Origin of the sequence: Corynebacterium pyruviciproducens ATCC BAA-1742 (assembly GCF_000411375.1) — a bacterium.
Lineage (GTDB): Bacteria > Actinomycetota > Actinomycetes > Mycobacteriales > Mycobacteriaceae > Corynebacterium > Corynebacterium pyruviciproducens.
Genome location: NZ_KE150448.1, coordinates 1 through 115,343 on the forward strand (window position 1 = coordinate 1; position 115,343 = coordinate 115,343).

General features: G+C 61.5%; 97 protein-coding genes, 1 tRNA gene, 1 other RNA gene and 4 pseudogenes (1 of these 103 running past the window's edge). 43 read left to right on the top strand and 60 right to left on the bottom strand.

What is annotated here, in order from left to right:
* Nucleotides 1-252 precede the first annotated feature (252 nt).
* Nucleotides 253-669 (bottom strand): YbaN family protein, encoded by a 417-nt coding sequence (locus tag HMPREF1219_RS09525; RefSeq protein WP_016458714.1) that lies wholly within the window; start codon nt 667-669, stop codon nt 253-255.
* A 279-nt stretch (nt 670-948) separates the two neighbouring features.
* On the opposite strand from HMPREF1219_RS09525, the gene HMPREF1219_RS09530 reads away from it, so the two are divergent.
* Nucleotides 949-2,871 (top strand): solute carrier family 23 protein, encoded by a 1,923-nt coding sequence (locus tag HMPREF1219_RS09530; RefSeq protein ID WP_016458715.1) that lies wholly within the window; start codon nt 949-951, stop codon nt 2,869-2,871.
* A 610-nt stretch (nt 2,872-3,481) separates the two neighbouring features.
* On the opposite strand, the gene ssrA is transcribed toward HMPREF1219_RS09530, so the two are convergent.
* The 9 genes from ssrA to HMPREF1219_RS09575 all read right to left on the bottom strand — a co-directional run bounded on the left by ssrA (nt 3,482) and on the right by HMPREF1219_RS09575 (nt 10,551).
* Nucleotides 3,482-3,858: a transfer-messenger RNA gene (gene ssrA, locus HMPREF1219_RS12640) on the bottom strand.
* A gap of 46 nt (nt 3,859-3,904) precedes the next feature.
* Nucleotides 3,905-4,273: a DUF488 domain-containing protein gene (locus HMPREF1219_RS09540; RefSeq protein WP_016458718.1), complete on the bottom strand. Its 369-nt coding sequence runs from the start codon at nt 4,271-4,273 to the stop codon at nt 3,905-3,907.
* Nucleotides 4,274-4,765: an SsrA-binding protein SmpB gene (smpB, locus tag HMPREF1219_RS09545; RefSeq protein ID WP_016458719.1), complete on the bottom strand. Its 492-nt coding sequence runs from the start codon at nt 4,763-4,765 to the stop codon at nt 4,274-4,276.
* A 29-nt stretch (nt 4,766-4,794) separates the two neighbouring features.
* Complete coding sequence (ftsX, locus tag HMPREF1219_RS09550; protein WP_016458720.1) at nt 4,795-5,691, bottom strand: permease-like cell division protein FtsX; 897 nt, start codon at nt 5,689-5,691, stop codon at nt 4,795-4,797.
* A 5-nt stretch (nt 5,692-5,696) separates the two neighbouring features.
* Complete coding sequence (gene ftsE, locus HMPREF1219_RS09555) at nt 5,697-6,386, bottom strand: cell division ATP-binding protein FtsE (protein WP_016458721.1); 690 nt, start codon at nt 6,384-6,386, stop codon at nt 5,697-5,699.
* Nucleotides 6,387-6,462: 76 nt separating this feature from the next.
* Entirely contained in the window at nt 6,463-7,215 is a 753-nt protein-coding gene (locus tag HMPREF1219_RS09560) for an iron ABC transporter ATP-binding protein (protein ID WP_016458722.1), read from the bottom strand.
* A complete protein-coding gene (locus tag HMPREF1219_RS09565) occupies nt 7,212-8,351 on the bottom strand; it encodes an iron chelate uptake ABC transporter family permease subunit (RefSeq protein ID WP_016458723.1) in 1,140 nt (379 codons plus the stop codon). The genes HMPREF1219_RS09560 and HMPREF1219_RS09565 overlap by 4 nt, the downstream gene beginning before the upstream one ends.
* A 3-nt stretch (nt 8,352-8,354) precedes the next feature.
* Nucleotides 8,355-9,356 carry an ABC transporter permease gene (locus tag HMPREF1219_RS09570; protein ID WP_016458724.1) on the bottom strand — a complete coding sequence of 334 codons (1,002 nt, stop codon included), beginning with the start codon at nt 9,354-9,356 and terminating at the stop codon, nt 8,355-8,357.
* Nucleotides 9,357-9,549: 193 nt separating this feature from the next.
* Nucleotides 9,550-10,551, bottom strand: coding sequence for a siderophore ABC transporter substrate-binding protein (locus HMPREF1219_RS09575; RefSeq protein WP_040427727.1), 1,002 nt, complete (start codon nt 10,549-10,551; stop codon nt 9,550-9,552).
* 455 nt (nt 10,552-11,006) lie between these two features.
* On the opposite strand from HMPREF1219_RS09575, the gene HMPREF1219_RS09580 reads away from it, so the two are divergent.
* Nucleotides 11,007-12,116: a CAP domain-containing protein gene (locus HMPREF1219_RS09580; protein ID WP_016458726.1), complete on the top strand. Its 1,110-nt coding sequence runs from the start codon at nt 11,007-11,009 to the stop codon at nt 12,114-12,116.
* A 98-nt stretch (nt 12,117-12,214) separates the two neighbouring features.
* Here HMPREF1219_RS09580 and HMPREF1219_RS09585 read toward each other — a convergent pair whose 3' ends face one another.
* Together HMPREF1219_RS09585 and prfB are read right to left on the bottom strand one after the other, a co-directional pair.
* Entirely contained in the window at nt 12,215-12,883 is a 669-nt protein-coding gene (locus tag HMPREF1219_RS09585; RefSeq protein ID WP_016458727.1) for a class I SAM-dependent methyltransferase, read from the bottom strand.
* Nucleotides 12,876-13,985: a peptide chain release factor 2 gene (gene prfB, locus HMPREF1219_RS09590; RefSeq protein WP_016458728.1), complete on the bottom strand. Its 1,110-nt coding sequence runs from the start codon at nt 13,983-13,985 to the stop codon at nt 12,876-12,878. The genes HMPREF1219_RS09585 and prfB overlap by 8 nt, the downstream gene beginning before the upstream one ends.
* 39 nt (nt 13,986-14,024) lie before the next feature.
* On the opposite strand from prfB, the gene HMPREF1219_RS09595 reads away from it, so the two are divergent.
* Together HMPREF1219_RS09595 and hisN are read left to right on the top strand one after the other, a co-directional pair.
* A complete protein-coding gene (locus HMPREF1219_RS09595; protein WP_016458729.1) occupies nt 14,025-14,873 on the top strand; it encodes an inositol monophosphatase family protein in 849 nt (282 codons plus the stop codon).
* Nucleotides 14,870-15,628 (top strand): histidinol-phosphatase, encoded by a 759-nt coding sequence (hisN, locus tag HMPREF1219_RS09600; protein WP_016458730.1) that lies wholly within the window; start codon nt 14,870-14,872, stop codon nt 15,626-15,628. Before HMPREF1219_RS09595 ends, hisN begins: the two co-directional genes overlap by 4 nt.
* Nucleotides 15,629-15,715: 87 nt before the next feature.
* Here hisN and HMPREF1219_RS09605 read toward each other — a convergent pair whose 3' ends face one another.
* The 5 genes from HMPREF1219_RS09605 to HMPREF1219_RS09625 form a co-directional block, all read right to left on the bottom strand.
* Nucleotides 15,716-16,591, bottom strand: a complete 876-nt coding sequence (locus tag HMPREF1219_RS09605; protein ID WP_016458731.1) for a S1 family peptidase — start codon at nt 16,589-16,591, stop codon at nt 15,716-15,718.
* Between the two features lie 321 nt (nt 16,592-16,912).
* Nucleotides 16,913-17,275 (bottom strand): biotin/lipoyl-containing protein, encoded by a 363-nt coding sequence (locus HMPREF1219_RS09610; RefSeq protein WP_016458732.1) that lies wholly within the window; start codon nt 17,273-17,275, stop codon nt 16,913-16,915.
* 27 nt (nt 17,276-17,302) lie between these two features.
* The gene (locus HMPREF1219_RS09615) at nt 17,303-17,563 is read right to left on the bottom strand and encodes a hypothetical protein (RefSeq protein WP_016458733.1); all 261 of its coding nucleotides are present in this window, start codon (nt 17,561-17,563) and stop codon (nt 17,303-17,305) included.
* A gap of 17 nt (nt 17,564-17,580) precedes the next feature.
* Nucleotides 17,581-19,137: an acyl-CoA carboxylase subunit beta gene (locus HMPREF1219_RS09620; protein WP_016458734.1), complete on the bottom strand. Its 1,557-nt coding sequence runs from the start codon at nt 19,135-19,137 to the stop codon at nt 17,581-17,583.
* An 18-nt stretch (nt 19,138-19,155) separates the two neighbouring features.
* The gene (locus tag HMPREF1219_RS09625; RefSeq protein WP_016458735.1) at nt 19,156-20,661 is read right to left on the bottom strand and encodes a methylmalonyl-CoA carboxytransferase subunit 5S; all 1,506 of its coding nucleotides are present in this window, start codon (nt 20,659-20,661) and stop codon (nt 19,156-19,158) included.
* Nucleotides 20,662-21,287: 626 nt separating this feature from the next.
* On the opposite strand from HMPREF1219_RS09625, the gene HMPREF1219_RS09630 reads away from it, so the two are divergent.
* A complete protein-coding gene (locus HMPREF1219_RS09630; protein ID WP_016458736.1) occupies nt 21,288-21,908 on the top strand; it encodes a lipoprotein LpqH in 621 nt (206 codons plus the stop codon).
* 215 nt (nt 21,909-22,123) lie between these two features.
* Here the strand turns inward: HMPREF1219_RS09630 and HMPREF1219_RS09635 are convergent, their stop codons facing one another.
* Nucleotides 22,124-22,720 carry an isochorismatase family protein gene (locus HMPREF1219_RS09635; protein WP_016458737.1) on the bottom strand — a complete coding sequence of 199 codons (597 nt, stop codon included), beginning with the start codon at nt 22,718-22,720 and terminating at the stop codon, nt 22,124-22,126.
* Between the two features lie 235 nt (nt 22,721-22,955).
* Between HMPREF1219_RS09635 and HMPREF1219_RS09640 the strand changes: the two genes are divergently transcribed.
* The 4 genes from HMPREF1219_RS09640 (at nt 22,956) to HMPREF1219_RS09650 (ending at nt 27,564) form a co-directional block, all read left to right on the top strand.
* Nucleotides 22,956-23,903: a hypothetical protein gene (locus tag HMPREF1219_RS09640; protein ID WP_016458738.1), complete on the top strand. Its 948-nt coding sequence runs from the start codon at nt 22,956-22,958 to the stop codon at nt 23,901-23,903.
* Complete coding sequence (locus HMPREF1219_RS09645) at nt 23,904-25,508, top strand: ABC-ATPase domain-containing protein (protein ID WP_016458739.1); 1,605 nt, start codon at nt 23,904-23,906, stop codon at nt 25,506-25,508.
* Between the two features lie 130 nt (nt 25,509-25,638).
* A complete protein-coding gene (locus HMPREF1219_RS12645; RefSeq protein WP_016458740.1) occupies nt 25,639-26,637 on the top strand; it encodes a DNA cytosine methyltransferase in 999 nt (332 codons plus the stop codon).
* Nucleotides 26,638-26,664: 27 nt separating this feature from the next.
* A complete protein-coding gene (locus tag HMPREF1219_RS09650; RefSeq protein WP_016458741.1) occupies nt 26,665-27,564 on the top strand; it encodes an NgoMIV family type II restriction endonuclease in 900 nt (299 codons plus the stop codon).
* Nucleotides 27,565-27,594: 30 nt separating this feature from the next.
* Here the strand turns inward: HMPREF1219_RS09650 and HMPREF1219_RS09655 are convergent, their stop codons facing one another.
* Nucleotides 27,595-28,251: an alkaline phosphatase family protein gene (locus HMPREF1219_RS09655; protein ID WP_016458742.1), complete on the bottom strand. Its 657-nt coding sequence runs from the start codon at nt 28,249-28,251 to the stop codon at nt 27,595-27,597.
* Nucleotides 28,252-28,559: 308 nt separating this feature from the next.
* Here HMPREF1219_RS09655 and HMPREF1219_RS09660 point away from each other — a divergent pair, with 308 nt between their 5' ends.
* The 4 genes from HMPREF1219_RS09660 to HMPREF1219_RS12330 all read left to right on the top strand — a co-directional run bounded on the left by HMPREF1219_RS09660 (nt 28,560) and on the right by HMPREF1219_RS12330 (nt 33,294).
* Complete coding sequence (locus tag HMPREF1219_RS09660; RefSeq protein WP_016458743.1) at nt 28,560-29,555, top strand: NAD(P)-binding domain-containing protein; 996 nt, start codon at nt 28,560-28,562, stop codon at nt 29,553-29,555.
* Nucleotides 29,556-29,774: 219 nt separating this feature from the next.
* Nucleotides 29,775-31,100 (top strand): chymotrypsin family serine protease, encoded by a 1,326-nt coding sequence (locus tag HMPREF1219_RS09665; RefSeq protein ID WP_016458744.1) that lies wholly within the window; start codon nt 29,775-29,777, stop codon nt 31,098-31,100.
* Between the two features lie 518 nt (nt 31,101-31,618).
* Nucleotides 31,619-32,143 (top strand): trypsin-like serine protease, encoded by a 525-nt coding sequence (locus HMPREF1219_RS12890; RefSeq protein WP_342662176.1) that lies wholly within the window; start codon nt 31,619-31,621, stop codon nt 32,141-32,143.
* A gap of 170 nt (nt 32,144-32,313) precedes the next feature.
* Nucleotides 32,314-33,294 (top strand): chymotrypsin family serine protease, encoded by a 981-nt coding sequence (locus tag HMPREF1219_RS12330; protein ID WP_016458747.1) that lies wholly within the window; start codon nt 32,314-32,316, stop codon nt 33,292-33,294.
* Here the strand turns inward: HMPREF1219_RS12330 and HMPREF1219_RS09675 are convergent.
* A complete protein-coding gene (locus HMPREF1219_RS09675) occupies nt 33,291-35,651 on the bottom strand; it encodes an ATP-binding cassette domain-containing protein (protein ID WP_245554456.1) in 2,361 nt (786 codons plus the stop codon). The two genes, HMPREF1219_RS12330 and HMPREF1219_RS09675, sit on opposite strands and share 4 nt — an antisense overlap.
* 572 nt (nt 35,652-36,223) lie before the next feature.
* Between HMPREF1219_RS09675 and HMPREF1219_RS09680 the strand changes: the two genes are divergently transcribed.
* The 3 genes and pseudogenes from HMPREF1219_RS09680 to HMPREF1219_RS09695 all read left to right on the top strand — a co-directional run bounded on the left by HMPREF1219_RS09680 (nt 36,224) and on the right by HMPREF1219_RS09695 (nt 40,130).
* On the top strand, nt 36,224-37,180 hold the full coding sequence (locus tag HMPREF1219_RS09680; protein WP_016458749.1) for a DUF418 domain-containing protein: 957 nt from the start codon (nt 36,224-36,226) through the stop codon (nt 37,178-37,180).
* A gap of 2 nt (nt 37,181-37,182) precedes the next feature.
* Nucleotides 37,183-38,172 (top strand): trypsin-like serine protease, encoded by a 990-nt coding sequence (locus HMPREF1219_RS09685; protein ID WP_016458750.1) that lies wholly within the window; start codon nt 37,183-37,185, stop codon nt 38,170-38,172.
* Between the two features lie 727 nt (nt 38,173-38,899).
* Nucleotides 38,900-40,130 (top strand): annotated as a pseudogene (locus HMPREF1219_RS09695) (IS3 family transposase).
* A 296-nt stretch (nt 40,131-40,426) separates the two neighbouring features.
* Here the strand turns inward: HMPREF1219_RS09695 and HMPREF1219_RS12650 are convergent.
* The 5 genes and pseudogenes from HMPREF1219_RS12650 to HMPREF1219_RS09725 all read right to left on the bottom strand — a co-directional run bounded on the left by HMPREF1219_RS12650 (nt 40,427) and on the right by HMPREF1219_RS09725 (nt 45,760).
* A pseudogene (locus HMPREF1219_RS12650) lies at nt 40,427-41,104 on the bottom strand (DUF305 domain-containing protein).
* Between the two features lie 48 nt (nt 41,105-41,152).
* A pseudogene (locus tag HMPREF1219_RS09705) lies at nt 41,153-43,386 on the bottom strand (copper-translocating P-type ATPase).
* 52 nt (nt 43,387-43,438) lie between these two features.
* Nucleotides 43,439-43,735, bottom strand: coding sequence for a heavy-metal-associated domain-containing protein (locus HMPREF1219_RS09715; protein WP_016458757.1), 297 nt, complete (start codon nt 43,733-43,735; stop codon nt 43,439-43,441).
* 178 nt (nt 43,736-43,913) lie between these two features.
* Nucleotides 43,914-45,041 (bottom strand): sensor histidine kinase, encoded by a 1,128-nt coding sequence (locus HMPREF1219_RS09720; protein ID WP_016458758.1) that lies wholly within the window; start codon nt 45,039-45,041, stop codon nt 43,914-43,916.
* Nucleotides 45,038-45,760: a response regulator transcription factor gene (locus HMPREF1219_RS09725; RefSeq protein ID WP_040427729.1), complete on the bottom strand. Its 723-nt coding sequence runs from the start codon at nt 45,758-45,760 to the stop codon at nt 45,038-45,040. The genes HMPREF1219_RS09720 and HMPREF1219_RS09725 overlap by 4 nt, the downstream gene beginning before the upstream one ends.
* A gap of 403 nt (nt 45,761-46,163) precedes the next feature.
* Between HMPREF1219_RS09725 and HMPREF1219_RS09730 the strand changes: the two genes are divergently transcribed.
* The gene (locus tag HMPREF1219_RS09730; protein ID WP_016458760.1) at nt 46,164-46,739 is read left to right on the top strand and encodes a CueP family metal-binding protein; all 576 of its coding nucleotides are present in this window, start codon (nt 46,164-46,166) and stop codon (nt 46,737-46,739) included.
* A gap of 70 nt (nt 46,740-46,809) precedes the next feature.
* Nucleotides 46,810-48,291, top strand: a complete 1,482-nt coding sequence (locus HMPREF1219_RS09735) for a multicopper oxidase family protein (protein ID WP_016458761.1) — start codon at nt 46,810-46,812, stop codon at nt 48,289-48,291.
* Between the two features lie 436 nt (nt 48,292-48,727).
* On the opposite strand, the gene HMPREF1219_RS13270 is transcribed toward HMPREF1219_RS09735, so the two are convergent.
* Nucleotides 48,728-49,609 carry a hypothetical protein gene (locus tag HMPREF1219_RS13270; RefSeq protein WP_245554457.1) on the bottom strand — a complete coding sequence of 294 codons (882 nt, stop codon included), beginning with the start codon at nt 49,607-49,609 and terminating at the stop codon, nt 48,728-48,730.
* Nucleotides 49,610-49,720: 111 nt separating this feature from the next.
* Between HMPREF1219_RS13270 and HMPREF1219_RS09745 the strand changes: the two genes are divergently transcribed.
* Nucleotides 49,721-50,338, top strand: a complete 618-nt coding sequence (locus tag HMPREF1219_RS09745) for a recombinase family protein (protein WP_016458764.1) — start codon at nt 49,721-49,723, stop codon at nt 50,336-50,338.
* Nucleotides 50,339-50,814: 476 nt separating this feature from the next.
* Nucleotides 50,815-51,345 carry a DinB family protein gene (locus tag HMPREF1219_RS09750; protein WP_016458765.1) on the top strand — a complete coding sequence of 177 codons (531 nt, stop codon included), beginning with the start codon at nt 50,815-50,817 and terminating at the stop codon, nt 51,343-51,345.
* Nucleotides 51,346-51,411: 66 nt separating this feature from the next.
* Here HMPREF1219_RS09750 and merA read toward each other — a convergent pair whose 3' ends face one another.
* Nucleotides 51,412-52,794 (bottom strand): mercury(II) reductase, encoded by a 1,383-nt coding sequence (gene merA, locus HMPREF1219_RS09755; RefSeq protein ID WP_016458766.1) that lies wholly within the window; start codon nt 52,792-52,794, stop codon nt 51,412-51,414.
* A gap of 107 nt (nt 52,795-52,901) precedes the next feature.
* On the opposite strand from merA, the gene HMPREF1219_RS09760 reads away from it, so the two are divergent.
* The 3 genes from HMPREF1219_RS09760 to HMPREF1219_RS09770 all read left to right on the top strand — a co-directional run bounded on the left by HMPREF1219_RS09760 (nt 52,902) and on the right by HMPREF1219_RS09770 (nt 55,031).
* Nucleotides 52,902-53,297 (top strand): heavy metal-responsive transcriptional regulator, encoded by a 396-nt coding sequence (locus HMPREF1219_RS09760; protein WP_016458767.1) that lies wholly within the window; start codon nt 52,902-52,904, stop codon nt 53,295-53,297.
* 252 nt (nt 53,298-53,549) lie between these two features.
* The gene (locus HMPREF1219_RS13370; RefSeq protein WP_281166650.1) at nt 53,550-54,002 is read left to right on the top strand and encodes a metalloregulator ArsR/SmtB family transcription factor; all 453 of its coding nucleotides are present in this window, start codon (nt 53,550-53,552) and stop codon (nt 54,000-54,002) included.
* Nucleotides 54,003-54,023: 21 nt separating this feature from the next.
* Nucleotides 54,024-55,031, top strand: coding sequence for an ArsO family NAD(P)H-dependent flavin-containing monooxygenase (locus HMPREF1219_RS09770; protein ID WP_016458769.1), 1,008 nt, complete (start codon nt 54,024-54,026; stop codon nt 55,029-55,031).
* A 744-nt stretch (nt 55,032-55,775) separates the two neighbouring features.
* Here HMPREF1219_RS09770 and HMPREF1219_RS13000 read toward each other — a convergent pair.
* A complete protein-coding gene (locus HMPREF1219_RS13000) occupies nt 55,776-56,246 on the bottom strand; it encodes a hypothetical protein (RefSeq protein WP_169455941.1) in 471 nt (156 codons plus the stop codon).
* Between HMPREF1219_RS13000 and HMPREF1219_RS12345 the strand changes: the two are divergent.
* A pseudogene (locus HMPREF1219_RS12345) lies at nt 56,130-56,882 on the top strand (transposase); the annotation flags it as partial. The gene HMPREF1219_RS13000 and the pseudogene HMPREF1219_RS12345 sit on opposite strands and share 117 nt — an antisense overlap.
* Before the next feature lie 145 nt (nt 56,883-57,027).
* Here the strand turns inward: HMPREF1219_RS12345 and HMPREF1219_RS09785 are convergent.
* Nucleotides 57,028-57,104: transfer RNA gene (locus tag HMPREF1219_RS09785), tRNA-Met, on the bottom strand.
* A 108-nt stretch (nt 57,105-57,212) separates the two neighbouring features.
* Between HMPREF1219_RS09785 and HMPREF1219_RS09790 the strand changes: the two genes are divergently transcribed.
* Nucleotides 57,213-58,346 carry a pyridoxal phosphate-dependent aminotransferase gene (locus HMPREF1219_RS09790; RefSeq protein ID WP_016458772.1) on the top strand — a complete coding sequence of 378 codons (1,134 nt, stop codon included), beginning with the start codon at nt 57,213-57,215 and terminating at the stop codon, nt 58,344-58,346.
* An 87-nt stretch (nt 58,347-58,433) separates the two neighbouring features.
* Here the strand turns inward: HMPREF1219_RS09790 and HMPREF1219_RS09795 are convergent, their stop codons facing one another.
* The gene (locus HMPREF1219_RS09795; protein WP_040427734.1) at nt 58,434-59,810 is read right to left on the bottom strand and encodes an MFS transporter; all 1,377 of its coding nucleotides are present in this window, start codon (nt 59,808-59,810) and stop codon (nt 58,434-58,436) included.
* Nucleotides 59,811-60,356: 546 nt separating this feature from the next.
* Nucleotides 60,357-63,311 (bottom strand): UPF0182 family protein, encoded by a 2,955-nt coding sequence (locus HMPREF1219_RS09800; RefSeq protein WP_016458774.1) that lies wholly within the window; start codon nt 63,309-63,311, stop codon nt 60,357-60,359.
* Between the two features lie 85 nt (nt 63,312-63,396).
* On the opposite strand from HMPREF1219_RS09800, the gene HMPREF1219_RS09805 reads away from it, so the two are divergent.
* Both HMPREF1219_RS09805 and HMPREF1219_RS13285 read left to right on the top strand, forming a co-directional pair.
* A complete protein-coding gene (locus tag HMPREF1219_RS09805; protein ID WP_016458775.1) occupies nt 63,397-63,927 on the top strand; it encodes a PPA1309 family protein in 531 nt (176 codons plus the stop codon).
* Between the two features lie 23 nt (nt 63,928-63,950).
* Nucleotides 63,951-64,520: a hypothetical protein gene (locus HMPREF1219_RS13285; RefSeq protein ID WP_016458776.1), complete on the top strand. Its 570-nt coding sequence runs from the start codon at nt 63,951-63,953 to the stop codon at nt 64,518-64,520.
* A 326-nt stretch (nt 64,521-64,846) separates the two neighbouring features.
* Here HMPREF1219_RS13285 and HMPREF1219_RS09815 read toward each other — a convergent pair whose 3' ends face one another.
* Nucleotides 64,847-65,923, bottom strand: coding sequence for a YlbL family protein (locus HMPREF1219_RS09815; RefSeq protein WP_016458777.1), 1,077 nt, complete (start codon nt 65,921-65,923; stop codon nt 64,847-64,849).
* A 73-nt stretch (nt 65,924-65,996) separates the two neighbouring features.
* On the opposite strand from HMPREF1219_RS09815, the gene HMPREF1219_RS09820 reads away from it, so the two are divergent.
* Nucleotides 65,997-67,505, top strand: coding sequence for a zinc-dependent metalloprotease (locus tag HMPREF1219_RS09820; protein ID WP_016458778.1), 1,509 nt, complete (start codon nt 65,997-65,999; stop codon nt 67,503-67,505).
* A 126-nt stretch (nt 67,506-67,631) separates the two neighbouring features.
* Here the strand turns inward: HMPREF1219_RS09820 and HMPREF1219_RS09825 are convergent, their stop codons facing one another.
* Complete coding sequence (locus HMPREF1219_RS09825; RefSeq protein WP_016458779.1) at nt 67,632-68,138, bottom strand: M48 metallopeptidase family protein; 507 nt, start codon at nt 68,136-68,138, stop codon at nt 67,632-67,634.
* A 196-nt stretch (nt 68,139-68,334) separates the two neighbouring features.
* On the opposite strand from HMPREF1219_RS09825, the gene HMPREF1219_RS09830 reads away from it, so the two are divergent.
* Nucleotides 68,335-69,366, top strand: coding sequence for a hypothetical protein (locus HMPREF1219_RS09830; protein WP_016458780.1), 1,032 nt, complete (start codon nt 68,335-68,337; stop codon nt 69,364-69,366).
* Here HMPREF1219_RS09830 and HMPREF1219_RS09835 read toward each other — a convergent pair.
* From HMPREF1219_RS09835 to HMPREF1219_RS09875, 9 genes are all read right to left on the bottom strand, one after another.
* Complete coding sequence (locus HMPREF1219_RS09835) at nt 69,311-71,368, bottom strand: ATP-dependent DNA helicase UvrD2 (protein WP_016458781.1); 2,058 nt, start codon at nt 71,366-71,368, stop codon at nt 69,311-69,313. The genes HMPREF1219_RS09830 and HMPREF1219_RS09835 overlap by 56 nt on opposite strands.
* Complete coding sequence (locus HMPREF1219_RS13290; protein ID WP_016458782.1) at nt 71,361-72,155, bottom strand: NAD(+) diphosphatase; 795 nt, start codon at nt 72,153-72,155, stop codon at nt 71,361-71,363. The genes HMPREF1219_RS09835 and HMPREF1219_RS13290 overlap by 8 nt, the downstream gene beginning before the upstream one ends.
* Nucleotides 72,156-72,186: 31 nt before the next feature.
* Nucleotides 72,187-73,263 (bottom strand): potassium channel family protein, encoded by a 1,077-nt coding sequence (locus HMPREF1219_RS09845; RefSeq protein ID WP_016458783.1) that lies wholly within the window; start codon nt 73,261-73,263, stop codon nt 72,187-72,189.
* A gap of 132 nt (nt 73,264-73,395) precedes the next feature.
* Complete coding sequence (locus HMPREF1219_RS09850; RefSeq protein WP_016458784.1) at nt 73,396-76,956, bottom strand: ATP-dependent helicase; 3,561 nt, start codon at nt 76,954-76,956, stop codon at nt 73,396-73,398.
* Nucleotides 76,940-80,044, bottom strand: a complete 3,105-nt coding sequence (locus HMPREF1219_RS09855; protein ID WP_016458785.1) for an ATP-dependent DNA helicase — start codon at nt 80,042-80,044, stop codon at nt 76,940-76,942. The genes HMPREF1219_RS09850 and HMPREF1219_RS09855 overlap by 17 nt, the downstream gene beginning before the upstream one ends.
* A 13-nt stretch (nt 80,045-80,057) precedes the next feature.
* The gene (locus HMPREF1219_RS09860) at nt 80,058-80,939 is read right to left on the bottom strand and encodes a TIGR02569 family protein (RefSeq protein WP_016458786.1); all 882 of its coding nucleotides are present in this window, start codon (nt 80,937-80,939) and stop codon (nt 80,058-80,060) included.
* Nucleotides 80,929-82,137, bottom strand: a complete 1,209-nt coding sequence (locus tag HMPREF1219_RS09865; RefSeq protein ID WP_040427738.1) for a ThiF family adenylyltransferase — start codon at nt 82,135-82,137, stop codon at nt 80,929-80,931. The genes HMPREF1219_RS09860 and HMPREF1219_RS09865 overlap by 11 nt, the downstream gene beginning before the upstream one ends.
* Before the next feature lie 26 nt (nt 82,138-82,163).
* Entirely contained in the window at nt 82,164-83,039 is an 876-nt protein-coding gene (locus HMPREF1219_RS09870; protein ID WP_016458788.1) for a DUF3152 domain-containing protein, read from the bottom strand.
* Nucleotides 83,040-83,170: 131 nt separating this feature from the next.
* Nucleotides 83,171-83,395 (bottom strand): DUF3107 domain-containing protein, encoded by a 225-nt coding sequence (locus HMPREF1219_RS09875; protein WP_016458789.1) that lies wholly within the window; start codon nt 83,393-83,395, stop codon nt 83,171-83,173.
* Nucleotides 83,396-83,735: 340 nt separating this feature from the next.
* Here HMPREF1219_RS09875 and HMPREF1219_RS09880 point away from each other — a divergent pair, with 340 nt between their 5' ends.
* Together HMPREF1219_RS09880 and HMPREF1219_RS09885 are read left to right on the top strand one after the other, a co-directional pair.
* The gene (locus HMPREF1219_RS09880) at nt 83,736-85,094 is read left to right on the top strand and encodes a DEAD/DEAH box helicase (RefSeq protein WP_016458790.1); all 1,359 of its coding nucleotides are present in this window, start codon (nt 83,736-83,738) and stop codon (nt 85,092-85,094) included.
* 38 nt (nt 85,095-85,132) lie between these two features.
* The gene (locus HMPREF1219_RS09885; RefSeq protein ID WP_016458791.1) at nt 85,133-86,350 is read left to right on the top strand and encodes an Rv3212 family protein; all 1,218 of its coding nucleotides are present in this window, start codon (nt 85,133-85,135) and stop codon (nt 86,348-86,350) included.
* On the opposite strand, the gene HMPREF1219_RS09890 is transcribed toward HMPREF1219_RS09885, so the two are convergent.
* Nucleotides 86,344-86,814, bottom strand: a complete 471-nt coding sequence (locus HMPREF1219_RS09890; protein ID WP_016458792.1) for a hypothetical protein — start codon at nt 86,812-86,814, stop codon at nt 86,344-86,346. The genes HMPREF1219_RS09885 and HMPREF1219_RS09890 overlap by 7 nt on opposite strands.
* 186 nt (nt 86,815-87,000) lie before the next feature.
* Between HMPREF1219_RS09890 and HMPREF1219_RS09895 the strand changes: the two genes are divergently transcribed.
* The 3 genes from HMPREF1219_RS09895 to HMPREF1219_RS13445 all read left to right on the top strand — a co-directional run bounded on the left by HMPREF1219_RS09895 (nt 87,001) and on the right by HMPREF1219_RS13445 (nt 89,113).
* Complete coding sequence (locus tag HMPREF1219_RS09895; RefSeq protein ID WP_016458793.1) at nt 87,001-88,020, top strand: diacylglycerol/lipid kinase family protein; 1,020 nt, start codon at nt 87,001-87,003, stop codon at nt 88,018-88,020.
* A 631-nt stretch (nt 88,021-88,651) separates the two neighbouring features.
* The gene (locus HMPREF1219_RS09900; protein WP_016458794.1) at nt 88,652-88,909 is read left to right on the top strand and encodes a WhiB family transcriptional regulator; all 258 of its coding nucleotides are present in this window, start codon (nt 88,652-88,654) and stop codon (nt 88,907-88,909) included.
* A 129-nt stretch (nt 88,910-89,038) separates the two neighbouring features.
* The gene (locus HMPREF1219_RS13445) at nt 89,039-89,113 is read left to right on the top strand and encodes a 50S ribosomal protein bL37 (RefSeq protein ID WP_145493031.1); all 75 of its coding nucleotides are present in this window, start codon (nt 89,039-89,041) and stop codon (nt 89,111-89,113) included.
* 337 nt (nt 89,114-89,450) lie between these two features.
* Here HMPREF1219_RS13445 and rsrA read toward each other — a convergent pair whose 3' ends face one another.
* Nucleotides 89,451-89,765, bottom strand: coding sequence for a mycothiol system anti-sigma-R factor (gene rsrA, locus HMPREF1219_RS09905; RefSeq protein WP_016458795.1), 315 nt, complete (start codon nt 89,763-89,765; stop codon nt 89,451-89,453).
* Nucleotides 89,765-90,367, bottom strand: a complete 603-nt coding sequence (locus HMPREF1219_RS09910; protein ID WP_016458796.1) for a sigma-70 family RNA polymerase sigma factor — start codon at nt 90,365-90,367, stop codon at nt 89,765-89,767. The genes rsrA and HMPREF1219_RS09910 overlap by 1 nt, the downstream gene beginning before the upstream one ends.
* 83 nt (nt 90,368-90,450) lie before the next feature.
* Here HMPREF1219_RS09910 and HMPREF1219_RS09915 point away from each other — a divergent pair, with 83 nt between their 5' ends.
* Entirely contained in the window at nt 90,451-90,933 is a 483-nt protein-coding gene (locus HMPREF1219_RS09915; protein WP_016458797.1) for an aminoacyl-tRNA deacylase, read from the top strand.
* 30 nt (nt 90,934-90,963) lie between these two features.
* On the opposite strand, the gene HMPREF1219_RS09920 is transcribed toward HMPREF1219_RS09915, so the two are convergent.
* Nucleotides 90,964-91,743, bottom strand: a complete 780-nt coding sequence (locus tag HMPREF1219_RS09920; RefSeq protein WP_016458798.1) for an SOS response-associated peptidase — start codon at nt 91,741-91,743, stop codon at nt 90,964-90,966.
* 13 nt (nt 91,744-91,756) lie between these two features.
* Between HMPREF1219_RS09920 and aroA the strand changes: the two genes are divergently transcribed.
* From aroA to HMPREF1219_RS09950, 6 genes are all read left to right on the top strand, one after another.
* Entirely contained in the window at nt 91,757-93,034 is a 1,278-nt protein-coding gene (gene aroA, locus HMPREF1219_RS09925) for a 3-phosphoshikimate 1-carboxyvinyltransferase (protein WP_016458799.1), read from the top strand.
* Nucleotides 93,024-94,025, top strand: a complete 1,002-nt coding sequence (rsgA, locus tag HMPREF1219_RS09930; protein WP_040427740.1) for a ribosome small subunit-dependent GTPase A — start codon at nt 93,024-93,026, stop codon at nt 94,023-94,025. The genes aroA and rsgA overlap by 11 nt, the downstream gene beginning before the upstream one ends.
* A gap of 464 nt (nt 94,026-94,489) precedes the next feature.
* On the top strand, nt 94,490-95,428 hold the full coding sequence (locus tag HMPREF1219_RS09935) for a metal ABC transporter substrate-binding protein (protein WP_016458801.1): 939 nt from the start codon (nt 94,490-94,492) through the stop codon (nt 95,426-95,428).
* Nucleotides 95,429-95,507: 79 nt separating this feature from the next.
* On the top strand, nt 95,508-96,272 hold the full coding sequence (locus HMPREF1219_RS09940) for a metal ABC transporter ATP-binding protein (protein WP_016458802.1): 765 nt from the start codon (nt 95,508-95,510) through the stop codon (nt 96,270-96,272).
* Nucleotides 96,269-97,147 carry a metal ABC transporter permease gene (locus HMPREF1219_RS09945; protein ID WP_016458803.1) on the top strand — a complete coding sequence of 293 codons (879 nt, stop codon included), beginning with the start codon at nt 96,269-96,271 and terminating at the stop codon, nt 97,145-97,147. Before HMPREF1219_RS09940 ends, HMPREF1219_RS09945 begins: the two co-directional genes overlap by 4 nt.
* Nucleotides 97,144-97,992 carry a metal ABC transporter permease gene (locus tag HMPREF1219_RS09950; RefSeq protein WP_016458804.1) on the top strand — a complete coding sequence of 283 codons (849 nt, stop codon included), beginning with the start codon at nt 97,144-97,146 and terminating at the stop codon, nt 97,990-97,992. The genes HMPREF1219_RS09945 and HMPREF1219_RS09950 overlap by 4 nt, the downstream gene beginning before the upstream one ends.
* On the opposite strand, the gene HMPREF1219_RS09955 is transcribed toward HMPREF1219_RS09950, so the two are convergent.
* Both HMPREF1219_RS09955 and HMPREF1219_RS09960 read right to left on the bottom strand, forming a co-directional pair.
* Complete coding sequence (locus tag HMPREF1219_RS09955; protein ID WP_016458805.1) at nt 97,967-98,473, bottom strand: DUF6912 family protein; 507 nt, start codon at nt 98,471-98,473, stop codon at nt 97,967-97,969. The genes HMPREF1219_RS09950 and HMPREF1219_RS09955 overlap by 26 nt on opposite strands.
* Nucleotides 98,473-98,883, bottom strand: coding sequence for an HAD family hydrolase (locus tag HMPREF1219_RS09960; RefSeq protein ID WP_040427742.1), 411 nt, complete (start codon nt 98,881-98,883; stop codon nt 98,473-98,475). Before HMPREF1219_RS09960 ends, HMPREF1219_RS09955 begins: the two co-directional genes overlap by 1 nt.
* 142 nt (nt 98,884-99,025) lie before the next feature.
* Between HMPREF1219_RS09960 and HMPREF1219_RS09965 the strand changes: the two genes are divergently transcribed.
* Entirely contained in the window at nt 99,026-99,646 is a 621-nt protein-coding gene (locus HMPREF1219_RS09965; RefSeq protein ID WP_016458807.1) for a hypothetical protein, read from the top strand.
* Between the two features lie 82 nt (nt 99,647-99,728).
* Here the strand turns inward: HMPREF1219_RS09965 and secA are convergent, their stop codons facing one another.
* The 8 genes from secA to HMPREF1219_RS10005 all read right to left on the bottom strand — a co-directional run bounded on the left by secA (nt 99,729) and on the right by HMPREF1219_RS10005 (nt 110,280).
* Nucleotides 99,729-102,320 (bottom strand): preprotein translocase subunit SecA, encoded by a 2,592-nt coding sequence (gene secA, locus HMPREF1219_RS09970; RefSeq protein ID WP_016458808.1) that lies wholly within the window; start codon nt 102,318-102,320, stop codon nt 99,729-99,731.
* A gap of 229 nt (nt 102,321-102,549) precedes the next feature.
* A complete protein-coding gene (hpf, locus tag HMPREF1219_RS09975) occupies nt 102,550-103,224 on the bottom strand; it encodes a ribosome hibernation-promoting factor, HPF/YfiA family (protein WP_016458809.1) in 675 nt (224 codons plus the stop codon).
* Between the two features lie 188 nt (nt 103,225-103,412).
* Nucleotides 103,413-104,018: a ComF family protein gene (locus tag HMPREF1219_RS09980; protein ID WP_016458810.1), complete on the bottom strand. Its 606-nt coding sequence runs from the start codon at nt 104,016-104,018 to the stop codon at nt 103,413-103,415.
* Nucleotides 104,019-104,127: 109 nt separating this feature from the next.
* Nucleotides 104,128-105,831, bottom strand: coding sequence for an LpqB family beta-propeller domain-containing protein (locus tag HMPREF1219_RS09985; protein WP_016458811.1), 1,704 nt, complete (start codon nt 105,829-105,831; stop codon nt 104,128-104,130).
* A complete protein-coding gene (mtrB, locus tag HMPREF1219_RS09990; RefSeq protein ID WP_016458812.1) occupies nt 105,828-107,747 on the bottom strand; it encodes an MtrAB system histidine kinase MtrB in 1,920 nt (639 codons plus the stop codon). The genes HMPREF1219_RS09985 and mtrB overlap by 4 nt, the downstream gene beginning before the upstream one ends.
* A gap of 6 nt (nt 107,748-107,753) precedes the next feature.
* Nucleotides 107,754-108,434, bottom strand: coding sequence for an MtrAB system response regulator MtrA (gene mtrA, locus HMPREF1219_RS09995; RefSeq protein WP_016458813.1), 681 nt, complete (start codon nt 108,432-108,434; stop codon nt 107,754-107,756).
* Between the two features lie 576 nt (nt 108,435-109,010).
* Nucleotides 109,011-109,625, bottom strand: a complete 615-nt coding sequence (locus tag HMPREF1219_RS10000) for a dTMP kinase (protein WP_016458814.1) — start codon at nt 109,623-109,625, stop codon at nt 109,011-109,013.
* Between the two features lie 289 nt (nt 109,626-109,914).
* Complete coding sequence (locus HMPREF1219_RS10005) at nt 109,915-110,280, bottom strand: hypothetical protein (RefSeq protein WP_016458815.1); 366 nt, start codon at nt 110,278-110,280, stop codon at nt 109,915-109,917.
* Nucleotides 110,281-110,413: 133 nt separating this feature from the next.
* On the opposite strand from HMPREF1219_RS10005, the gene HMPREF1219_RS10010 reads away from it, so the two are divergent.
* Nucleotides 110,414-111,325, top strand: coding sequence for a hypothetical protein (locus HMPREF1219_RS10010; protein WP_016458816.1), 912 nt, complete (start codon nt 110,414-110,416; stop codon nt 111,323-111,325).
* Nucleotides 111,326-111,488: 163 nt separating this feature from the next.
* Here the strand turns inward: HMPREF1219_RS10010 and manA are convergent, their stop codons facing one another.
* The 4 genes from manA to HMPREF1219_RS10030 all read right to left on the bottom strand — a co-directional run.
* On the bottom strand, nt 111,489-112,634 hold the full coding sequence (gene manA, locus HMPREF1219_RS10015; protein ID WP_016458817.1) for a mannose-6-phosphate isomerase, class I: 1,146 nt from the start codon (nt 112,632-112,634) through the stop codon (nt 111,489-111,491).
* A gap of 3 nt (nt 112,635-112,637) precedes the next feature.
* Entirely contained in the window at nt 112,638-113,546 is a 909-nt protein-coding gene (locus HMPREF1219_RS10020) for a hypothetical protein (protein ID WP_016458818.1), read from the bottom strand.
* The gene (locus tag HMPREF1219_RS10025; RefSeq protein WP_016458819.1) at nt 113,527-114,915 is read right to left on the bottom strand and encodes a phosphomannomutase/phosphoglucomutase; all 1,389 of its coding nucleotides are present in this window, start codon (nt 114,913-114,915) and stop codon (nt 113,527-113,529) included. The genes HMPREF1219_RS10020 and HMPREF1219_RS10025 overlap by 20 nt, the downstream gene beginning before the upstream one ends.
* A gap of 100 nt (nt 114,916-115,015) precedes the next feature.
* Nucleotides 115,016-115,343, bottom strand: the 3' portion of a protein-coding gene (locus HMPREF1219_RS10030; RefSeq protein WP_084594779.1) for a DUF3499 domain-containing protein. The gene runs 182 nt beyond the window's last position; 328 of the gene's 510 nt are visible here — the last part of the coding sequence; its start codon lies beyond the right edge, outside the window; it ends in the stop codon at nt 115,016-115,018.

Genomic DNA, 115,343 nt, shown 5'->3' on the forward strand with positions numbered 1-115,343 from the left:
AAAAAGTAGTACATCAACACACTATCGAGTTCTCACACAACATGCACACCTCACGATTATCACGAAACAAACAATCGGATCTCCGTGAAGCGCTTTTCTTTACTTTACCCCGACCTCAACAAAAGTCAAACTCGAGGTAAACACCCACACACAAAGTTAGAAACTAACTAAAGAAAGCAACCAACCCCCTGTGCGGTGAACACAACATTAAACCAACCCCCAACAAAACCCCAAATTCGCAGGTCAGTGCCCTTAATTGGAGGCTTGCCGTTGAGGTAGTCGGTCCCCGACCACTGCTTCCTCCGGTTCGTCCATGCTCCAGATGTGCAGTGACACAAGACTGGCAACCAAAAACAGAACAACTGGCACCCACCAGATGCCAACGACGATGCCGGTGATCGCCATGGAGACAAGCATCGTCACCCACAGGGACATGAGCGTGTTCTTCTTTGCCTTGCGCGTCATCTCTCCTTTTTCATAGTTGCTGATGTACGGCCCCATGACGCGGTGGCTGCGCACGTAGTGCTCAAAACGCGGTGAGCTTCGCGCGAAGAAGAATACGGCGGCTAATGCAAAGGGCGTGGTGGGAAGGATCGGTAGAGCGATACCCACGAAGGCTAGCGCGAGGTTTACTATCCCGCCGATAAAGAAGATCGCTCGTCTGACCATGTCTTTTCTCCCTCGTCTTGTGCTTCGGTGGCCTCTCTGGCGCCCCACGCAAATTGGAGAGAACAAGTCCTCTCCCGCAGGGGCACGTGCGTTGGAAAGGCAGAGCCTATCCACTGTATCCACGCAATTTCTACGTGGTGCCACGTTACGTTGAGTTTACCTACCCGAGTCTGAAACCACACCCTATTAGCTGGCCCCAGTAGTTTTTTTGCATGCAAACTGATTACGCTAATACCTGATCAAATTCTTGCTTTCCCCGTAATCAGGAAGGACTTCCCCGTGGCGTCGCAGTCCACAGCTACTCTCAAACATCCTGTCGATGTTGTTCCCCCAGCCCCCAAGCTCGCTGCGCTTGGGCTTCAGCACGTGCTCGCGTTCTACGCGGGTGCCGTCATCGTTCCGCTGCTCATCGCGAGTTCCCTCAAGCTCGACGCGGCTACAACGATCCACCTCATCAACGCGGACCTGCTCACCTGTGGCATCGCCACGATTATCCAGTCGGTGGGTATCGGCAAGCACATCGGTGTGCGGCTACCGATTATTCAGGGCGTGACCACCACAGCTGTGTCCCCCATCATCGCCATCGGGCTGGGCGCGACCAATGGTGAGGGCGGTGTCGCTTCGCTTCCTACGATTTACGGCGCGATCATCGTCTCCGGCCTGTTCACGTTCTTTGCGGCACCGATTTTTGGCAAGGTGCTCAAATACTTCCCGCACATTGTGACAGGTACGGTCCTGCTGGTCATGGGTACCTCGCTGCTCGCAGTGTCCACCAATGACTTTGTCAATTACGCCGAGGGCATCCCCGCCACCCGCGATCTCCTCTACGGCTTTGGCACCCTCGCAGTCATCGTCCTGGTGCAGCGCTTCTTCCACGGTTTCCTCGGAACACTGTCCGTTCTCATCGGCTTGGTGTTAGGCACCGCGGTAGCACTCGTCCTTGGCGATACGTCCTTCGCGGATGTGGCAACAGCCAACGCTTTCGGTATTACTACACCGTTCTACTTTGGTATTCCGCGTTTCGATCTCGTGGCTATTTTCTCCATGATCATCGTCATGATCATCACCATGGTGGAGACCACCGGCGACGTGTTCGCCACGGGTGAGATTGTGAAGAAGCGCATCCGCCGTGACGATGTCGTCCGCGCGATTCGCGCCGACGGCGTGTCCACCCTTATCGGTGGCATCATGAATTCGTTCCCGTACACCTGCTTCGCGCAAAACGTCGGCCTTGTGCGCCTGACCGGTGTGAAGTCGCGTTGGGTGGCCACCACGGCCGCGGGTTTCATGATCATCCTGGGGCTTTTGCCCAAGGCGGGCGCGGTTGTCGCCGCCATCCCCTCCCCGGTTCTCGGGGGCGCATCTCTCGCTCTCTTCGCCAACGTCGCCTGGGTGGGTCTCCAGACCATCGCCAAGGCCGATCTTTCCGACGGCCGCAACGCCGCGATCGTCACCACCGCCCTCGGGCTCGCCATGCTTGTCACGTTCAAGCCCGAGATCGCGGAGGTCTTCCCCGCCTGGGCGCAGACGTTCGTGTCCTCCGGTATGTCTCTCGGCGCCATCACGGCGATCGCGCTCAATCTCCTGTTCTTCCACGTCGGCAAGCAATCCGGGGCACATGTCTCGCGGGCGACGGGCAAGGGCATCACCCTCGCGGACCTCAATGAGATGGACCGCGATGAGTTCGTCGCCACGCTTCGCCCGCTGTTTAACAACGAGCTGTTCCCGCTGCAGACCGCGTGGGAGGCCCGCCCGTTTGCCGATGTCAACGAGCTCCGCGCGGCGATCCAGGTCGCCGTTCTCACGGCCCCGAAGGACAAGCGTGAGGCGCTCATCAACGATTACCCATCGATGGCGGAGCTGCTCCAAGTCTCGGACGACGATGCCGCGACGATTTCCGCCGACCGTGGCTCCCTGGGGCTCACCGATCTCGATAGCGTGCAGGCGGCGAAGCTGGATGACATTTCCACCGCCTATTGGGAGAAGTTCGGGATGCCGTTCGTCTCCTACCTGGACACTAACGATACCGTCGAACGGGTCATCGACGCCGGTGTGCGCAGGCTGGCCAACTCACCGGAGCAGGAGCACCGAGCGGTCCTCTCGGAGATCGTCGAGATTGCGAACGATCGTTTCGATCTGCTGCTTGCCGACGCCAACCCCGTACGCTCCGCCTGGGACCGCAAGTTCACCGAGGTTGAGTGAGACCGAGCATGAGAGCTTCGCTCTCATCTCCCGCCTCCCCAGGCAGCGCCCCCGTCGAGGTAACCTCCCCTCGGCATGAAGAGCCACGTCCCGGGCTTTTCCGCCGGCCACGCAAAGGCCGGAACCAGACCAGCGATAGCCAGACCTCCCTCCAACGATGGGCACACGGTCAGCTGGTTAGGTCCGGCCTTTTGCCGTACCGGTACTCCTCAACGGAAGAGGCAGAGATAACCCCAAACCACCAGGGGCGGTCGGGATCCGGGGGCTCCTGAGCCTCGAACCGGGTGTGGTTGCACAGATGTGGCGTCTGCGTGTATTCAGCCATCATTCCTGCCATTCCCTCTCCGCCTCATGGATTGCTGTACGAAGCACCACTTACCATTTAGCCCAAAGGCAGGAAACGCGAATGAGGGCGCTGCCAACCCCAAGGCAGAACTACCGGGAAAGAAGTGAAATTACTGGTACTTTTGCAGACCAGGCGTGATCAATCCGTGGCTAATAAGGAAATCACCGGCGACCTCTGGCACACCTTGTAGCATGTCGAATCTGTTATAAAAACGCTGGTAGACAAACGAAACCCCCGGTAGAAAAACTACCGGGGGAATCCTATCGGTGGAGCAGCCGGGAATCGAACCCGGGTCCTTCGCCATTTAGCCAGGGCTTCTCCGTGCGCAGTTCGCACGCGCATCTCTACTCGGCTCTCCGGCTCGGGCAAACACGTCCGGATGATGAGCCCAGTCAGCGGTAAAATGTCGGACTCTCCCCCGCCGACGCGGGAGAACCCCAAGCCCCTTAGTCGATGCCGGCAACCGGGTCAGAGGCAAACCCGGGCCGACAGACTAGGCAGTCGCCTTAAGCAGCGAGTGCGTAGTCGCGCTGAGTATTCTCGGCGCTTAATAAAGTGCTACGACGCTCACGGTGGTCGTTGCCTGCACCGGCACGCTTCCCCTGGCTTAACAAACGAAGTCGAAACCAAAAGTCTGCCCCGTTATCCTTGCAGCGGGATTGTGCATCTTCTGCAAGAAGTACAACACTACCGCGTTTTCAAATATTCCTCAAGCCACTTCTTTAGCACCTGAGCGTGGTTTATATCGCGATCCTTCGCAGCAAATACGAGAGACACATCGTCCTTTTCAGCAAGGTCTTGCAGCGTGTCCACGTCCTCGTCCTGGCGTGCGTTGAGCTCCTCACAGTAGCGGGAGGAGAACTCGGCGAACTTGTCCGCGTCGTGGTTAAACCACTTCCGCAGCTCAGGGCTCGGCGCAACGTTCTTCAGCCAGTAGTCCAGGTGGACATCGGCCTTTGCCACGCCACGCGGCCACAGCCTATCCACGAGCACCGTGGTTCCCGTCGCAAGCGAGGGGTCCTTGCGCAAATCATGGATCTTCACGCACGTGATCATTTACGCCTTGATGCCTTTCACTCGGCGGCCGAGCTCACGGACGACCTCGCGCTCCTCAGTGCGACGCTTGATGTCCTCGCGCTTGTCATAATCCTGCTTGCCCTGTGCGAGCGCGAGCTCCACTTTGAGCAGCCCATCCATGAAATACAGCTTGAGCGGCACGAGGGTCTTGTTGCCGTCGCGCACCTTGCCCTCCAGCGAGTCGATCTCATTGCGATGTAGGAGTAGCTTGCGGTGGCGCAGCGGGCGGTGATTCGTCCACGTGCCCAGGCTGTACTCGGGGATGTTGAGGTTTCTAAGCCACACCTCGCCATGCTCAATGATGGCGAAGGCATCCGTGAGGCTCACGTGCCCCTCACGGATCGCCTTAATCTCCGTTCCCACGAGCTGAATCCCACATTCGAAAGATTCCAGGATGGTGTAGTCGTGGCGGGCGCGTCGGTTAGTGGCAACGACGTTACTGCCGGCGTTCTTTTTCTTCTTCTTGCCCATGATGGCATTACATCATACGCGTGGAGGGGCTAGCGGCGCACGTAGAGGCGAAGCGCCACATACGCGGTCACGCCACTGGCGATGAGCCCCAGGAGGGTCACAATCGGCCACACCGTCCACAGATCACCAGAGGTGATGGGGGCCACAAGGCGCGAATCGTACAGGGGCTGCAGCGCCGGATCTACCACGAGCTGCTTGCCCAGGAAGAGTCCAGCTGCGGCGACGAGCGCACCGATGAACGTGGAAAGGACCGCCTCCAGCACGAACGGGGCCTGGGTGTACCAGCGGGAGGCACCCACCATACGCATGATGGATACCTCTTCCCTCCGGTGGAAGGCAGCGATCTGCACCATGTTGCCAATGAGGAAGAGGGCGGCGAGTGCCTGTACCGCGGCAACCACGAAGGTGGCGTTGCGCACCGCGTCGAGGTTCTTTGTTGCCGCCTCAAGGTCCTGGGCCTGGTCCAATACGTCGGACACCTGCTTCATGTTCCGCACCGCATCAAGGGGCGTGGTGTTCAGTGGGTCGGTGAGGCGGACGTGCACGGCCGCGGGAAGGGCATCGGGAGATGTCTCCTGCACAAGGATTGGATCCGTATCCTGGAACAATTCCTTGAAGCGTTCATAGCTTTGGGCACGACTGCGGAACGTGACGGACTCCACCCCATCTTGCTTTTCCAGGGTGGTGAGCACCTCGCGGCACTCGGGGGTGGAGCAATCTTTATCGCCCGCGGAGATGTTCTCGTCCAGTTGCACCATCACCTCAACGCGGTCGAGGTAGATGTCCTTGGTGGCGCTCGTCATGTTGGTGACGAGGAAGCCGGTGGCAAGAAGCGCCAGCGAAATGGCGGTGGTGATGACGAGGGCAAGCGTCATAGTGACGTTTCGCCCCAATCCCTTGAAGCCTTCCTTAAATACGTAGCCCATCGTTACTACCTCCCCTGCCCGTACACGCCGTGGGCATCGTCGCGGACGAGTACGCCGTTGTTAAGCTCAATCACTCGGCGGCGCATGGAGTCCACTGCCTGCGCATTGTGGGTGCTCATGACAACCGTCGTACCCAGCTGGTTGATCCGGTTGAGTACCACCATGATGTCGTTGGCGGTGTCGGGATCGAGGTTGCCAGTCGGTTCGTCGGCAAGCAAAACGAGGGGACGGTTGACAAAGGCACGGGCGACCGCCACGCGCTGCTGCTCACCACCGGACAGCTCGTTGGGGTACCGGTTATCCTTGCCGGCGAGCCCGACGAGCTCGAGGGTGTCCGCCACGCGCTGGGGGATGGTGGACTTGCGCTTACCAATCACCTCAAGGGCGAAGGCAACATTTTCGTACACAGTCTTGCCGGGCAGCAGACGGAAATCCTGGAACACGTAGCCCAAGTGCTGGCGCAGCTGGTTGACGGCCTTCCCGCGGAGCGTGTTGACGTGGTAATCCCCCACGTACACGTCACCCGAGGTGGGGTCTACTTCTTTGAGCATGAGTTCCAAAAAGGTCGACTTACCCGAGCCGGATGGGCCGATGAGGAAGACGAATTCTCCCTTATCAATCTCCACGTTGATGTTATCCAGCGCAGGACGCGTCGACGTCTTGTACGTTTTTGTAACAGCGTCGAATGTGATCACACATGCAACTCTAGCCCATGTTCTTCACATCTTCCCCAATGGTTACTGGGGATTACGTAGGAATGTCACCCTTAATTTAGAAGCACGCGAGTTTGCACTTCGGCCGATCGATGACGGTGATGGGAGTATTAAACAACTCGGTAAGAATATCATTGCGCATGACATCCTCCACCTCCCCGTGGGCGAAAATCCGTCCGTCTTTAACCGCGCAGATCGCATCGGCGTACTGGGCGGCGAAGTTCAAGTCATGGAGCACAACTACGATGGTCCGCCCGAACTCGTCGGCAGCCCGGCGCAACAGGCTCATCATCTGCACCGAGTGGGCGATATCGAGGTTGTTGAGTGGCTCATCAAGGAGCACGTGATCGGTCTCCTGCGCGAGCACCATGGCCACGTAGGCACGCTGGCGCTGCCCGCCGGAAAGCTCGTCAAGGTAACGGTTCTGCAGGTCCTCGAGCTCAAAGAAGCTGATGTAATTGGAGATGATCTCATCATCCTTCTTGGTCAGCCGCCCCTTGTTGTAGGGGAACCGGCCAAACCCCACCAACTGGCGCACTGTGAGGCGCGTGATGAAGTGGTTCTCCTGCCGCAACACGCTGAACACCCTAGCCAGGTCCGCGGACTTCGCCGTGGACACGTCGAGGTTACCCACGGTGATCGTGCCCTCGTCCATCCCCAGAAGGCGGCCGATCATAGTGAGAAGGGTAGACTTCCCAGCGCCGTTGGGGCCCACGAGCGCGGTGATTCCCCCGGTGGGGATGTCCAGGGAGACGGGGCCAATCTCCGTTTCCGAGCCGTAAACCTTCTTGACTTTTTCCAGCGTGATCATAGTCGACCTTTCTTCATGATGACCCACAAGAACGCGGCACCACCCACGAGCTCAATAACGACGGAAACAACCCCCTGGGCGTGGAAGAAGTTGTTCATGATGAAGTACGCCCCGGTAAGCACGGCGTAGCACATGACAATGGACATGGGCAGCAGACGCCGGTGATCGTAGGTGTCGCACGCCTGGTAGGTAAGGGTTGCAACGAGGAAGCCAAGGAACGTCATCGGCCCCACCAGTGAGGTGGACACCGCCATGAGCACGGACACGAGCGCCAGCACCTGGATGACCACCCGCTTGTAGTTCACGCCGAGGTTGGTGGCGATACTCTCGCCGAGGCTGACAAGGTTAAGAGGCCCAGCCATCGCAAGCAGCCCGAGAGCGGCAGCAACCACGAGCGGGATGGCGATGGGAAACAGATCGGCGTCGGCATTATTCACCGAGCCGAACAGCCGGGCGGCCAGCACGTCGAATTCCGAGGGGTACAGCATGCGCTGCATGAAGGTGGACACAGAACCCAACCCGCCGCCGATGACGATTCCCACGAGCAGCATGAGGTGGAGGTTTTTCACCCCTCCCACGAACAACCACCCGTAGAGGGCAAGCGACAGCCCGATCATGAGGGCGATCTGGACAAGGAACAGAGCCACGCCCTCGAAGTTGGCCAAGGTGGCTGCGCCGAAGAAAAACAAGGTGGCGGTGGCGATGAGGCGGTAGAGGGATTCGAACCCCATGATGGAGGGCGTGAGAATCCGGTTTGCCGTGACGGTGTGAAAACACACCGTGGACAAGGCCTGACACACCGCAACGATAGCCATCGCAATGACCGCGTTGGCGCGCCGCTCGGCGATGAGCCAGAAGCCCCGTGTTCCAAACTCCATCGGGTTGTTGTAGGCGAGGAGCCCCACGGTGAAAAGGATGCTGGCAGCGGTGATTGCAATAAATGTCACCCGGTAGACGGCGCGTCCGCGCGCGGTGCCGAACGGCCCGAGTGGCGGACGCACACGCTGCGTAGAGGAGGCTGCCTCCCCCTCGCCCACGCGTCCCTGATGGATGGGCATGCCGGCGGGGTCTCCACCGGGGCGCTGCCGGGCGGGGATATTTACCGTGCGAACTGCCTTGTTTTCCTGTTGCAACATCTCCTACCCCACCTTCTTTGTCGTGCGAACGAGCAAAACGATGAACACCGTGGCGCCGACGACGCCGAGTACCACGGACACGGGAATCTCAAACGGCATGATGATGACGCGGCCTACGAGGTCGCAGGCGGTGACAATGCCGATGCCAAAGAGGACCACCCACGGCAGGTTCCGGCGCAGGTTATCCCCGCGCATGATGGACACGATGTTAGGGACGATGAGTCCGATGAACGGGAGGTTCCCCACAACAACGGTGACCACGCCCGTCGCCACCGCGATGAGCGCGGTACCCACGAGCATCACCTTGTGGTAATCCACGCCCAAATTGGTCGCCACTTCCTCGCCCAGCCCGGCGACGGTGAGCCTGTCGGCGATGAACCACACCACGCCAAGCACGATGACGACGATCCACAGCACCTCGTACTGCCCCTTGATCACCGCTGTGAACGAGCCGGCGAACCACACTCCCAGCGATTGCAGCATGTTGAACTGCAACGCCATGAACGTGGAAAACGCGCCGACCACCGCGCCGAGCATGATGCCCACGATGGGCACCACGAGGGAGCTGCGCAGTGACACGCGCCTGAGAAAGAGGAAGAAGATGCTGGTGCCGATGGTCGCCGCGATGACGGCCGCGACCATGCGGATGAGGATGGGGGCCTCGGGCCACACGGCCATGATGGCGATGAGCCCGAGCCCCGCCCACTCGGTGGTACCCGTGGTTGTCGGCTCAACAAACCTGTTTTGGGTGATGAGCTGCATGACGAGCCCACTCATCGCCATGACCGCGCCGGAGAGGACGAGGGCGATGGTGCGGGGTACGCGGGTGGTGAAGGACATATCCCGGCCACCCTCGCTGGTCATGTCGTAGGCACCGGTGAGAAGTGACGCGATGAGCAGCGCACCAACGACGAGAGCCGCTACCAGTAAAGGCCACGTACGTTCGTCACGAGCACCCGACTTCGGGGACACGGCCTCCGGTTCGGTCGCTGTAGCTGCCACCACAACCGATCGCGTTCCCCCCTGGGCAAGGACCGCCCGAGAGGAATGGGTAGGTGGTCGTTTCATCTTCACTTCATCTGACATTGGTGACACCGGTTAGCTTGTCGACGTAGCGTTTCCAGGCCTTACGGCCCGGAAACGCTGGCGGGTTTCATTGTCAGCGGCGCCCAGGACACTGTCCCGAGATGCCTACTGGTTAGAACTTTGCGGCGAGCTCGTTGAGGAACTCGATGTAGGTCTGGATGGACTCGTTGGTGTAGGTATCGGCGGGCATGTAGATGACCTTGCCGTTCTTCACCGCGTCGACATTCTTCAGCGCCTCGGAGTTCTCGATAACCTCCTTGGCCGGGGTCGAGGCAGCTGCGTCGTTGGTGGCGGCATCGCGGTCAAGGACGAGAATCCACTGGGGGTTGGACTGTGCGATGGCCTCTACTGACACCTCGTCGCCCTTGTGGTTAGTGGAGGAGTTTTCGATCTCCATGGCAGGGGTGAGGCCGAGGATCGGGTACAGCGGGCCAATGGCGCGTCCCTTCTCCGGGGCGATGAAGCCGATCTTGCCGCCGGAGACGTTGACGGCGAGGACCTTCTCCTCCGGGTTGTAGGCTTCCTTTGCCTTGGCCACGGCATCATCGAGCTTGTTGTTCAGCTCTTCGGCTTCCTTGTTCTTGTTAAAGATCTTGCCCAGCTGGGTTCTCTGTCGCTTGAGCTCCTGGTCGAGTGGCTGGCCGTCGCGGACGTTGAGGTCGATGAACGGGGTGTCACCGGCGAGGTCCTTGATGTCGTCGGCGTACTTGGCAAAGCGCTGCCCCTGGATGATGACATCGGGCTCGGCTGCGACGATCGCCTCGAGGTTCGGCTCGCGGTGGTTTCCGATGTCCACGATGGACTCGTCGTGCTTGTAACCAATGGTCTCCGGCATAAGCTCGCGCGGGGCGGCCTTGAGCTTGACACCCCAGTCGTACAGCGTCTCGAACGTGCGGTTGTCCAGGGCCACCACAGACTCCGGGTTGACCGGCGCTTCCACAGGGCCGTTGTCCGTGTCCACCGTCACCGTGGCAGCCTCCGCCGCCTGGGTGGAGGTGGCGCTAGACGAGGACGTTGTTTCGGTTTGCGAGCACCCGGTAATGGTGAGTCCGGCCGCTAGGAGGCCAGCAATTACTCCGGCGAGTTTGTTACGAGTCACCAAGACACCTTTCATAGCCGCTCGTCGCAGCATCTCGAAAAACCGCCGCGTGCCCGGTGAAGAGCCGATTGGCACGCGCCCGATTCCTGTCACTATTTTCACAACATTTTTGTTGCGAATTTAGGATTACCTCACACACCCTCGATAAAGTAAGTCAACCCTAACATAGGGCAACCTAAGGCCATAAAGGGTGCACATAGGTTCACGTCCCTAGCCCCAAAGGACACCAATAGGCACCATTTACCTGCAAAATTGCACTGCACGGGGGAAGATTTACCCTGCCCGACCACCCCAGAAACAAACAGAAGGCACACCTTGAAAGAGCACCACAATGCGCACACGGCCGCCAAAGACACTGCACACAGCCCACTCCCCCGCCCGTACCATATCAGTGGGTATCGAGCTAGCTACCAGGTTGCTTCCAGGTTGTGTACTATTCCTTTTAAGGAAACGACTCTTTTGGAGGCACTATGACTTCTCGTATCACCGCGGCACTTATCTCGACCGCGTCCATCGCAGCGTTGACCACCGGGCTGGTCACCGCCCCCGTGGCCCTCGCCGCCCCGGATCCCACCACCGGCGTGGAACTTAACCACCCGACCTCGCAGTTCGTCGCCACTCCCGTTCTGGTCGATTTCTCCGACTCACGAACCGAAGGACTCAAGGCACTCAAGGAGTACCGCGCCCGCGCCTGGGACAACAACTTCCTTTTCAATGGCCAGTCCATTCGGGTTGCCGCTGCCAAACAAGGCCTAAACTCCAGGAGCGCCTACATCAACGCAGTGCAGGCCGACGGTGGTCTTGCTCGTATCGCAATCCAACGTGCTGCTGAGAATTCCTACACGCGGGACATAGTTCACCGCCGTCCTGCGGGGCCGGGGTGCGAGCTGGGAGCAATCGATCGTTGCGCAAGTATTTGGAGCGCCACTTATAAAGGAAATCAGGCTTTTGCCGAAGTTCTAGCTTACAACCCTTATGACGCTGGGATTTCCAACGCCATCATCGACTTGTGGGGGAAGGGCGAAGAGTCGGCTAACCAGCGCCTAAGGGGATACGCTGGAGACGGAAACGGGCACCTGCGTACTCTCATGAATCCCGGGTATCGCTATTACGGCTTCGGTTATGTCAAAGGTACGGACAATAAATACACGAGCGCAGGAGCGGCGAGCGCCAGCTCCATCGAGGCGGACAACCTGCCGGCAGGACGGCAGACGGTCACCTTGTACCGTGCGGCTACGCCGGGCGAAAGGCCTACTGGAATTGTGACCAACACGAAGCCCTCCACGGACAAGCCGAAGCCCGCCGACCCCACCACCAACAAGCCGAAGCCCGCGGACCCGAGCACCAGCAAGCCGCAGCCTTCTGAGCCCACCAAGCCCGAACAGAAGACTCCTGGGCAGCAGGGTGCTGCGGCGAGCATCGACTTTAACAACATCAGCTCGAACTCGGACATCCTCTCCTCGGAGACGGCAACCGATGGCGAGAAGGCCGCAGCGGGTATCGCGCTCGCCGTGGGAATCCTCGGCCTCCTTGGCTTGCTGGCAAACCTCGCACAACAAGCGGGTGTCATCCGGTTTTAGGTAATCCGTGAAGAGCGGCCTACGAACTCCGTGGGCCGCTTTTTACGTGTCCCCCACCGTAAGGCGGGAAAAACGGCGGGACGGGGGCGTCGACAAGCCTAAGCGCGGTGGGTGGTGACCACAATCCGATCGGTGGAGTGGCCGCTGCCGGCGCCGGTGGTGACGTGGCGGGCGCGGGTTTCATCAAGGGCGACCGACCAGCCGGGGGTGGTGTCGATGAACGCGCGGAACTGTTCCGGGGTGACAACGAAGCGGAAGTGACCATCGTGAATGGTGTCCGGATCCACCACGTGGTGGACGAAGACGAGCCGGCCGTGCGGGGCAACGAAGCTCAGCAGCCGGGTGAGGTTCGCTTCGGTGTGGGTGATGACTGGGTACATCGCGATGACGAGGTTGAAGGTGGAGTCAATGGGCGCATCCTCAATCCCACCTTGAACCCACGTGACGCGCCCCTGCGTATCGCGTGCCCGCGCACGCCCGAGCGCCACGGCCGACGGATCGAACGCCGTCACCGAGAAGCCGTGTTCGGCGAGCCACAGGGCATCGGCGCCCTCCCCCGTCCCCACGTCCAGTGCCGTCGGGACCGTCGTGGGCGTCGGGCCCGTCGTAAACGTCGGGACCGTGCCGGGTTCGAGGGATGTCACCGCGTAGATGAGGGCTTCGTTGGGGTTGCCGCTCCACATGGAATCCGACTCGCTGTAACGGCGATCCCACTCGGCGGCGTTGGTCTCCGCGTCCCAGGGCTCGTGGGGAGCGTTGCTAGTCATCGCTCTCCTTCTGCTGTGCCATCCGCCAGCGGATGCCGGCCTCAAGGAAACCATCAATATCGCCGTCGAGAACCTTGGAGGGGTCCCCCACCTCGTAGTTCGTGCGCAGGTCCTTCACCATCTGGTACGGGTGCAGCACATACGAGCGCATCTGGTTACCCCAGCTCGCCTCGCCGCCGGCACCGAGGGCATCCATCGCCGCCTGCTCCTCCTGGCGCTTGCGCTCCAGAAGGCGGGACTGCAACACGGCCATCGCCGAGGCACGGTTTTGGATCTGTGACTTCTCGTTTTGGCACGTCACCACGATGCCCGTGGGGATGTGCGTGATGCGCACCGCGGAGTCGGTCGTGTTCACCGACTGCCCGCCAGGCCCGGAGGAGCGGTACACGTCCACACGCACATCGGAATCCGGAATGTCGATGTGGTCCGTCTTCTCCACCACCGGCAGGACCTCCACCTCGGCGAAGGAAGTCTGACGGCGGGCCTGGTTATCAAACGGGCTGATGCGCACCAGGCGGTGCGTGCCCTGCTCCACCGAGAGGGTGCCGTACATGTACGGGTCAGACACCTGGAAGGTGGCGGACTTGATGCCCGCCTCCTCCGCGTAGGACGTGTCAAACACCTGCACCTTGTGGCCGTCCTTTTCCGCCCACCTGATGTACATGCGCATGAGCATCTCCGCCCAATCCGCGGCATCCACGCCACCGGCACCGGAGCGGATGGTGACAACGGCATCGCGCTCGTCGTACTCACCGGAGAGCATCGTCTGCACCTCCATCGACTCGATGGCCTGGCGCAACTCATCACGCTCGGCGTCGGCAAGGTCAGTGCCCTCCCCCTCTTCCTCGGCGAGCTCGTACATCACAGGCAGGTCATCCACCCGCTGCCGCAGACCCCGCACCTTCTTCAGCGTCGACTGCGTGTGGCTCAAGTCGGATGTGACCTTCTGGGCGTTGGCCGGGTCGTCCCACAGCGTGGGGTCCGCGGCGGTGAGCTCCAGCTCGCGCTCCCGCTCGGCGAGCGCGTCGAGGTCGAGCACCTTTTCAATGGTGGTCAACGTATCGGACAGGGACTCAATATCAGAAGCTACATCGGGTTGCACAATGGATAAGCCTACATATCTAGGGCACAATAGGGTGTTATGAGCACCTCTAACCAAAAGATTACGAAGGAAATGCTGGAGAGCATCGCCAAAACGTTCTGCGTTGCCCACCAGGGCGATGATGACGCGCGACTGGCGCAGGCGCTGGTGTACAACGCCGGGCGGCTCGCGTGGCGGATGCGCGAGGCCGGCATTTCCACCAAACAGAAAACGTCCGTGTCCGACGTGGTGACGGAGGCCGACGAGGCCGCCGAGTTCCTCGTTTCCCACGTGTTAGAAACCCTGCGTCCCGATGACGGGATCCTCGGCGAGGAAGGTTCCTCGCACGCCTCGGCGTCCGGCAAGACGTGGGTGATCGACCCCGTCGACGGGACATACAACTTCGCCTCGGGCTCGGACTACTGGTGCTCCGCCCTGGCGCTGTGCACCGGCGACCCCTCCCAGCCTGACGAGGTCATCCTCGGCGCAGTCCACCGCCCCGCCATGGGATACACGTGGTTTGGGGGGCCGCAGTTCCCCACCACCCGCGATGGCAAGAAGGTCGCGGGGATTACGGACGCGGAGGCAGGCCAGATTTGCCTCGCCTCCTACATTCACCCCACGTGGGTGGCTAACGACGAGCTCATGGGGCACTGGCGCCGCGTCACCGAGCTCTTCGCCACGGTCCGCATGCTCGGCGCCGGTTCCGTCGACCTCGCCAGTGTTGCCGACGGCACGCTCGGCTGCTGGATGCAGCACTCGGTGAAGGATTGGGACTGGCTGCCTGGCAAGGCCCTGGTGGAGGCCGCCGGTGGCGTGACCGCCGAGGTTCCCGCGGGCGGAGTCGTGTGGAAGATCGCCGGCGCGCCCACCGCCGTGGAGCAGATGAAGGAGGCCCTCAACCGATGAATTCCGATCTTGACCTAGCTTTGTCGCTGGCCGACGCCGCCGACGCGATCACCATGGACCGCTTCCAGGCGGCCGACCTCCATGTTGACTCCAAACCGGACCTCACCCCTGTTTCGGACGCCGACCTGACCGTGGAGAAAACCCTCCGCGCGCTGTTGGCTAAGCACCGCCCCGACGATGACATCCTGGGCGAGGAATTCGGCGGCCTGCCCGCTGAGACCGGCCGCCAGTGGGTGATCGACCCCATCGACGGCACGAAGAGTTACGTGCGTGGCGTGCCGATCTGGGCCACGCTCATCGCCCTGTGCGACGGCCACACCCCTGTCCTCGGTGTGGTCTCGGCGCCGGCCCTTCAGCGTCGCTGGTGGGCGACGGCCGGTGGCGGGGCGTTCGCGGATTCTCTCCCGCTCCACGTGTCTGGGGTCTCCTCGCTTGCCGACGCCTCCCTCGGCTTTTCCTCCCTCTCCGGGTGGGCTGACCGTGGGCTGCGCGAGAAGTTCATCGCGCTGACGGATGCCACGTGGCGGCTTCGCGGCTACGGTGATTTCTGGTCTTACTGCCTCGTCGCCGAGGGGGCCATCGACATCGCCGCCGAGCCGGAGGTGAACCTGTGGGATCTCGCCGCCCTTGACATTCTTGTGCGCGAGGCCGGTGGCACGTTCACTTCTCTTGACGGCACGCCCGGCCCCTACGGCGGCAGCGCCGTGGCCACCAACGGACTACTCCATGAGGATGTCCTCGCCGCGCTGTCCTAGCAGCGCACATCGACCGAATCTGGTGTATTCATTCCACCCGGATACCACAGTGGCGCAGGATTTCTCCTGCGCCACTGTTTTACGCTGTTACGGTAGCCACAGCCCGTAACCCGGGTAGTCTGGGTGTTCGTTCAAATCTGCCATCACTTGCTCGCTGGTATTGACAACGGCGGGTGAGTGCAGGAAACCCTGGAGCGGGGTGCGGCAGGAAGTGTCCATACCCGGCACAATATCCATGCCTCCGGAGAGGAACCCAACGAGTTGGTCACCACGGAGGATGGGCGCGCCAGAGTCGCCCTGCGTGGCGCAGACCTGGGAGAAGCTCACCGATTCAGAGGTCACGAGGTTGAGCCCACAGGTCATCCCCGTTCCCACGCCCTTCTTGCAGATCTGCTCGCCGTCGTTGGCACTGCCGGACAGGCTGTTGACGGTCACTCCGTCGTAGGTGCGGGAGACCTCGGCCACCTTCTTATCAAACACGATGACCGAGTAGTCACGGGCCTTGTTCCCGCCAACGATGGTGCCCGACGGGGGGATGGACTGCTCGTCAGCCGAGGAGACCTTCTGCCCGAACCCGCCACAGTGCGCCGCGGTGATGCCGACGTAGCGCCCCGCCTTATCGATACCAACAATACCCAGCGTGCACAGCGACTTAGGTACACCGTTGAAATCGTGCACGAAGATGGGCGTGCCCGGCCCGTACAGGACCTTTCCACGCGCCTCTGCGTCGCGCGCCTCCTGCGGGATCTCGGGCGCGTTAAAGAAGGACACCGTAGAGCGGTGCAGCACCGGCCCCTGCTTCAACGCCATGATCTGGGAACCAATATCGTAATTCCACTTGTAGTTGAGGAGCTGATCATCGGGCAACGGCTCGGCTGCGGCCTGGGGCGCGAGGATCATGGAAGCTGCAAACAAAGAGACAAAGGCGAGGCTAGCTCGCTTCAAGGTGGATACGAGGCGCATTCTTCTAACATAACAGCTTTCACATCCACCTCATAAGATAACACCTGGGCTTTCTCCGGCAATGCCCAATTGTTATCAACCTGTTGTAGTTCCGTAACGCATGTGCCTTCCTTCCGTAGCCCCCGTCCGCGGAAAACCGCTACTCAGCCCGGAGGCAGATCCCACCACACGACAGGGGCATCGGTTACTCTCTCCCACCCACAACAACACACTCCCAAACAGTTACTATTGCAACGGCCCTCTGAGCCTAAGGGCCGCATCCAAGGCAAAAAATTCCCCCACAGCGTGTGCTGCGGGGGAATGGTCTGGTGGGCGGAAGGACTACTCTACGTCGAGCAGGACCTGGCCACCCTGAACCGCATCGCCCTGGGCAACGTGGATCTTGCCCACCTTGCCGTCGGCGGGAGCGGTGATCTCGGTTTCCATCTTCATCGCCTCAAGGACGATGACGACCTGGCCGGCCTTGATCTCGTCGCCCTCAGCGACCAAGATCTTGAACACGGAACCCGCCAGAGGCGCGGTAATCGCATTCCCGGAGCCACCCTGGGTGGCCGCGGAGCTGGCAGCGGCAGATGCGGCCGGAGCGGAACCACCAATGTTGATGGATCCCAGAGTGCGGCGCTCCTCCTCTACCTCGACGTCGACATCGTAGGCGATGCCGTTGACTGTCACTTTCAGTTTCATGGTTATCTTCTCTACCTTCTACGATGTTTAGACGTTGAGTGCGTGGCGCTGTTGGAAACGACGCCCCTGGGAAGCCCAGGTATCGTCGCGGGAAAAACGAACTGCCTTCACGGTGCCCTTGTTGCCCAGGTAGGCAGACACTGCGGCAGAAATCGCCATGAGCGTGTCCTCCGGGATATCGGCATTGAGGCGCTTTTCCGCCTGCTCGAGGCGCTTTTCTGCCTGGCCGAGACGGTGCTGGAGGTCACGCACCATGTCAAAGAGTTCAGCTTTTGTGGGCTCATTCATGTATCTTTACAGCCTTCTTACATCGGGGTGAGGCCGTGCTTCTTGAACGGCCTCGTTTCGCGCTTGTTGGCCAGGACCTCGAGGGCCATGGCGACATTTGCGCGGGTATCGGCAGGATCGATGATGTCGTCCACCAAGCCACGGGAAGCAGCCATGAACGGGGTGGAGAAGGTGTCCTTGTACATCTGCGTCAGCTCCTCGCGGCGAGCCGCGGGATCCTCAGCATTGGCAATTTCCTTCCTGAACACAACGTTGACAGCGCCCTCGGCGCCCATCACGGCGACCTCAGCTGTTGGCCACGCGAACACGCGGTCAGCTCCGAGATCCTTCGAGCACATTGCCAGGTGCGCACCGCCGTAGGACTTGCGGAGCTCGATGGTAATGAGCGGGACCGTGGCGTGGGAGTAGGCGTACAGCATCTTCGCGCCGTGGCGAATGATGCCGCCGTGCTCCTGGGCGACGCCGGGCAGGAACCCCGGAACGTCGACAAGCGTAACGATAGGAATGTTGAAGGCGTTGCAGAACCGGACGAACTCAGCGCCCTTATCGGAGGAATCGATGTCAAGCACGCCGGACATGACCGAGGGGTTGTTAGCCACAAAGCCCACGGTGCGACCGGTGACGCGACCGAAGCCGACCACGAGGTTGCGGGCGAACCCGGCCTTTACCTCGAGGAAGTCTCCCCAGTCCGCAATCTTGCGGATGATATCGCGGACATCGTAGCCCTTCTTGCCTTCCACCGGGACGATCTCTCGGAGCTCCTCGTCGGGTTCGACGTTGAAGTCCGGATCAACGATCGGTGGCTCCTCCGTGTTGTTCTGCGGGAGGAAGCTGAGGAGCTTCTGGGCGATGAGGATGGCCTGCTCGTCGTCGTCGGCAACGAAGTGAATGTTGCCCGACTTAGCCATGTGCGCATCGGCGCCACCGAGCTCATCCTGGGTCACCTCTTCGCCGGTGACCTGCTTGATCACGCCCGGACCTGTGATGAACATGTGGGCCTTGCGCGTCTGGATGATGAAGTCCGTCAGGGCCGGCGAGTACGCCGCGCCACCGGCGCAGGGGCCGGCGATGATAGAAATCTGCGGAACGAGACCGGAAAGCATGACATTCTGATAGAACACCTTGCCGTAGCCGGAGAGGGAATCGATACCCTCCTGCACGCGGGCTCCGCCCGAATCGTTGAAGAAGATGAACGGCGTACCCGTGGTAGCCGAGCTCTTCATGGTGTTTGCCACCTTGTTGGACTGCATCTCGCCGGCGGAACCACCCATGACGGTGAAGTCCTGTGAGGCGATGTGCACGGGACGACCAAGAACGGCCGCCGAGCCCGTGACCACGCCATCGGCGGGGGCATCAGCCTTGTCCATGCCGAAGTGCGTGGTGCGGTGCTTGGCAAACATGCCAACCTCGGCGAAGGTGCCCTCATCCACGAACTTTTCAATGCGCTCACGAGCGGTCATCTTGCCGCGGTCGTGCTGCTTCTGGATGCGCTTTTCTCCGCCACCCAGGCGGACGCGCTCCTTTTCCTTTTCTAGTTGTTCGATTCGCTCTTGCATCGAGCGTTCTTCAGCCATTGTGAATCTTCCCCTCCTTTACGCGGGCTCGACCTTGACGGTTTCTTCGCGGCCACCGACCGAGACGAGGTAGGTAATGGGCTCGCGGACCGCGTTGGCAGCACCGGAAGCGGCTTCGGCTTCCCTCTTCAGCTGCTCAGGGGTCTTGCCCACATTCTTCGGACCCTCCGGGCGCTCCTGGAAGAACTTGGGAGCAACACCCGGGAACATGGCGTTGGTGAGCACGTCCTCGTCGGTCCCATTGAAGCCCTCGAGCTTCTTGGTGTCCTCCACGAGCTGATCCCACTCGGGCTCGAGCAGATCCGCCGGGCGGCAGGTGATCGGCTCCTTCTTGGTCTGCTCCTGAGCCTGCTTGACAAGCTCGGGGTTGCGCTCGCCGGGGCACTCACCGTAGTAGCCGAGCATGAGGTCGGCGAACTCTGCGGTGAGCACCTTGTAGCGGCCCATGAGGACGTTGAACACAGCCTGCGTGCCCACGATCTGGGACGACGGAGTGACCAGTGGCGGGTAGCCGGCATCCTTACGGACGAGCGGAACTTCCTTCATCACTTCGTCGATCCGGTCGCCGGCACCCTGGGCCTTGAGCTGGCTTTCCATGTTGGAGAGCATGCCGCCGGGGATCTGCGACTGGAAAATATTGGTGTTGACGAGGGTCTTGGACTCGAACTCCGCGTACTTCGGGCGAACTTCCTTGAAGTGATCGCGGATCTTGAGCAGCTTGTCCATGTCCAGGCCAGTTTCGTAGCCGGTGCCCTCGAGCATCTCAACGAGGGACTCGGTCGGGTTGTGACCAGGACCAAGAGACATGGAGGAGATGGCCGTGTCAACGACATCGGCACCGGCCTCAATGGCCTTCATGAGGGTGACCATGGTAACACCCGTGGTGGAGTGGCAGTGGACATTGATTTGCGTGTCCTCGCCGTACTTCTCTTTGATGCCCTTGACGATGTCGTAGGCGGGCTGCGGCTTTAAGAGGGCGGCCATGTCCTTGAGGGCGATGGAATCTGCGCCCATATCGAGGAGGCGGCCAGCCAGATCGATGTAGCCCTGAACATCGTGCAGCGGCGATACCGTGTAGCAGATGGTGCCCTGTGCGTGACCGCCGACCTTCTTCACGGCGTTCATCGCGTGCTCGAGGTTGCGGGGATCGTTGAGGGCATCAAAGACTCGGAATACGTCCATGCCGTTCTCGCGGGACTTCTCCACGAACTTGTCCACCACCATGTCTTCGTAGTGGCGGTAGCCGAGCAGGTTCTGACCGCGGAGCAGCATTTGGAGACGGGAGTTAGGCATCAGTTTGCGGAACGTCCGCAGCCTCTCCCAGGGATCTTCATTGAGGAACCGAATGCAGGAGTCGTAGGTTGCCCCGCCCCAGCACTCCACGGACCAGAATCCCGCCTGGTCCATTTCCTCACAGATGCCCACCATATCTTCCATGGCCATACGAGTTGCCATGAGCGACTGGTGCGCATCGCGCATTGCCAATTCTGTGACACCGATTTTCCTTGTGGCGTTAGAACTCATACCTACCAAATTAGGCGAGTGACGTGGGAACTGCATATCGCAATGGTGTGACGTATGACGCTTTTGCGCACGGTTCCCACAATCCGTTGCTCAACAATGTCCGTTTGCCTTAAAAGCGCAGGTGAATAGCACATAATTAAACACTGTAAGGGAAGTATGAGTTTGGTCACACAAGCACTAAAAAGTGACCGCCCCAGTCGGTTCCCGTTCGCGCGACTCCCGCGAAGGTGACGCTGCACGGGGAAAACGAAACTCCTATAACACAAGCCAACCCCCACCCCGCGGCGGTGCGATGACAACCCCGAGCAACTCCACTGCTTCTCATTCGCCATCACCCCGCAATCCCCACAATCCCTTTGCAATCCCCGCAATCCCCTCGAATTTCCCCGCTTATCCCTCGAATGAAAGTGCGACCGGCTACAGTAATGGAAAGACGTGGCCTACCAGTATTTAACTGCACATCAAAGTACAGCTAAGCAGGACAATGGAGGACGTGACCACCACACGAGGCTCTTCTTACGGGAGCAACACCTTCGCCCCGGAAGAAGCCCCAAGGTACCGGCACATACGTCCACCGTTGTTGCAGCGCCGATAGAAACAGCACCAATAAAGGAGTGGTGATTGAAGTGAAGAAAGCTTTGGGAGCAGCGTGTGTGGCGATAGCGCTCACCCTCACTGGGTGCTCCTCGCCGAGCAGCAAGACTGCGGAGGATGTCACCGAAACAAACATCACCACACGCACCGCCCGCGTCACGGAATCCTCCGCCTCTACTGAGTCCGCGACGACCTCGGAAGCAATGACCGAACCTTCGACCCTCACCCCCACGTCTTCACGTGCTGCAGCCGGACAGGTTGAGGGCGATGAGGAATCCGAAGCCGCCAACGAGGAACCGGAGGAGACCTTCACCGATGAGGACCTCGATTCTGAGGAGTCCGCCTCCGGGGAGGAACCAGAGAAGGCCACGGATAGCGGAGCCTCGTGCTACGAGGAAAACGGCTACGTCTTTATTTCTAAGACCACCGGCGCGAACGGGATGTCCGCACAGGTGACCACCGGCGATTCCCCGAGGGTGGAAAACCTGGGGGCCACCACCAAGGGTGGCGCCGTTGCCTACAACGCTTCGGTGGGCAACGGTGATGTCACGGTAACCAAGGACGGGTCCACCTACCGGTTCGTTGGCAAATCATTCCTCGCCGGCGAAGGCGGCGGAAACAAGGCCTTCGACTTCACGGTGACCTGCCCGTAACCCCAATCCCCGCACCCAGCGCACACGTGCTCGGCAGCACAGCAGCAGGAATAATACGGAAGCAGTAGGTCCTGGGGGCCTACTGCTTCTTCTGTGCTCCGGCACACCGTGCTGAGGGCGCTCCTCCCTTTCGGGAGCACTGCTCCACACGGAGGGGCGCTCGTTTTTGAGGAGGTGCTCCTCCATACAGAGGAGCGCGCCACAAGCGGTGCTGTCTAAGCGATTCTCGCGCCTTGCTGTTCCAGCTCGGCGAGAGCCATCTCGCCGTTAGCCTCATCCACGGCCGCGACGAGCTGCTTCAGCACGGTCACCGAGAACCCCTCGGTGAGGCCGTCGGAAGCCGTCGCGCGCACGCAGAAATCAGTGGCAATCCCGCACACGTGGATGGTGGTGATCCCCTTCTCCCGCAGCCAGCTGGCGAGGCCCTCGCCCTCACAGACTCCCTCAAAACCGGAGTACGCCGCCGCGTACTCCCCCTTGGTGAAGGTGGCATCCAGGTACTGCGTCACGGGCTCCACCTCCGGGTGGAACTGGGCTCCCTCCGAGTCCTTCACGCAGTGGACAGGCCAGGAATCCACAAAATCTGGGTGCTCTGAGAAGTGGTCGCCCGGATCGATGTGCCAATCCTTGGTGGCAACGATCTGGCCGTAGTAACCGTGGTGGCCTTCAACGAACTTGGCAATAGCCTGGGCGACCTCGGCCCCACGCGCCGTGGCGAGGGAGCCACCGGGGCAAAAGTCCTTCTGCACATCGACAATGATGAGTGCCGTGGATTCACCTGCTGGGGCCTGGCCGGTATGGGGAAAAGACATCGTTGTAGCTCCTTCTTTCACGCGTTCAAGGTTTTGCACTCAACACTAGTCACCGGCGCGGTGCCGTGGGGGCCCTGCTGCCTCCTCTTATCTCGCGTCATTTCACGGTTCGGCCCACTCCCCCGACCCTCACGCGCGTTTTTCACCCACTCTCCGCCCACCTCACCCGGGGTGGGACCGGTGTGCAACAATGGGCACCACCGAATTTTTGTCTCCTATGAAAGGTGCGTGAACTGTGCGACGACGTCTCGCTACAGTGGCCGTCCTTACTGCCCTCACCCTGCCGGTCACTCCGGCGATGGCGCAGCAGCTTCCCTCAGGGGTGAGCGTCCAGGACGTGCAAAACGCGATCTCCCAACCGATTTCTGTCCCCGCCGGGCAGACGATCACCGTGGACCTAGGAATCCCAGTCCAGGCTGGCTATTCTGGCGACGGCTGGCAGGTTTCAACCTCCGGCACGCAGGTGACCGTCACCGCGCCGGCCGAGGGAGGCTCCACCATCGCGGTTCCCGCCCAGGCGGCGGGGATGTCCGCAACGATCACACTCGTCTCCAGCCCGCAAGCTGCGGCACCCACGCAGGCCGAAGTCCCGGCCACGGGCGACGAGGCAGAGTCCGCAGATGGGGCCCCTTCGAGCGGGGATGCCCCCGCCTCGGGGACGAGCGATGCCCACCCGGAGCACACGCCCGCCTCGCCTGTCACGGAGACTGACGCGCGCAGGATCGACCTCACCGCGCACATTTCCGGCAACACCATGACGGCGCAGCTCGGGGTCCTCGAGGCAGCGAAGTTGTACAGCCAATTTTCCTCCGTCGACCGGGAAGGCCTCACGCTGCGCTACATGGACAGCGAAGGCCGGATCATCGAGGGCGTGAAGAGGAACGTCGACAAGGAAAACCTGAAACTCACCTTGACGTACCCGGAGGGCGAAACCCCCGACAACCCCTTCATCATCCAGGTGGTGCGCGACGGCACGGAGGCGATCAGCATCGTCACGCTCACCGCGCCGGCCAGCGAGTCGGGTGGCGAGGCCGGAGACACAACAACAACCGGCGACGAGGAAACCGCAAGTGGCGAGGAACACGGGGGACTCGGCTGGATCATCGGCATCGCCGCCGTGGCACTCGTCGGCGTGCTCGTCCTTCTCGCAGTACTACTCACCGTGGGAAGAAGGAAGAACTAAATGGCGGACCTGTTCGAGCGCCTCTCGCGCCTCGACGGCAAAGGGTACGGGGCCTACAAGTCACTGTCCGGATGCCACGAGCTTCACATGGACCGCGGCGCCGCAGGTGGTGAACGCGCAGGGAAGCACGGCAACGGCCCACTTTCCCTCGTCATCGACCACGTTCAGGCAGACCCGTACGCGCCACCCTCGAAGATGCACGTGGAGCTCCCCAACCCGTTCCCCCAGCTCAGTACCATTCCTGTCTGCGATCAGCTGGCCCGGCGCGTGGCCGAGGCGTTTTCCGGCAACCGGGACCTCGTCATCGATGCCCCTGACCAGGAGGTTCTTCCCACCGCCGCGTGTGTGGAAAGGGAGGGCACACTGCACCTGCGCTTCGCGGTTCACCTGCCCGCCCGCGGCAGGCGCATCATGGGGCGGCGTGCGGCTCACCTCATCTGCGACGATCTTCCCGCTGCCTTGGAGGAGGCCCTGGCTGGGTTCGATCCCACCGCCGCCGCTGAGCTCTTCGACCACCAAGAGGAGATCCGCCGCCACCTGGGTGATTACGTCGCTTTTGTGGCCGACGGCGCGATCCTGCCCAGGCTTTCCGGCACGTCCCCGCTGCCGTTGAAGGGTGCCACCCCGTTTGCTGCGCCGGAAACTCTCCAGGCTGACATCTGTGGGGTGACGGGGATGGGTATCCCCGCCGGGGTGACCGTCATCGTCGGTGGCGGGTTCCACGGCAAATCGACGCTGCTCAACGCCCTATCGCTGGGGGTGTACAACCACCGTGCGGGCGACGGCCGCGAGTTCGCTATCACTAACCCCTCGGCCCTGCACATCCGCGCCGAGGACGGCAGGGCTGTCACTGACGTGGACATTTCGGAGTTTATCTCGGACCTTCCCACCGGCGCCGATACCGCCCGTTTCAGTACCGCTAACGCGTCCGGTTCCACCTCCCAGGCAGCCTCGCTCATGGAGGCTGTGGAAGCCGGCGCGAAGGTTTTGCTTATCGACGAAGACACCTCGGCCACCAACTTCATGATCCGTGACTCACGGATGCGTCAGCTCATCACCGCAGAGCCCATCACCCCGCTGGTGGATCGGGTTCGCGCCCTGTGGCGTGACCTCGGTGTATCTACCGTCATTGTGGCCGGCGGTTCGAGTGCTTTCCTCGACGTTGCGGACACCGTCATCGCGATGGAGGACTACCTTCCCCGCGACGTGACCCGGGAGGCAAAGGAGCTTGCAGAGCCCGCCCCCGAGCAGCCACCATTCACCCCGCCCGCACCCAGGCGCGTCGAACGCCTCGCCGTGGATTACGGCAAACGGCGCAAGTCCCCGCAGGCCAAGGGGCGAGCAACGATCCGCCATGGCCGCGGCGACGTGGATATCTCCACTGTAGAGCAGGTGGTGTCCGCCTCGCAGGCTGCGGGTATCGCCCGCGCCATCGGCTGGGTGGAGGAGCATGCCGACGGTCGCACTCCACTCGCCGAGCTTTCCCGCGCAGCCGCTGCTGCGGTTCTGCGCGGCACGCGACACCCCGGCGCGGTGGTTCAGCCCCGCGCCCTGGAAATCGCGTGCGCTGTCAACCGGCATCGCGGGCTCAGGATCGCGAAGTAGCAGCAATACAGCGGAAATTGTACGAACACATTTTCGACTGCGGATGGCACCTAAGATTTCGTCCGACTTTGCACGTAACTGGGCTGTGTTACGGTAGGAACAAAGAATTTCGACCAATGGGGGTGATACCATGGTGGGCTCCGGAAAGAGCTTCACATCAGTGGAGATTTGTGCTGGTGGCGGTGGCCAAGCCCTGGGATTAGAAAATGCCGGTTTTTCTCACCAAGCTGTGGTTGAAATTGACCCCGATGCTTGTAACACACTTCGCCTAAACCGGGAAGGATCCTGGAACATTCTTGAGCAAGATGTTCATGAGTTCGATGGATCCGCCTATGAGGACGTGGATCTATTTGCAGGAGGAGTTCCTTGCCCGCCGTTTTCCATCGCCGGAAAACAACGTGGTCCAGAGGACGAACGAGACCTATTTCCTCGTGCATTGGAGTTGATTCAACAGATTAAGCCCCGCGCAGTGATGCTCGAGAATGTGAAGGGGCTCGGTCAGAAAAGGTTTGATAGTTACCGCGCGAGCATTATTCATCGGCTGAACGAGTTGGGATACGAAGTTTTTTGGGAGCTTATCCAGTCCGCTGACTTTGGTGTCCCCCAATTACGACCAAGATTCATTCTCGTTGCTTTACAACCCGATTACGCGCCATATTTTGAGTTCCCTGAACCCCTTTCCCATCGGGTTACTGTGGGTGAAGCATTGCACGACCTTATGGCCGAAAATGGATGGCCAGGCGCCGATTTGTGGGCGAAACGTGCAAATTCAGTTGCTCCAACTCTCGTAGGAGGATCCAAAAAGCATGGTGGTCCAGACGTTGGGCCTACTCGTGCTCGGCAGGCCTGGGCGAAGCTAGGCATTCGTGGCAGCTCGATTGCGGAAGAGGCACCGTCGAGTGACTTCACTACAAACGCTGAAGAAGCAATGCCACGTCTGACCGTCCAGATGGGTGCAGTAATCCAAGGATTTCCACGAGACTGGAAGTGGTCGGGCGGAAAGACTGCACAGTGGCGACAGGTAGGCAATGCGTTCCCTCCACCAGTTGCAGAATCCATTGGGCGTTCAATCAAGTGTGCTTTGGAACAAGTTGAGACATTCCCTTACCAGGAATTGATCGGTTTCTAAATTCCTATTTAATAAGCAAGGAACAAAATGCCAGATAGCATCATCACACAAGCGCGCGCTAATTTCCACGCGACTCTGGTATCAGAATCTGGACCATTATGCTTACTCAGCGAAAATGGGGAGCTATGCATGGCCAGTAACGCTGACCGGTCGCAGGCAACTTCCAGGGCGATTTCTCTTGCAATCGCGGAGGAGCTCGGTGCCGTTGAAAGAAAACAGAAGCCTTCGGGACAGACCATGGGGAGCAACTTCGAGAATGCAGTTCATGGTTTCCTCGCAGAGTGTCTACCACATCTGGATGTAATTCGACCGGGTCCTTGGAAATTTCTCAACGTCGGCGGAAGCAGGCGATCAGATCAACTCGCAGACTACTTTCCATACCGCCATTTGGGCGACTTAGCCCACGAGATCTCAAACCACCCAGAATTGCTGTCTGTTCTAGGTAATTTGTACGCAGTCAGTCCTGATGTTTTGGTCATTCGCGAAGCACTATCAGATTCGGCGATCAATGAGTTCGAGACAGTGGTAGACGGACAAAGCGCGTTGCTCACGCCAGTACGCGCAGTGAACACCGCTTCAGAATCACTACCTACACCGGCTTTTATTCACGCGGTTATTTCTTGCAAATGGACGATGCGATCTGATCGTTCACAAAACACCCGCGCGGAAGCGCTGAACCTCATTCGGAATCGGAAAGGGAGGACCCCTCACATCGTCGCTGTCACCGCTGAGCCTTCCCTTTCGCGTATAGCGTCTATTGCGCTCGGTACAGGTGATATCGACATGACGTACCATTTCGCTCTGCCTGAACTTGAGCGGGCCGTTGAAAAAGTCGGAAACGATGAATCTCAAACCCTACTCAAAACTCTGGTGGAGGGGGATCGCCTGCGCGATATCACCGACCTACCTTTGGATCTCGCAGTTTAACTGGTACTTCTCTCCAAATGAGAAGCCTCTCTACTGCAGCGGCCCCATCGTCATGATGTTGTGCCACAGGTTCCACTGGTCTGTGAGCGCGGCGGCGGTGTCGGGGGACTCTGCCCCCGCCCTCAGTGCGCCGTTTTTGAGGTGTGCATCGATGGTGATGACCTCGCCATCGTCGTAAAACAACGCGCGGTGCGCGGCAGCCCCATAGCGGATGACAGGCGTGAGGTTCATGCCGTCCACGGACAGTGGCGCATTGGGACGCGTATCCACCCCAGTGATCGCCGCGATGGTGGGCACGATGTCGAGCGTGGAGACCAGCTCAGTGCACTCGCTGCCGGGAGTGGTCACGCCCGGCCACCGGATAACCAGTGGCGTGGAGTAATCGTCGCCAACCGGGTTGGGGCTTGTCGCCACTATGACGGCCTCGGGGTTGAGGTCCTCTGCGTTGCCGTCCCACCGCCGGCACTCGATGAGTTGCAGGCCGCCCTCCCCCAGGTACTCCGTGGCGTTGAGGGGAATGATGTCCTCGATCCTGGTTTTCGGGCCACGCTGCTGGTATTGCCCGGTGAGGAGCGCGAGCCTGCTCTCCGCGAAGTCGGCGGACGTGGTGTGCGCGTTGGTGAAGTTGAGGCCAATACCCAGTGGCAGACCCTCGTGTTCAGCAGCAGAGATCAAGATGACATCCATACAGATACTTAACCACACAGGCGCACAGGCCGATTGTGCTGGCCCGTCTCGCTGGCGACGCCGCTCGTGGAACAGGCAACAAGCGACAAGGCCAACCTGAATCTCACGAGCGAAAGAACTTCGCGCGTCGGACCACGCACGTCGGGCCACGCACGTCGGACCAAGCGCGTCGAACTACACACGTCGAACTACGCGCGCCCTGCCCTCACGCATAAGCGCATGGGTGGGGATTCACCAGTGTGTCGCGGCGACAGCATCGTGCCCTTATCTCTTTTACAATGGCGGGGAGAAAGCGAGGGCCTGGAAGTTTGACCGAAAGCACAAGGCGTGTCCACGGTAAGGGTGCCACGGGCACCCAGGAGCTCGACGTTCTCATCATCGGCGGCGGGCAGTCTGGGCTTGCCACCGCCTACTACGTGCGCAAAGCGACCGACAACTACCTGCTGCTGGACAACCAGGAACGCCCCGGCGGGGCGTGGCTCCACGCGTGGGATTCCATGACGCTATTTTCTGCCTCGAGTTTTTCCAACCTTCCCGGCTACCCCATGCCTTCAACGCCTGGGTACCCGTCCCGTGACCATGTCATCGATTACCTCACCGAGTACGAGCGTCGCTACGCACTCCCCGTCGTGCGCCCCGTCGAGGTGACGCATATCGCCTACTCTCACGCTCGCTTCACCGTGAACAACCGGTGGTCCGCGCGGGAGCTCATCGGGGCGACGGGGACGTGGTCTTCGCCCTTTGTCCCCCACTACCCGGGGGCATTCCGCGGCACCCAGTGGCATTCTGGCACCTACCCCGGCCCGGAGCCGTTCGCGGGCACGAGCGTCGCCGTGGTCGGGGGCGGCAACTCCGCCGCCCAGATCGCCGCGGAGCTCTCCTCATGCACCGAGGTGACGTGGTACACCAGGCGGCCCCCTCGTTTTATGCCCGACGACGTGGACGGCCTTGGACTCTTTCGCAACAACAGGAAGCGGATGCTTGCGATCCTGCGTGGCGAGAAAGATCCCGGCCCCGACCGTGAACTGGGCGATATTGTGGTGCTGCCTGCGATTAGGGCTGCCCGTAATAGTGGCCGGCTGGTTGCGCACCCGATGTTTGATTCGCTCGACGATGTCACAGCAGACCACCTCATCTGGTGCACGGGGTTTCGCCCCGCGTTGGGGCCTTTGCGCGGCCACCTTCACAACCCGCACCTGCACCTGGTGGGCTACGGCGACATTGTCGGGCCCGGCGCCGCCACGATCACCGGTGTTGCCCCCTACGCCAAAGCTGCCGCGAAGAAAGCCACCCAGAACCTCTAGCGCATCCGCCCGGCGGCACAACGGGGTGCCTCGCTGTGTGTTTTTCCTTCTTCTCCCGCCAAACCAGCAGGCCATGCTACGCCGCACACGGTTCTAAGATTTTATTAACTTACTCCATAAACACTGTTTAATACACGTGACTAAAGATAGTAAAAAAGTACGCCCCTAACTGTCGGTTTTCACAAGTTTCCACGGCCCCTTCATGCTAATGTCAGTTAAGTGAATTTTAAGAAATCCGTTTTCTCCGCGCTGTGCACCGTTACGTTGGCGTTGAACACAGCTCCTGCCATTGCCGCCCCCGTCTACTCCGTCGCCCAGGGCGACAAGGCCATCCTCCTCCCGCCCGGATCCCCCAGTGGCAGCAAGTGCACCGTTGGTTTCAGTACCCAAGGCAGAAGCTACGTGTCCGCACACTGCGGCAAGGACGGATACGGTGTGTACCTGCAGCTCCCCAACGGCTACACCACGGGCCGAGTGGGCACGTTCCACCGTTCCCCCGCCGCCGTTATTGAAAACGGGGCAGCTAACTTCAACGATTGGGGTGTCATCGAGTGGGATGACTCCGTCTACGTGGGGCCTAACCGCTACTCCGGCGACTCACTCATCGATCCCGACACCGTCCAGTCCGGCGAAACCGTATGCGTCTACGGCGACACGACCCGCAGGATCAACTGCGGTCCGTTCGTGGGAAACTTGGGCAAGACGTTCTTTGTTGACCACACCCAGACCAACCCCGGCGATTCCGGCGGCCCCATGTGGGTCCCTGGCCGCGGCCTCGTGGGCCTCATCTCCGGCCCGGACATGGCAAGCATGCAGTCCTGGAACGATTCGTGGTCCGTCGATGTCACCCGCGGCGCGTACCCGGGTGTCAATGACCGTGGCCACAACGCGGACCAGCGCGTCTCCCTGTTCTCTACGTGGGTCCACCAGGGCTTCGTTCCCAAGACCACTACCCCGCAACCGCAGCCCGAGACCACCAGCGTTGTTCCGTCGACCGAGCCGCTGCCCGCGGACACCCCCACCCCGGTTGTGACCGAGACTTCGCTCACCTCGCCCACCCCGGCGCGCCCCGTGGAGCCGTCGACGTTCCCGCGCGAAACGGAGCTCGCCACGCCCCAATCCACCACGGAGACGGCGACCGAAACGCCCACCCCCGCGTGGGAGCCGACTCCGCTAATGACGTTCCGCCCCGGTGGTGACAACCACATTCGAATCACGCTCGAGCCGGAAGCTCCCTCCAACGAGCCCGCTCCTCGCCTCGACCCCGTGATGGATGAGTACAAATCCGGATCGATCCTGAAGAAGAAGAAAGCCAAGGCCGTAACCGAGGTGGAACCTGCTACCCCGACGGTAAGCCCTGCCGCACCGGCTGCCGAGCAGCCTGCTACAGAGCAGCCCGCCGCGCAGCTAGCTCCCACCCACACCTACGTTCCCCCAACTAATGGGCGCGGGCTGACCACGCCGGCGATCATCGGCATCAACCTCGGCACTGGCGGACTCTTTGGTGCCATCTGGGCATTCTTGCAGAGGATTTTCTCCCGCTAACCTCGTCCGAGCCACCAGCTACCAAGTGAAGCGCACCGTACCGCGGTGCGCTTTTTCTTACTTCCAGGTTGTTCACAGCTTGAAAACATTGTTATCATAGGTTCTATGCAGCTCGCGCGAATCTTATTAGCAATGTCCACCGCCGTTGCCGTAGCGGCAGGATCAGCCACGGCAACGGCAGCACCCTCGTACACGGCTGTACAGGGTGACAAAATTCTCATTGGTGCCCCCGGTTCCTGGCCCAGTAGTTCCTGCACTTTGGGATACAACGCTGACGGCTACTCCTACACCGCGGCGCACTGTGGACACAACGGTGACCTTGTTTACTTGGAAGATTCCCATGGGCGACCAACTAGCCCAGTGGGCACACTTACCAGGTCAGACCGGGCACAAACGGAGTCATTTCCGGGGTATAACGACTGGGCACGGATCGATTGGAACAACTCCGTGCGGTTGGGACCAAATAGATTTTCCGGCGATGCGCTAGTTGCGCCCTCAGAGCTTCGGCTGGGGAAAAAGTGTGTATTTATGGTCAAACGACACGTCGCGAAAATTGTGGACGCTTCATGGGAAATATGAACTTCCAGATCTTTATGGACGGCCTCGAAATCAATAGCGGGGACTCTGGTGGCCCATTGTGGGTGGAAGACCGTGGCCTGGTAGGAGTACTGACGGGGAAGGAAGGACGCACGGTATATAGCGGCCACGACAATTTCCTTGTCTACTCCTCAGCGTCTTTCCCCGGAGCCAATGGGCAAGATTATGCGCCGTTTGCAGATCAGCGCGTGATTGAAAAGTGGGCAGGAGTAAGAGACGGGTACCCGCGCGTGTCTTCTGCCCCAACGAGACCAGCTCCTCCCCGGTCCAGCGATGCTCCAGAGCCCCCTGCACCTGATTCAAATCCTGATACCACCCCGCATCAGCCCAGCGATGGCGGTTCGAGTGACCTCTCCCCCGAGGAGATTTGGGGCATCGTGGGTGGGGCAATCTCGCTCATCAGTGTCCTTGTAGGCCTTGCCAGGCAATTCGGCGTCATCCGTTAGGACCCAAACAGCGGTTAAATCCCCGCACACCCACGTCCACGGCAGTTTCGGGAGCTTTCGGGAGTTCTATGGAACTCACGGGAGCTTTCGTTAGCTGCGCGTGACCGCGCAATCAAGCGCAGCGTGAACCCGGATGCTGGAGCGCCTCCAGCGGTGCTACTGTTTTCGGCATGACAGTGCCCCGCACGTTCTTGGCCGCCGCCGTTACTGCAATCACGGTGGCGGGATCCGCAACAGCAATGGCGTCTTCCGCGTCCGCGGGTGACGTGTACACGGTGAGCCAGGGCACGCGCATCCTCGTCGGCGCGCCTGGGCACCAGCCGGGCGAAGCCTGCACCGTCGGCTACAACGCCCGTAGCGTGAGCTTCACCGCAGCGCACTGCGGCAACACGGGCGACTACGTCTACCTCGACAATGCTGGCGGCGCCATATCGCCGCCGTTAGGCACCCTCACCCGCAGCCGAAATTCGCACGTGGACGCGGGCGACGGAGCCAATGACTGGGCCGTCATCACCTGGAACCCTTCCGTCCAGCTGGGGCCAAACGGCTACTCCGGTAACACGGTACTTAACCCCAGCGCGCTGACACCCGGCGCGCAGGTGTGCGTGTACGGAAGCAGCACGCGCCGCGCGAACTGCGGACGGTTCGTGGGGAACGTGGATCTCGTGTCTTTTGCCGAGGGCCTCGAGGCTACCCGCGGTGATTCCGGTGGCCCGGTGTGGGTTGAAGGCACAGGCCTCATCGGGGTGCTTAGCGGCGCACACGAGATCCGCGTTCCCGCAGCCGAGGGCGGTGGGTCCATCGGCGGCGTGTACACGCGCGCTTCGGTCCCCGGGTTCGACGGTCGACCGGGCAGCTACGATGAGCGCGCCGCACTAATTACAGCCTGGGCTGGCATGAAAGATGAGCTGCCCAGCGTCCCCACCGTGCCGAGTGCCCATTCCGGCAGCGCCTCGTCGCCCGATGCGAGCACGCAGGGTGAGCTCAAGCTCTATGACAATGACGAGGCAGTGAACTTCGCCCTTCCAGCGCCGGTAGAGACTGCTTCAGCACCACTGTGCCCTGCCGAGATCTGGGGCATCGCGCTGGGCGTGATCGCCCTCATCGGTGTTCTCGTCGGGCTCGCCCACCACTTTCGGCTGGTGGGCTAGCGCCCCGAGCGCCCCACATCGCACCGCCTGCTAAGGCACCGCCCCGTCGCGGTGTCCATCCGCGCGAGCTCCGCGGGGGTCGCGTCGGCGATGATGGTTCCGCCGTCGCTGCCGGCACCGGGGCCCATCTCCACCACCCGGTCTGTCGCGGCGATGGCGGCCAGGTCGTGCTCTGCCATGACGACGGTATCGCCACGTGACACGATCCGCCGAAGCTCCCGGATGAGGAGCGTGGTGTCCGCGGGGTGGAGGCCGGTCGTCGGCTCGTCGAGAAGATAAATCGTCGTGCCGCGCGGGGTCTTCTGCAGGTGGGTGGCCAGTTTGATGCGCTGCGCCTCGCCGCCGGAGAGCTCGGGCGCGCCCTGCCCCAGGCGGAGGTAGCCGAGCCCCACCGCCTGCAGCGCGGTCAGCGCCTTCATCACGGTCTTGTCCTCGGCAAACACCTCAGTCGCCTCGTTCACCGTCAGTGCCAGCACGTCAGCCACGGAGTATCCGTTCCACGTCACCTCGAGGGTCTCCTCGTTGAAACGCCCGCCGTGGCAATCGGGGCACGTGGTGTACGAGCCGGGCAGGAACACGAGCTCCACCTCGATTTTCCCCTCCCCCTTGCACGTGGGGCACTGTCCCTTGTGCACGTTGAACGAGAAGTGGGAGACGTTCCACTTCCGGTTCTTCGCCCCCTCGGTCCCCGCGAACAGCTTGCGCACGCGGTCGAAGAGGCCGGTGTAGGTGGCCAGGCACGACCGTGGCGTCCGGCCGATCGGTTTCTGGGTGATTTCTACTAGCTTGTCGACGTCTTCATCCTCGCTCGCGGCGTGGGCAATCTCGGCGAGGAGGGTGGACTTGCCGGAGCCGCTCACCCCGGCGATCGCGGTGAATTGCCCGAGCCCCAGGTCGAAGTCGATCCCCTTGAGGTTGTGGCTCACCAGCCTTTTCAGTGGCAGCACCCCGGAGGCCTCCGACACCTTACCCACGGGTGCAAGCCCCCGGTGCGACAGGGCCTCGTAGGTGGGGCTTTCCACCCGGTAGTTCTGTGTGGGGCCGGAGTAGAGGACGCGCCCGCCACCCTCGCCGGCGAGCGGGCCGACGTCGACGATCCAGTCCGATTGGGAGACGATGTCCATGTCGTGCTCGACGACGATGACGGAGTTCCCGGCGCGGATAAGCCTGCGCAAGAGTGGAACCAGTGCCTGCCGTTCAGTGGCGTGGAGGCCCGCCGACGGCTCGTCGAGGACGTAGAGCACCCCGAACAGCCCCGACCGAAGTTGCGCGGCCAGCCTCAGACGCTGGAGCTCCCCGGCAGACAAAGTGGTAGTCTGGCGGTCCAGCGTGAGGTGTCCGAGTCCCAGTTCCAGGCACGAAGTGAGGATGGGTACCAGCGAACCGAGGAGGATGCGCTCGGCCTCGTTTCCCTCGGGTTGCCCCTGCACGAGGGGCGTGAGCTCCGACAGCGGAAGCGCGTTGAACTCGTCGATGTGGAGCCCCGCGTACGTCACTTGAAGTGCCTCGGGGCGAAGCCTTTTGCCCCCACACGTCTCACACGGGTGCGATTCCATGAAGGAGAGGGTGCGTGCGCGCAGCGTGTCCGACTGCGTCTGTGCGAGAGTTTTGTAGAGGTACGAGGATACTGACCGCCACGTCCCCTCGTAGGTGCGCTGCACCTGGTCGGCGCCACGAATCGGGTAGATGGTGACCACCGGCTCCTCGTCGGTGAAGAGGATCCAGTCTCGGTCCTTTTGGGGAATGTCCCGCCACGGTGTGTCCATGGGGTACCCCAACGATTCCAGGATGTCATGGAAGTTCTTCCCCGCCCACGCGCCCGGCCAGGCGGTAATCGCACCCTCGTTGATGGTGAGACTCGGGTCCTTCACCATGGATTCTTCGGTGGCGACGTGGACAATCCCTGTCCCCTGGCAATCCGGACACATGCCCTCCGGCGTGTTGGGCGAAAACGAATCGGAGTACAAAATCCCCATGCCTTTGGGGTAGGTGCCCACGCGGGAGAACAGCAGCCGTACGGTGTTGCTCATGGTGGACACGGTGCCCACAGTGGACCTGGCCGAACCACCCGATGTGGACTGCTCCAGCGCCACCGACGGCGGCAGCCCCGCGATCGAGCCCACCTGCGGGTCGACAGCGGAGGCGATGAGCCGCCGCGCAAAGGGCGCCACAGACTCCAGGTACCTACTCTGCGCCTGCCCATGGATCGTGCCAAAAGCAAGCGAGGATTTCCCCGAGCCGCTCACCCCCGTAAACGCCACAAGCTTCCCGCGCGGCACGTCCACATCCACATGCCGCAGGTTATGTAGGCGTGCGTCCCGAACCCGAATCATTCCATCATCAGCTGCAGTAGTCATATAGGGACGATTGTAGGTAACACCGTGAGCTAGATTCACAAAACCAAGCTAAAGCTACCCCGGATCCACCCCGGCGCCACCGCAGAACCACCGTTGGTGGATGCACCCCTGTATACCCGCCCGCGTGGCGACAACAAATTCGCTTGCACCTTTTGACTTTGCACCACAAGCGAACCAGGACATGTAAGCACCGCCATCTTCCACACTTTTGTCTCACATGGCCTAGCTCGCACTGCATCGCTTCTCCACAAACCACGCAGAGGGTCGCGCCAAAAAGGGGAAAATTGTCTCTCCTCCTAACTTAATTCCGTAGCTAAGGACACACTGGCGCCAAGGCGTGCTTACACCTCCTTCCTTTTTCTGTGGCACACAGGTGACACTTAAATGGCCGAATTTCACAATACTTTCCCCCAGAAAATACACAGATGAAAAAACGAGATTTACCTATTGTTCCCTCACTGAATTCCCAGTTAGGCGTGCTACAAATTGAAAGTCATTGTCACCACTCCACTTGAACAGCCACTTCTTATTGGAAGTGACTTCTATGGAGTAAGAGTAAAGGAGATTTCTGGGTGTCCACACCTTCACGAATCGTGGGGCTCGACATAGCCCGTTCACTTGCCATTATCGGCATGATCGTGGTCCACATGGCCTCCCTTCTTTGGAGTACCAAAGTTCTACTCTCGGGGATTCCTTCGTCCCTGTTCGCCATCATTGCCGGCGTCACGATGATGATCATCGGAAAAAATTTCACCACTACAACCTTCTTGCGGTTGCTTACCCGTGGCGGACTCGTCATGCTCATTGGCTTGGCGCTCCTGCCTGTCGGCGGCGAGATCCACATTGTGCTCGTAGCCATGGGGCTCACCATGATGCTTGTTTCCTGGGTGCCGCCACTGGGAATATGGTGGAAACTGGCCCTGTTTGGTTTAGCGACAATCGCAGCCACCATACGATACGCTCCGCTAGCACTGATCCAGATCTACCCCCTATTGGCCTGGATCGCCTTCTTCCTGGGCGGGATGCTGCTCTTTGAGGTCTACCTCCGCCGGTACTTTGATGGCGCAGCGGAAGCCCCAGGGCTATATGGAGCCAAAACGCGCTGGAGCGTAACTGCCCTCAGTGCTGTCATCACTGCCGTTGGCATGTATTACCGTTTTACTCCGAATATTCCTGGTTGGCTCCGCTTCACTGGCCACACCGGCGTCGCCGGAGAAATCCTTCTATCGGTGGCCTGTGCTGCAGTGGCTTTGCACGCGTGCCTCATCATTGGAGAGCGTATCCCCCAGCTTTCTTACCCCTTCGCTGCGATGGGATCAATGTCTTTGACCATCTACATTCTGCACGTGCTCACGGCGAACTACTGGCAGCACCATATCGCGTTGCACTCCACCGCATCCGCCGCCGGATTCATCATCTTCTTCCTTATTTTTGCCACAGCGTGGAAAAAAATCATCGGTCAAGGACCAGCAGAAAAGCTCGTGGCAACAGCCGTAAGAGCACTCGTTCCAGCTAAGAAAGGGAAATAACAGTGGGAAATTTACGTCGTACAGCCGCAGCCATTGCTGCCGGATCACTCATTTTCTTTACCGCCCCAGCACACGCGCTAGAACATGGCGAACCAGCCCCGGCCAACTCAGAAAGTGGATCGGTAGCCTCATTGAAGATTGGCAAAGTGGGCAATTTCGGTGATTGCACCGGAACACTTGTGGCGGACCAGTGGATCCTTACCGCCCGTCACTGTCTGGAGTCAGTAAATAACGAGGGCACCCAGGCACGCCTCGGCGACCAAATATATGATGCCGACTCATGGGCGCTTTCACCCACCTCTGATGCGGGGCTCCTCCACCTCACACGGAAAGTAACCACCGCCACTCCAGCTACCGTATCCTCACAGGTTCCTGCGAAAGGCAAGGTGGGAACTCTGTACGGCTGGAGCAGCAGCTCCTCCATGGCACGCAAAGGTCAACTCCCCATGACACGCATGGAGGTCAAGGAGCTCCTCGGTGGCACACCGGAAACCCCCGATATGACAACACCCGATGCCACCCCTCAAGTCGATTCCACCGACTCTATCCCCGGCGACCTCGCTGTGCCTGCAAACCAGGTTCCTACTACAGCCGGTACGGGCGACTCTATGCCCGCAAACGGCGCAGTATCGCCAGTATTAACCAGCCCCATTTTGAACGCCTTCTCTACGTCAGGGGCAGGAATGCAAGGTGGCGATTCCGGCGGACCATTCTTTGTCGATGGTGAACTCGCCGGTCTAGCTACAGCCGGTACCGCCGATGGGGACCCGAATCTCCCCTCGCCTAGCGCAGCCATCACCACACTAGCAGGTACCGCAGACTGGATAGAAGGCGTGATCAGCGGCAAAGACACCGCCAGCGTCCTCACTGCTGATACAACTCCCGCCCCACCCAAGACTGTGCAAGCAGCAAGCGACCACACGTGGGTCTACCTGGGAATTGCACTAACAGGAATTGTTCTAGCCACAGCGTGGTCTCGCATCCGCCGTTAACCACGAAGGCTCCAGCGTGCGGGACGATGTTCCCACTCCGTCTCATACGGCACTGATGTGGACGAGTTGGAATGTGGGGCCCGGGGCATACGCCCAGCCCCACGCGGAGTCTCTGACTCCCTGATATTGGTCACTTTCGTGGTACCCGCGCCCCGACGAAAATCGGTGAAACCTGACTAGATATACCAAGCCGATGAGGCCTATGAGGGATCCCAGGTGTGTCATTGAACCGCACCTGTGTACAACATTCCTTGACTTATACCACGATTGACACAACCTGGCTACCATTCGATTCCAGAAAATTCTCGATTTTTCAAGATTGCCCACGAGTTCGTCCTTAGCTTGGCTTTCAGCGGATCATCCAAGGCTGGTTCATGATCCACCTGCGTGTGACGCCATGCAGGACATCCTCCACAGCGACACAATCACCCGGTCCAATCCAAGTGCAACCCATGTTGCACGTCATAGTCTTTCAGACCTGTTGTGTGCCAAATCCCCAGCTTTTCACTTCAGAGTGTGTCACAGGAAGAATTCCTTTTGTCACTCCAGCTGGTTGCCGGTTTTTCGGGGAATTCCGCACAGACTAGATTCAGCTCAAGGGGTGTTTGAGGATCGGCAACGTGCCCCTTTAAGCGCTAGGTTGAAAACCATGAAACCACGAGCCTGACCCCCGTTTAGTGGACACGCTGGAACTGGTCCAGACTGGACCGGAGAAAGCAGAGACACTTTGCCGAAAAACACTTACTCCGATGAATTCAAAGCCGACGCGGTCCAGCTCTATGAGACCACCGAGGGGGCCTCGTATTCCTCGATCTCGGAAGACCTCGGGATCGCGCGCGGCACGCTGAAGACCTGGATCCACAAGGCCTGTCGGGACCGAGGACAGATTCCCTCGACGTCCCCCGCTGGTGCCGACCAGGGACTGGACCTCGAGGATGAGCTGGTCCGCCTGCGGTCAGAGGTCCAACGCCTGAAAGCTGAAACAGCGAAGCTGACGACCGAGCGCGACGCCCTGCGCAAGGCGGCCAAATATTTCGCGGGAGAGACGACCTGGTGAGCCGCTTCCAGTTCGTTGACGACCACCACACCACCCACGGGGTGAAGCGGTTGTGCCAGGTACTCGACCTGAACCGGTCGAGCTTCTACAGATGGTGGGCCGGACGCGACGCCCGCGCCGCCCGCCGAGACGTCGACAAAGCGCTGGTTAAGCGCATGCGCGAGTACCACCAGGAATTCGACGGCACCATCGGAGTCAGGAGAATGACCATCGAACTCAATAAGAAAACAGTTCAGCCGATCAACCACAAACGCGTGGAACGGCTGATGCGCACCCACAACATCATCGGTGTGAACCTACGTAAACCGAACAAGACCACGGTCAAGGACCAGGGCGCACGCGTTGTCGATGACTTCCTCAAACGCAAGTTCCGGGCTGAGGCACCGAATCAAGTCTACGTCGGCGACATCACCTACCCGCCCTGTGGCCAGGGGCAATTCCTCTATCTGGCCACCGTCATCGACGTGTGCTCCCGGCGTCTGGTCGTCTGGTCGGCTGGTCGATCGCCGACCACATGCGCACCAGTCTCGTCGAAGACGCCCTGGAAAACGCGGCCCGGGCGCGGGGCTCGTTGGCCGGGGCCGTATTCCACTCCGACCACGGACGGCAATACACCTCCTCAGCCTTCCAGACCACCTGTCGGCGGCTGGGAGTACGCCAGTCGATAGGCCGGATCGGCTCGAGTGCGGATAATGCGATAGCCGAGTCGTTCAACGCCTCCCTCAAGCGAGAAACTCTCCAAAGTGCTCGTGGGTGGGACTCTGCCGAGGTGTGCCGTCGCGAGGTCTTCCGGTGGGTCACCCGCTACAACACTCGCCGACGCAACTCAGCCCTGGACTGCCGCTCGCCCCTTGCCTTCGAGACCGCGACGACGGCTGCTACCGTAGGCCTCGTTGCCTAACTGACACCAACGCCGTGTCCACTACTCGGGGGGACACCCCCAACCCAATCAATGCTGCCCTGCCGACAGACCAGGCCGGCCGTGTGAGTATCGGACAATAATGCGTAGTCCTCCAAGGGTCTGGACACAGGAGCTTTCCCCTTTCCTCAGTGGTGCGACCAGAGGGAGAAGAAACATCCACCCCGGTGCACCCGCTGCGGCGACAACGACCCATCGCCCGCAGCAGGTGGCAATCGTCACGGTTATCCCTCTTTTTCAGATTCGTGTCCTCGAGATCAGAAAAAGACGGGGACCTGTCATAGGTCAGTGAGCATCTGGGCGATCTCGGCCTCCTGGTCGTTGATAATTTGTTCGGCCAGGGTGATCGCATGGCGATTCTGGCCGTCAGCAACCTCGTCACAGGCCATGTCGACCGCACCTTCGTGGTGGGCGGTCATCTGCTCCAGGTAGAGGCAGGCAGCCTGGGTGCCCTGGGCTTCCTCAAGGGCTGTCATGTCCTCCTGGCTCATCATCCCGCTCATGCCACCCATCTCGCCGTGATCCATTCCACCCATCTCGTCCATGGTCCCCATGCCCGCAGAGTCGGTGACCGGCTGCTGGCCCCAGGCCTTGAGCATAGCGTTCATCCGGTCAATCTACGGTCCCTGGGCGTCAATAACCCCCTGGGCAAACTCCACAACCTGGGCGGGGATACCCTCCTTGGCCAGGAGCATCTCACTCATCTCCACGGCCTGCTGGTGATGGGGGATCATCATCTGGGCAAACATGATGTCCGCGTCATTGTGATCGGCGGAGATCTCCCCGTCCGCCTCAGTCGTCGCCGTGGTGGTCTCGGTCGTCTCAGCGGTAGTCGTCGCTGTGCTGGTGGCCGAGGTGGTGGTGTCGGTGTTGCCTGACTCGGTGGCCTCACCGCAGGCGGCTAGCGCCAGGGTGGAGGCCACGGCGAGAGCGGAAAGAACAAGGGTGCGCCTCATGGTGGAGCCTTTCAGGGGCATATGGGGGCAGTGGAGAGAAGTGGTGGATCAGTGGACGGCGGTGGATGCCGGAGTAGGCCTGGTGTGTTCCTCCTTCGACTCGGTCGGAGCCAGGTGGGCCGGATCCAGATCAATACGGCGCAACAGCTGGGCGTTCAGGGCCACCACGATGGTCGAGGCAGACATCAAGATCGCGCCCACGGCCGGGGACAGCACGAACCCGATCGAGGCGAGCACTCCGGCGGCCAGCGGCACGGCGAGGATGTTGTAGCCAGAGGCCCAGATCAGGTTCTGGATCATCTTGCGGTAGCTGGCCTGGGACAGCTCAATCATCGACAGCACTGCCCGCGGGTCATCACTGGCTAGGATCACCCCGGCAGATTCCATGGCCACATCCGTGCCAGCACCGATGGCGATACCGACCTCCGCACGGGTCAGAGCGGGGGCGTCATTGACACCGTCACCGACCATGGCCACGCTCAGACCTCGGTCCTGCAGCTGCGTGACCTTGGTGTCTTTGTCCTGGGGCAGTACCTCGGCGAAGACCTCATCAATGCCTAAGTCCTGACCGACAGCGTGGGCCACCTGCTGGGCGTCGCCGGTGATCATCGCGACTTTCACCCCGCGGTCCTGCAGGGCTTTCACGGCGGCGCGGGATTCGGGGCGGATCTTGTCCTCGACGGCCACCGCACCGATGATCTGACCGTCGCGGACAATATGGAGCACACCAGCCCCACGCCCGGTCCAGGCGCTGGTGGTGTCGGTGAGCTCGGCCGGGGTGGTGAGGTTGAACTCGCGCAGCATGTTCGGCCCGCCCACGAGGATCTCAGCGCCATCGACAGTGGCCCGGACCCCCGGCCGGAGGCGGCGCTGAAACCAGTTGCACGGATTTGCCGACGGGAGGCCTCGGGATGGGCGGCCGCGGCCGCCACGATGGCGCGGGCCACGGGGTGCTCGCTGTCGGCCTCCGCGGCGGCGGCCAGGGCCAGCAGCTCGCCCTCGGTGACGCCGACAGCTGCCGCGACACCGGTGACCGCGTGCGCACCCTCGGTCAGGGTGCCGGTTTTGTCGAAGAGCACCACGTCGATGGTGCGCATCCGCTCGAGCGCCATTCGGTCCTTGATGAGCACCCCGGATTTCGCGGCCCGCTCGCTGGAGATCGCAATGACCAGCGGAATCGCCAGGCCCAGGGCATGCGGGCAGGCGATGACCAGCACCGTGACCGTGCGCACCACGGCATCGTCCGGGCTGCCGATAATGGTCCACACCACCGCGGTGATCAGAGCGGAGATCAGCGCGAACCAGAACAACAACGCCGCCGCCCGATCCGCCAGGGCCTGGGCCCGGGAGGAGGACTCCTGGGCGTCGGCAACCATGCGTTGGATCCCGGCCAGGGCGGTGTCCCCGCCGGTAGCCTCCACCCGGATGCGGACGGTGTTGTCGGTGGCCACGGTACCGGCGACCACCTTGTCACCGGTGTCGCGGAAGACGGGACGGGATTCGCCGGTGATCATCGCCTCATCGAATTCGGCGGCTCCGTCGAGGATGGTTCCGTCGGCCGGCACCCGGGCACCGGCCCTCACCAGCACGACGTCGTCGACGACCAGCTCGGAGATGGCCACGGTGCGGGTGGTCCCGTCGATGACTTTCTCGGCCTCATCCGGCAGCAGGGCAGCCAGCGCGTCAAGCGCGGAGGACGCGGCCCCGAGAGCGCGCATCTCCAGCCAGTGGCCCAGCAGCATGATGGCTACCAGCAGGGCCAGCTCCCACCAGAAGTCCAGGTCAAAACCGCCCAGCCCCAGAGTGGTGGCCCAGGAGGCGACAAACGCCACGGTGATGGCCATGGCGATCAGGAGCATCATCCCGGGTTGGCGGGATTTCAGTTCTTTCCATCCGCCCTTGAGGAAAGGCGTTCCGCCGTAGGCGAAGATGATCGTGCCCACCACCGGGGGGATCCAGGTGGATCCGGGGAATGCCGGGAGGTGGTAGCCGAGCAGGTGGGCGACCATGGGGCTGAAAATAACGACGGGAATGGACAAAATCAGCGACCACCAGAAGCGGTCCCGAAACATTGCGGTGCTGTGTCCGGCGTGTTCGCCGTGACCATGAACGTGGTGATCTTCGTCCAGGGCGGAATGCGGATGATCGTGGGGCATCGCCTGGCCGTGGGTGTCGGCATCTGCGCGGTGTTCGTGGCTGGCATGATCCGGGTGGTAGGTGTGGTCTGTTTCCGGAGCGGGGTGATCACCATGGTGATCGCCGGAATGGTGGGGAGTGCTCATGACGTTCCTTTCCACTCAACCCGGTCGGGGTCGAGATAATGGGTAAAACTTATCAGGATAAGACGGTGTAGCCGGCGTCCTCGATGGCCCGGCGAACCATCTCCGGAGGTACGACACCGGTGACCGTGACGGTGGAGACACCACCAGCAGCGAGATCAATCTGGACGTCGTCGACCTGGGGGAGGGCCTGAAGGGCCTGGGTCACGCTTTTCGCGCAGTGCCCGCAGGTCAGGCCGGTGACCTGGTAGCTAGGGGTAGACCCCCCTGCTGACGAGTCGCTGGTGGCAGGGATGGAGGCGGTGTCGACACGTGAGGCAGGTCCGCAACAGCTGCAGCCGTGGGAGGCCATCGGCAAGAGGCGGGGCGGGGCGGGGAGATGATCATGGGAAAGCTCCTTCGGTTCGGTGGGGTGCGGCGATGCCGCTCTCTAGCGTATACCCCCCGGGGGTATAATTCTCTAGCGTATACCCCCCGGGGTATATTTTCAAGGGGTGGAGGGCACGGCACTCACGCGGGGCAGGGTGTGGTCACCGAGCAGCCTCCTCACTGTCGGAAGGGGACAGCGGGAGGCGGAGGGCAAACACCGCTCCGCGACCGGGTCCGGGGGAGGTGGCGGTGAGAGTGCCGCCGTGGGCCTCGATCAATGCCTTGGAGATGGTCAGACCGATACCGGACCCGCCGTTGTCCCGGCTGCGGGCGGCATCCCCCCGGTAGAAGCGTTCGAAGATGTGTCCGAGCTGGTCAGGTGGGATGCCCTCGCCGTCATCGGCGACGTGGATGAGCGCGGTGGACGCCCCCTGTCGGTGGACGCTGATCCGGACCTGCCCGCCGGCCGGGGTGTGCCGTAGCGCGTTCGACAGGAGATTGCTCATCACCTGGCCGAAGCGTTGCCGGTCCACGACCACCCGGGCGGTGTCCGTAATGGTCTCGACCTGTAAATCGACGCCTTTGTCAGCATAAGCTTCCCCCGCGGCAGCAGCGGCGGTATGGAGCAGATCCCCGAGCCCTTCCTCTGCCAGGTCCAAATCGATCCGGTGTTCCTGGGCCCGGGAGACATCGTCAATGTCTTCCATCAACCGGGTCAGGCGGGTGAGTTGGTCAGCCATGATCGTGTGGTTGGCATTATTCCAGTCCACGACCCCGTCCTGGAGACCATCGAGGTAGACCGTGAGCACCGATAAGGGGGTGCCCATTTCGTGGGCCAGATCAGAGAGCATCTGGCGGCGGACCTGTTCGGTGTGTTCCAGCCGGTCGGCCATGGTGTTGAAGGCATGCGCCAGGGTGGCGACCTCGGGGCCTGCTTCTCCGGCGGGCACGCGGATACGGGAGTTACCGGCCGCCAGGCTGGTAGCGGCGCGGGTGAGATTCTGCAGAGGGGTGCGCAGACGACGCGATAACCACAGGCTGGCCAGTAGGGCGCTGATCAAGGCAGTGGGCAGCGCGACGGCCAGGGTGATCAGGTTGGCGTCCCGGTAGGCCTGCTCGGCATGGAACAGCTCCAGCGAGGGGTCCTCCCGGCCGGCCATCAACATATGATCATGGAACAGGGTCGGGCCCACCATCGTGGCCACGGCCGCAGCCACCAGCAGGCTAATCACCACGACCAACACCTGGGCGGCCAGGAAGCGGAAGGTCAGGCCGGGTCCGCGATTCATGGCTGCCCCACCCGGTAGCCCACGCCACGCACGGTGTCGATAAACCCCCGGCCTCGGGTGTCGGTGCCGAGCTTGCGACGCAAGTTGCCGATGTGGACATCGACGATGCGTTCATCACCGACCCAGGTGGTGTCCCAGACCTCGGTGACCAGGTCGTGGCGGGTCAGCGCCTGGCCGCGGCGCAGGGCCAGGGCAACCAGCAGCTCGAACTCCGTGCGGGTGAGCTCCACGGTCGTCTCCCCCACCCGCACCTGATGGGCGACGGGGTCAAGGATGAGGTCACCAACGATCAAGGGGGCGGTCACCTGCGGTGGGGTGGTGCTGGTGCGCGGGCGGCGCAGCACCGCATGCACCCGGGTCACCAGTTCCCGGATGCTAAAAGGTTTGGTGATGTAGTCATCCGCCCCCAGGGTCAAACCGCTGATCTTGTCGTCCTCGCTGCCACGCGCGGTGAGCATGAGGATGTAGCAGTCCGAGAAGGTGCGGATCCGTCGGCACACCTCCAGGCCGTCGAGTTCGGGCAGCCCCAGATCCAGCACCACAACATCGGGGGAAAAGCGACGGGCCTCGTCCACGGCCTGGATGCCGGTGTGCGCCTGACGGGTATCGAAGCCTGCCCGGATGAGGTAGGAGGCCACCATCTGAGCCAGGGGTTGTTCATCATCGACGACCAGCACCCGCCCCGGGGGCGTAGCGGTGGTCGGTGTGTGTTCAGCCATAGACCCCAGTATCGCTCCGGCCATGGGGGAATACCACCCTCGCTCAGTGCCCAGCGGGAAATCTTCATCAAATCTTCAAACATCACCCTTCGACCGCCGTCACACCTGTGCCCCACCCCGGGCCGGCGGCATCGCCTCACCTAGTCGGTTCAGCAGGCGTCACCAGGGATTTCACTGCCTGTACCGCATACCCGGGGCGGGTAGAAGGACATCGCCCACGGCTGTGGAGTGGTGTCCCGGTGGTGACCCAGCTCACATAACTCACCCCCCTTTTCGCCCTGTTATAAGGCTGTGAGCCGGTTTTTCATTTCTAGTCCGTCAGGCACCCGTGCAAGATAAAGAAATGGCACCGACCTTGAGGCGGTGTCTTCTCACAGTCTTACCACGAGCTAAGGAGATTGACGTGAAACGAGCAGCGATTGCAGTCGCCGCCCTTGCCCTCGCCCTCACGGGGTGTTCGGCCGCCGACCCGGAACCCACGGCCGACGGGACGGTGTCCCAAGATACATTCCTGACTACCCATGGCCTGGCCGACATGGACGCGGTGGAGATCATTGATCACCTCGACCGGCAGAAGGTCACTGAGCGTCCCACAGATCTGATCGCCTCAGTGCGTGCCGATGAACTGCTGCTCTCGAGCGGTGACCAGGAAGTCGTGGTCGATCTTCCCGACAATCAGACGTATGTCTCGATCGCACCCTATCTCACATCCACCCACGACTGCTTCTACCACAGCCTCACGACCTGCCGGGGGGAACTCCGCAATGAGGATATCCAGGTCAAGATCACCGATGAGGCGACCGGTGAGGTGCTGGTGGACGAAGCGACAACCACCTTCGACAACGGGTTTATTGGCTTCTGGCTTCCCGATGATGTCACCGGCCTGATTGAGGTCAGCTACCAGGGGCGTACCGGCACCGCAGAGTTTTCCACCGCCGACGACGGTGCCACCTGTGTCACAGACCTGCGCCTGACGTGATGACTCAGCAGGGTCCTCACCTGCGCCTGTCTCCCGTGTCACTGAATTCTTACACCAGAAAGGTTAAATCATGACCAACGCGTTTTCCCGACGACAGTTTCTGCTCGGCGGGCTCGTCCTCGCCGGTACCGGGGCCGTGGCCGCCTGCACCAGCGACCTTGGACCCGCTGCCTCGGCACCAGGTCCCTCCCTTCGCCCCACTCCCACCCCCACTGCGCTCGGTGAGCCGACGGTGCGCCGGACACTGACCGCCCGGCCCCTCTCCCTGGATATCGGCGGCATCGAAGCCAAGACGTGGGGATACGTCTCTGACACCGGGGATGCGGCCATTGAGGCCACCGCCGGCGACGTCCTCCAGGTCGATATCACCAATGAACTGCCTGAGAGCACCTCCATCCACTGGCATGGCATCGCACTCCACAACGCAGCCGACGGTGTGCCCGGCATGACCCAGGACCCCATTGAACCTGGCGAGTCTTTCTCCTACGTTTTTGAAGTCCCCCACGGTGGCACCTACTTCTACCATTCCCACTCCGGCCTGCAGCTTGATCGTGGCCTCCACGCCCCACTGATCATCCGTGACCCGCAAGACGCTGAGGACCAGGACGTCGAGTGGACCATCGTGCTCGACGACTGGGTCGATGGCATTCAGGGCACTCCCGACGATGAGCTCGACAAGCTCACCGGAATGGGTTCAGGCGACCATAACGGGAAGAAGGGGATGGGAGGTCACGGCCATATGATGCACGGCACCCCGGACCGGGTACTGGGCGGGGATGCCGGCGATGTGATGTATCCGCACTACCTCATCAACGGACGTATCCCCCGTGCTCACCGGACCTTCGAGGCTCGCCCGGGCGACAAGGCCCGCCTGCGGTTTATCAACTCCGGCGGTGACACCATCTTCAAGGTGGCCCTCGGTGGTCACCGCATGACCGTCACCCACACCGACGGCTTCCCTGTCCAGCCCTGGGAGACCGAATCGATCTACCTGTCGATGGGCGAACGTGTCGACGTCGAGGTCATACTCGGCGACGGCATCTTCCCGCTCACGGCTTTGGCGGTGGGTAAGAACGACCGCGCCTTCGCCGTCATCCGCACCGCCAGCGGCCAGGCCCCCCACCCCGATGTCAACTTCCCCGAGTTGTCGTCCACCGGACTGCTTCTGTCCTCCCTGAAGCCAGCAGACCGTGCACTCCTGCCCGAGGGCACACCAGACCGAGAAGTCAGCATCGACCTGGGCGGGCAGATGATGCCGTATGAATGGAGCATTCTCACCGACGGCCAATCCTCCTCCGCGACCGTGCAGGAGGGCCAGCGCCTGCGGATGGTCATGCGCAACAGGACCATGATGCCCCATCCCATGCACATCCATGGCCATACGTGGGCACTGCCCGACAGCGGCGGACTACGCAAGGACACCGTCCTTCTCCGCCACGGTGAAACCATGATCGCCGACCTGATCGCTGACAACCCCGGTGAGTGGGCATTTCACTGCCATAACGCCTATCACATGGCAACCGGGATGTTCAGCTCGCTTCACTACAAGTAACCCCCACAGCAGGGTTGAGTGCCGAGGTGGGCAGAGTCGCTGCAGACCACCCACCGGGCAGCACGATGGCCTTCCTCGGTGTTGTGGTCCTCCGGAACAACCAGAACACCGTCTTCTTCCCCACCGCCTCGGAATAAGGAGATCTAATCCATGCCGAGCACACCCCGCAGAGCCGCCATCGCGGTTGCCGCGGTGCTCACCGCCGTGACCCTGGTGGCCTGTTCCTCCCCGATTCCCCGGAGGAGATAGCTGGGTAGCAATGGTGAGGTGACTGTACGACGGCCTACAGTGCATTGCGTCGCGAAACTGGCGTATTGCCTACATGCAAGCGCGCAGCCGTTGGGGCTGTATAGTCAGCTGGCCTAGTAGCACTTCATCAAGTGGGCCTCGCCCGGTAGCAGTAGCACTCTTATAAACCTCAGATAGTTTTAATTTACTAATCCATTAAAGTAGAGAAGGTGACCTCGTGGCCGGGGAGCACATCGTAGACATAGTGCTCCCACTTTGGCTCCTGTAAGAGGTCAAGCTTCTCGTATGGGAGTTTAATCACTGCAGGAAGCGGAGTATTCAGGCTTTTAATATTCCAGATCTTCTCCTCGGCTTTATCGGGCAGAATGACCTCTTCGCGGGTGATCGGCTGCGCCATGACTCCGTTTTGGTCCACAAGGAAAAACTCATCCTTGCCCTGTGGGTAAATGACCAAGTAGCAGGTGGACTGCTCTGCTCCCGGCACCGTCCTCTTTCGGTTGCTAGTCCGGAAGTATGACAGCGCGCTCCCCCACCTCCGAAAAATTCTGAGTCGAAAGTTCACATCGGTCAGGCTAGTTTCGTAGCTAGAGAACTGTTCGTCCCAGCCACCTCGAGCCTCAAGACCTATTTGTCCGAGAAGAGCAAGCGCAGTAATAGGCCGTGTTGTCCTGGCTGTAAAGACTTGATCAGCGAGAAACTCCACCAGATCATTAACTGTCTCCACGCAGGTACGTAGTTCACTTGATGCTGTTGCAAACTCGCGTTTTGACGAAAACAGCTGATCTGCCAGCCGTGGTGCGCTGCGCTCTGTCCGAGTAGCGAGCAAACGGGAATTCCTATTTGCAGCAGCACCACACTGTTTATCCGAGGGCAATGTTGCTGGCCTCGCAAATTTTGGTTTCAGTACTCGTCTGCACTCGGCGTCAAAAGTTCCGAAGTCCTCTGCATCGAAAGACAGACGCACATACTTGAAGGGGAAACCTTTCCGGTCGGAATGCGGATGGGGCAGTGTAAAATCTGCGTCAAACAGAAAATCGTGTCCCTTTAATGGTTTTTTCATGACGTTCACGTGACGTAGGATAAATAACGGGTTAAGTGACAAAATTGGATTTTTTGACCTTGGGCGATATTTTTCCGACGGGTGTCACGTAAACGATCGTATAAGTGATGAGAGAACACTATGGCACTGATTGGTTATATGCGGGTCTCGAAGTCAGACGGATCGCAGACCACGGATCTGCAACGCGACGCGCTCCTTGCCGCCGGCGTGGATCCGGGGCACCTGTATGAGGACAAGGCCTCCGGCAAGAGTGAAGACCGACCACATCTCGACGCGTGTCTCAAGGCGCTGCGCTCCGGTGACACCTTGTTGGTGTGGAAGCTCGACCGGTTGGGCAGGAATCTGCGTCACCTGGTCAACATCGTCCACGATCTCACCGCCCGCGGCGTCGGCCTGAAGGTGCTCACCGGTCAGGGTGCGGCGATTGACACCACCTCGGCTCAGGGCAAGTTGGTCTTCGGGATCTTCGCCGCCCTGGCCGAGTTCGAACGCGAGCTCATCTCCGAGCGCACCAAGGCCGGCCTGGAATCAGCCCGGGCCCGCGGACGCAAAGGGGGGCGGCCGTTCAAAATGACCCCGGCCAAGATGCGCCTGGCGATGGCCTCGATGGGTCAGCCGGAGACCAGCGTGGCGGCCCTGTGCCAGGAGCTCGAGATCACCCGTCAGACCCTCTACCGGCATGTCTCGCCGACGGGGGAGTTACGGGAGGACGGACGGAAACTACTGTCCGGGAGTTGAGGTCTTACCTGCAGTTCGGGTGTATTGCCGTATTTCCGGGATCATCTCGAGAATGCCTTGTATATATGAGGAATCGCTGTAGAAAAATCGAAGTGGGAAACGTACGCCTCGCTGGAGGATCAGTGTCGATTACCCCGGCCGATATAAGGTCCATGCTGACGAATCAGGCTTGCGCTCTTGGGTACCTACGGCCGCCGCTTCGTGCTGCAGTTTTCCGACACTTTGTGCCGTCGATCGGCTGCAGGGCAGAGGTCTGACGGTGCTAAAATTCTGGTGAACCGGCACCCGCACCTGGACACGTGTGCTGGTTCATCAGTGCTCTTTCGTGCCGCGAAGTCTCGTACTTAGCTGGCTGGGGACGGTCAACCACAGGCGTCCCATTTCCCAACACGGAGACCCCTGGTCTGGGGCAAGTGTGTGGTGCGATGATGAGATCGAAGAATCGGTGGAAGCCTGCCCCCGGGAAGAAGACAACGATGACGGGTCGTACTGACATCACAGCCGGCTACGGGCGGGCCTGTGCCGAGTTGGAAGGCGTTCTCTCCCGGGCCAGGGACGCGGAACTGCGCGAGCGTAGTGCGGGTACCCGCTGGACCAATGAAGAACTGCTGTTTCATATGGCCTTCGGTTATATGGTGGTTCGCACATTGTTACCTCTGGTCAAGCTTTTCGGTCATCTGCCGCCCTTGTTCAACAACGCGTTCGCCCGTCTGTTCAATGCCGGTATCCGACCTTTCGACTGGGTCAATTACTGGGGATCGCGTGCTGCGGCCCGGGTCTACAACCGCCACCGGATGGCCCGGAAACTTCGCCGCCTCACCACCACCCTGGCCGCCCGCCTGGAGAAGGAATCCGAGGAGTTCCTGGCACTGCGGATGGCGTTTCCCACCCGCTGGGATCCGTTTTTCGACGCCGTGATGACTGTGGCGGATGTGTACGCCTATCCGACGTTGCACTTTGATTTCCATGCCCGACAGCTGAGTTTTCCCTTTGACACCGACGGATGACGGTGGCCCCTACGAGGGGGTTCTTGTCATGGAGCTAGTGTTCACGACCGAGGGAAAAGGGGGTGGTCAGGCGCAGCAGGAGGTGGGCATCTGGGTGCGAAACAACCCGGCGGTCAGGCGCAGACTCTCGGCCATCGTGAGGTAGGGCGCCCAGGTATCGGCCAGGTCATCGACGGTCATACCCGCCGTGATGGCGTAGGTGGCAGCCAGCATGATCTCCCCAGCCCCCTCGGCCAGGGCATGCACTCCCACAACGGTTCCGGTGACCGCGTCGGCCACGATCTTGACCGCCCCGCGGGTATCCCGGTTGACCAGTGCCCGGGGAATTTCCGACAGGTCCAGCACGCGGGTGTCATACGCCAGTCCGTGGGCACGGGCCTGAGCCTCGCTCCACCCGGCGGAAGCCAGCTGGGGACGGGTGAACACCACCGCGGGCAACCCGGTGTACTCCACCCGCGCCGCCGGCTGCGTGCCCAGGGCATTGAGTGCGGCCACTTTGCCCGTGGCCGCGGCGACATAGACGAACTGCGGGGCCCCGGAGACATCCCCGGCCGCCCAGATCCGTGGAGTGGAGGTGCGCTGATGGTCGTCGACGCTAATAAAGCCCCGCTCATCGACCTCGACGCCGGCTGCAGCCAGGTCCAACCCGTCGGTGGTCGCCGCCCGTCCCGTGGCCACCAGCAGCCGCTCACCCCGGACCTGCCTACCGGAGGTAGTGGTCACCACCGCCTGTCCAGCATCGGTGCCGACGTGCACCGCGTGCTCCTCAACCATCGCCAGACCGTCGTCGAGGAGGATCTCGCGCAGCCTGTCAGCCAGCTCCGGTTCCGCCCGCGGGGCCAGGTGCCCCACCAGGGATACCTGGGCACCGAGCTGGGCGAACAACTGGGCCTGCTCCAGGCCGACATAACCGGCCCCGATGATCACCAGGGAGTCCGGGACCTCGGTCAGCTCCATGGCCGTGGTCGAGGTCAACCAGTCCACCTCCGACAGTCCCGGCAGGGCCGGGGCAGCTGGCTGGGCCCCGGTGGCTACCAGATATGCCCGGGCCCGAAGTGGTTGACCATCCACCAGCAGGGTCTCGGGGTCCAGGAACCTGGCGTGGCCTTCCCGGATCTCGAAACCATGGGCGGCGGCCACATCCGCGTACTTCATCTCCCGCAACTGGTGAACAAGGTCGTCTTTCTGACCCACCATCGCCGCCAGGTCAACTGGCCCGGCCGTGGTCGAAACCCCGGCAAACGGATTGTTGAGCGCGTCGTGGCGGGCGGCGGCCGCGGCCAGCAGGGCCTTGGAGGGCACACACCCGATATTCACACACGTCCCCCCGAGCGTGCCGCGTTCGATGAGGACCACCGTATGACCCGCCTGCCGGGCAGTAATCGCGGCGGACATCGCCGCACTGCCCGAGCCGATTACCGCCAGCTCAACCTCATAGTCCTGCCTCATGAACCCTCACCTTTCCCCTAGCAACTGTGTCTGGGACCAACATACACCTTCCAGTGCACGGTAAGGTCAAGCCCACAGGTCCAGGCATTATTAGAGGGGAGTAGTTCATGCTCATCGGGGAACTGGCACAGACCAGCGGCACCACGACCAAAACTCTGCGCTTCTACGAGGACGTCGGCCTACTCCCGACACCCCACCGCAGCGCCAACGGCTACCGGTATTACGACAACCCCACCGACACGTTCGCCCGGATCGACTTCATCCGCCGCGGCCAGACCGCCGGCCTGACCTTGGCCCAGATCCGCCAGGTCCTGGAGATCCGCGACCACGGTACCCCGCCCTGTCGGCATGTGGTCGACCTGCTTGATGAGCGCTTGGCGGGCCTGGACCAACAACTCGCCGATCTGCACAACCTGCGCGATACCGTGAGTGAACTGCGCTACCGGGCGGAGGGGATCAGCCCGGACAGTTGTGACCCCACCGCCATCTGTCAGTACCTCTAAAATGATTATCCCCGTGCCCACCGTCGGGTCTGGCCGCACGGGAAGGGGGTGGCCCGGGGGACGCTAGTCTGTGCACCAGGCTTATGTTGTTGACGTGCCTATCATTGCTTTTCAGGGAGGATGCTCGTGCTCGATTGGTGGGAACGGTGGCAGATCCCGCTGTATCTCGCCGCCCTCGTCCTCGGAGCGCTCATCGGCCTGGCTGCTCCTGCCACCGCTCCGGCGTTTGAGGTGGCGATCAACCCGGTATTGATGGCACTGCTCTACGCCACGTTTTTGAGCGTGCCGCTGACCAAGGTCGGGCAGGCACTGCGCGATGGCCGGTTCCTGGCCGGTTTGACCGTGCTGAATTTCCTCATCGTCCCGGTCGTGGTCTACCTGCTGTCCCGGTTCGTGGCCGATGACCAGGCCCTGCTGCTAGGCGTGCTGCTGGCCCCGTGCATCGACTACGTCATCGCCTTCTCCGGTCTGGCCGATCCCGCCCGCCTGCGCTTGTTATCGCAGTTGTCGGTCGAAGGCTGCGGCCCGGTCAGCGTCGGGGAGCTAACAGAGACGTCGGGGTTGAGTCAGCCGACCGTGTCGCACCACCTGAAGCGGTTGACCGAGGCCGGGTTATTGGACAAGGTCCGGGTCGGTCGGACGGTGACCCATCAGGTGCGCCCGGAGCTGTTCGCGGAGCTGCGCACCGTGTTGCAAATGGACTGAATCACCCCCGACGAGAAGGAGATGACCATACACGTGACCAGCAAAGACTTCGAGGCGATCATTATTGGCGGTGGCCAGGCGGGGCTGGCCACCGCCTACTACCTGCTGCGAGCAGGCGTGGACATCCTGGTCCTCGACGATCAGGAGGATGCGGGTGGGGCGTGGCGACATGTGTGGCCATCAATGACGTTGTTTTCCACCGCGGAGTTTTCCAGCCTGCCGGGCAAGCCTATGCCAGCCTACGAGGGGTTTCCACCGTCGGACCATGTCATCGACTACCTTGCCGACTATGAGCAGCGCTACCGGATCCCCGTCGAGCGCCCCGTGCACGTGGACCGCGTCGAGCGGGTGGCTGGAGGCTACCGCCTCCACGCCGGCGATCGGTCGTGGACGGCTCCCTATGTCGTAGCCGCCACCGGTACCTGGTCTACTCCCTTCGTTCCGGCCTACCCGGGATTGTTTACCGGCACGCAGTGGCATTCGGCGAACTATCCGGGGGTGGGCCCTTTCCGGGGGTCGTCCGTGGCTGTGGTGGGGGCGGCGAACTCCGCCGCGCAGATCGCCGCCGAGCTCACCGGTGTTGCCGAAGTCACCTGGTATACCCGCCATCCACCACGGTGGATGCCCGATGAGGTCGACGGACGGGTGCTGTTTCGCCGGAACCGGCAACGCGCCCTGGCCGTCCAGCGCGGCGAGACCGATCCAGGGGCCGACTCGGAGCTCGGCGACATTGTCGTGCTGCCTCAGGTGCGCGCTGCCCGCGACGCCGGATGGTTGGCGGCGACGCCGATGTTTAACTCCCTCAACGAAGTACGGGCCGATCATCTGATCTGGTGTACCGGGTTTCGGCCGTCCCTCGGGCCGGTGCGCCGGCTCCTAGACGGCACGACCCCAAAATACCCGGGCCTGCACCTGGTCGGTTACGGCGACTGGACCGGCCCCGGATCCGCCACGCTCACCGGGGTAGGCCCCTACGCCAAGCAGACCGCGCGGACCATCGCGGACTCATTCGGCATGACCGTCAAGTAATCCCCGCCTGGCTGGCAACCCCGAGGGGCATTCTGTCGTCAGCACAACGAGAGGAGTGGAGTTTCGATCGCTGCAGGAAACACCGGCACCTCATCCTCCGGGGGCCGAAAAGTGTTCCACATCTTCCCGCCCGGCGGAGTTTGAATGTGATCTGATCCGGGAGCGGAGACAGGCCGGTCTGGAGCCTGCCTGGGTTCGTGGCCGCACGGAAAGCCAGCCACCACTGCTCAGCGGGGACAAACTGCGCACCGCGCGGGAAAATCCGCGAGAAGATCAGTTACTACCCCTGAACCCTCGCTGTGGCGTGTAAGAAGTCGGTATATCTATCGCCGGGACATCCCAGCTCTTCGGCGACCGCATCAGCAGTGCTTACTCCGGCTTTCTCGTACTCAGCCAACCTAGCGATTACCCGTCCCTGTGCTCAGACCTGTTCCCACTCAGCTTCAGGCATAGTCAGGTGTGATGTCGCAGCAATGTCCGTGTGGCTGCTGTCCATCCCTGTCTCCTTGCGCCCGGGAGCTCTGACATTTTCAGCCTAGTGCACACGAGTACTGACCGGATGGTGTTCCGAAGCCGTCGTCACAACCCTGGTCACCGGGGCTATCTGTGCCAACGCCTTCTGACTCTGACAGTAATTCTAAAACTGTTTTTTGAGGTGTACCCCATCGTTTAGTAGTAATGGTGTCCTCTACTTTGGGCGATTGCTTTTAAGTACTGGGCGCAGGGACAACAATTCTGGAAAAGCTAGTTTTGGATCTTTCCTCGGCGGAGCTGATCGAAGACGCTACCGGCGTAATCCTCGTCAAGGATGAAACTGTTGTCGGTTTCTTTGAGAACTCCTTCTTTGACTCGACGATCCCACCACATGATTAAGGATGCGAGCGTGTAGCCGAGTTCGTATTTCTGACCAGGAACTGTGAATGAGTTCCCTATGAGTTCTGGGAAGGTTAGTGTTTGTCCTTCTCGGCCTCCGTTGGCAAATGTTTTAGGATCGTGTTGGGGCTCAATATGCTGAACAATCCAGTACACAACGTCGTAAAAGGTTCGACTTTCAAGGCTATTCTCGGTGATTACTGGATTTATATCTTTGGTGATGAGGTGCCCACGTCTACTGACCCCTATCGTGTTTACGACCAGGTCTTTATCGACGGCACCTACTTTCACAAGAAATGCCTGCTGGTAGCCTGCACCGACACACACGTCATCGCCTGACACTGGTGCTTGCGTGAAAGCTCATACGAATACCTAAAGCTGCTCGACAAAATCGCGCAACCACTCATCGTCACCACCGACGGGGCAGGCGGAGCGTTAAAAGCGCTGCGCACTAAATGGCCCGACGTTGCCATTCAACGCTGCCTAGTCCACGTCCAACGCAACACCTTCTCCGACATCAGTCGCAACCCGATTCACCCAGCGCATAAAGCAATTCGAAAGCTAGGCTACATGCTTATCCAGGTACACAACCGTGAAGATGCTGCACGGTTTACTGCTGCAGTCCACCACGCCTGCATCACGTTTGGTGATTGGCTTAAAGAGCGAACCTATCGCAGTGCTATACCGGCAGGCCAAGTGCCACAATGGGTCAGCCCCAACCAGAAATGGTGGTACACCCACCGCAACGCCCGCAGGGCTCTAAAACGGTTAGAAAAACTCATCCACGCAGAACAACTATTTGCCTTTCTTACCCCGCCTGAAGGTGTCACCCAGGACTTAAAAGCCACCACGAACCTGCTGGAAGGCGGCATCAACAAACAACTCAAAGACTTAGCGGGCAATCATCGCAGCATGTTCGATGAGCATCAGCGCATCACCATGGACTGGTGGCTTTTCACCCACACCGAAGACCCTGTGCCGCGTGTCGGGCAGCATCACTTCCAAACCGGCTTAAGTGACAAAATGCCATCGCTAAAGTCCCGATTTGAGTCCCAGGACGTGCTCCTTAAGAGAAATAACTAAAGCCCCCCACCAGCGTTTCCACTGGTAGGGGGCTGGAAGTTGGTAGCGGGGGCAGGATTCGAACCTACGACCTCTGGGTTATGAGCCCAGCGAGCTACCGAGCTGCTCCACCCCGCGACGCGTATCCTCAAGCGGATACCGTGCCTTGCGGCAACGTGTTACTACTATAACGACGCACGCCTACACATCCAAATCCCCAGCGCTGGAGGGCTAAACTGGCTACACATGAGCGAAGTAGTATCTAGACTCCAACCGTTTGGTGAGACCATTTTTGCCACGATGTCTGCGAAGGCTGCGGCCGCCAAAGCTATTAACCTTGGGCAGGGCTTCCCGGATGAGGACGGTCCGCAGTCAATGCTTGACCGTGCCGTGAAGGAGATTCGCTCCGGGAACAATCAGTATGCACCGGGAACAGGATTCCCCGTGTTGCGCGAGGCGATCGCCGCCGAGCGAAAGGCACGTTACGGGCTTGCGACTGATCCAGATTCAGAAATAGTGGTCACCGTCGGGGCTACCGAGGCCATTGCAGCCAGCGTGCTCGGCCTGGTGGAGCCCGGCTCCGAGGTGATCGTTTTCGAGCCGTATTACGATTCTTACGCGGCGTCCATCGCTTTGGTCGGCGCAACAAGGGTTGCCGTGCCACTGATCCCCTCAGGCAATTCCTGGGACATTGATGAAGAGGCTCTGGACAAGGCCGTTACTCCTCGGACGAGGATGATCATTGTCAACAGTCCACACAATCCAACCGGAGCTGTGCTCGACGTTACTAAGGTCGCTCGTGTGGCCACCCGGCACAACCTCTTGGTGCTTTCCGACGAGGTGTACGAGCACCTCATCTTCGATGGTGGTAGCCATCAGCCCATTGCTTCGCTTCCTGGGATGCAGGAGCGGACCATCACCGCCTCCAGCGCGGCCAAGACTTTCAACGTCACCGGGTGGAAGACGGGGTGGGCGGTGGGCCCGGCCCCGCTCATTCAGGCTGTCACGCGAGCCAAGCAGTTTATGACGTTCGTGGGAGCCTCCCCTTTCCAGCCCGCCGTGGCACACGCCCTAACCAACGAGCAGGAATGGGTGCACACGATGGTGAAGGAACTGGAGCGCAAACGCGACTACCTGGCCAATGCGCTTGATCGCGCGGGGTATACAGTTCATGACACGCTAGGCACCTATTACATCGTTGCTGGGGTGGACAAACCCGGCGTGGAATTTGCACATGAGCTCATTGAGACCGCAGGGGTGGCGTGCATCCCCGTCGAGGTTTTCACAGACCACAAGGATCCGTGGAAGAACCTTGTCCGCTTTGCCTTTTGCAAGAAGTGGGACGTGTTGGAGGAGACAGCCCGGCGGCTTAACGCCTAACGCCGAGGCTAGAAATGACGCCGGCGCCCCACCCCACGGTGAGTGAAAGGAGAACCGTGAGGAGGGGCGTCGACAAGCAAAAACAGGTTAGATCTCGGTCATATCCATATCTCGAGACTCGCGCATCAAAGCGATAGCGGTGAGCGAGACGGCAGACACCACCACGAGGTAGTAGCCAACCGAGGATACGCTGTACGTGGCGTTGAGCCACGTGGCGATGAACGGCGCAATCGCGGCACCCAGGATGGACGAGATGTTGTAGCTCAACCCGGACCCGGTGTAGCGAACGTTGGTGGGGAAAAGCTCCGGCAAAACGGCTGACATCGGCCCGAAGATGAGCCCCATGAGCAACATTCCCAGGGTGATGAACACCAGTGCAGTAAACAACGTGGACGTTTCAGGAGCCAGGAACAGCTTGAATGTGAGACCAAACGCGATGATGACAACGGTGGTCCAAAATAGGGTGGGCTTGCGACCGAAGCGGTCCGCCCAGTACCCGGACAGCGGGATGGCCACCATGAACGCGAAGATGGAGATCAGCTGGATGACGAGGAACTGCTGGTAATCAAACCCGAGGCCCAGCCCCTTTTCGCGATCGGCGATGCCGTAGGACAAGATCCAGGTGGTGACCAGGTAGAACAGCGTGTAGCAACCAACCATGATGAACGTGCCGGCGACGAGCGGGCCAGGAGCCACCTTGAACACCTCAGTAAGCGGTGCTTTAGCCTTCTTGCCTTCCTTCACAGCCTGTGTAAACACCGGCATCTCATCGAGCCGGATCCTCACCCACAGGCCCACAGCGACCATGACGGCGCTGAGGATGAAGGGGATCCGCCAGCCCCACACCATGAACGGGGAATCCAGGTGTGCGGTATCGTGCCCCAGCGTTTTAACAATGACCAGGAAGAGGCCATTTGCAAGGAAAAACCCGAACGGTGCCCCGAGCTGGGGCCTCATAGCAGCGCGGGCGCGTTTGCCTTCCTCAGCACTCTCAGTGGCGAGAAGGGCAGCGCCCGACCATTCGCCACCGAGGCCCAAGCCCTGGCAGAAGCGCATGAGCGCCAGAAGCGCCGGAGCGAGGAGGCCGACCTGCGCGTAGGTGGGCAGAAGCCCGATGCAAAACGTTGCGATCCCCATGGTCAGCAGCGCCCCGACGAGGGTGGCCTTGCGGCCGATGCGGTCACCGAAGTGACCGAAAACCACTGAGCCCAAAGGGCGAGCGATGAACGCCAGGCCGAAGGTGGCAAACGACTGCAGGAGCGCAACCGTGGGGTTTTCCGTTTCTGCGAAGAAGAGGTGCGGAAACACTGCCACTGCTGCGGTGGCGTAGGCGTAGAAATCGTAAAACTCGATTGTCGTCCCGATGGTGGAACCAATAATCACGCGACGTCTATTCTGTTTCGCGTGTTTTTCAGCTTCCTGTTGTTCTTTGACTTGGATGGCAGTACTCACATGGCACCTCATTTCATTTCTTATTAAGTGGTGGACTTCAAAGCGGATAGTTTGAAGTTGAAAACGATGGTAAGTCTCACTAGCTGGTAGCGCAATTTCATATTATGAGATTTACTCACACGCGAACACCGGTTCACTGATAGCCAGCTGGCAGCAATCTACAAATTGCCTGGTCATCTCACTCTGAAACCGCACATTCTCAGCCAGTGAGATACTCTATGGCGCGCAAAATCAACCGAACAGATAGTCCGAATGCTTCCGGATACTGCCCGGAAACGGAGCTTGTGGCCCGCCACAGACCGTTGTTGCCCACAAGGACACAGCATGTCAACCCCGTACATGTGGTTTCCTTTCGCACCTTCCTCAGGTTGGGCCGCACACCGCCCTTTGCAGCCACAAAACGCATGCCGATGCGACTACCTCTGCCACCGCCAGCACCGGCACGAACTGGGGTTTTTCCGCAGCACCCTGCAACGCCTTAAAAAAACCGGGCACCGCGCACAACGTGTGCGCGGTACCCGATCAGGGATCTGCAGTTATTCGGTTATCGGCCGGGGGTTACTGGAAGTTTTTCTGGTATTCCGCTACCGCGCGGTCCAGCTCATCCAGTGCGCGCCCGTACTCCTCGTGGGAGCCGTCGCGGGCGGCACGGACCCCGTTGAGAGCCTTGTTGATCCGCTCGATCGCGGCCTGCGCGTCACCCGGCGCGGCGCTGGCGGGCGCGTTGCCAGACTGATCGTCCGCCGGCTTATTCGCATTGCCTTCGGTCTCATCCACGCTGACGCCGGCCTCTTTGAGGTCGCTGGCCTCACGCGGGTTGATGCCCACCTGGGACAGGGCCTCGGCCACCGTCGGCGCGTAACCGATCTTGCCGTCGTAGCTCACCAGCACACGCAGGAGCTTGGGGAACGCCGATTGCTGCCCCTTCCTCTTGGTGTACATGGGCTCCACGTAGAGGATCTTGCCACCGCCGACGGGCAGGGTGAGCAGGTTACCGTTCATCACCTCGTTGGTGTTCTGCCACAGCGAGCGGTCACGGGCCACCTGGTCGGAGGAGTCCATCGTGTCCTGCGCCTGCTTCGGTCCCAATGTTTGGGAGTTGGTGGGCAGCACGCGGACGGTGATCTTGCCGTAGTTCTCCGGATCCGAGGTCACCGTCATGTGCGCGGAGAGGAACTCGCGCTCGAGGCCACGGAACGGGGTGATGAGCTGGAAGGTGGGATCGTTGGTCTCCGGGTCGGCGGCCACCACGTAGTACGGGGGCTGGCGCAGGTTCTTGCGCTCCTCGGTGGCGGACGGGTCGTTCGGGACGGACCAGAAAGCCTCGTTCTTGAAGAAGGTGCCGGGATCGTCCACGTGGTAGCGGGCGATGAGCTCACGCTGCACCTTGAACAGGTCCTCGGGGTAACGCAGGTGCGTGTTGAGCTCCTCGGGGATCTCGTTCTTGGGCTTCACCGTGCCGGGGAAGGCCTTCTGCCACGCCTTGAGCACCGGGTCCCGATCATCGAACTCGTAAAGGGTGACGGAGCCATCGTAGGCATCCACCGCGGCCTTGACGGAGCTGCGGATGTAGGACACCTGATCGTAGAGCAGGCGCTGATCGGTACCCGTCGGGTTGAGGGCATCCTGGGTGGTCTCTGTCAGGGACATGCGCTGCGAGTACGGGAGGTTCGTCAGCGTGGTGTAGCCGTCGACGATCCACTTGATGTGGCCGTCGATGACCGCCGGGTAGGCCTTGGAGTCCGTGGTCAGCCAGGGTGCGACCTTCTCCACGCGCTCGCGGGGATCGCGGTTGTACAGGATCTTCGATTCGCCGCCGACGCGGTCGGACAGCAGGAAACTGAGCTCCTGGAACTGGAGGGCGTAGGCGATGCGGTTGAAGTAGTTGCCAATCGGCACGCCACCCTTGCCGTCGTAGGTGTACATGGTGGTATCCGTGTCGTACTCCCACGACTGATCGTTATCACTGCCCACGATGGCGTAGTCAACGATGTCCGGCACCTTGGAAATCACCGTGCCGTAGTAGATGCGCGGCTGCGTGAGATTCAGGTTGAGCTTGTCCGGGTGGCCGTCTGCCGTGTCCTTCTCCACCGTGGACAGGTCGGCGACAGTGAAGACGGGGTAGCCGCCACGGGTGGAGGACGCGTCGCGGGCGACCTCATCCACGCGGTTGGCGGGGGCGGCCACAAATCCGTTGCCGTGCGTGTACACGGTGTGGCGGTTGAGCCAGTCCTTCTGGTTATCGGCCAGGGAGTTCGGGTTCATCTCGCGGGCGGCAACCACGTAGTCGCGCACCTCGCCGTCCTGCTCGTAACGGTCGATGGACAGCGGGTTTTGGAACCCGTAGAAGTTCTTCAGCTGCTGCATCTGGGTGAACGTGTCCGGCAACACCTCAGGATCGAGGATGCGGATGTTGGACACGGTCGAGCTGTCGGATGCAACCGCCTCGTCGCTGGTGGCGTCGGCGCCCCAGTTATCAAGGTAGGTGACGTGGTCATCGTCGATGCCGTACGCGTAGCGGGTGGACTCGATGTTGCGGGCAATGTAGGGCGATTCCGCCTCCTGCCCGTTCGGCTTCACCTTGAACTGCTGGACCACGGCCGGCCACGCGGTGCCCACCACGAGGGAGGACAGCACCATGAGCACCGTTGCCACCGCGGGAATGCGGAGGTCCTTGAGCACCACGGCGGAGAAGAACGCGACGGCGACGACGATGCCGATGACCATGAGGATGATCTTGGCCGGCAGCTGCGCGTTGATATCCGTGTAGTTACCGCCGGTGAAGGTGGCGTGCTGGTTGTCCAGCAGCGTGTAGCGCTGCAGCCAGTAGTTGGCCACCATGAGCAGCATCCACAGGCCCGCGGTGACGGCGAGCTGAATCCGGGCGGGGCGGGACACAAAAGCCGTCTGCCCCGCGGCACGGTTGCCGGGGCGCAGCCCGCCGAGCAGGTAGTGCCCCACCAGCGCGATGAAGAATGCCACCGCGAGGAGCACAAGCAGGGAGCCCACAATGAGCTGGATGACGGGCAAAGTGAAGGCGTAGAACCCGAGGTCCTTGTGGAACTGGGGGTCTTGCACGCCGAAGGGCTGCCGGTTGAAGAAGAACAACACGGTCCGCCACGCGGCCTGCCCCATGAGGCCGCCGAGGATTCCCACGATCAGCGGCAGGCCGAGGAGCAGGCGCTTCAGGGATTTCTCGATGACCTTGCGGTACTCGTGGATGGTGGGTGACATATCCCCGCCGTCGAGTTCGTCGGGGCGGTATTTGAAGGCCATGTAGCCCGCCAGCCACGTCACTCCTGCGGCCACGAGGCCGAAGACGAGGAACAGGATGAGCCTGGTCACCAGCGTCTTGACAAAGACGGAGTCATATTCGATGTGTCTAAACCACAGCCAGTCTGTGTAGTACCCCACCAGCCACGGCACAAAAACGGCGAGGGCAACCACGACGGTGATCGCGGTGAGGAGCCCCCGGTTCGGTTTCCGAGCAGGTGGTCTCAATCCGGTAGCCACGTGCTACTCCTTTTCATTGATAGGTCAAGTTACCGCTAGTCTAATAAATGTTTCGTAGTGCCTACGATGGAGGTTCGATTCGAGCATGGAATTTTCTCAACAACACCTGAACAGGGCCGTCTTGGAGGCTATCGATTTTGTCCACGCCGAGGGCTGGGACGCTCCCCCCACCCTCTTCGCGTTGGTTCCCAGTCGGTTGCTTATCGACGCCCTCCCGGACCCCGATCTCGAAGAGGCACTGTCGCTGGTGGTCCAGGAACTTCCGGATAACCTCCCGGCCGGCTCCCCCGAGCTCGGCGAGTACCTCACCCGCATCATCTGGCCCGACCAGGTGGTGGGAGCAGTGCTTGCGCAAGAGATAACCTTCCGCGATACCTCGTCCGATGACCCGTCCCCCCGCCCGGCGCGCCTGTTCTCCGCCGTGCTTCGCGACGAGGACCTCACCCAAACCATCCTGCAGCTGCGCAGCACCGAGGAGGGCCTGTTCTCCGACGATGATTACGAGCTGCGTGGCGGCCCCGGCATCGCGCCGGAGCTTATCTCGGCCCTGCAGTACAGCTTCACCCTCGGACTAGACGAGGACGACGACATCTACGAGCGCGACGAGGACGAGTAGCGGTCTACGTTAGACTGGACACCATGAAACGCGTGCTAGCAGCAATGGCCGTAGCAGGATGCGCCACCGCCCTCGTAGGGTGCGGGGCGGATGTGGACACTAACGTGTCCACGCAGGTTACGGAGTCCGCGGACACTACATCCACGAACGAGCCGACATCTTCTTCTACCGCGTCGTCGACAACGCAGCGCAGCTCCTCCCCCACCTCGGAGAAGGAAGCGGACGATTTAGTAGACACGGTTGCATGCACATTTTCCTCCCTTGCACCGGAAGAGTTCTTCGCCGGGCTGGAAAACTGCCACCCCAACGGCATCCCGGATTCCTATTCCTGCGATGGACCCAAGGTGGGGCAATTCCAGTTCTTCGATTCCGATGTCAAGGCGACATCCACCGCCCAGGTGTTGCGAGAGCTGTCTAGTTCCCGCGTGGTGGAGGAAAGTGGCAACAGGATCGTCGGCTGGTCCGTGCTCGGCTCCACGGCGATCATCACCGTGGTAGATGAAAAGCAGGGGCTGACCATGCAGCAGATGATCTCCTCCGACAAAGTCGACCCCTCGGCGCGCATCAAGGAGCTCGGCCTAGCAGATCAGTAGCCGGCCAGATGGCGGATTTCGGTACCCACACCGCCTACCGCAGAGTTGTAGTAATTTCCACCTCCCCCACAGAGTTGTAGTAATTTCCACCTCCCCCACAGAGTTGTAGTAATTTCCACCTCCCCCACAGAGTTGTAGTAATTTACTACAACTCTGTCTCCGTTTAACCCCTTTTTCGGCCTTTTCCCCGCAAAGTTGTAGTCAATTACTACAACTTTGCAAAACCGATCGCACCCCTGCGCTTACTCGCTGCGAACCGGTAACGAGGTGCGCCGCAACTCCGCTCCGGCGCTGCAAAGCACCGTCAACAAGCGCCATGCAGCTGGTTACTCGTCGGTGGCGGTACAGCTTGTCACCGGCTGGCCTGCGGCGTACGCGTCGATGGCATCGACGGCATCCTGCAGGCTCGACACCTTTGCCACGGTCATGGAGCCGGGATCCTTGGTGACCACCTCGTCGCAGTTATCGGCGGGCGCTAAAAAGAGCTGCGCACCGACCTCCTCCGCCGCCGTCATCTTGTGCTTAATCCCACCGATCGGGCCCACCGTGCCGTCCGGATCAATAGTGCCCGTACCAGCGATGTTCACGCCCTTGGTGGTATCGCCGGGATCCAGCTTGTCTATAACACCCAGCGCGAACATCATCCCGGCGGACGAGCCGCCGATATCCGAGAGCCGATACTGCACTGTCATATCGCCGGACGGATCGGCCTTCATGAGGATGCCCACGTACGGCTTCCCATCCTTCTCACCGAGGGTGACGGGGATGGTCACCTCCTCGCTGTGCCGGCGAACGGTAAAGGTGACCTCATCTCCCGCCGCACGGGAGGCAACATACTCCGAAACATTGGAGGGAACGGTGACCGGGTGGCCGTCGACAAGCGTGATGACATCGTCGACCTCAAAGTGACCCTCAGCGGGAGCACCCTCCATGACCTCGGCGATGACCGTCTCCAACGGGATGCCGAGGAAGTTAAGGGCGGCGAGGGTAGCCGATGACTCGCTGTTGATAAAGGCCTGCTTGTTCGCCTCCGCGACATCCTCCTGGCTCGTATTCGCGGGGATGACAGAGTTCAGGGGCACAAGCTCGCGGTCACCACGCAGCCACATGGACACCGCATCGCCCAAACCGAGGTCCGTGTACACGCTCACCGTGAGCATCCGCAGCTGGCCGTCCGTCTGATCCACGGGCGCGCCATCGATCTCCACCACGTCCTGGCCGTCCTCCGTAGTACCCAGAACGTCAAAGCTCGGGCCGGGGCCCATAGCGGCGAACGGCACACCCAGGCGCAGACCCGTCACCCCCACAACACCGGGCAGGCTTGTAGCAACAACCAGCCCAAGCAAAACGAGAACCGTGACGGCTCCCCACCGAAACGTAGAGGACGAATTTTTCACGACCATAACCCTACATGTTCGCTTACAGCACGCCGAAACTATCTAGCGTGCGGTAGGCAGGCCACGGTAGGTTAGAACTATGAGCAATAGATTCGGATTTACCTCTGGCGACGACGATCAGGACGACAACCGCGACAACAACGGCGATTCTCGCGACGATAACAACTCCGGCGACGGCTCCAGCGATAACCAAGGATCTAACCCCTTTGGCGGCATGCCTGGTTTTATGAGCTGGTCCTCCGACGGCGGGTTCCAATCCGGCAACCTCGGAGACTTCTTACAACAATTTGGGGCCATGTTTAACCCAGCAGGCGGTGGCGACAATCCACCCACCGGGTTTGGCATGTTTAACCAACCCAGCGACTCGGGCGACGCCACAGGTGACGACAAACGGATCGACCCATCCATGGTGATCAAGGTAGGCGTGGAGGAGATCGGCTCCGAGCGCCGCCCCTCCGATGCCGAGCAAACGGCCGTGCGCGAAGCCGCCCGCCTCAGCGACCTCTGGCTCGACGGAGTGACCGACATCCCCGCAGCCGGCGGGCCCGTGCAGGCATGGAACGCCTCCACCTGGCTGAAGAACACCGCCGAAACCTGGGTGCGCTTCCTCAACCCGATCGTGGAAAACAGGGACAACCTCCACAGCACCGGCGTCCCCGACGAGGCGAAGCAGCTCCTCACCCCCATCATGGGCGCTATGAGCCACTTCCAGATGCTTCAGATCTCCAACCAACTCGGCGGCGACCTCGGGGAACTCGCCACACAGGTGCTCACCGGCAGCGATTTTGGCATGCCTGTAGCCCCCGTGGGCACCATCGCCGTGCTCCCCTCCAACGTCAACGCCGCCGTGCGCAGCCTCGACATCCCCCAGGAAGAGGCCCTGCTCTACATCACCGCGCGCGAGGCGGCCCGCCAGCGCCTGTTCAAGCACGCCTCCTGGCTGCAAGACTCCATCATCGGCGCCGTGGAAGAATACGCCCTCGGCCTGGAGATGGACACCAGTGAGATGGATGAGGCCATCCGCGACATGCAGGCCGGCGAATTCGACCCGCAGCAGCTCCTCGAGCAGATCTCCAACTCCAATTTCGAGCCACGGATCTACTCGCGCAACGAGAAATCCGCCGAGCTCCTCGAAACTCAGCTCGCCCTCGTGGAAGGGTGGGTGGAACTGGTCACTCACGACGCGCTCATCAACCGGATCCCCTCCGCCGCCAAGATGGAGGAGGCCTGGGACAGGCGGTTTGCCTCCGGCGGCTCCGCCGACACCGTCCTCGACGAGGTTATCGGCGTGACCATCAAGACCCCCAAGGTGGCCGCCGCCGTGGACCTGTGGCGCCGTGTGGGCGATGCGGTGGGCCAGGAACGTCGCGATAGTTTGTGGAATCACCAGGACTTCCTCCCCCGCGCTGAGCACCTGGACAATTCCGCCGCCTTCATCGACGAGTTGCTTACCGACGATTTCGACCCCATCGCCGAGATCACCAAGCTGGAGGAATCCGGCAACTTTGGCAAGGGCCACGATGATCACGATGCCGGCGACGGCGGCGACGGTAGTGGCAGCGGCGACGATTCGCCCGAGGATAAGTAGGCTGCTCTAGCCCCGGGACGGGAATATCGTGACCGGGGCGAGAAGCCTTGGACCAGGGCGAGAAACGATATGCCGGGGCGAGAAGCCTTAGACCAGGGCGAGAAACGATATGCCGGGGCGAGAACGCTAGTTCTCGCCCCATCTTCCGTAGGCCTCCAGGTAGCCTTGGGCCCTTTCAACTAACGGGGTTTTAGCCACCCAGCGCTGAAACTCCGGGCCATGGTTGGGGACAAAAGTGTGCACCAACTCGTGTACGACCACCGCGTCAAGGACATACTGTGGGACCTTCTGCAACCGGTGAGAGATACGGATCGTTCCCTCAGCGGGAGTGCACGACCCCCAGCGAGAATTCTGATTTGTCACCCAGCGGATGGAAGTCCACGAAGCCCGTCCCCCTAACACCTTCTTGTTCAGGCGCGTAGCGGTTGCCTCAAGATCCACAGCGGGAACCGTCTTAGCCTGCACTTTTCCCAGCAATTCACGCGCCATCATGTTCGCGCGCTGTTGCGACATGGAGGCGGGAACCCGCACCTCAAAAACATCCCCTTTAAGACGGCCCTGGACGCTCTTGCGTCGGCGCGCCGAACGGATGATCCGAATCGTGGGCTCAACGGGGCTGGATGCTGAATCCACAACTGAGCCGGCTTCTTTTGCGGATGCTGCCGCGGAATCATCGGGATGCGTGCTGTTCACAGTGTGACAGTGTACGTGGCCCCACAGATGGGGGGCCCAGTGCCGCGAATGTTTTTGTTTTCTCGCACTGCGCGCCCGCGCCCCTCGTAGTATCCTCATGCCTAAATGAGGGGAATCTTTTCAAGGGGGACAATTGGTGAAACAGTTCATCCGCACCACAACTGACAACAAACCGACACTCGTCGCGGTGAGCACTCCGCACGCCGTGGACAAGCCGGCACCGCCAACGGAGGTGGCACCTAAACTGCAGCTGCCACCGTTTGGGTTCAATCCGTTGGCCACGCTCATATTTCGCTCGAAAGAGTCCGTTCAATTTGGGATCGACACAGCCCACACGGCAGTGGTGACCTTTCCAAGCCATCAGCTTGCCAGCAGCACCGTAAGCTACCTCAAAAGGTTCCACTCCACGCGCACCTACAACGAACTCATCACCGGACTTGCAGCATGTGGAAACAGTGTTGAGTGGGCCCGCGCTTTCATTGAGGACTTGGTGGCGTACCGCGTTATCGTTCCGCAGCGTACGAAGATCGAGGTCGCCGTGGTGGGCACCAGCCCGCTAGCAAAAGAGGTGCGCCACCTCCTGCCTTTTGATCACTTCCAGCTGCTCACCTCGCTGCAAACGGAGTCTGAGGAGCACTTCCTCGCGCGGGTGCCGGAAAAAGCAATCCTTGTCCTCGTGGACACGCTCATCGAGGCTCCGGTGTACTCCGCAGCAATCCGTGATTCTGCACGCACCATCGTGCAGGGGTGCATTCTCGACGGCCGTGGGTACGTGGGCCCAGCCATGATCGACGGTGATGGGCCGTGCCCCCTGTGTGCAGAGCTTTACCACCTCGATCTCGACCCGCGCTGGCGGATGCTCCTCACGCAGAACCCCGTGAGACGGGGCTCCCGCGACCCGCTGATCGTCGCCGAAACCGCCGCCCGCATCATCTCGATGACGCTGAAAGCCGCAGGCGTGATGGTCAGCCCACCGGGGGTGGGGAATTTCTTCCACTCACCACACACGCTTCTCACTCCTGGCCAGTTCGAGGTGGTTGATCCCTATGGCATGACCATCGACGTACGCCACATGGAGCCACACCCTCACTGCCCGGAGTGCTTCGCCAGAATCAGCGGTACTCCTCTAGAACATCCCGCAGGTCATCCGCAAATTTATCCAGCTTAACGGGCCCCACTCCGGGGATGGCGAGAAATTCCGCATCCGTCGACGGCATCGCCTCCGCAATTGCCATGAGCGTTGCATCCGTAAAGATCATGTACGCAGGCTTACCCCTATCTTTAGCCTCGGCTGCACGCCAGGCACGAAGAGCTGCAAACAACGCCTGATCTGTGTCTTCAGGGCAGGTGGTGCAGTGGCCCAACACCTTCTCCTCCGGCGTGGTGAGCGGCCTTCCGCACACACGACACCGAGAGCGCCGCTCCATCTTGTGTTGCGTCGGCTTATCGGCCTTTTCTTCTGGGACAATGCCATCGAGGAAGCGTGTCCGCTTGCGCGTGGCACGCCCGCCCTCTGAGCGTGCCTTGGACCAAGACATATGGAGGAATCTGCGGGCACGGGTAATACCCACATAGAACAGTCGCCGTTCCTCCTCGATCTGCCGCTCGCCCTCTTTCAACGCCTGCTTGATAGGAAGCGAACCTTCCTGCAGCCCGGTCAAGAACACGGCATCCCATTCCAAGCCCTTTGCAGAGTGCAACGAAGCGAGTGTTACGCCATTAACATTGGGCGGTTGCTTGGCATCCTTGCGGCGAGCCATCTCCTGCACAATTCCGTTGAGCGTGAGCGTGGAGTCCGTCCGAACGAGGTCCTTGACCAGCGAGAGGAAAGCGTTTTGCATTTGCCAGCGCTCGCGGGCACCCTGCCCTTCTGGTTCGTTCTGCGTCATCCCCTGTCTGCGGAGAACTTCGGTCACGGCATCCACCGGATCCAACTCCTCGGCGCGGCCGGTGGAGGCTAGCCGAGTCAATCCGCTCATGGCCTGCCTGATTTCCGGGCGGAGGAAGAATCCCTCGCCACCGCGCACCTGGTAGACAATGCCGGCCTCCGACAACGCTTCCTCGAACACCGCGGACTGAGCATTGATGCGGTACAACACGGCGATTTCCGAGGGCGCAGTTCCCGTCTCAATCAACCGCTTAATACGACGGGCAACGTCGTGCGCTTCGTCCGGCTCGCACTCGTAGGTGGCAAACTGAGGAGGCTGACCGGCGGGCTTCATACCCTGCAGCTTCAACTTAGTCCCGGCGATTCGGCCTTTCGCCTGGCCGATAACCGCGTTCGCCAGATCGGTGATCTGCGGTGTGGAACGGTAATCCCGCTGCAGGCGCACGGTGACCGCGTTGGGGTAATCGCGGGTGAAATCGAGGAGGAAGCTCGGCGAGGCTCCTGTGAAGGAGTAGATCGTCTGATTCGCATCCCCCACGACGGTGAGGTCGTCCCGCTCCCCCAACCACGCGCGAACGAGGCGCTGCTGGGCGGGGGTAACGTCTTGATACTCATCAATGACAAAAGTCCGGTATTGCTGCCGGAACTCGTCGGCAACGCCGGGTACCTTGACTATGCCGGTGGCCAAGTGATTGATGACATCGTCAAAATCAAGAAGCGCCACCCCCGGGCGGAACTTCAGTTCCTCATACTTCGCGTACACCTGCCCCACCTCTTTGGCGGAAACGGGAGGGGTGCGATGGAAATTCTCCATCTGCTCTGCGTAGTTATCCGGGCTGATGAGCGTGGCCTTCGCCCACTCGATTTCCCCTGTGAGATCGACGAGTGTTTCCTTGGCGGTACTCACGCCCACGGCGCGTGCGGCCTGCGCGACCAGCGGGAGACGTTTATCCAGTAGTTGATACTGCAGGTCACCTGCGAAGCGCGGCCAAAAATACGCCAGCTGGCGCATGGCCGCCGAGTGGAATGTACGGGCTTGAACGCGGGGAATCCCCATGTGGGCGAGCCTGTCACGCATTTCGCCCGCCGCACGTTTGGTGAATGTCACCGCCAGCACCCGCTGCGGGCTGACTGCGCCCGTGTTGATGAGGTGGGCGATGCGGTAGGTGATGGTGCGGGTTTTACCGGTGCCTGCACCGGCCAGAATGCATACCGGACCGCGTGGCGCGGTTGCCGCGACGCGCTGGTCAGGATCAAGATCGTCGAGACTGAAGTTATCCAACGTCACTCCACCTATCGATGAGGGTGCGTGCAAGCGAGCCACGTCCGGTGAGCGGAACCCTACCCGAGAGCACCTCACTGCGGGTGACCCACCTGGTTTCTTCCAGCTCGTCGTCGGTGGGGCTGACCGCTTCACTGTCGATGGTTTCCGCGTGCATTCCCAGCATGAGGCTGCCCGTCGCCGCCCAGGGCGCGGACATGACGTAGCGGGAATTCTTCACCCGACGCCCCGTCTCCTCAAGCACCTCACGGGTGAAGGCATCCTCGATTGTCTCCCCCGGCTCCACGTAGCCCGCTACAAGCGAGTAGTAGTCCCGACCCGGTTTGCGGGTGAGAAGCAGCTTCTCCCCGATCGTCACCAGACCGATGACTGCGGGGTCGAGGCGCGGGAACACCTCGTTTCCGGATTGGTCGTAGCCGAACCTTCCATCTGCTTCGTAGCTGACCTTCTCCCCGTTCACGGGGCTGTACTTGAAGGTCACCTGGTTGCGAAGTCGCATGAAAGTACGCGCCAGGGGTTCGCTTGTCGGTTGGTCCTGAATCCTTGCAATTTTCAGGCTGCGGGGTGACGCACCGATGAGGCCCTCGAGCTCGCCGGGTGAAACGAGACCGGCGCGGTTTCCACCCTCCACGTCGATAGTGACCGTTGGGATCTCGTCCACCTCAGCCAGCGGCCACCCGTAGACGGGTTGTTCCGTGCCGGAGCCGCCCTCGGTTGCAAATGTTCCCTTGGCAGTGAAGAGGTAGAGAATCCGTTCCCCACCCTGTGTGCCGCGGCCTTCTACCACCGTTTCTCTCCCCTTCCGAATGTCTTAGTTGTTAATCCGCGATACGACGCACGTACAGCAAACGATCTCCTGGCTCGCACATCTCGGCCTCGGGCGAGTCGATGCGGTACAGCTCGCCGGAGCGCACCACGCCCAGCACAATATCTGCCAGGTGACGCGGGTTGGCACCCACCTCGTCCTCGCCGATCTGGCGCTCTGCAATGGAGAACCCTTCATCCGGGCTGAGGAGGTCCTCCATCATCTCCACCACGGAGGGTGTCACTGTGGCCAGGCCGAGCATCCGGCCGGCCGTTTCGGAGGAAATAACTACCGAGTCCGCGCCGGATTGCTCCACCAAATGCTGGTTTTCCGCCTCTCGCACCGCGGCGACGATCATCGCACTTGGTGCAAGCTCTCGCACGGACAGTGTCACCAGGACGGCGGTGTCATCAACGCTGGGGGCCACAACCACTGCGCGTGCGCGTTGCACACCAGCCAGCTTGAGCACGTCCGCCTTCGTGGCACTGCCGTGCACCGTGACCAGCCCCTGCGAGGATGCCATCTCCAGCGCCTGCCGGTCCGTATCGACGATGACGATCTCGCCGGGGGGAGTGCCGTCGGCAAGCAGCGCTGCCACAGCCGACCTGCCTTTCGTGCCATAGCCGACGACCACCGTGTGGTTACGCATGTTTCTTCTCCATCGTTGAATTTGCAGAGTCTTCCGCGACTCCTCCGTCAGCACGCTCAGCGTCGTACCGACCAAGAGAATGAGGAAGAGGACTCGCAGCGGAGTGATGATGAGGATGTTGACAAGCCGCGAGTGTTGCGCCACCGGGGCGATATCGCCGTAACCGGTGGTAGACAACGAAACGGCCGAATAGTACAGGGAGTCAACGAATGTCAGTGGCTCCGAGTAGCCGTCCCGGTCGAAGTACACCACGAGCGCCGTAGTGATCATGATGACCGTGGCGTAGGCGACGCGCCTGGCGATGAGCACCCACGGGCTGGATTTTGCCTCGCCCGGGATATTGATGATCTTGAGCAGAGCGTGCTCGGGGAGCTCGTCGAGGTCTGCCTGCGCCCCAATGCGGAAATTGAGGTTCGGCCGAAGCCGTCTACCTAAAGGCATCTCCACTCTCCTCAATGCTTAATTACCACTGCAACTGGCGCGTGCACATCCATTTTCCGCACGCATCTACATGAGTCTAGCCACTATCACCACCCGGACGGGATTCTGCACGGTGATAGCGGGCATAGCAGGCTACTGCCCTTCCAACTCTATGAGTGAGCGCAGTTCCTCCTTGTCTAGCAGCTTGTCCGGCGCGAGCGTGAATCCTTCCCGCACGTAGAAGAACACGGCCTGCACCTGAGAGGGATCCACGTGGCTTCCCGTCTTTTTGGTTTGAATCTCAGCCCACGCCAGTCGGTATTCCGCAAGCTGCAGGGCCAGTGCCGGCAGTTCGGCCTTTGTGGGCACCTTGCCTGTCTTCCAGTCCACCACGGTCCACGTGCCATCTGGGTTTTCAAAGACGGCATCGATTTTGCCGGTAACCCGCTTGCTGCCGATTCTGTACTCGATAGCCTGCTCCACCGCCACGGGCGTGCGATCGGCCCACTCGCTGGCGAGGAAGTTTTCCTTCAGCATCTCGAGTTCCTCACCGGAGGCATCCTCTTCGCCCATTCCGGGAAGCTGATCCTCGTCAAGGAGAGTTGGGATGGTGAAGCGATCCTCGATCCATTGGTGGAACTTGGTCCCTCGCTTAGCTTGGGAGTTGGGCTTAAATGGCACCGGGCGGACACGGCGACGAGCCAGCTCCTGCGGATTCTTCTTAAGCGCCACGATCTCGGTCGCGGTGAGCCTATCGCCAAGCTCAACGTCGATGACGGGGCGATCAAGGAGCTTCTTTTCCTCGAGCAGCTTACGCGCGGTGGTCTGCCACCGACGCACCTTAGCGTTATCACTCATGGATTGTTCGCCGGAGTCTGGTGCTGCGAGCTGTGTCCCTTTCATCTTTTCCACCAGCTCGGCTGCATGCTCAATTTCTTCCCTGCGATCGCCGAGAAAATCCTGTGGGAATCGCCCTAAGGTAGCATCGCGCTCCACGTACAACTCTTCGAGATCGTCGGTGGGCTCCCACCAGGTGACCACATCGGAGGCGAAATCTTCGGACTGCGCGAGCTCGGCAAACAGCCTGGTGGGCTGGACGACGCTGATATTCCGCGTCGGCTTCGCCTTCTGTTGCTCGTTATCTCCTGCCGGCGGTGCGAAAGTCATCTCCTCATAGGCATCGCGCTTCCTGGAATGAGAGGTCACAATCAACCGGTTGGACGAGCGCGTCACCGCCACGTACAGGAGGCGCGTCGCCTCACGCACTTCCTTCATGCGCAGGAAGCACTTGTACCGCTCCACTGCTTCTTTAAACTTTGTTCCGTTGACAATCTCCAAATCGGGGTCCACGGAAAAACGGGGGGTGGAATCCAGGAATTCGTACCCATAGGCGAAGGACAGATCGTTCTTCCAGTCTTTCGACGGGGTGGCTAGGAGTGGCTCCGGGATATCAACTCCGTCGCCAGCGAGGACCGATGGCAACACTGCTGGAGCCGTGGCCGCTGTGCTGACGGATTCCACAGTGCTGCCATCCCCGTACATCTTCTGGTTTGCACCGATCACCGCGACGGTAGGAAATTCCAAGCCCTTGGCGGCGTGCACCGTCATGATGTCCACGCTGTTGGGGGAAACGGTCTGCTCCCCTTGATCCATGCTCCTGTCTTGTTCTTCCGCCTCCAGGTAATCGAGGAAGCCGTTCAGCGTGGCACCGTCGATCGCGGAGAAATTCGCCACATAGCTGTGGAACGTGTCCAGATGGGAGGTCCCGGGCACTCCGAGAACCCGCGGGTTCTCCCGGGCGAGCACCTCCGTGCGGATACCAAAGACATTCTCGATGTCTTGGAAAATGTCTTGCAGCCCGTTGGTGAGGCTGTTTCCACGAAGCCACCGGAATTGTGCTGAAAGTTTCAGCAGCCGCTCATACCCTGCAGGTGTGTACTGCTCCTTATCACCGAGGTCGGCCAACGCGTCACCTAGCGCCACGCTGTCTTCTTCCAGCGCGGATGCCACTTCTTCCCGCAGGTGCGTAAGAACCGGGGAATCTTCGTCATGGCTGTCGCCGTCGTCTGCTGTTGTTTCCCTCTGCAGCGAGTTGAGCCGACGTGCTCTGGAGGATAGGGCCTTGAGATCAGCAAACCCGAGTTTAACCAGCGGTCCGGTGAGGATTCTCAGCAGCGCCGTCGTGTCATCGGGGCGGGCGAGGGCACGCGCGATGGAAACCAAGTCCACAATCTCTGGCATTTCCAGCAAGCCGGTGAGAGAGTGCACATGGTAGGGAACCTTGTAGCGCTCGAGCGCCTTGGCGGCCTCTTTCACCTGGCTGTGCTGGCGCACGAGGATCGCAGCGCCAAAAGGTTCCGTGTCTTTGCGCCGCGTCGCCCCTGGTAGACCGCTTTCCCCGGAGTCTTGCTTAGCCAGAGTTTCCACGTAGGCATCAAGCGCCTCGTCGCTCACCCCGTAGTACTCCATGGCAAGTTGACGCGCGACATAGTCGGCCTCGTTTTCTTCCAGCTCAAAGTTGGCAAAGCTCACCTCCCCGCAGGAGGCTCCTTCGCGTGGCTGCAGCTCGGCCACGGCGCGCTCGCCAGACGAATACTCGCCCCCAGCGTCAAGGATGGCGCCGGAAATCGAGTTCGCCACGGTGAGTACATCTGCCGGATTCCTAAAACTTGTTGTCAGCTCGAGTTTCTTTGCCTCCTGAGGGAGTTGACTGGTGGCTTCATCCCCGGGGGTGTGGGGGAAGTCGGTGACAAAGTTCGCGAGGTTCGAGGGACTTGCCCCGCGCCAGCCGTAAATGGCCTGCATCGGGTCCCCCACTGCGGTCACTGCCAGGCCAGGCTCACCCGTGCCAAACAAGGCCCGCAGCAAGATCCTCTGGGAGTGCGACGTGTCTTGGTACTCGTCGAGCATGATGACCCGGAACCTGCTTCGTTCGCCCGCTCCTACGGCGGGCTCGTTCACGGCAAGTCGCGCGGCCGCCGACATGGTGTGCGAAAAAGTTGTGAGGCGGTTCTCTTTGAGGTAGTCGTTGAAGCGCTGCACCAGCTTGAGCAAGGTCTCCCTGGTGTGCTGCGTATTCACAAACTTTTTCGTATCGTTGGTTTGCTTTGCTAGCCCGTCAACGAGCCGGATGTTCTCTTCGCTGGCCTCGATGACATCATCCACCGTCAGCATGTTGGATTCGATGTTGGACACCAGGGTCACGATGTGCTTGGCCACCGTCGCGGTTGATTTGGTGGCCGTGTCATCCGGGAACGAGCCGTGGTAGTTTTCCGCAATCTTCGTGGCTATTTGCATCATCTCCGCGTAGGAGATGATGCGGGCACCCGGTTCCGTGGGAAGCAGCAGCCCGTACTCCCGGACGAGGTTTTGCGCGTACGCATCGTAGGTGTACACCGACGCGTCGAGATTATCCTCCGCGCGAACCTCTTGCCCAGAGACTTTCTGGTGCAGATCAAACAGGGAGCCGCGAATCTTCTGCTTCAGGTTCTGAGCGGCCTTGCGGGTAAAGGTGAGCCCCAGCACCTGCTCGGGCCTGACAAGTCCGTTTGCAACGAGCCACACCACGCGGTCGGCCATGGTTTTGGTTTTCCCAGCTCCTGCGCCGGCGACTACGAGCAGGTTGTGGAGCGGATATTCGATGACCGCCTCCTGCTGGGGAGTCGGTGCAAACGCGCCGAGTTCTTCTGCAAGCTGTTTAGCTGTGTACTTCATTGATGGAGCGTCCTTCGTCAGTGGTGGGGCAGATCTTCCTAAAATCGCAGGAACTGCAGTTCTTGGTGGGGAAACCGGGCACGGTGGAATCTGAGGTGTGTTCCACCAATTCCCGCAGATGGGCGAGAAGGATCTCGGCGTTGTCCGCAGTGAGGGGGTCCTGTTTGAGAGGAGATGATCTACGCGGGTAGACAAGTTCCGCCCCTCCGGCGGTGAGCGTAGATTCGGGGGATTCGGAGGTGACAAAGCTGAGTGGGTCTTCCACCAACGTCGCGTTGTTAATCCCGAGCTGGTATACGGCGAGTTGGGGATGAGATTTCGCCGCTTCTTTGGTGGGCGTGGTGGTCCCGGTTTTGAGGTCGTACACCTTGTATCGGCCCTCGGAATCCTGTTGCACGCGGTCGAGTCGTCCCTTCACCTGGATCGGTCCGCCGTCGGGCATCGTGCCTACGGTCACGCGCATCGGTATCTCCACACCGACGAGGGTGCCTGCGGCAGCACTCATCTTGGTGATCGTCTTCTCCATGAGTTCGACGAATTCCGCCTCGTCCGCTTCCTCTTGCCACGGGGCGACGGTGCGTGATTCGAGGTAGGCCTCCAGCACGATGTCCTTGGCCTTTTCAATGGCATCCGCGTCGCCGTGGAGGAGGGCAGCCGCCTCGGCGAGCGCGTGAAGGAGGGTGCCGTTGCGAAGGTAGCTCGTCTGCTCCGTTGGGGTGCACGAGTTCAGCACCATCTTGAGCGGACACTTCAGGCCTGCCTCCACCTGGCTGGGGCTGAGCACGGCGGCTTCCCCGGGCGTGCGCAGCGGCGTGAGATCGGTCGGAGCATTAAGCCCCCACCAATGCGCGGGGTCCGCCTCCACAAAACCGGCCTCGGCGAGCACCGCTAACAAACGTGCCGCCTCGTTGCGCTCTTCCTCGTCGCGGGCCTCGCCCGTCACGGCACGCCTTAGCTCAGCGATGAACGGCCGCATGGACATGACCGGGAGCTCATCCGTCTCACTGATCGTGGAGATTGTGAAGGTGGGATCGTCCTCCAGCTGTTCCACAAACCGTGAGGGCTTGGGTAGTGGCGAATCTTCCTCTAAGGGCTTGACGGCCGCGATGACCAGGCGCCTGGTGGCGCGGGTGAGCATGAGCGTGAAGAGTCGTTGCTCCTCATGAAGGCGCTCGCGCAGCCGGTCGATGTACGCAGCGGGATCCACGTTGTCGTCCACCAGATCGACAAATTGCTCCTGGTCAAAAATGGTTCCCGTGAGCCCGAGGGAGGGCCACGAGTCATCGTCAGCGCCCGCGATAATCGCCGTGTCCCACTCACCGTCTATCGCGCCGTGGGCTGTGAGCAGAGACACCGCCTTAGGCTTCACCACCTGCCGCTCGCGGACAGCAGAGGGGAGGTCTTGGGAAGCAAGGTGCTCGATAAAACCCTCGAGGGACGGCTGCTCAACACGCTCGACAAAGTCACCGGCGAGGTCAAAGAGCTCCATCATGGAGTTGAGGTCACGGTCGGCCTGTGCTCCCGCGGTGCCTCCTCGCAGGGCCGAGTACAGCTTGGAGTTGGACAGGCCGGTGGCATCCCAGACCGCCCACAGCACAAGCTCCAGCCCTTCTCCCCTATTCACGGCGTCTTGGCCTGCCGCGATCACCCCGCGCAGGCGCTGTAGCACCTCGTCGCCTTGCTCTCCGATGTGGGCTTCCGGAGGAACGTCCACTGTTCCGCGAACGATCGGTCCGAGTTCCCCTAGCCTGCGCTGTAGCCTGCGCACGATGATCGGATCCGCGCCGCCCACGGGGCCAATCGCGAGCTCAAGGATATCCTCCTCGGAACCATTACCCAGAACAATGTCAACGGCCTTAAGCATCGCCTGCACAATGGGCTGGTCCACCAGCACAACATCGGTTGCGTCGATGTGCACGGGAACGTCTGCTGTGGCCAGCGCGCGTTGGAGTGCAGGTATGTGGCCGAGGGACCGGGTGATAACAACCATGTCTTCCCACGGCACTCCGTCTACGAGATGTGCTTCCCGCAGTTCCTTGGCCACCACGGACAGGTTATCGGCCTCTGTTCGGGTGTAAAAGATGCGTTTTTCCTCGGGTTTACGGAAACTCGAGTGTAGAAAGATCTGCGCCTTACCAGCGGTTTCTTCCAGCAAGTCCGGGTTAGCACCGCGGAACGAATACACCAGCGCGTGTGGATTGCCACCGACAACAAAGGTGGGGATGCGTTCCCCGAGGATGGTGACGAGCCGCTGGGAGAGTGGATCGAGGTGTTGGGCGTTATCCACGGCGAGGAACTGCATGGTGGACGTAATTTTGTCCACCAGCGAGGGGTCCGCTTCCAAGGTTCGTACGGCGGTGATGAGCAGCTCTGAAGCGTTGAGGTGATGCATCTGCTGCAGGTTCATTACCGCTGTGTATTCATCCAGGAATTCTCCCGCCGCACTCCACAGCGGTTTTCCTTCCCGCTGCCCGAGCTCCTTGAGGTCGGCGGAGGTTAACCCGCGCTCCCCCGCACGCAGCAGGAAGTCACGCAGTCCGCGGGCGAAACCGACGTAATCCAGCGCTTCAACACGCTCCGGCGGCCAGTAGTCACCGCCGGCCTGCTGGTTGCCTTTGAGTAGTTCGCGGAACACCGCGTCCTGCTCCGCGCCCGTCATGAGCCGTGGCATGGGCGAGTCTGTGGCCATGGCGGCGTAGCGCACGATGGAAAAGGCCAGGGAGTGCACGCTTTGGGCGAGCTTCGATTCCGCCACGTAGGGTGATTCGGCCTCCTCGTCTGCATCATCGCTGATGTCTGAGTTCTGCTTTCCCCCCGTCACGAGCTCGCTCCACAGCGCCTCCTCAAAGGCGAGGGCACTGCGCTTGGAGTAGGTGATGACGAGTAAAGAATCCGGGTCCGCCCCGGCGCGGAGGCGATTGACCACGGCTTCTCGCATGAGGCTGGTGACCCCGGCACCGGATTCTTCACCTGTGATGAGGTAGCTTCCCGGCTCGCCGGCCAGCAGTGGCTCGGCGGACTGGGGCCACTGCCTGTGGATGAGGGGTTTTCTCTTTGGTGGGACTAGCCGCAACTCTGGTGCTCGCATGGCACCAATTATTTCACAGCAGCTCCCTCGCCACCCGCACGATACTCGAACGACTGTTCGACCGCGACAGGGGGTGCAGCGCATGAACGTACAGCCGGTACAGCAGTGCCCGGTACACGAGCTGGGTGATGTTCTCCACTCCGGCGAAACGATCCACTACGTGTACGGTCGTCGCGCCCGCGATGAGAGAATCGACGATCGCCAGAGCCGCCGTATAGCCACGTGGGTGTTTAGCAGGAACGATGTCCGTCACCGTGGGATCGGCACCCCAGCTCAGGATCGTCGTGGCGAACATGTCCGCGTGAGTTACCTGGTCGGGGGCATCGATGGGTGTCAACCTGTCGATGGCCTGGGCCGCCAGGCTAAGGGCTACACGTTGGCTTTCATCCGCCTGTGCCCGCACGTTGAGCCCGGCATCGAGGATCGTTCCCGGTTCTTCGGCCCAGGCGGCGAGATCGGCGAGGTCAAAAAAGTCCGATTCCACACGACACTGGCTCACGTGAGTGGGGAAGAAGTCAGGCACCGGAATCTCCGCCAGAGCATCATCGAGCCGCAAGGCGGCAAGAATGACCTGGTCGGCGCGGTCGGTTAAGGTTCCCGGCGCGAACTCGGTGGCCTTCCACGCAGCCACCACGAGCCGCCCGTCGGAGGCTCGTACCGATTTGGCAATGTTGACGTGCTCGACGTGGAGGTTTTCTCGTACCGCGGCTGACCAGTTGGCGCGCTCCACCTGGGCGACGGGCGCGACGACGATGTTGCCCACCTTGATTCCGTAATCCCAGGCCGGGCCGACGCGGACGGCCGCTTCTTGTTGCGCACGGTCGCCCATGTGGGCCGAGAAAGCGCGTTGGACCACGGTGGGCACGTAGGAAATCGCCGGCTTGTTACCGGGCATACGCCCACCACCTGTTAATTCCGCCTGTCAGGTTGACCAGGTTGGTGAACCCGGCCTGCTGCAGGATTCCGATGGCTTCTTTCGAGCGCACGCCACCGGCGCAGTAGACGGCGAGGGGCGTATCGCGTGGCAGGTCTGCCAGCGCCGGTAGAGAGTCGATCTCTCCCCGTCTCAGCGCACTGAGCGGTGTCTCGAGCGCCTTGGGAAGCTGTCCTCCCGCCCATTCCACCGGCTCGCGTACGTCGACGAGGAGGGCTCCCTTACTTGTGAGGTCCTGATATTCCAGGATGTCACGTTCGTGGACCATGGTGTTTCCTTCGTCTTCCTTCTTCTCGGCGCTACAGGCGGTAGTGGCGCACGTCGTGATCCCCGGTTCGCCTCGTCCATCGCCCGCCGTGGAGGCCTGCCGGTCGAACACTCGCGCGCGGGTCTCGGGCCGCGGCGCGATGTTAAGGTGCTGCAAAGTCGCGGTTTTCCCGTCCCACACTGCAAGTTTTCCGTACAGCGGGTTGCCGATTCCGGTGATCAGCTTGATCGCTTCATTGGCCATCATGGTGCCGACAACGCCTGGCAGGACGCCCAACACTCCGCCCTCCGCGCAGTTTTGCACGGTTCCCGGTGCCGGCGGCTCGGGGAAGATGTCGCGCAGGGTGATTCCGCCGTCGAACACGGACAGTTGGCCCGAGTATCTGTTGATGGAACCCCACACGAGGGGGATGTCTGCCCGTGCACACGCGTCGGCGACAGTGTACCGGGTGTCGAAGTTGTCGCAGCCGTCTACCACGATGTCATAGCCGGCGATGAGGCCGTCGACGTTGTCCTCGGTGAGTGGGAAGGGGTAGGTTTCCACGCTGACGAGGGGGTTGAGCTTGCCGACGAACTCCCGTGCCGATGCGGTCTTCTTCTGTCCCCTGTTCTCACCGTTGTGGATCACCTGGCGTTGCAGGTTCGTGGTTTCAACGACATCAAAATCAATCACTCCGAGGGTGCCAACACCCGCAGCCGCCAGGTACTGAATCACGGGGGCCCCGAGCCCGCCGGCACCGATGCTCAGCACGCGGGCGCCGTAGAGCTGCCTTTGGCCCTCCAACCCAAATCCTGGCAGCGCGTAGTGTCGCGCGTACCGTTCACCGGCGCCAACGGGTAGGTCTCGTGGTGCGACGGGTACACGGTGCGAATGGAGTGAATGACGTGTCATCGGTGGGTTCTTCACACTTTCTCCCGTTAGGCGTGTGGGAATGGCCACGGGTTATAACGGCATGTCTTGTGATCATCTGGGTACGGCCCCTCCGGCGTGATGGAAAACAGCTCCGAGTTATTGAGGCTCAAGGTCTGCTGCATCATGATGGGTGCCAGTTCCCCGTCGGCACCACACGGGGTGTGCTCGGCAAATCCGATCGCGTGGCCGATTTCGTGGTTGAGAACGTACTGCCGGTAGGAGCCGATGTCGCCGGCGAACACGCCTGTGCCGCGCACCCACCGCGATTCGTTGATGAGCACCCTGTTGCCAATGCTGGTGAAGCAGCTCGTTTCCATGCCGATTTCCGCCCCACAGCCCTCGTGGGTGGTGTTGACGCTGGTGAGCTGCACGGTAAAGTCCGGCTCCACATCCTCGCCCACGTGCTCGAAGGCAAACTTAGGATCGTTGATCCAGCTCTTCGGGTTCTTCAGAGTGGCATCCACCATCGCGGCGAATGCCTCGTCACCGCCGTACCCGGCGGTGTTCACACCGTTTTCCACCTGCACAATGTAGGTGAATGTTTTTTCCTCGCCTTGGCCTACGCGTGGCTGTGGTGAGCCCACGGTGCGGAAGGTTTTTTCGCCTTGCATGGTGTAGGCGCCACCGGCGGGAAGTGTGCCACCGGGTAGCGCCGCGATGGCATCCGCGGCGGGATCGGGGGCGGCCATGGTGGGCCCCTCCCCTACCGTGATCACGCCGGAATTCGTAGCGGCGGTGTCGGCCTTCGGGTCAGATACGACAATATCGACAATCACCCAGATGGTTAACACGATGAGGACGGGAATGGCGTAGGCACGCCACCCGAACTGCCTCGCGAACCGAACGAGTATCGACTCGTTCTGGCTATGCCTTTCTGCCATTGACTCGCCACACTCCTCCGCCACGTTTCGTCTGCTTGAGGGCGGGCATCACGATTGCCCGATTCCCATTGGTTACATACTACAAACGGGGCAACCAAACCATGGGAAGGCACCGCCGCGAGAAGAACGACCTAGCTAGCGAATCCCACGGGGCGGTTGTTGCTGGCACCCACCTCGACATAGGAGATGGCAGCCTGGCGGATAATGAACTGACGGCCCTTCTCATCGGTGAACTCGATGGTTGCATCGCCGTTCGCCATCGCATCGCGGAGGCGCTGCTCCACGGAAGACTTGTCCTCGTTGGTAACAAAGCTCAGCTCGCGGGCCGATTCCGTAAACCCAATCTTGATGTTCATCGTCGTGCATCGTCCTTTCCTACTGGAACTCTCGTTCCCGCTCTTCTTAGAAGTTTTTATGCTCTCCCGGCATGGTCCCGTGGCAGCGTGGGCCACTGGGCTACACCTCGAAGATGCGTTCATCACCACCTTAGTGGAAACGCGCCACACCACCGGGCCCTGTTCGCTTACGGCTTACCCGCGCCCTTGCGGGCGCGGGTCAAATGGTGCGCGGGCGAAATGGAGTGCGGGTGAGATGGTGGACGCGGGCGAGATGGTGCGGGTGCAATACGCACCCGCACGCCGTCACGGCCACAGGCGAGATAGTTCATACCAGTAGAAAACGTTAGAATATTGTTTTGTGTCCACTTCAAACCAGAATCCGACGTTTTTAGAGCTCGGCGTAGCGCAGGAGATCGTCTCCGCACTCGCCGAACAGTCCATCGTAGAAGCCTTCGCAATCCAGGCGCTGACTCTGCCCATCGCCCTCGAAGGGCGGGACCTCATCGGCCAGGCCCGCACGGGGATGGGCAAAACCCTCGGATTCGGTGTCCCCGTCCTCGACCGCATTTTTGACGATGCCGATATCGAGGAACTCGACGGGACACCCCGCGCACTCGTCGTGGTCCCAACCCGCGAGCTGTGCGTGCAGGTGGGAGAGGATTTAGAGCAGGCCGCACGGCACCTCCCCATCCGCGTGACCACCATCTACGGCGGGACGCCGTACGAGGACCAGGAGAAAGCCCTGCGGGAGGGAAGCGACCTTGTTGTCGGCACCCCGGGTCGCCTCATCGACTTGTTCAACCGGGGAGAGCTGCGCCTGGACACCGTACGCATCCTCGTCCTGGACGAAGCCGACGAGATGCTCGACCTCGGGTTCCTGCCGGCGATTGAGAAGATCCTCACCGGCGTGACCTCACCGCACCAGACGATGCTCTTCTCCGCAACCATGCCCGATGCCATCCTCGGACTGTCGCGTGGGTTCATGAACAAGCCCGTCCACATCCGCGCCGAGATGACCGGCGAGGCCGAAACCAACGCCACCACGAGGCAGGTGGTGTTCAAGTCGCACCGAATGGACAAGGTTGCCGTCATCGTGCGCATCCTTCAGGCCCGTGGGCGCGGGCGCACCATCATCTTCGTGCGCACCAAGCGATCCGCTGCGGAAGTCGCCCGCGACCTGGCGGGTGCCGGGTTCAAGGTGGCAAGCGTCCACGGCGACATGAGCCAGTCCGCCCGCGAGAGGTCCCTGCAGGGGTTCCGCGACGGGGTTGTGGACATCCTCGTGGCAACTGATGTGGCCGCCCGTGGCATCGACATCGACGATGTCACCCACGTCATCAACTACCAGACACCAGATGACGAGCTCACCTACGTGCACCGCATCGGGCGTACGGGCCGAGCCGGCCACACCGGCACCGCCGTCACCCTCGTCGGATACGACGAGCTGCCCAAGTGGAAGCTCATTAACGACGAACTGGGGCTGGGCAAAGACGAATTGCCCGAGTGGTTCTCCACCTCGCCCGAGCTGTACGAGGCACTGGACATCCCCGAGGGAGCCTCGGACAGCGTTGGCGATTCACGGCCGGTCTTTGGCATGGACCGTGCTGGGGGCCGACGTGGCCACGGTGGCCGTCGCGGTCGCGGTGGCAGGGGCAGTGGCCGGGGAGGACGGTCACGTCAGGGCAGCCGAGGCGGCAACCGCAGGCGCGGCCACTAAGCAACTACCAGCGACCAGACCTAGAAGGGCGTTACAAAGTGGAGAAGAACAAGCTCGCCGTGGTCGCGCTCCTCGCCGCTGGTGCCATCGGCGTGGGCACGGTGTACGCAACATCGCCGGCGCGCCAATCGCACCTGGAAACCACCGGGGTCACGGTCAGCCAAACAGACAGCCTGAAAGCGGTCCCCCCCGCGCTCACTGAGGCGTACAGGATTGAGGACTCCGCCGAACCCGCCCGCTACCAGCCCATTGAGGCCAACGGTGTGGTGCTCGGCACCCGTGGAAACGACAGCGAAGCGACGGTGACCGGCTACGACGCAACCACCGGGGATGAGCTGTGGAGTTACCACCGTGAGCTGCCCCTGTGCATGGTCACCAAGATCGATGGTGCCGCGGTTGCCACGTTCAAGAACAACGCGGGCTGCGGCGATGTTACGTCCATTACACTGGCCGACGGCAAGTATAAGGACACCCGCTCGGCACCCGCCCCCGACGCGGTCGCGCCGGTGGCCTCCAACTCCTACGTGGGCACCGTCGCCCCCGCATCCGTGGAGCTGTGGCGAAACGACCTCGTTCGCACCGTGATTTACGGCGACGTCCCCAACCCCCAGGAGCCGAACTACCAACCACATCCTGAGTGTTCCATCACCTCAGCGTTGACGCGGACCTCACTTCTCGCTTTAACGGAGACGTGCCCTGACGGCAGGACATGGCTTCGCATCCAGGGGTCGAAACCCGAGGATTCCCGGAAGCCGGAGCTCAGTGGAGAAGCCCAGCTTAACCCGGGCAGTGTGGTGGTGGCTATAGGTGAGGAGCAGGCAACCGTCTTGGCGCCCTCAACGGTGCCGGGCAAGCCGAACTATTTCATGGCATTTGGGAAGGACGGAAAGACAAGTGGCTTTTCTGCCACGGACGCTACCGTGCCTGATCACGGCGAGGTCTTCACCCCCGCGGTGGGAGACTTGCCCCACAACATGACCTGGTTTGACGGGGAGAACCTCCACCTATTCCACCCCACCTCCCTGCAGGAGGAGTACACGCTCACGGGAGTGCTCGGAACGGGCGCGGCCATCGGCGAGAAGATTCTTGTCCCGGTCGCCGGCGGGATTGCCGTCTACACCCTTCCGTCTACGCAACCGGAATCAATTATTCCCGTCGACAGGGGTGACTACAGCGGACCTGTCCACCTGCGCATTGCGGGAGGAGCGATCGTCGAAAAGCGAGGAGACGTAACCGTCGGGCTCGTGGGTCAGTAACGCTCCTGGGCCCACCGGAGGGTGCGGGGGTGAAAGCTGAGGATGAGTGTGGCGATGGAGGCACCGGCAAGGATGATGATCCAGGCGACCATGCCCGCGGTGAACGCGTAGTAGGCGCAGCCCAGCAGCAGGAAGTTAATAAAGACGATGAGCCCGCGCCCCCACCGGCCACCGCGGAGAAGGTTAATCCCGGCGGCCAGCAGGCTGCCAAAGAAAATGAGGAACATGATGGCTGTTCCCACCCCCACCAACCCCGCGCGGGTGGCGTTATCGGAGACGATGGAGAAGTCTTCGGCCCCCATCAGCTCCCGGACGATGAGGAAGATACCGTAGCCAACCCCGGCGACGCCCTCTACCAGCGCGATTACGCAGGCCGCCACCAGCGTGGAGGGCAGGCCAAGCTTGGAAAGTGTCCCACCGTCCTGCTCCTCGGGGTGTCCGTTTGCCGTCTTCGCTGTGCTCACTGTGTCTTTCTGCTCACTGCTCACATCCCGAAATCATACCGGGCCGTGTACCGTGCGCGAACACCCCTCGCCTACTGGTGAGCCGAGGGTGCCCCGTGTCTCGCCCCACCTGGCGGCAGCACGGCAGTAGCACTATTGCACATGATTTACCCTGCAAAATGCTATTTTTCCGATACGCTGTGAAGTATGAGGTCACTATTCATCTCCAACCCGCAATCGACATCGCTTAACGATTCCGTCAGCCGCGCAGTGGTTCCGGAGCTACTCAAGGCAACCGACCTCGTCTCGTGCTTCACCCAGTACGCCGGGCACGCCGAGGACATGGTGCGAGGGCTCACGCGCGATGACTACGATGCCGTCATCATCATGGGCGGGGATGGCTCCGTAAACGAGGTGCTCAACGGGCTTCTTGGGACGGATCTGGAGGCGCGACCTAGCCCGGCGGACATCCCCGCGCTCGCCGTCATCCCCTCCGGCTCCGCCAACGTGTTCGCCAGAGCCCTCGGCTACCCCAACTCTCCTGGAGAGGCCGCGAAGAAGCTCGCGGGATTCCTACAGCGTGGCATCACACGCACCGTGTCCGCCGGCTTCGCCGCCAACAGATTCTTCCTTGTCAACGTGGGATTTGGGATGGATGCCGCCGTGATCAAGGCGATGGAAAAACTGCGCGGCAAGGGCATCTCCGCAACCGCGGGGATGTACGGGGTGATCGCCGCCAACGCGTGGCATCGCCTGCGGAAGTTCCCGCCCACCATCCGCATCACCGCGACCGTCGAGGGTGACCGGCCGCGGGAGGTATCCCTGAGCAATATCCCCTTCGTGGTAGTGACCAACACCACCCCGTGGACATACGCGGGCGCGATACCGCTGGTGACCAACCCGGAGCAGACCCTGGAAAAGGCGCTGTCCTTATTCGCCCTCCAGGATATTTCCGGCCTGCGTGGCCTCGGTGCCGTCATGCACGCGGTGGGTGCCGGGCGGCGCCTGCTCAACTCCTTCGACTTCACCGCCCGCCAGGTCCACCTCGACGATGTCACCCGGATCCATTTCGCCAGCGACGACGCGTTGCCCGCGCAGGTGGACGGCGAATCCGTCGAAGAGACGCGACACATGACAATCACGAGCATCCCACGCTGTATTGAGGTTGTGGCACACCCGGACGATACGTACGAGGACATCATCGGCGACGCGCTCAACATCCGGTAGGCGGCGCGTTAAACGACGCTCCGCAACCCCGAAACCAAGAAACTCCTGAGAATTGGCTAAATTTTTTGTTTCCTGGTGAAAATTGCCACTGTTCGAGAATATTTCGCCCCGTTTCGGGGGTGAGAACACCTCCGGCAGGCATTGAATAAGGGTGCCCTAACTACTTCAACCGGGATTCGACCACCTGGGCTTTTACCTGGCAAAAATCGTGGCAACCTTCGATTGAGTAGGTTTGTTAGTTAAGCAACCGTAAAGCACCCTTACCCGCGCTATGCTGGGATTTTAACGTCGAGTTAAGATTGCCGTAGTGGGGATTTTATGTGAATTGCGTCACATTTTGCAAATAACCCTAGCTTTCTTCCCCAACTCGTGACAAGATAGCCGAGTAACGCAAAGCAGCGGATGTCAATTCGTTGCGAGATCTGGACACCAGATTGTGCACGAGCGGACGGCATCTCCCTCCATGTGGGGTGGTGGAACGCCAGATGAACCGCTCGACGCTGAGAACACGGTTGATGTTTTCCTCCCTTCATAGGGAGCTTTCAGTGTGCCTGGAAACAACTGGATATAGCTGACAAAACAGGTATCTGGTGAACAGAGACTTACGTAAAACCACAAAGGAGAAATGATTATGGATTGGCGCCACCAGGCAGTGTGCCGCGACGAGGACCCGGAGCTCTTCTTCCCGGTAGGTAACTCCGGCCCGGCTCTTGCTCAGATTGCTAAGGCAAAGGTTGTGTGCAACCGCTGCCCCGTGACCTCCCAGTGCCTCAAGTGGGCCCTGGAGACCGGCCAGGATGCCGGCGTGTGGGGCGGCATGAGCGAGGAGGAGCGTCGTGCTCTCCGGCGCCGCAAGAACCGCGGCCGTCGTCGCGTTGCCACCGTCTAACAGGTAGCTCATTTTGGGGTAACTCAAGCCGTCCACTAGAGTAGGCAAGAGTTTGACCCCGTAGTGACGAGCACTGGCTCCCAACACGGGCATAGTAAATAATTCACCTACTCTACAAAGGAGACCACCATGAGCAAGCGTGGACGCAAGCGTCGCGATCGCCGCAAGAAGGGCGCAAACCACGGAAAGCGGCCAAACGCCTAACAACCGTAAAAGTGGGGCACCAGCATTGACGCTGGTGCCCTCTTTTTTATCCGCTCCGAGCGGACAGAAACGGGGGGTTAAACAACAAAGACGGTGACGGTTTAGAGAGTAAGGCAGATAGAGGAGCAACTAAGTGCGCCTGGATTTGGGGAGTTTAGGCTGGTAGCGCTGTGTACAACACGCGAGCCTAGGTGGTAAACCCTACGTACGCTTGCTCCTCAGCCCTCGAACCCAGTGTCCCCCAACGCGGTGCGCACCTACCCCTCCCATGGGTGCGTGGCACACGGGAGGTGGCATGAAGGAGTTTCCCCCCTGCTCAACGCCGGCACGGGTGCTTCTACTCCGAGATCGTCCAGCTCACATGGATGGATGTGACGATGCGCTGGCGTAGCGCAGTGGGAGCGGACTCGTGGCAGCAGGACCGCAGGAGGTGTCGCACCTCTTTTTCAATGCCGAGGATTCTGAAGCACTCGGGGCACGCTTCCAGCTGGTGCTCGAGGAGGAGGCGTTTTTCCTCTGAACACTGCTGGTCCAGCACCTCAGCCAGGAGCGCGTAGGAGTCCTCACAAGAACAGTGAGAGGTGCCCGCCTGATGAGAGTGATCAACACAGCCGCACGGGAGTTCGTTGCCGTGGATGTTCTCCGACGCCATTACTTCTTCGCCTTCCCTGTCGAGATTCCCTGTTCCTTTGCTACTTCCTTTAACGCCTCGCGGAGCTGTTTTCTTCCACGGTGCAGCCGAGACATCACCGTGCCGATGGGCGTTCCCATAATCTCGGCGATCTCCTTGTAGGCCAGTCCCTCCACGTCGGCGTAGTACACCACCATGCGGTTATCCTCGCTCAGCTCGTTGAGAGCATCCGTGATCTTGGTGTTTGGCATCCGCTTGAGGGCCTCCACCTCCGCCGACTGGAGGCCGGTGGCATCGTGCTGCGAGGTGGACAGCAGCTGGTAATCCGTCACGTCGTCGGCGCTGGTTTCCAGGGGGCGCCGCTGCTGCTTGCGGTACGAGTTGATGTAGCTGTTGGTCATGATCCGGTACAGCCACGCCTTGAGGTTGGTGCCCGGTTTGAAGGAGTGGAAGTTCTTAAACGCTTTCATGTAGGTTTCTTGCACCAGATCCTCAGCGTCTGTGGGATTTCGGGTGAGCCGCAGCGCACCGCCGTATAACTGGTCAAGCAACGGGACCGCCTCCTGCTCAAAGCGCTCTTCCAGCGCCTTCTTGTCCGTTGGGTCTGTTCTCGTCGTTGCCACGTTACGTGTTTCTGCCTTTCTTGCCGTTAGTTGGCGCGGGGCCGTCTTTTACCAATTGTAGAGATGTGGAAAAATGGGGGTCCATGGCAGGCCATAAACCAGCGACAAAAGCTTTGGAAGTACTTGAACAAGCAAAGGTAGAGTTCGCTCAGCACTCTTTTCCTTCGGGCCAGGACCACTTTGGGGATAACGCGGCGGCCCACCTCACTCACTTGGAGCCGGACCAGATTATGAAGACTCTCGTGGTCGCCTCCGGCAAGGACCTCGCCATCGCCGTGTTGCCAGTCTCATACCACCTGAGCCTCAAGAAAGTGGCCAAGGCGTGGGGCGTGAAGTCGGCGGAGATGGCCGACCCGCACAAGGCGCAGCTGGCCACGGGCTATATCCCCGGTGGCATCACCGCTCTGGGGACCAAGAAGCCGCTGACTGTGTTCCTCGACGAGTCCGCCACCCTGTGGCCCACCATCGCTGTGTCCGGTGGTCGCCGTGGGCTCGACGTGGAGCTCTCCCCCGACGATTACGTCATAGTCACCGGTGCCACCGTCGTCGATGTCCTGGCCGAGTAGCCCCGCTCGCCTGCGGTTTTTCCCTCGCTGTTAGAGGAGCTTATCGACGGGCCGGAGCAGGTCCGCCGAATCATTACGGACGTTACCCACACGCGAGTCGACCTCCGTGGTGACAAAGCGTCCGCGCAGCTCGTCCGGGGTGGGATGAAGCAGTTCCTTAGCGTCGTCGGCGTCACCCACAAGCCACTGCTCCACCTCGTCGCGGGTGAGGAAGCGTGGCATCCGATCGTGGAGCCAGTCGATGGGGGCAAGTGAATCAGTCGTAATAATCGTGGCGGAGAGTTGGTCCAGGCCGAACGAGTACAGGCCGGCCGCCCACATAAGCGGCGAGTTTCCTGCAACCACTCCGCCGGCTGAATCCTCGCCGTTTGCATCACCCTCGGCGGGCAGGTGCACAAAGTAGGGGGTCTTGGTTTTGCCCTGCGTGTGCCACTCGTAGTAGCCATCCATGGGGATGATGCACCGCGTTTTCTTAAACGCATCCCTAAAACTCGCCTTTTCGGCCACGGTCTCCGCGCGCGCGTTAAAAAGCGTCGGCCCTTTCTCGTCCTTCTTCCAGTGCGGAAACAGCCCCCACCGTGCGGGCTCGAGGATCCCTACCCCGATCCCGGTCGTCTGACCGGCCCCTTCCTTCACCCCGGTCCCGGTCGTCTGACCGGGCCGCACGATGGCGATCTTTTGGGTTGGGGCGATGTTGTAGCGCTCGCTCGGGGTGCCGTGCGGGGCGAGGAGCTCACCGTACGGCGCGATGTCTGCCGCGGCGTGCAGCAGTGGGTCGGAGGTAGTGAAAAGCACGAATCGTCCACACATACGTCTAAGATTAGTGGCTGTGAGCACTTCTTGGTCTGCCCCGTATCATCCAGGCCCCGTCGACGGCACCGTCACCGTCCCGGGGTCTAAATCCATGACAAACCGCGCCCTCGTGATCGCCGCCGGTGCAACAAGCCCCTCGGTCATCCACGGCGCGCTTGCCTCCCGCGACAGCGAACTCATGGAAGGGGCACTGCGCGTCCTCGGCACACGGGTGGATGTCGACGGGTCGACCATCACTGTCACCCCCGGACCCGTCACCGCCGGCATCATCGACTGTGGCCTGGCAGGCACCGTCATGCGGTTCGTCCCGCCCGTCGCCGCTCTTGGGGCTTCCCCCACGCTTGTCGACGGCGACGTCGCTGCCCGTCGCCGCCCCATGGCCACCATGGCCGAGGCCCTCACACAGTTAGGGGCGCGCGTGGAGGGCGACACGCTCCCCATGACCATCACGGGCCCCATCCTTGGGGGCGAAGCCCGCATCGACGCGTCCGCCTCCTCCCAGTTCGTCTCCGGGCTGCTTCTCACTGGTGCCCGTTTCCCCGAGGGTGTCACCGTCACACACGTGGGCGAGCGCGTCCCCTCGCTCCCCCACATCGAGATGACGCTGGCGATGCTCAAGCAGTGGGGGGTGGAGTCGAGCTCCACGCGTGACGAGGAAGCCGGAAACTTCTCGTGGGCGGTGGGGCACCAGGACTACCCCGGTACGGAGGTCGCCATCGAACCCGATCTGTCCAACGCGGCGGCGTTCCTCGCGGCGGCTGCCGTCACCGGCGGGAGGGTGAGCGTGCCCCATTGGCCGAGCGCCACCACCCAACCCGGAGACGAGATTCGCCACATTTTTGACGCCATGGGCTGCACCCACGAGCTTGCCCACGGCACGTTGACGGTGACGGGGCCCGAAGGCGGTGCCCTCCACGGCATTGACATCGACATGTCCGCCGTGGGTGAACTCACCCCCACCGTCGCCGCTGTGTGCGCACTGGCGGGTTCGCCGTCGCGGCTGACGGGCGTTGCCCACCTGAGGGGGCATGAAACGGATCGTCTCCAGGCACTCACCACGGAGCTCACCAACGTGGGCTGCGGGTGCGAGGAGCTCGCCGATGGGCTCGCCATCACCCCCGCCCCCATGACCGGTGGAGTGTGGCGTTCCTACGAGGATCATCGCATGGCCACCGCCGGTGCGATCATCGGGCTGCGGGTGCCGGGAGTGTACGTGGAGAATATTGAAACAACTGCGAAGACGCTTCCCGGCTTCGCACGCATGTGGGAGGCGCTCCTTGGCGCGTAGAAGCTATTCCAGCTATGACGAATCGGATGTGAAGATCCGCCCAGGCAAGGGTTCGAGGCCGCGAACAAAAAATCGGCCGAGCCACAAAGATGCCAAGTTCGGCACCGTCATTTCCAAAGACAGGGGCCGCTGGGGCGTGGTACTCGAGGGGCAGGACTGCCCCGTCACCGCGATGCGCGCACGGGAACTCGGGCGCACCGCCATCGTCGTGGGCGACCGAGTGGGACTCGTGGGGGATACAAGCGGGAAGAAGGACACGCTGGCGCGCATCGTCAAGCTTGAGGAGCGCACCTCTGTACTGCGACGCACCGCCGATGACACGGACCCGTATGAACGCATCGTGGTGGCCAACGCAGACCAGCTGCTCATCGTTACCGCCGTTGCCGATCCGCCACCGCGTGCGGGCTTTGTAGCCCGCGCGCTCATCGCCGCCTTCGTGGGCAACATCACCCCGATCCTGTGCCTGACCAAATCGGACCTCGCGGATCCGACCCCGTTTGCCGAGGAGTTCGCAGATCTCCACGTGCGTGTCATTCTCGCCGGAGTAGATGACAGTCTCGATGCCGTGCGCGACGTAGTGACCGGCCACACGACGGCGCTCATCGGCCACAGTGGAGTGGGTAAATCGACGCTGGTTAATCGCCTGGTGCCCGAGGCAGACCGGGTCACCGGCGAGGTGAGCGCCGTGGGCAAGGGCCGCCACACCTCGACGCAGTCGGTGGCGCTCCCCCTGCCTGAGGGCGGGTGGATCATCGATACGCCCGGCATCCGTTCTTTCGGCCTCGCTCATGTCGATGCAGACACCGTGGTGCACGTCTTTCCGGATCTTGCGCAGGCGGCCGAGAACTGCCCGCGTGGTTGCACCCACATGGGCCCGCCCGCCGATCCGGAGTGCGCCCTGGACACCCTCGAGGGGGCTTCGGGCAGGCGCGTTGCCGCCGTGCGCACGCTGCTCGAGGCGCTGCGCAGCAACGTCGATTGGGAGATGTAGCCTCCCCGTGCTCGCGGCTGGAGGCCACACTCTTCGGTTACGCCAGCCCGGCTGGGCTGTAGGCGACGCTTGCCCTTTCACCGCGGCCTACTGCTCACTCCACCCCGCCCGCCACGCCAGAAAGGTGGCTTCTGCATGCCTTTTTCCGAGATTCTCACCACCACAATTGGGCGATTCTTTTTAATCACCACTCTCCGCCCCATCGCGCTCCGTTTTCATTAAGGCCCCACGGCCGGGCTTCTCCCCACCCACCACTAGTGAAATTCAGTACCACTAAGCAGGCCGTTTTCCCTCTTACCCCCATCGAGGGGGATGCTTAATGAAAATGTACTCGACTAACTAACTTAGGACACCCTACACTATTCGGTGCGTTGAACTTTTTTCTTCGCCATTGTCAACCACGCGCCCGCCATCCTGAATGTGCCACGCGTGATCGTCACGTCCCCAACAAACAAGGTGGATCAATGAACCTGCTCAAGAAACTCGTAGCTACTGGAGTCGCAGCCGCAACAGCCGTCGGACTCACCGCATGCAGCACCGAAAGCAACGAGACCGCCGAGTCCCCTACTGGCTCACTCACCGTGGTAGCCTCCACCGGCTACCTCGCCGATGCCGTGCACAACATCGCCCCCGATGCCCAGATCACCACGCTGGTCAAGCCCGGTGGCGACCCGCATACCCAGGCCCTGACCAGCACCGACGTTCAGCAGATTGAAAAAGCGGACCTCATGGTGTGGACCAGCCATGACATGGAGCACAAGATGATGGACCAGTTTGACAAGCTCGGCGATAAGTCGCTGCCGGCAGCCGAGGCCATCCCGGAGAGTAACCTCCTGCCGTGGGAAGAAGACGGAAAGATCGAGGGCCACGATCCGCACGTGTGGAACTCCCCCGACAATTGGATCTACACGGTCGACGCCATCGCCGCTAAGCTTGCCACCATCGATGCTGCTCACGCCCAGCAGTACAAGGACAACGCCAAGGCCTACACCGATCGGATCGCCGAGCTCAAGGCGTACGGAAACGAGAAGCTGGGGAACGTGCCCGCCGATAAACGGTTCCTCATCACCGGCCACGATGCATTCAACTACTTGGGCAAGACCTTCGGCCTCGAGGTGCTCGCCACCGACTTCGTCTCGTCCGAGTCGGAGCTGTCCGCCCAGGCGATGGACGAGCTCGCCCAAACCATCGTGGACCACAAGGTGAAGGTCGTGTTTCAGGACAACCTCAAAAACCCTGAGGTAATCAAGCACTTGCAGGATTCCGTCCGCGCTAAGGGTGGCGAGGTGACCATCTCTGACCAGGTCCTCTACGCCGACACGTTGGGGGAAACCGCACCGGTCGACACGTACATTGGTGCCTTCCGCCACAACATCGATGCCATCGCCGAGGCACTGGCCTAGGCGCATCCCCACTCGGTGTACACCCCGAGCTAGTCCTGCCCACCGGGGTGTGCACCTCGACGCGTTACAAGGATCTTCCATGAACCACACCCTCCCCGCTGTAGAAGCACTCACCGTCACCGCTACATACGGCCCAGTCACGGCCCTCGACCACGCATCCATGACCGTGGACCCCGGCGTTATTCATGCCATTGTGGGCCCCAACGGGTCCGGCAAGTCCACCCTCCTCAAGGCCCTCATGGGGCAAGTAACCGTGACCGAAGGAACCGTCGTGTTCCGCGGCCGTCCTCTGGCCAAGATGCGCCAGGACATCGCCTACATGCCACAAGTAGCGGGCGTGGACTGGAACTTCCCGGCACGCGTCACAGACGTGGTACTCATGGGCACCTACGGCAGGCTCGGCTGGTTGCGTCGCCCCGGCGTGAAAGAGAAGACCATCGCCCGCGACAGTCTCGCTGCCGTAGGACTCACGGACCTCGCCCAGCGCCACATCTCCGCCCTCTCCGGCGGGCAAAAACAGCGCGTATTTGTCGCGCGCTTGCTGGCGGCTCAGCCCACAATCGCACTCATGGACGAACCGTTCGCGGGTGTCGACGTACACAGCGAGAGGATTATCCGCGACGCACTCACCACGCTCACTGCCAGCGGTACAACGGTCCTCCTCGTCCACCACGATCTCACTTCGGTGTCCAAGTTCTGCCACACGGCAACCCTCCTGTCCCGCGGACATGTGGTTGCCTCGGGGCCGGTGGGCGATGTGGTGACGGTGGACAACATCACCCACGCCTACGCGCTGGGACAAGGAGCACTAACCGGCGGCGTTTATGAGGAGCTGGCACTGTGAGCCTACTTTCGCCGTCAGATTTCCTCACCACCTACGGGTTCCTCACCACGTTCTTGGTGTGTGTCCTCGTCGGCGGTGTGACGGGAGGCTTTGGATCCTTCCTCTACTTGCGCGGGCAGTCCCTCATTTCCGACGTGGTCGGGCACTCCTGCCTGCTGGGAATTTCGGTGACGTTCATCGTCGCCGCCGTCTTCGTCGGTGCTCCCTCAACCCCGCTCCTCATCGTGGGTGCCGCAGTTTCTGGGGTGATTGCGGTGGGATTCACCAACCTCATTATCCGCTACACCCGCCTCGGCGGGGATTCCGCGATGGCCGTCACGCTATCGCTGTTTTACGGCGGGGCGATGGTCATCATGAACCTCCTCAACACTACTCAGCTGCAGGGGCGCGCCTCGCTCGGCCAGTACATCCTCGGCAACGCCGCCACTGCGCGGATGTCCGATATCAAAGTCATCGCCGTCATCGCGGCGGTGCTCCTCGTCATCGTCGTCGCTCTGTGGAAGGAGTTCTCCCTCCTCATCTTCGACCCGGCCGCCGCCCGGTCGATGGGCTTTTCGCCTGCTCTCCTGGAACCGCTCCTCTTCGCCGTTCCCGCGGTGGCTATCGTCTCCGGCATCAAGGCGGTGGGAATGATCCTCATGGTCGCGTTCACGATCCTCCCGGCGGCCACCGTCGGGTGGTTCTCCCGGACGTTTACCTCCATGGTGATACGGTCGGCCACCGTCGGCGCACTGTCCGGGGCTCTGGGGGCATACGTGTCCATCTGCCTGGGAAAAATCCCCACCGGGCCGGTCGTTGTTCTCATCCTCTTCGTGTGCTTCCTCGCCTCGCTGGCCTCGCGGGTGGTACTGCAAAAGAAAGGGGTGACGGTATGAGTTTCGCCGTCGCACTGTTCCTGCTCACCTTCGTCACCGCCCTGACGTGCGCGGTTCCGGGTCTGTTCATCGTCTTGCGCGGGCAGTCCATGCTGATCGACGCCCTGTCACACGCCGTTCTTCCCGGCATCGTCATCGGGGTCGCATTCACCGGCTCCCTCCACAGCCCGGTCATGACTCTCACCGCCATGTGCATGGGACTCCTCGTTGTGTGGGGATCGCACGAAATGCGCTCCCGCGGGCTCCTCATCGGGGACGCGGACCAGGGGATCGTATTCCCCGCCATCTTCGCCATCGGCGTTCTGCTCCTGTCCACGGTATTCGCTGGCATCGGAGTCTCCTCGGACACGGTGCTCGCAGGCGACCTCAACCTGCTGGCGCTCAGCTCCAATCACGTCATCGTCGGCGCGCTCGATATTGGCCCCGCGGACATGTGGATTCAGCTGGCCACTCTCGCCCTCATGGTGGCGTTTCTCGCCCTCACCGGCCGAGTTCTCACCACTGCCACCTTTGATCGGGCACACGCAGTGGCAATCGGGTTCCCCGTTCGCGCCGTGGAAATGGTGTTCATGGTGCTCATCGCCCTCACGGTGGTTACAAGCTTCTCCGTCGCCGGCTCCATCCTCGTGGTGGCGTTCATGATTTGCCCGGCTGCCACGGCGACGCTGTGCGCCACCACCCTACGTGGAGCGCTCGCGCTGACCGTCGCCATAGCGACGGTCAATTCAACGCTCGGCTTCGCCTTCTCGTACACGTTCGACCTTGCCACCGCTCCTACCCTCGCGGTGACGAGCGGTCTGACGTTTGTCGCCGTGTTCGCTACAACAGCTGCGTTAAAGCGTTGATCTCCGAGGGGTCATACCAGGCCAGGAAGTTATCCTCGGCATCGCCCACGGCGAGCTCCGCGTCCTCGTCGCCAAAATCTGCGGCGTCGATGAGCTCCACGGCTTTCGCCGTCGCCTCCTCGTTCGCTTCCGTGTCCACGTGAATTGCCGCCACCTGGTCCAGGCTCACCTGCGCGGGGGAAAGCCTGACCACCGCTTCCCCGTTGTCCGGGGTGAAGGTGACCTGGTCGTCCGGAACGTCGGCGGAAATAACTACCCGGCGATGCGGGAACCGTTCCTGATCGCCGATGGTGAGCAAGCGGATCGAGGCACGGGAAGCCTCCGTGAACGCGACATCGGCAATCTCTTCCTCGTCTCCAGAGGTAAAGAACTCCGTCAACGCCGGAGTGACAGCGAACGCCCACCCCGAGCGCGCGGAGATAACACCCGTCTCAGCCAGGTTCTCCACCATCGAGAACGTCGCCGGAATGTAGACGCGCATTAAAACTCTCCGTCGATATCAAACAGCCCGGTGATCTCCACCACGGCGCGGTCGAACTGCTGGTAAAACACACCCACCATGCCTGCCTCGACGGCACCACGGATGTTGAGGATGGAATCGTCGACAAGCACACAATCGCTGAGCGGGAGGTTGATCGCATCGGCGGCCGCTTGGAACGCCTCCTCGGTCGGCTTCTCCGCACCGACCTCGCCGGAGAGGACAACCGCATCCACGATGCCGCGATACTCCCACTCGCGAATCTCCTCGGCACCAGGGCCACCCGGATCGTTGGACAAGATGGCCAGGGCCACCCCCTCCTTGCGCGCTGCCTCAAAAAGCTGCCGCCAGCGACGCTGGGTCTCGACATCCTCGTCCAGGACGCCGACGTAGTCCACGATCATTCCACGCACGGTGCGATCATCTCTCTTTCACGATTTTTTAGTTTCACGTTTTGCCACCTCCACCCACCGCGGGTACCCAGCGGGGGTAGTTGCGCTGCGGGACCGGTGAGTTCGTGCGATAGTAGTTTACACAGTCTTCGGGAGGGAACTCATGACTTTAACACCTTTAGCTGGCTACCGGCTACTCCAGACCTACACTAAGACGCCCGCACCGGCACCCCAGCCACGCCTGCAAAAATACCACGGAAACTGCGAAAATGCCGCCCGGTACTTCACCACACGGGGCATCCAAATCGCGGTGGAAAAGTATTCGCTTCCCGCCGCGCCCGTCAGCAGGGTATCGGCGGCGGCTCGGCGCTCATTGTCCTCGCTGAGAAAGTCGCTTCCCCGGGCCTACCAGGTGACCGTGGAGAGCTTTTACTTCACCACCGGGCCGCAAGTGTCCGTCCCCGTGGCAACGGAGCAGGCGGACTCGTCCCCCTCCGGCACCGGGTGGCCTCCCGCCACGCGGTGCGCGGCGGCTCCTGGGGCACCCAGTTTGGCGGGCGGCGGCATGACCGGCCCGGACAGCCTCAACGCTGCGGCGCAGGAGGCCACTCTCCTCCTGGCAACTCCCCCACAGCCACAGGGCCAGGAACAGACCGGGCTGTGCCAGACGGGGTTCGCCCACGGGAGCATCCGTGCCTCGGGTACCTTCTACAGCTTCATCACAGCCGTGCGGGAAATTGTCCCCGGCGGCCCCTGCCAGCTGCACACTTTCCGCATGTTTTAGCTAAAGTCACGCAGCCGACGCGGGTGCGCACGACAAAGCCCCATCCCGAGCAAAGCTGGGATGGGGCCTGTGCGGAAAGCGACTAGTCAGAAACTTGGCCGTTCGCCTCAGCCTGCTGCTGGGCCGCCGCCGCGGCGGCTTCCCGTGCGGCCTTCACCTGCGGCATGATCTGTGCACGCAGGAGGAACAGCTGACGTACGGTCTCTTCCTTGATGGCGTCCTTCATCGCGCGGAACATGTCGCCGCCCTCCTTCTGGTATTCCACCAGCGGATCGCGCTGCGCCATGGCGCGCAGGCCAATGCCCTCCTTGAGGTAGTCCATCTCGTAGAGGTGCTCGCGCCACTTCTGATCGATAACGCCGAGGATCACCATACGCTCAATGCTGCGCATCTGCTCGTCGCCACCGATGGAGCCGACGGCCTCCTCCAGGTGGTCGTACTGCTCGTTGGCATCGGCCAGGAGTGCCTTCTCCAGGTCCTTGGCCTCGAGCTCGCCGGGCGCACCGTACTCCGAGCCCTCCACCAGGGACTTCCAGCTGAAGGTGGGGCCGTACAGGCGGGACAGCGCGGTCCACAGCTCGTCCAGGTCCCAATCCTCCAGGTAGCCCTCTCGGGTGGCGCCGTGGACGTAGGCGGAGATGGTCTCGTCCATGAAGTTGCGGATCTGCTTCTCCAGATCGGCACCCTCGAGGATCTCGCGGCGCTCGCGGTAGATCACCTTGCGCTGCTCGTTCATCACCTCGTCGTACTTCAGCACGTTCTTGCGCATCTCGAAGTTCTGCGACTCGACCTGGGTCTGCGCGTTCTTGATGGAACGGGTGACCATCTTGTCCTCAATCGGCACGTCATCCGGGACGTTGAGCCGGTTGAGCAGGTTCTCCAGGGTCGGCCCCACAAAGCGCGTCATGAGGTCATCGCGCAGCGAGAGGTAGAACCGGGTCTTGCCGGGGTCACCCTGACGAGCGGAACGACCACGCAGCTGGTTATCAATACGACGGGAATCGTGGCGCTCCGTGCCGAGCACGTACAGGCCACCGGCCGCGCGCACCTTCTCCGCGTACTTTTCCGTGCGCTTCTTCATGCGCTCGATCTCCGGCTCCCACGCGGCCTGGTACTCCTCCGGGTTGGCCACCGGGTCAAAGCCACGGTTGCGCAGGTTGATATCGGCGAGGATATCCGGGTTACCACCCAGCACGATATCGGTACCACGGCCGGCCATGTTGGTAGCCACCGTGACGTTGCCGGGTAGGCCTGCCTGGGCGACGATCTCGGCTTCTTTCTCGTGGTACTTGGCGTTGAGCACGTTGTGGCGGATGCCACGCGACTGCAGCAGGTGGGACAGGTACTCGGAGCGCTCCACCGATGTGGTACCAACAAGCACGGGCTGGCCGCGGTCGACGCACTCGGCGATATCGTCGGCGACGGCCGCGAACTTGGCCTCCTGCGTCTTGTACACGAGATCCTGAAGGTCCTCGCGCTGGTTCGGGCGGTTGGTGGGGATCGGCACCACGTTGAGCTTGTAAATCTGGTGCAGCTCGGCGGCCTCGGTCTCAGCGGTACCGGTCATGCCGGACAGCTTGTCGTAGAGACGGAAGTAGTTCTGCAGCGTAATCGTGGCGAGGGTCTGGTTCTCCTTCTTGATCTCCACGCCCTCCTTCGCCTCGATGGCCTGGTGCATGCCCTCGTTGTAGCGACGCCCCTTGAGCACACGGCCGGTGAACTCGTCAACGATGAGCACCTCCCCGTCACGGACGATGTAGTCCTTATCGCGGGTGAACAGCTCTTTGGCCTTGATTGCGTTGTTGAGGTAGCCCACGAGCTGGGAGTGCTCGGGTGCGTAGAGGTTGTCGATGCCGAGTTCGTCCTCAACAACCGCGATGCCCTCTTCCTTCACGCCGACGGTGCGCTTGCGCTCGTCCACTTCGTAGTGGATATCGCGCTTGAGCTTGGGCACGATGTTGGCAAACGCCGTGTACCACTCGCTGGTGGCATCGACGGGGCCGGAAATAATAAGCGGGGTACGGGCCTCGTCGATGAGGATGGAGTCAACCTCATCCACGATGGCGTAGTGGTGACCGCGCTGGACGAGATCATCCAGGCTGCGGGCCATGTTATCGCGCAGGTAATCGAAGCCCAGCTCGTTGTTGGTGCCGTAGGTAATGTCCGCGTTGTAGGCGCGCTTACGCTCCGGCGGCTTCATCTGCGAGAGGATCACGTCCGTGGTGAGCCCCAGGTACCGGTGCACACGGCCCATCCACTCGGAGTCGCGCTTGGCCAGGTAATCGTTCACGGTAACCACGTGGACACCCTTGCCCTCGAGGGCGTTGAGGTACGCGGGGAGAACACAGGTCAGGGTCTTGCCCTCACCGGTTTTCATCTCGGCGACGTTGCCGTAGTGCAGCGCCAGACCACCCATGATCTGTACGTGGTAGTGCTTCTGCCCAAGCACGCGCCACGCCGCCTCTCTGGCTGTGGCGAACGCCTCGAGGAGGAGATCATCGACGGTCTCCCCGTTCTCGATACGCTGCTTGAACTCACCGGTCTTGGCCTTCAGTTCATCGTCGGTGAGTTTTTCATATTCCGGCCCGAGGGCAACTACCTGATCGGCCAGCTTGGAGAGTCGTTTAACAACCCGACCTTCGCCGGCACGCAAGATTTTGGACAGTCCGAACACGTGCTCTTAGTATCCTTTTCGCTAAAAATGGTCAGTTCAAAGTTAGTACTCGTTGTGTATTGTACGCACACGATGACCTACACCTATCACTGGAACGGCTATTGAGCCACTATCCACACAATACAGTCCGTAGAGCGCAGGACAAATACGAAACCGGGCCCCGTGTGGGGACCCGGTAGATATGAGACGGTGTCACGCATTAGCGCGAGCGCCTGGATAAGGCGTTGGGCTAGTCTTCGTCGACAAGCGCGATGAGACCGTAATCAAAAGCGCGACGGCGGTAGACAACGGACGGGCGACCAGTCTCCTCGTTGATGAAGAGGTAGAAATCGTGGCCCACGAGCTCCATCTCACTGAGGGCATCGTCCACGCTCATCGGCTTGGCGGGGTGCTCCTTGCGGCGCACAATCTGGCCCGGCAGGACGTCGTCGACAAGCCCCTCGTAGGGATCCGTATCGTAATCGACGGCCTTGGCGCGGGCCTCCTCAGCCTCGTGGGCGAGCTTGGCGGCCTGCTGGCCGGTGCCGAGCGGGGCACGGTGACCCTGGTGGCTGATGGACCGGCGGACCTTCACCTTGCGTAGGGAGCGCTCCATCTTTGCGAGGGCAACCTCGAGGGCTGCGTAGAAGGAGTCCTCCTTGGCCTCAGCACGGGCAATGTGGCCCTTGCCGGTGGCGGTGATTTGGATCTTGTCGGCGCGGTCAGCCCGGCGCGGATTCGGCTCGTGCTTCAGCTCAACATGGAAGTAGTTGAGGGTGGGATCAAGAACCGAGATCTTGGCAAGTTTAGAGTTGACGCGCTCTTTGAAGTGTTCGGGAACCTCCACGTTTCTACCAGTGATGACCACTTGGATGTCGGGGCGCAACTCCTCGCGCTGGGTTTCGTTGTGTTCTGGCTGTGTCATGAGAAACCTCCCGGCCAAATTGGGCACCGCCACTTGCGAGTGGATCGGTGACTAACAAAACGTACACCTTTAGTTTACATCCGGTCATAACCATTGGGTAGAGATTTTCTTATTTTGGCTACGCTCTCAGCGAACATTTCTCCCACCGTGTAGGAACTCACAGGTTAATGGCGGGTTAACAGCCACCCCTACGCGTGGGCGAGCGTGAGCGCACCCACCACTCGCCCGCCGCGAGCCCCCAGCGCTAGCGCCGTCGCGTCGAGGGTCGAACCTGTGGTCACGATGTCGTCGACAAGCAGGAGAGGTCCCGACGGTACCTCACCCACAACAATCTTCCCCATGAGGTTGCGGTGCCGCTCCGCCGGATCCAACCCCACCGAATCCCGCACCGTTCGTGCGTGATGCACGCAGGGCACGCACGGGTGACCCGAGTGACGGCACACGTTCTCCACGGGGTCGCCACCACGCCTGCGGGCGGAGCTCCGTCTCGTGGGTGCGGGAACGAGCGTCACATGTTCCGGAAGCTCCCCCAGCTCAACCAAGTAGGTGACCGCAGCCCCCACGACGGCCCCGAGGTAGGGCCACACATCGCGCCGACCGCGCTCCTTCGAGTGAATGAGCGTGTGCCTGCGCACCCCCGCGTAGGGCCCGAGGCTCCACACGGTGAGCTCGCCGAACCGTGGGGACACCTGGTGGGGAACCCGCGACCACTCGCGCCTGCACGTAGTGCACAGCGTCTCCCCCGGCGCGCCACAGCCGGCGCAGCGCCGGGGCAGCAACAGTTCGAAAACCATAGTCTGACAATGGCACACCTCCCCGTGCCTCGCCACCGGTAGAGCGACCACGCGGCGGTTGGGCCGGGCCGGGCAGGCACCACCCTGCCCAGAACGTGCCGGAGCCAGTTTACTCAGGGACGATGGGGGCGGCGCGGCGCGACTGGAGGCCCGGCACCTCGCGCCAGAACGACGTGCTCCCGCTGTTATTGGGCAGCTGCCGCATCGAGCGCGCGTCGGTGACGAACATGGTTGAGCTCGTAGAGGCCACAGCCACAACGGGGGCGGTGAGGTTCACCGATGGCTCGATCTTCACGGCGGCACCGTCCGGCTCAACCCGTACGACGGGACTATCCGGGGAATTAGTCCCCACCAGGAGGCTGCCGTCGTTTTGCCAGTCGAGGCTCAAGGCGGTGCCGGAGATGCCTGGTGCGATTTCGCGCATGTTTGCGATCCTGCGCTCGGCGGGGGTGGGCCTGGCGACGGTGCCCACGTACACGTGGTTATCCACGATCGCGGCCACGCGCACGCCAGAGGTAGATACCCTCAGCACCGAAATGGGTTTATCAAGCTCATCAAAGGGCACCGCCTGGACGATGGATTGGGATAGTTCGCCGGATTCCGAGGAGCGGGTGACGCGGACAATCTGCTTGCCGTCCACCACAGTCCACATTGCGGAGCCACCGTATTCGAAGCTCGGGCGTGACAGTGTCTGCGCTTCCAGCACCTTGGTGAACGGCCCATCGAGGGGCCCCATGCGGAGCACGGACTTATCCTCCTGTTCCTTTGTCACCACGCCGAGGAACCCGGACGATGAGGCGATGGAGGCAGATTCGATGCCGGTGAGCCCGTTATTTACGGGGCTGGCGGAGTCTGCGGTGACAAGGTGCAGCCGGCCGTCGGTGAGGGCGTAGAGGCTGTTGACGGAGCCGAGGGACCCCTGCGGGTTGTACTCGGCGAAATCCTCTGTGGTGAGCCCCGCGCCGTCGCCGTCGAGGAGCACTCCGTCCACCTCGAGCTTGTACGGCCCCTGCACCTTGGCCGCCTCGAGGGTCCACACCACCTGCGCGGCGATCCTGTTGAGCTGCTTATCGTCCACCGCATCGACCCCGGTGAACACGTGCACGCCGTCGCGGGTACCTGAGTACACGGCCTCCGGCTTGAGGTCGGTGATGACTCCGGGTTTGAGGGAATCCCGTGGCCCGTTGGTGAGCATCCGGATGAGGGTAGTGTCAACGGCGGTCTGCTGGTTGTACACCCAGCGCCGGTCGCCCTGGAGCATCCGCCCCGTAGGTTCAAAGAAGTACAGATCGTAGGGCTGGTAGTTGTTGCGGAACGTCGAGCGCTCCACCACAACTCCGGCGGGGAGGCTCTCAATCCGCCACTCCCCGTTCACGCGGACGAGCTTGTATTCCTCCTCAAAGCGGCCGTCTTCCAGCTCATACACGCCACCTGTGGTGAGTCGCCCTACTTCCTCGCCCCGCACGGTAAACACGATGCGGTTTGGGTCGTTGGACACCGTGGAGGAGATGTCCTCGATGGAGCGCAGGATGGTTGTGCCCTTCGAATCGTCCCACGCCGCCGCGGCCTCATCGGTGAGGTAGAGACGCGCCGCCTGGTGCATCTGGGTGGGGTTGGCCGATTGCGAGAAGAAACTCTTGAGCAGGAGGTCCGGCTCCTGCCCCTTCTCCGGCCCCACGGGCTCCTCGGCCACACGGGAGCGTTCGTACTGGTGGAGCACCTGCGGCTCGGAATCACCGGGCAGCGTTGCGCACCCGGAAAGCGCGAGCACTACAACGCTAACCACCCCGCATACCTGTGCGTAGCGTCTCATCGGTTCTCCTCGCTTCTCGTCTCGTCCGATTGACCGGCGGGCTCACCTTCGTGGTTCTCGTCCATTCCTCCTGGCCCGTCTCCCTCACCGCCGCCTGCCGCTTCCTGTTGGAGACGAACCTCGTGGGCGTGGAGCATCGACGGGGTGACCAGCGTGCCGGGCGGCAGCGCGCCATCAGAATCGGTGGAGGACGCCGAGGACGGCTCGGGTTCGTCGGACGCGTCGGCTGCTACCCCAGGCTCGGTGGCGGGCAGCGCCTGGTGTCCCTCGCCTGCCACCTCGTTGTCATCCGCCGAATCGTTTTCCACGACCGCGAAACCCTCTTCCTCGTGCAGCACGCCGCGCAGCACAAGATCCGATTCCGGTTCCTCACGCTTCGGCGGGTGTTTGGGAATGGTGACGGTAAACGTGGAGCCGACTCCCCATTCCCCTTCTGCGGTGATCGAACCGCCGTGCAGGAGGGCATCTTCGCGGCTGATGGCGAGTCCCAACCCGGTTCCCCCGGAGTGCCGCTTGCGGGAGGGATCGGCGCGCCAGAAGCGGTTGAACACGAGCGCTTCCTGCCCCGGTTTGAGGCCCACGCCGTGGTCTGTCACGGAAATGGAGAAGTGATCGGAGGACTCTACCAGTTTGACGTTGATGGGGTTGGATTCCGAGTGGTCGAAGGCGTTGGCCAAGATGTTGCGCAGGATCCGCTCGATGCGGCGGGCGTCGACGTGCGCGAAGACGGGCTCGTCGGGCACATCGAAGGTGACGGGCGCCCCCACTTCCTCGGAGAGGTGTTCCACTTGGCTCCACGCGGATTTGATGATGGAGCGCACGTCGATGCGCTCTTCGGAGAGCTCGGCAACCCCCGCATCGTGGCGGGAGATTTCCAGGAGGTCATTGAGCAGTGCTTCAAACCGATCCAGCTCGCGCACCATGAGTTCGGCGGCACGCTTGGTGTACGTATCCAGCGAATCGGAGTGGTCGTAGATCATGTCCGCCGCCATGCGCACCGTGGTCAGCGGCGTGCGCAGCTCGTGCGACACATCGGAGGTGAACTGGCGTTGCAAGCTACCGTATTCCTGCAGCTGGTGGATCTGTTTGGAGAGCGATTCAGCCATCGAGTTGAAGCTGATGGCAAGGCGCGCCATCTCGTCTTCGCCATCGACAACCATCCGTTCCCTCAGGTGGCCGGAGGCAAACCGCTCGGCGATGCGGCTGGCCGAACGCACGGGCATGGTCACCTGCTGGGTGAGGAGCCACATGATACCCACGAGCAGAACAACGAGCACCACGCCACCAAATGCGGCAATACCCCGCATGAGCGCCAGTGTGGATTCCTCCGCCGTCAGCGGCATGATGAGGTAAAGCTCCACCCCTCGGATATCCGTATCGGTGGGGGTGCCGATGACCAGGGCCTTGTATGAGCTCCCGTCGCTTTTGCGGAACGTGTCAAATTCGTAGGCGACGTTTCCTTGCCCGTCTCGCACCATCGCCTGCAGCGAATCGGAGATGGTTGGGCCGTTGGCTTCCGGCGCGCTCACCATGGAGCCGTCCGGGTTGGGCGCCAGCAGCACGACATCGTACACACTGGACTTCTCTGCGGCGGTGAGATCTCCCCCGTTGGAGCCCGATGACCGCGAAGAATTGACGGACGCGCGGGCGGAGTTGAGCCGTGTCTGGATGGAGCTGGACGCATCGGTGGCGGAGATTTGCGTCTCCACCGTGGCGGCAGCCTGGGTGATCTCGTTGGACGCGGCGGAAACTTTGGCGGAGAGCAGCCTGTCTGCCACCACCGTGGTCATCCCGAAGGCAAGGAGGGCGACAACCACGAGCGACAGTAGCAGGATCGATCCCACAACGCGCACCTGTAGCGAGGTGCGCCACTGCTTTGCGAGCCGGTCTCTCAGCGCGATGAGCTTGGTGAGCACGGGGTTCTACAGCTCCGTGGAAACCTTGTACCCGACTCCGCGGACAGTGAGGACGATCTTGGGGTTTTCGGGGTCCGTCTCGATCTTTGAGCGAAGTCGCTGCACGTGAACGTTGACGAGCCGCGTATCGGAGGCATGCTTGTACCCCCACACCTTTTCCAGCAGCTCCTCGCGGGTGAACACTTGCCCGGGTTTCCTTCCCAGCTCCACGAGCAGGTCGAATTCCAGCGGGGTGAGCTGAAGTTCCTCGTTGCCACGACGCACGGTGTGCGACGGGACATCGATGGTGAGGTTGGCAATCTGCAGAATCTCACTGTCCTCCGACGAGGTGCGGCGCAGCCTGGCGCGCACGCGGGCGACGAGTTCCTTGGGCTTGAAAGGCTTGGTGATGTAATCATCAGCACCGGATTCGAGACCGAGGACGATATCGATGGTATCGGTCTTAGCGGTGAGCATGACGATGGGAACCTGCGAGGACCTGCGGATCGTCTTGCAGATATCGATCCCGTTCATGCCGGGGAGCATGAGGTCGAGCAGGATGAGGTCCGGCTGTTCCCTTTCGAAGGTGCCAACGGCCTCCGCCCCGTCCGTCACTGCGACGGTGTCGAATCCTTCTGCTTCCAGGACGATGGAGAGCATCTCTGAGATTGCGGGGTCATCGTCTACCACTAAGATTTTTGCCTTCATACCTCTCCATACTTCCACAACTTTTGGCGCGACCGCCAAACCGCAGGCGAGGAAAAGGGCCACGGTTCACCGCTGGAACGCTAGACGGCGCGAAAGGACTCGTTTTCCCCCGGACAAACCAAAACATCCCTGCGATTAAGTGATCATTGTGCCCCGTCCGTAGGACGTGGGGCTGGAATTACTGTGGGTCACTCCGCCGGGGATGTTTGGTTATAACCAGATAATACATCACGCCTTTTCGCTCGCGCAACCGCTTTCTCACCATTATGAATTCTTCACCCCCGCCTCCCCCGCACCACCGGGCCATCCCTGGCTTCTCAGCCACCGATCACCCGCTCAAGGGGAGAACAAGCACACGCTCAATGGGAGAACATGCACACGCTGGAGGGGTGAACAAGCACACGCTAGAAGGGAGAGCTGAACGGGAGTACAAGCGCACGCCCGTAGGAAGGACAAACACGCAATCAAATGGAGACAGGTTACTGCGCTCCTCGTCTCCCGTGCCCCGTGACGCTTGCCTCCATGCACCGCGGCACGGAAAGGAAACGCCGACGAGCCGGGCGGATGGCACCGGGCCTACATGATCCGGTTGAGGATCTCCTCAGTAGCCTCCTGGGGAGTGGTGGTATGCGGGACGATGAGCCACGGCGATGCCCACTGGCCACGAGCGAGCCTGCGGTAGGCGGTGGCGGTTCGGGACTGGAGGCTATCGTCTCGCTCATAGTTGTCTTTCGCCCGGTCCGCGTCGTGTTCTGCGCGCCGCTCCGCGCGCTCCTGCGCCACGGAGGTGGGGGTTTCCAGCAAAATCTGCAGCCCAGGTTTGGGCAGCGCAAGTTCGCCGTACTCCAGGTCGTACACCCATTGCGCAGCATCCATATCCTCTAGCCGCGCTGCTGTGTAGGCCGCGTTGGAGGCCACGTAGCGATCCAGAATCAGGATGGACGAGGAAAGGGCCATTTCCCGGAGGTAGTCCTTGGCTCCTGCACGATCGAGAGCAAACAGCGTTGCCATGGCGTACGGCGACTCCGTCAGGTCCCCCATTCTGCCGTACAGCGCCTTGCGGGCGAGCTTCGCGGCATCCGATGTGGAGTACCGCGGAAAGGACAGCGTTTCCGCGTCAATGTGGTTTAACAGGGCGTTGACGAGGGTGTTTTTGCCCGCCCCATCAATGCCCTCTACAGCCAAAATCATGCGTCACCGTTTTCCGGTCTCGAAAATGCAATCTACTATCCTGGCCGGCGCCGGGTTGCCCCAGTTCCTGCCGGAAGCGCCAGCGAGAAGACCACAACGCTGAAATGCTGTGGATTTCTTCGCCAGCGCACGGTCCCATGGTAGCGCGAATGCGCTCCTTGGGCTTCCGTCCACATAAGTTGTGTGATTTTCCCGCGTACGAACCCTCTGTGCCTGCGAGGAGACGGTAGCCACGAGGACATTCCCTTCACCCGAGCATCACCCCACGGGAAACCGCCTACAAAGCAAACTAGCTGAGGACTTCGATGTACCCCTCAAGGTCAAGCTCGGTGTCCGCGTTTTCCAGAATGTCGGCCGCGGGCTCGGCCATCTTCTCAAACTCTTCTTCGGGGATGTCATATCCCGGATCGACGATGAACGGGTAGTTGTCAATCGCATCGGACGCGGAGTACGGCGCACCTGCCCAAATGGACGCGATGGTGGCGGCGCACTCGCCGTTCGACTCTTCCTCATCAGATGTGGCGTTGCCCTTGGCCACGAGCATGATGGCATCAACAACACCTTCAACCAGGTCCTCTCCTTCGAGCGAGCTGAGCTCATCAAGAAAATCCTCGTTGATATCGGCATTGAGAACCTCAATATCCCATGCACCCATTGGTCTTGTCCTTCTCTTTCAAATGGGGAAACAAACTTCAAGCACTTCCCGCGCCCCTGGAACTATGTTAAGGTGGGCGCGAGGTTATGAAATTGTTATAAACCAGGTGTACCGAATCGGAGGTCAAAAGGCAATGAGAAACTCAACGCGCAGCCTTGGCCTCTTCGTGGCTACTGGCCTTGTGGTCGCTTCAGGTCTCGGCGTTGGCGTCTGGCGTTTGTCGATGCCATCATCGACCACAACTACTGATACTGCCATTAGCAGTGGCCTAGTTTCCACTGAGGACTACGTCCCTCAGGAAACAAGCACGTCGGAGCGCTATTTTGGCGATCAGACCACGCGCAACCACCGCCCCCATTCGGGCACCACTGTGGAGGTTTCACCGCAGGATCCGTTCCTCGCCCCCAACGCGCGCCCCTCGCGTAACGGTGGTGCAGCGCCCCAAGGAGGCGCCGAACCCCGCCCGACGCAGAGCCAGACTGCCACGCCGCAGGACGACGCTCCGAGCACCGCCAGCGACCCCACCACCAGTTCCCCTGATGGTGGCGTAAACCGCCAGGAATCGGCGTCTAAGACGCCTTCTGAGTCGCGCGACGAGCACCGCGATAGGCCAAATTCGTGGCGTTCTTCCACGTCGGATCCGTCGACCGATACGGAAACGAACCCGACTGACTCCTCACCGAACCCGTCGCCGGCAACGCCGCAGGTTCCTACCTTGCAACCCGCGGATCCGCCGCTGGTGGATCCCACCTCGCCAGGCGAAAAAGTACCTACGCCGGATCCAAACCACGGAGAGTCTGGCAACGATGACCCGGTGCCAGGCGTGCAGGTCCCCGACGATGCGGATGACGCCGGCACCGCGCCCTCCAATCCCGACAAGCCGAAGAGCGATAGCGCTGCGGAGGATAAACAGGGATCCGGGCACGCAAGCCTGACCCCTGGCGGACGTCAGGAGGCCACGTCCGCAGAGGATGAGCACCCAACTGCGCAGGATGACACGGGAGCGTCTGCTACAGCCTCAGACTCGGAGGCAGCCGAGGCGTAGCCGGGCCCCGAGGCATAACTAACCGCGGCCCGCCCGACCGTGTCAGCGGACAACCTTTTCCGCCCGCCACACTAGCAATGCCCGTCACACTAGCGATGCCCCGCCACAGCTTGGTGACGCGCTGTGGCGGGCATCGCTTATACGGCTTATACGCCGCTGTGAGCTATTCGACGAATATTGCCTCGCCGTCGATGGAAACCTCCTGCTCGGCGTCGCTTGCGGCGATCCACCCCGCTTCGCCGGCGCTAAGAGTCACGCCGTCCGGCGCTGTGATGGTTCCCTTGGTGCACACGACGATCTGCGGCTTTCCGCCACCGATGGAAAGGGTAGGCCCCGCTACTCGGCGCACCGCAAACTCGCTGACTGGGACGCGGTACAACCCGTGTGCATCCGCGTGCACGCGGGGATCCTCCAGCGAGGTGAACGACAGCACCCGGACGAGCTCCGGCACGTCGACATGCTTGGAGGTCAGGCCGCCGCGGAGGACGTTATCGGAATTCGCCTGCACCTCGATGGCCAGGCCACCGAGGTAGGAGTGCAGCTGGCCTGCATCGAGGTACAGCGCCTCACCCGGGGTGAGGCGGACGAAATTGAGAAGCAGCGCGACGAGCACGCCGACGTCGTAGGGGTACCGCTCTTGAAGAGCGAGGATCTGCGTGCCTACCTCAAAAATCCAGGGCTCGGTTTCCTCCGAGCGCCCCTGGTAGGCAGCGATCGTGGCGACGAGCTCGTCGATAAGCGTCTCGCGGGCCTGGCGGGGAATAGACACCCAGGTGGTAAGGAGTGCGCGCAGCCCCTCACCCTCATCCTCACTGTCCACCATGAGGCGGTAGCGGTCGAGGGTGGGGCAGGAGAATGCGCCGAACAGCTCGGCTGTCTTTTCCAGGGGACGGAACCCGGCCAGTGCGGTGAACTCCGTCAACGCGATGAGCAGCTCCGGCTTGTGGTTGCGATCGCGATAGTTGCGCTCGGGTGCGGAGAGATCGATCCCCTCTTCGTTTTCCCGTTCGAAGCCCTTTTCGGCTTGCTCCTTGGTGGGGTGCGCCTGGAGGCTGAGGGGTTCGCCCGCTGCGAGGATCTTCACCAAGAACGGAAGCCCTCCCTGCGACTTACCCACCTGTCCCACTGGGTCGTCCGCGATGATGTCGGTCAGCTCGGTGGAGCCGATGAGCGAGGGGCTGGCGGGGTGTGCACCGAACCACAGCTCGGCCTCGGGCGCTGGCGAGGGGGATGTGGTTCCGCGCAGATCGGCCAGCAGGGTATGCGAACCCCACGGGTACGTGCGCAGCGCACCGGTTAGTTTCTTCACGTCTTAGGACACTCCCATAACTGTTGCTGCCGCTACGCGTGTCGCGTACCGCAGCGTGGTGGCTAGATCGGTGGTGGACGAAACGGGCCCGTGGTAACCCTCGGGACCGTGATGACTCTCGGGATCGCGGTCGGTGGCCCAGGGCCGCGATGGCTGCCTGGACTGCGAACCGGGATCGTCTCCCCACCATTCAACGATGTTCAAGGCTACATCACCGGCCCGCATCGCCTCCGCTTGCCCGCTCGTTGCAGAAACGGCAGGGACGCTCCGGCTAATCAGAATCTCGGAAAGAAGCCTTGTCAACCGGGGTGGACCCACGTGCACGCTCACGCCGTCGCGCACCTGCCGCGCAAGTATCCGGGCCGGGTTGGTCACCGCATCACGATCGGGGTGGCAAACCGCGATTTCTTCGTCGACAAGCTCAGAAGTAACCGTGAGCTCCTCAGCCACCGCACCCACGTCCCGTGTCGAGCCGGTCACAGCGGCGACCGTCACGGCGACACGGGCCACGGAAAAGTCCTCAGCAAAGGGGATGTGCGGGGGCACCATCGTCTGGGAGGACCTGCCGTTTACCAGCGAGGACTCCGGGCCGGCGATGACGGTGACGGCGCAGCCACGCGCCTCGGCGGCGGCGAGGATCGCGGGGGCCGTCGGGTGCTCACCCACGATGGTCACCTGGTCCAGCGCGCCCACGTAGTGCGGCAGCGAATCGGTGATGACCACGTCGCGGGTCACGGCCTCCACAGTGGCGCGGGACAGCTCATCCCAGGTCACCACCACATGCGCGCGGGGCGTGAAGCCCTCCAGCTGACGGGTGCCACCGTCGCGCACCCAGTTCGCCACGGCGCGCACCTCAGCACCCTCGTTTGCGAGCGGGAAATAGGCGGCTAGTTCACTCGTCGTTGCGGACAATAGCGAGGACCTCCTCGACGATCTCGTCCACCTCGGTCTTTGTAGGAGCCTCCACGTTGAGGCGCAACAGCGGCTCCGTGTTGGACGCGCGCAGGTTGAACCACGCCGGGGTGCCCGCAAGCTGCACCGTCACGCCGTCGAGGCGGTCGATGGAGGCGGTGCGATCCGCAAACGCATCGCACACGGCCTGCGTCTTGTCCTCCAGCTCCTGCCGGCCGGCAAGCCGCGTGTTGATCTCGCCGGAGGCCTCGTAACGGGAGTAATCCGCCATGAGCTCGCTCAGAGGCTGATCCGATTCGCCCAGCGCCGCCAGCACGTGGAGCGCGGTGAGGAGCCCGGAATCGGCGTTGAAGAACTCCTGGAAGTAGTAGTGGGCCGAGTGCTCGCCGCCGAACACGGCGTTCTCCTTGGCCATGAGCGCCTTGATAAAGCTGTGCCCCACCCGGCTGCGCACGGGGCGCCCACCGTTTTCCGTGATGAGCTCCGGCACCGTCTTGGAGGTGATGAGGTTGTGGATGATCGTCGCACCCGGGAATTTCTTGAGGTAGCGCGTGGCAACGAGGGCACAGATCGCCGAGGGGCTCACCGGCTCGCCATTCTCGTCCACCACGAACAGGCGGTCCGCATCCCCGTCGAACGCGAGCCCGATGTCGGCCTTCTGCGCGGGGGTGAATTTTTGCAGGTCCACGAGGTTCTTGGGGTCCAGCGGGTTGGCCTCGTGGTTGGGGAAGGTGCCGTCGAGCTCGAAGTAGAGGGGCTTGAGCGTGATGGGTAGCCCCTCGAAGGCCGCCGGGACGGTGTGGCCCGCCATGCCGTTACCCGCGTCCACGGCTACCGTCATGGGGCGCATTCCGGAGAGATCGACCAGTCCGCGCAGGTGGTCAACGTAGCCCTGGAGCATATCGCGCTCCTCGTAGCTGCCCTTTTCACCGTCGTATTCGGGGAGATCGGAGCACACCATGAGGGCGATTTCCGCCAGTCCGGTGTCGCGGCTGACGGGCTTTGCGCCCGGCCGGCACAGCTTGATGCCGTTGTACTTTGCCGGGTTGTGGCTCGCCGTGAACATCGCGCCGGAGGTGTTGAGGGCCCCGGCCGTGTAGTACAGCTCGTCGGTGGAGCTCAGGCCGACGAAGATGACGTCTACGCCCTGTGCCCGCGCGCCGTCGCTGAAGGCCTGCGCCAGCTCGGGTGAGCTTTCGCGCATGTCGTGGGCGACTGCGATGGAGGTCTCCCCGTCACGTTTGATGAGCACGGAAAATGCTGCGCCGATGTCGCGCACGAGGTCAGCATCCAGCGTCTCGCCGACTACTCCTCGCACGTCATAGGCCTTGATTACGGTGTCAATGAATTCTGGACTCCGCGTTGTCATCTCCGGTATCTCCTTTGAGCGTTGGTACGTTTGCCTAACGGTTAACGCGCGCGAAAAGTGCCCCTCTCTTCCCCCGGGGTTGGCGCGCATGGGTGGTGGGCTATTCCTCGACGTCGGGTACGACGCGCAGGTGTCCCCTTCTCGTCGGCCCCTTTGTTGCTTGTCGACGCTTCGGTGCCGGGGGTGCCTGGTTGCCTGTTTTCTCCCGCACGACGGTGGGAGGGGTGTTCTCCGGCGCCCGCAGCGTGAGGTTGTGCTTGGAGGGGTGGTGGAAAATATCCTCGCCGTCGGGCTCCGGCTTGCGGTGGCGCCCCTCCGAGTGCTTGACGAGCCCCGTCTGGGTGCGCCCGGCCTCGCGTACGGCCTCGGCCAGCGCGGTGAGGTCGTCATCCTCCTCGTAATCGAATCCCAGGTCCTCGTACTTGAGG

Excerpts from the sequence above, each read along its gene's own strand:
- HMPREF1219_RS09865 (WP_040427738.1), bottom strand. The coding sequence starts at position 82,137 with ATGACACGTCATTCACTCCATTCGCACCGTGTACCCGTCGCACCACGA.
- HMPREF1219_RS09895 (WP_016458793.1), top strand. The coding sequence starts at position 87,001 with ATGAGGTCACTATTCATCTCCAACCCGCAATCGACATCGCTTAACGAT.
- HMPREF1219_RS12645 (WP_016458740.1), top strand. The coding sequence starts at position 25,639 with ATGGTGGGCTCCGGAAAGAGCTTCACATCAGTGGAGATTTGTGCTGGT.
- HMPREF1219_RS09645 (WP_016458739.1), top strand. The coding sequence starts at position 23,904 with ATGGCGGACCTGTTCGAGCGCCTCTCGCGCCTCGACGGCAAAGGGTAC.
- rsrA (WP_016458795.1), bottom strand. The coding sequence starts at position 89,765 with ATGGCGTCGGAGAACATCCACGGCAACGAACTCCCGTGCGGCTGTGTT.
- HMPREF1219_RS09750 (WP_016458765.1), top strand. The coding sequence starts at position 50,815 with ATGACGGGTCGTACTGACATCACAGCCGGCTACGGGCGGGCCTGTGCC.
- HMPREF1219_RS09915 (WP_016458797.1), top strand. The coding sequence starts at position 90,451 with ATGGCAGGCCATAAACCAGCGACAAAAGCTTTGGAAGTACTTGAACAA.
- HMPREF1219_RS09815 (WP_016458777.1), bottom strand. The coding sequence starts at position 65,923 with ATGGTCGTGAAAAATTCGTCCTCTACGTTTCGGTGGGGAGCCGTCACG.
- HMPREF1219_RS09845 (WP_016458783.1), bottom strand. The coding sequence starts at position 73,263 with ATGCCTTTAGGTAGACGGCTTCGGCCGAACCTCAATTTCCGCATTGGG.
- HMPREF1219_RS09585 (WP_016458727.1), bottom strand. The coding sequence starts at position 12,883 with ATGACTAGCAACGCTCCCCACGAGCCCTGGGACGCGGAGACCAACGCC.
- HMPREF1219_RS09735 (WP_016458761.1), top strand. The coding sequence starts at position 46,810 with ATGACCAACGCGTTTTCCCGACGACAGTTTCTGCTCGGCGGGCTCGTC.
- hpf (WP_016458809.1), bottom strand. The coding sequence starts at position 103,224 with ATGACACAGCCAGAACACAACGAAACCCAGCGCGAGGAGTTGCGCCCC.
- HMPREF1219_RS09715 (WP_016458757.1), bottom strand. The coding sequence starts at position 43,735 with ATGGCCTCCCACGGCTGCAGCTGTTGCGGACCTGCCTCACGTGTCGAC.
- HMPREF1219_RS09820 (WP_016458778.1), top strand. The coding sequence starts at position 65,997 with ATGAGCAATAGATTCGGATTTACCTCTGGCGACGACGATCAGGACGAC.
- HMPREF1219_RS09725 (WP_040427729.1), bottom strand. The coding sequence starts at position 45,760 with ATGGCTGAACACACACCGACCACCGCTACGCCCCCGGGGCGGGTGCTG.
- HMPREF1219_RS09760 (WP_016458767.1), top strand. The coding sequence starts at position 52,902 with ATGCTCATCGGGGAACTGGCACAGACCAGCGGCACCACGACCAAAACT.
- HMPREF1219_RS09965 (WP_016458807.1), top strand. The coding sequence starts at position 99,026 with ATGACTTTAACACCTTTAGCTGGCTACCGGCTACTCCAGACCTACACT.
- HMPREF1219_RS10025 (WP_016458819.1), bottom strand. The coding sequence starts at position 114,915 with ATGACAACGCGGAGTCCAGAATTCATTGACACCGTAATCAAGGCCTAT.
- HMPREF1219_RS09950 (WP_016458804.1), top strand. The coding sequence starts at position 97,144 with ATGAGTTTCGCCGTCGCACTGTTCCTGCTCACCTTCGTCACCGCCCTG.
- hisN (WP_016458730.1), top strand. The coding sequence starts at position 14,870 with ATGAATTCCGATCTTGACCTAGCTTTGTCGCTGGCCGACGCCGCCGAC.
- HMPREF1219_RS09610 (WP_016458732.1), bottom strand. The coding sequence starts at position 17,275 with ATGAAACTGAAAGTGACAGTCAACGGCATCGCCTACGATGTCGACGTC.
- HMPREF1219_RS09580 (WP_016458726.1), top strand. The coding sequence starts at position 11,007 with ATGACTTCTCGTATCACCGCGGCACTTATCTCGACCGCGTCCATCGCA.
- HMPREF1219_RS09795 (WP_040427734.1), bottom strand. The coding sequence starts at position 59,810 with ATGAGGTGCCATGTGAGTACTGCCATCCAAGTCAAAGAACAACAGGAA.
- HMPREF1219_RS12330 (WP_016458747.1), top strand. The coding sequence starts at position 32,314 with ATGACAGTGCCCCGCACGTTCTTGGCCGCCGCCGTTACTGCAATCACG.
- HMPREF1219_RS09595 (WP_016458729.1), top strand. The coding sequence starts at position 14,025 with ATGAGCACCTCTAACCAAAAGATTACGAAGGAAATGCTGGAGAGCATC.
- HMPREF1219_RS09850 (WP_016458784.1), bottom strand. The coding sequence starts at position 76,956 with ATGAAGTACACAGCTAAACAGCTTGCAGAAGAACTCGGCGCGTTTGCA.
- HMPREF1219_RS09565 (WP_016458723.1), bottom strand. The coding sequence starts at position 8,351 with ATGTTGCAACAGGAAAACAAGGCAGTTCGCACGGTAAATATCCCCGCC.
- HMPREF1219_RS09980 (WP_016458810.1), bottom strand. The coding sequence starts at position 104,018 with ATGGTTTTCGAACTGTTGCTGCCCCGGCGCTGCGCCGGCTGTGGCGCG.
- HMPREF1219_RS09575 (WP_040427727.1), bottom strand. The coding sequence starts at position 10,551 with ATGAAAGGTGTCTTGGTGACTCGTAACAAACTCGCCGGAGTAATTGCT.
- HMPREF1219_RS09745 (WP_016458764.1), top strand. The coding sequence starts at position 49,721 with ATGGCACTGATTGGTTATATGCGGGTCTCGAAGTCAGACGGATCGCAG.
- HMPREF1219_RS10000 (WP_016458814.1), bottom strand. The coding sequence starts at position 109,625 with ATGATTTTGGCTGTAGAGGGCATTGATGGGGCGGGCAAAAACACCCTC.
- HMPREF1219_RS13370 (WP_281166650.1), top strand. The coding sequence starts at position 53,550 with ATGGCACTGCTCTACGCCACGTTTTTGAGCGTGCCGCTGACCAAGGTC.
- HMPREF1219_RS09625 (WP_016458735.1), bottom strand. The coding sequence starts at position 20,661 with ATGAGTTCTAACGCCACAAGGAAAATCGGTGTCACAGAATTGGCAATG.
- HMPREF1219_RS09770 (WP_016458769.1), top strand. The coding sequence starts at position 54,024 with ATGACCATACACGTGACCAGCAAAGACTTCGAGGCGATCATTATTGGC.
- smpB (WP_016458719.1), bottom strand. The coding sequence starts at position 4,765 with ATGGGCAAGAAGAAGAAAAAGAACGCCGGCAGTAACGTCGTTGCCACT.
- HMPREF1219_RS09935 (WP_016458801.1), top strand. The coding sequence starts at position 94,490 with ATGAACCTGCTCAAGAAACTCGTAGCTACTGGAGTCGCAGCCGCAACA.
- ftsX (WP_016458720.1), bottom strand. The coding sequence starts at position 5,691 with ATGGGCTACGTATTTAAGGAAGGCTTCAAGGGATTGGGGCGAAACGTC.
- HMPREF1219_RS09940 (WP_016458802.1), top strand. The coding sequence starts at position 95,508 with ATGAACCACACCCTCCCCGCTGTAGAAGCACTCACCGTCACCGCTACA.
- HMPREF1219_RS10010 (WP_016458816.1), top strand. The coding sequence starts at position 110,414 with ATGAGAAACTCAACGCGCAGCCTTGGCCTCTTCGTGGCTACTGGCCTT.
- HMPREF1219_RS09720 (WP_016458758.1), bottom strand. The coding sequence starts at position 45,041 with ATGAATCGCGGACCCGGCCTGACCTTCCGCTTCCTGGCCGCCCAGGTG.
- HMPREF1219_RS09620 (WP_016458734.1), bottom strand. The coding sequence starts at position 19,137 with ATGGCTGAAGAACGCTCGATGCAAGAGCGAATCGAACAACTAGAAAAG.
- HMPREF1219_RS09540 (WP_016458718.1), bottom strand. The coding sequence starts at position 4,273 with ATGATCACGTGCGTGAAGATCCATGATTTGCGCAAGGACCCCTCGCTT.
- mtrA (WP_016458813.1), bottom strand. The coding sequence starts at position 108,434 with ATGAAGGCAAAAATCTTAGTGGTAGACGATGACCCCGCAATCTCAGAG.
- HMPREF1219_RS09860 (WP_016458786.1), bottom strand. The coding sequence starts at position 80,939 with ATGCCCGGTAACAAGCCGGCGATTTCCTACGTGCCCACCGTGGTCCAA.
- HMPREF1219_RS09615 (WP_016458733.1), bottom strand. The coding sequence starts at position 17,563 with ATGAATGAGCCCACAAAAGCTGAACTCTTTGACATGGTGCGTGACCTC.
- HMPREF1219_RS09855 (WP_016458785.1), bottom strand. The coding sequence starts at position 80,044 with ATGCGAGCACCAGAGTTGCGGCTAGTCCCACCAAAGAGAAAACCCCTC.
- HMPREF1219_RS09790 (WP_016458772.1), top strand. The coding sequence starts at position 57,213 with ATGAGCGAAGTAGTATCTAGACTCCAACCGTTTGGTGAGACCATTTTT.
- HMPREF1219_RS13285 (WP_016458776.1), top strand. The coding sequence starts at position 63,951 with ATGAAACGCGTGCTAGCAGCAATGGCCGTAGCAGGATGCGCCACCGCC.
- HMPREF1219_RS09900 (WP_016458794.1), top strand. The coding sequence starts at position 88,652 with ATGGATTGGCGCCACCAGGCAGTGTGCCGCGACGAGGACCCGGAGCTC.
- HMPREF1219_RS09560 (WP_016458722.1), bottom strand. The coding sequence starts at position 7,215 with ATGATCACGCTGGAAAAAGTCAAGAAGGTTTACGGCTCGGAAACGGAG.
- HMPREF1219_RS09635 (WP_016458737.1), bottom strand. The coding sequence starts at position 22,720 with ATGTCTTTTCCCCATACCGGCCAGGCCCCAGCAGGTGAATCCACGGCA.
- HMPREF1219_RS09655 (WP_016458742.1), bottom strand. The coding sequence starts at position 28,251 with ATGGATGTCATCTTGATCTCTGCTGCTGAACACGAGGGTCTGCCACTG.
- HMPREF1219_RS10005 (WP_016458815.1), bottom strand. The coding sequence starts at position 110,280 with ATGGGTGCATGGGATATTGAGGTTCTCAATGCCGATATCAACGAGGAT.
- HMPREF1219_RS09605 (WP_016458731.1), bottom strand. The coding sequence starts at position 16,591 with ATGCGCCTCGTATCCACCTTGAAGCGAGCTAGCCTCGCCTTTGTCTCT.
- HMPREF1219_RS09675 (WP_245554456.1), bottom strand. The coding sequence starts at position 35,651 with ATGACTACTGCAGCTGATGATGGAATGATTCGGGTTCGGGACGCACGC.
- HMPREF1219_RS09985 (WP_016458811.1), bottom strand. The coding sequence starts at position 105,831 with ATGAGACGCTACGCACAGGTATGCGGGGTGGTTAGCGTTGTAGTGCTC.
- merA (WP_016458766.1), bottom strand. The coding sequence starts at position 52,794 with ATGAGGCAGGACTATGAGGTTGAGCTGGCGGTAATCGGCTCGGGCAGT.
- HMPREF1219_RS09870 (WP_016458788.1), bottom strand. The coding sequence starts at position 83,039 with ATGGCAGAAAGGCATAGCCAGAACGAGTCGATACTCGTTCGGTTCGCG.
- HMPREF1219_RS09875 (WP_016458789.1), bottom strand. The coding sequence starts at position 83,395 with ATGAACATCAAGATTGGGTTTACGGAATCGGCCCGCGAGCTGAGCTTT.
- HMPREF1219_RS09805 (WP_016458775.1), top strand. The coding sequence starts at position 63,397 with ATGGAATTTTCTCAACAACACCTGAACAGGGCCGTCTTGGAGGCTATC.
- HMPREF1219_RS09650 (WP_016458741.1), top strand. The coding sequence starts at position 26,665 with ATGCCAGATAGCATCATCACACAAGCGCGCGCTAATTTCCACGCGACT.
- HMPREF1219_RS09920 (WP_016458798.1), bottom strand. The coding sequence starts at position 91,743 with ATGTGTGGACGATTCGTGCTTTTCACTACCTCCGACCCACTGCTGCAC.
- HMPREF1219_RS09525 (WP_016458714.1), bottom strand. The coding sequence starts at position 669 with ATGGTCAGACGAGCGATCTTCTTTATCGGCGGGATAGTAAACCTCGCG.
- HMPREF1219_RS09955 (WP_016458805.1), bottom strand. The coding sequence starts at position 98,473 with ATGCGCGTCTACATTCCGGCGACGTTCTCGATGGTGGAGAACCTGGCT.